The 115,343-nt window shown below is 42.5% G+C and carries 97 protein-coding genes and 1 riboswitch; of the genes, 59 read left to right on the top strand and 38 right to left on the bottom strand.

All coding sequences use genetic code 11. The features are described from left to right. The first annotated feature begins 278 nt into the window (after nt 1–278). The 9 genes from WJR50_RS13930 to WJR50_RS13890 all read left to right on the top strand — a co-directional run bounded on the left by WJR50_RS13930 (nt 279) and on the right by WJR50_RS13890 (nt 9,862). Nucleotides 279–689, top strand: a complete 411-nt coding sequence (locus WJR50_RS13930) for a hypothetical protein (RefSeq protein ID WP_341293903.1) — start codon at nt 279–281, stop codon at nt 687–689. 92 nt (nt 690–781) lie between these two features. Then, on the top strand, nt 782–1,330 hold the full coding sequence (locus WJR50_RS13925; RefSeq protein WP_341293902.1) for an REP-associated tyrosine transposase: 549 nt from the start codon (nt 782–784) through the stop codon (nt 1,328–1,330). Between the two features lie 242 nt (nt 1,331–1,572). Then, nucleotides 1,573–2,640: a ribosome small subunit-dependent GTPase A gene (rsgA, locus tag WJR50_RS13920; RefSeq protein ID WP_341293901.1), complete on the top strand. Its 1,068-nt coding sequence runs from the start codon at nt 1,573–1,575 to the stop codon at nt 2,638–2,640. 608 nt (nt 2,641–3,248) lie between these two features. After that, nucleotides 3,249–3,959, top strand: a complete 711-nt coding sequence (locus tag WJR50_RS13915; protein WP_341293900.1) for a hypothetical protein — start codon at nt 3,249–3,251, stop codon at nt 3,957–3,959. 27 nt (nt 3,960–3,986) lie between these two features. Beyond that, a complete protein-coding gene (locus WJR50_RS13910; RefSeq protein ID WP_341293899.1) occupies nt 3,987–5,444 on the top strand; it encodes a tyrosinase family protein in 1,458 nt (485 codons plus the stop codon). A 23-nt stretch (nt 5,445–5,467) separates the two neighbouring features. Next, complete coding sequence (locus WJR50_RS13905; RefSeq protein WP_341293898.1) at nt 5,468–6,172, top strand: hypothetical protein; 705 nt, start codon at nt 5,468–5,470, stop codon at nt 6,170–6,172. Between the two features lie 44 nt (nt 6,173–6,216). Then, nucleotides 6,217–6,675 (top strand): DUF1569 domain-containing protein, encoded by a 459-nt coding sequence (locus tag WJR50_RS13900; RefSeq protein WP_341293897.1) that lies wholly within the window; start codon nt 6,217–6,219, stop codon nt 6,673–6,675. Nucleotides 6,676–6,822: 147 nt separating this feature from the next. Next, on the top strand, nt 6,823–8,109 hold the full coding sequence (locus WJR50_RS13895; RefSeq protein WP_341293896.1) for a sulfatase family protein: 1,287 nt from the start codon (nt 6,823–6,825) through the stop codon (nt 8,107–8,109). Nucleotides 8,110–8,227: 118 nt separating this feature from the next. Beyond that, nucleotides 8,228–9,862, top strand: a complete 1,635-nt coding sequence (locus tag WJR50_RS13890) for a carboxylesterase/lipase family protein (protein ID WP_341293895.1) — start codon at nt 8,228–8,230, stop codon at nt 9,860–9,862. Between the two features lie 82 nt (nt 9,863–9,944). On the opposite strand, the gene WJR50_RS13885 is transcribed toward WJR50_RS13890, so the two are convergent. Then, nucleotides 9,945–10,658: a sulfotransferase domain-containing protein gene (locus WJR50_RS13885; RefSeq protein ID WP_341293894.1), complete on the bottom strand. Its 714-nt coding sequence runs from the start codon at nt 10,656–10,658 to the stop codon at nt 9,945–9,947. A gap of 319 nt (nt 10,659–10,977) precedes the next feature. Between WJR50_RS13885 and WJR50_RS13880 the strand changes: the two genes are divergently transcribed. From WJR50_RS13880 to WJR50_RS13825, 12 genes are all read left to right on the top strand, one after another. After that, entirely contained in the window at nt 10,978–15,393 is a 4,416-nt protein-coding gene (locus tag WJR50_RS13880) for a hybrid sensor histidine kinase/response regulator transcription factor (RefSeq protein ID WP_341293893.1), read from the top strand. Nucleotides 15,394–15,744: 351 nt separating this feature from the next. Next, the gene (locus WJR50_RS13875) at nt 15,745–18,921 is read left to right on the top strand and encodes a SusC/RagA family TonB-linked outer membrane protein (protein ID WP_341293892.1); all 3,177 of its coding nucleotides are present in this window, start codon (nt 15,745–15,747) and stop codon (nt 18,919–18,921) included. A gap of 6 nt (nt 18,922–18,927) precedes the next feature. After that, the gene (locus WJR50_RS13870) at nt 18,928–20,781 is read left to right on the top strand and encodes a RagB/SusD family nutrient uptake outer membrane protein (protein ID WP_341293891.1); all 1,854 of its coding nucleotides are present in this window, start codon (nt 18,928–18,930) and stop codon (nt 20,779–20,781) included. Nucleotides 20,782–20,793: 12 nt separating this feature from the next. Then, a complete protein-coding gene (locus WJR50_RS13865) occupies nt 20,794–21,471 on the top strand; it encodes a DUF3823 domain-containing protein (protein ID WP_341293890.1) in 678 nt (225 codons plus the stop codon). Nucleotides 21,472–21,798: 327 nt separating this feature from the next. Beyond that, the gene (locus tag WJR50_RS13860) at nt 21,799–23,820 is read left to right on the top strand and encodes an alpha-L-arabinofuranosidase family protein (protein WP_341293889.1); all 2,022 of its coding nucleotides are present in this window, start codon (nt 21,799–21,801) and stop codon (nt 23,818–23,820) included. Further along, nucleotides 23,820–24,881 (top strand): arabinan endo-1,5-alpha-L-arabinosidase, encoded by a 1,062-nt coding sequence (locus WJR50_RS13855; RefSeq protein ID WP_341293888.1) that lies wholly within the window; start codon nt 23,820–23,822, stop codon nt 24,879–24,881. Before WJR50_RS13860 ends, WJR50_RS13855 begins: the two co-directional genes overlap by 1 nt. Before the next feature lie 66 nt (nt 24,882–24,947). After that, a complete protein-coding gene (locus WJR50_RS13850) occupies nt 24,948–25,718 on the top strand; it encodes a hypothetical protein (protein ID WP_341293887.1) in 771 nt (256 codons plus the stop codon). Between the two features lie 46 nt (nt 25,719–25,764). Continuing rightward, nucleotides 25,765–26,901 (top strand): SGNH/GDSL hydrolase family protein, encoded by a 1,137-nt coding sequence (locus WJR50_RS13845; RefSeq protein WP_341293886.1) that lies wholly within the window; start codon nt 25,765–25,767, stop codon nt 26,899–26,901. Nucleotides 26,902–27,034: 133 nt separating this feature from the next. Next, a complete protein-coding gene (locus WJR50_RS13840) occupies nt 27,035–27,268 on the top strand; it encodes a hypothetical protein (RefSeq protein ID WP_341293885.1) in 234 nt (77 codons plus the stop codon). 526 nt (nt 27,269–27,794) lie between these two features. Continuing rightward, nucleotides 27,795–28,559, top strand: a complete 765-nt coding sequence (locus tag WJR50_RS13835; RefSeq protein WP_341293884.1) for a DUF6090 family protein — start codon at nt 27,795–27,797, stop codon at nt 28,557–28,559. Nucleotides 28,560–28,667: 108 nt separating this feature from the next. Continuing rightward, on the top strand, nt 28,668–29,297 hold the full coding sequence (gene tmk / locus WJR50_RS13830) for a dTMP kinase (RefSeq protein WP_341293883.1): 630 nt from the start codon (nt 28,668–28,670) through the stop codon (nt 29,295–29,297). Between the two features lie 136 nt (nt 29,298–29,433). Further along, complete coding sequence (locus WJR50_RS13825) at nt 29,434–31,056, top strand: purple acid phosphatase family protein (protein ID WP_341293882.1); 1,623 nt, start codon at nt 29,434–29,436, stop codon at nt 31,054–31,056. Between the two features lie 212 nt (nt 31,057–31,268). Here WJR50_RS13825 and WJR50_RS13820 read toward each other — a convergent pair whose 3' ends face one another. Further along, entirely contained in the window at nt 31,269–31,427 is a 159-nt protein-coding gene (locus tag WJR50_RS13820) for a hypothetical protein (RefSeq protein ID WP_341293881.1), read from the bottom strand. 498 nt (nt 31,428–31,925) lie between these two features. Between WJR50_RS13820 and map the strand changes: the two genes are divergently transcribed. The 4 genes from map to WJR50_RS13800 are packed head-to-tail and all read left to right on the top strand — an operon-like array spanning nt 31,926 to nt 34,994. Next, on the top strand, nt 31,926–32,687 hold the full coding sequence (gene map / locus WJR50_RS13815; RefSeq protein WP_341293880.1) for a type I methionyl aminopeptidase: 762 nt from the start codon (nt 31,926–31,928) through the stop codon (nt 32,685–32,687). Between the two features lie 60 nt (nt 32,688–32,747). Beyond that, nucleotides 32,748–33,335: a Crp/Fnr family transcriptional regulator gene (locus WJR50_RS13810; protein ID WP_341293879.1), complete on the top strand. Its 588-nt coding sequence runs from the start codon at nt 32,748–32,750 to the stop codon at nt 33,333–33,335. A 53-nt stretch (nt 33,336–33,388) separates the two neighbouring features. Beyond that, nucleotides 33,389–34,129: an SDR family oxidoreductase gene (locus tag WJR50_RS13805; protein WP_341293878.1), complete on the top strand. Its 741-nt coding sequence runs from the start codon at nt 33,389–33,391 to the stop codon at nt 34,127–34,129. A 40-nt stretch (nt 34,130–34,169) separates the two neighbouring features. After that, entirely contained in the window at nt 34,170–34,994 is an 825-nt protein-coding gene (locus tag WJR50_RS13800) for a glycoside hydrolase family 16 protein (protein WP_341293877.1), read from the top strand. Nucleotides 34,995–35,060: 66 nt separating this feature from the next. Here the strand turns inward: WJR50_RS13800 and argJ are convergent, their stop codons facing one another. The 3 genes from argJ to WJR50_RS13785 form a co-directional block, all read right to left on the bottom strand. After that, entirely contained in the window at nt 35,061–36,272 is a 1,212-nt protein-coding gene (gene argJ / locus WJR50_RS13795; protein WP_341293876.1) for a bifunctional ornithine acetyltransferase/N-acetylglutamate synthase, read from the bottom strand. Nucleotides 36,273–36,296: 24 nt separating this feature from the next. Next, nucleotides 36,297–37,331 carry an N-acetyl-gamma-glutamyl-phosphate reductase gene (argC, locus tag WJR50_RS13790; protein ID WP_341293875.1) on the bottom strand — a complete coding sequence of 345 codons (1,035 nt, stop codon included), beginning with the start codon at nt 37,329–37,331 and terminating at the stop codon, nt 36,297–36,299. A gap of 286 nt (nt 37,332–37,617) precedes the next feature. Then, entirely contained in the window at nt 37,618–39,306 is a 1,689-nt protein-coding gene (locus tag WJR50_RS13785; RefSeq protein ID WP_341293874.1) for a glutamine--tRNA ligase/YqeY domain fusion protein, read from the bottom strand. Between the two features lie 230 nt (nt 39,307–39,536). Here WJR50_RS13785 and WJR50_RS13780 point away from each other — a divergent pair, with 230 nt between their 5' ends. The 3 genes from WJR50_RS13780 (at nt 39,537) to WJR50_RS13770 (ending at nt 46,249) form a co-directional block, all read left to right on the top strand. Beyond that, nucleotides 39,537–42,719: a hybrid sensor histidine kinase/response regulator gene (locus WJR50_RS13780; protein ID WP_341293873.1), complete on the top strand. Its 3,183-nt coding sequence runs from the start codon at nt 39,537–39,539 to the stop codon at nt 42,717–42,719. A gap of 106 nt (nt 42,720–42,825) precedes the next feature. After that, nucleotides 42,826–43,482: a response regulator gene (locus WJR50_RS13775; RefSeq protein WP_341293872.1), complete on the top strand. Its 657-nt coding sequence runs from the start codon at nt 42,826–42,828 to the stop codon at nt 43,480–43,482. A gap of 154 nt (nt 43,483–43,636) precedes the next feature. Continuing rightward, nucleotides 43,637–46,249 carry a TonB-dependent receptor gene (locus WJR50_RS13770; RefSeq protein WP_341293871.1) on the top strand — a complete coding sequence of 871 codons (2,613 nt, stop codon included), beginning with the start codon at nt 43,637–43,639 and terminating at the stop codon, nt 46,247–46,249. 26 nt (nt 46,250–46,275) lie between these two features. Here the strand turns inward: WJR50_RS13770 and WJR50_RS13765 are convergent, their stop codons facing one another. The 4 genes from WJR50_RS13765 to WJR50_RS13750 form a co-directional block, all read right to left on the bottom strand. Further along, on the bottom strand, nt 46,276–46,614 hold the full coding sequence (locus tag WJR50_RS13765; protein WP_341293870.1) for a DUF6970 domain-containing protein: 339 nt from the start codon (nt 46,612–46,614) through the stop codon (nt 46,276–46,278). 80 nt (nt 46,615–46,694) lie between these two features. Further along, nucleotides 46,695–47,267 (bottom strand): pentapeptide repeat-containing protein, encoded by a 573-nt coding sequence (locus tag WJR50_RS13760; RefSeq protein WP_341293869.1) that lies wholly within the window; start codon nt 47,265–47,267, stop codon nt 46,695–46,697. A gap of 136 nt (nt 47,268–47,403) precedes the next feature. Continuing rightward, nucleotides 47,404–47,565: a hypothetical protein gene (locus tag WJR50_RS13755; RefSeq protein WP_341293868.1), complete on the bottom strand. Its 162-nt coding sequence runs from the start codon at nt 47,563–47,565 to the stop codon at nt 47,404–47,406. A gap of 158 nt (nt 47,566–47,723) precedes the next feature. Next, nucleotides 47,724–49,052, bottom strand: coding sequence for a hypothetical protein (locus WJR50_RS13750; protein ID WP_341293867.1), 1,329 nt, complete (start codon nt 49,050–49,052; stop codon nt 47,724–47,726). Between the two features lie 611 nt (nt 49,053–49,663). On the opposite strand from WJR50_RS13750, the gene WJR50_RS13745 reads away from it, so the two are divergent. Continuing rightward, nucleotides 49,664–50,305 (top strand): PQLLE family protein, encoded by a 642-nt coding sequence (locus WJR50_RS13745; protein ID WP_341293866.1) that lies wholly within the window; start codon nt 49,664–49,666, stop codon nt 50,303–50,305. 99 nt (nt 50,306–50,404) lie between these two features. On the opposite strand, the gene WJR50_RS13740 is transcribed toward WJR50_RS13745, so the two are convergent. Beyond that, nucleotides 50,405–51,727, bottom strand: coding sequence for an amidohydrolase family protein (locus WJR50_RS13740; protein ID WP_341293865.1), 1,323 nt, complete (start codon nt 51,725–51,727; stop codon nt 50,405–50,407). 28 nt (nt 51,728–51,755) lie between these two features. Further along, nucleotides 51,756–54,779 (bottom strand): amidohydrolase family protein, encoded by a 3,024-nt coding sequence (locus WJR50_RS13735; protein ID WP_341293864.1) that lies wholly within the window; start codon nt 54,777–54,779, stop codon nt 51,756–51,758. Nucleotides 54,780–55,112: 333 nt separating this feature from the next. Between WJR50_RS13735 and WJR50_RS13730 the strand changes: the two genes are divergently transcribed. The 4 genes from WJR50_RS13730 (at nt 55,113) to WJR50_RS13715 (ending at nt 60,717) form a co-directional block, all read left to right on the top strand. After that, the gene (locus WJR50_RS13730) at nt 55,113–55,877 is read left to right on the top strand and encodes an RDD family protein (protein WP_341293863.1); all 765 of its coding nucleotides are present in this window, start codon (nt 55,113–55,115) and stop codon (nt 55,875–55,877) included. Nucleotides 55,878–56,264: 387 nt separating this feature from the next. Continuing rightward, nucleotides 56,265–57,002, top strand: a complete 738-nt coding sequence (locus tag WJR50_RS13725; RefSeq protein ID WP_341293862.1) for a hypothetical protein — start codon at nt 56,265–56,267, stop codon at nt 57,000–57,002. A gap of 68 nt (nt 57,003–57,070) precedes the next feature. Further along, a complete protein-coding gene (locus WJR50_RS13720; protein WP_341293861.1) occupies nt 57,071–57,529 on the top strand; it encodes a DMT family transporter in 459 nt (152 codons plus the stop codon). Nucleotides 57,530–57,705: 176 nt separating this feature from the next. After that, the gene (locus WJR50_RS13715) at nt 57,706–60,717 is read left to right on the top strand and encodes an FAD-binding and (Fe-S)-binding domain-containing protein (protein ID WP_341293860.1); all 3,012 of its coding nucleotides are present in this window, start codon (nt 57,706–57,708) and stop codon (nt 60,715–60,717) included. Nucleotide 60,718: 1 nt separating this feature from the next. Here the strand turns inward: WJR50_RS13715 and WJR50_RS13710 are convergent, their stop codons facing one another. Further along, complete coding sequence (locus WJR50_RS13710) at nt 60,719–61,453, bottom strand: DUF3891 family protein (protein WP_341293859.1); 735 nt, start codon at nt 61,451–61,453, stop codon at nt 60,719–60,721. Nucleotides 61,454–61,663: 210 nt separating this feature from the next. On the opposite strand from WJR50_RS13710, the gene WJR50_RS13705 reads away from it, so the two are divergent. Further along, a complete protein-coding gene (locus WJR50_RS13705) occupies nt 61,664–62,875 on the top strand; it encodes an MFS transporter (protein WP_341293858.1) in 1,212 nt (403 codons plus the stop codon). A gap of 59 nt (nt 62,876–62,934) precedes the next feature. Further along, nucleotides 62,935–63,888, top strand: a complete 954-nt coding sequence (locus tag WJR50_RS13700; RefSeq protein ID WP_341293857.1) for a hypothetical protein — start codon at nt 62,935–62,937, stop codon at nt 63,886–63,888. Here the strand turns inward: WJR50_RS13700 and WJR50_RS13695 are convergent. Continuing rightward, nucleotides 63,885–64,748 carry an AraC family transcriptional regulator gene (locus WJR50_RS13695; RefSeq protein ID WP_341293856.1) on the bottom strand — a complete coding sequence of 288 codons (864 nt, stop codon included), beginning with the start codon at nt 64,746–64,748 and terminating at the stop codon, nt 63,885–63,887. The genes WJR50_RS13700 and WJR50_RS13695 overlap by 4 nt on opposite strands. A gap of 112 nt (nt 64,749–64,860) precedes the next feature. Here WJR50_RS13695 and WJR50_RS13690 point away from each other — a divergent pair, with 112 nt between their 5' ends. The 3 genes from WJR50_RS13690 (at nt 64,861) to WJR50_RS13680 (ending at nt 68,461) form a co-directional block, all read left to right on the top strand. Then, on the top strand, nt 64,861–66,063 hold the full coding sequence (locus WJR50_RS13690) for a Gfo/Idh/MocA family protein (protein WP_341293855.1): 1,203 nt from the start codon (nt 64,861–64,863) through the stop codon (nt 66,061–66,063). A gap of 115 nt (nt 66,064–66,178) precedes the next feature. Next, a complete protein-coding gene (locus tag WJR50_RS13685; protein WP_341293854.1) occupies nt 66,179–67,012 on the top strand; it encodes a phytanoyl-CoA dioxygenase family protein in 834 nt (277 codons plus the stop codon). Between the two features lie 45 nt (nt 67,013–67,057). After that, nucleotides 67,058–68,461, top strand: a complete 1,404-nt coding sequence (locus tag WJR50_RS13680; protein WP_341293853.1) for a Gfo/Idh/MocA family protein — start codon at nt 67,058–67,060, stop codon at nt 68,459–68,461. A 59-nt stretch (nt 68,462–68,520) separates the two neighbouring features. On the opposite strand, the gene WJR50_RS13675 is transcribed toward WJR50_RS13680, so the two are convergent. The 3 genes from WJR50_RS13675 to WJR50_RS13665 all read right to left on the bottom strand — a co-directional run bounded on the left by WJR50_RS13675 (nt 68,521) and on the right by WJR50_RS13665 (nt 70,704). Then, the gene (locus WJR50_RS13675) at nt 68,521–69,351 is read right to left on the bottom strand and encodes an anti-sigma factor (protein WP_341293852.1); all 831 of its coding nucleotides are present in this window, start codon (nt 69,349–69,351) and stop codon (nt 68,521–68,523) included. Beyond that, a complete protein-coding gene (locus tag WJR50_RS13670; protein ID WP_341293851.1) occupies nt 69,348–69,878 on the bottom strand; it encodes an RNA polymerase sigma factor in 531 nt (176 codons plus the stop codon). Before WJR50_RS13670 ends, WJR50_RS13675 begins: the two co-directional genes overlap by 4 nt. Before the next feature lie 253 nt (nt 69,879–70,131). Then, complete coding sequence (locus WJR50_RS13665; RefSeq protein ID WP_341293850.1) at nt 70,132–70,704, bottom strand: DUF192 domain-containing protein; 573 nt, start codon at nt 70,702–70,704, stop codon at nt 70,132–70,134. A 273-nt stretch (nt 70,705–70,977) separates the two neighbouring features. Between WJR50_RS13665 and WJR50_RS13660 the strand changes: the two genes are divergently transcribed. The 4 genes from WJR50_RS13660 (at nt 70,978) to metX (ending at nt 75,687) form a co-directional block, all read left to right on the top strand. Then, on the top strand, nt 70,978–71,691 hold the full coding sequence (locus WJR50_RS13660) for a hypothetical protein (RefSeq protein WP_341293849.1): 714 nt from the start codon (nt 70,978–70,980) through the stop codon (nt 71,689–71,691). A gap of 49 nt (nt 71,692–71,740) precedes the next feature. After that, nucleotides 71,741–72,460 carry an SIMPL domain-containing protein gene (locus WJR50_RS13655; RefSeq protein WP_341293848.1) on the top strand — a complete coding sequence of 240 codons (720 nt, stop codon included), beginning with the start codon at nt 71,741–71,743 and terminating at the stop codon, nt 72,458–72,460. 516 nt (nt 72,461–72,976) lie between these two features. Continuing rightward, nucleotides 72,977–73,085: riboswitch (SAM riboswitch) on the top strand. A 222-nt stretch (nt 73,086–73,307) separates the two neighbouring features. Beyond that, the gene (locus WJR50_RS13650) at nt 73,308–74,630 is read left to right on the top strand and encodes an O-acetylhomoserine aminocarboxypropyltransferase/cysteine synthase family protein (protein WP_341293847.1); all 1,323 of its coding nucleotides are present in this window, start codon (nt 73,308–73,310) and stop codon (nt 74,628–74,630) included. 7 nt (nt 74,631–74,637) lie between these two features. Beyond that, complete coding sequence (gene metX / locus WJR50_RS13645) at nt 74,638–75,687, top strand: homoserine O-acetyltransferase MetX (RefSeq protein WP_341293846.1); 1,050 nt, start codon at nt 74,638–74,640, stop codon at nt 75,685–75,687. Between the two features lie 24 nt (nt 75,688–75,711). On the opposite strand, the gene WJR50_RS13640 is transcribed toward metX, so the two are convergent. Then, nucleotides 75,712–76,443 (bottom strand): LiaF transmembrane domain-containing protein, encoded by a 732-nt coding sequence (locus WJR50_RS13640; protein ID WP_341293845.1) that lies wholly within the window; start codon nt 76,441–76,443, stop codon nt 75,712–75,714. 263 nt (nt 76,444–76,706) lie between these two features. After that, complete coding sequence (locus WJR50_RS13635) at nt 76,707–78,137, bottom strand: serine hydrolase domain-containing protein (RefSeq protein WP_341293844.1); 1,431 nt, start codon at nt 78,135–78,137, stop codon at nt 76,707–76,709. A gap of 257 nt (nt 78,138–78,394) precedes the next feature. Here WJR50_RS13635 and WJR50_RS13630 point away from each other — a divergent pair, with 257 nt between their 5' ends. After that, a complete protein-coding gene (locus tag WJR50_RS13630; protein WP_341293843.1) occupies nt 78,395–79,006 on the top strand; it encodes a hypothetical protein in 612 nt (203 codons plus the stop codon). Between the two features lie 9 nt (nt 79,007–79,015). On the opposite strand, the gene WJR50_RS13625 is transcribed toward WJR50_RS13630, so the two are convergent. Next, a complete protein-coding gene (locus WJR50_RS13625; RefSeq protein ID WP_341293842.1) occupies nt 79,016–80,245 on the bottom strand; it encodes an S-adenosylmethionine:tRNA ribosyltransferase-isomerase in 1,230 nt (409 codons plus the stop codon). A gap of 111 nt (nt 80,246–80,356) precedes the next feature. Between WJR50_RS13625 and WJR50_RS13620 the strand changes: the two genes are divergently transcribed. Further along, nucleotides 80,357–83,482, top strand: a complete 3,126-nt coding sequence (locus WJR50_RS13620) for a glycosyl hydrolase (protein WP_341293841.1) — start codon at nt 80,357–80,359, stop codon at nt 83,480–83,482. 73 nt (nt 83,483–83,555) lie between these two features. Here WJR50_RS13620 and WJR50_RS13615 read toward each other — a convergent pair whose 3' ends face one another. The 4 genes from WJR50_RS13615 to WJR50_RS13600 form a co-directional block, all read right to left on the bottom strand. Further along, nucleotides 83,556–83,744 (bottom strand): hypothetical protein, encoded by a 189-nt coding sequence (locus WJR50_RS13615; protein ID WP_341293840.1) that lies wholly within the window; start codon nt 83,742–83,744, stop codon nt 83,556–83,558. A gap of 192 nt (nt 83,745–83,936) precedes the next feature. After that, on the bottom strand, nt 83,937–85,874 hold the full coding sequence (locus WJR50_RS13610; RefSeq protein WP_341293839.1) for an AAA domain-containing protein: 1,938 nt from the start codon (nt 85,872–85,874) through the stop codon (nt 83,937–83,939). Between the two features lie 71 nt (nt 85,875–85,945). Beyond that, nucleotides 85,946–86,467, bottom strand: a complete 522-nt coding sequence (locus WJR50_RS13605; RefSeq protein WP_341293838.1) for a hypothetical protein — start codon at nt 86,465–86,467, stop codon at nt 85,946–85,948. Nucleotides 86,468–86,496: 29 nt separating this feature from the next. Then, entirely contained in the window at nt 86,497–87,138 is a 642-nt protein-coding gene (locus WJR50_RS13600; protein ID WP_341293837.1) for a PQLLE family protein, read from the bottom strand. Nucleotides 87,139–87,726: 588 nt separating this feature from the next. Here WJR50_RS13600 and WJR50_RS13595 point away from each other — a divergent pair. The 4 genes from WJR50_RS13595 (at nt 87,727) to WJR50_RS13580 (ending at nt 91,003) form a co-directional block, all read left to right on the top strand. Continuing rightward, nucleotides 87,727–88,587, top strand: coding sequence for a methylated-DNA--[protein]-cysteine S-methyltransferase (locus WJR50_RS13595; protein WP_341293836.1), 861 nt, complete (start codon nt 87,727–87,729; stop codon nt 88,585–88,587). Nucleotides 88,588–88,659: 72 nt separating this feature from the next. After that, nucleotides 88,660–88,887, top strand: a complete 228-nt coding sequence (locus tag WJR50_RS13590) for an Ada metal-binding domain-containing protein (protein ID WP_341293835.1) — start codon at nt 88,660–88,662, stop codon at nt 88,885–88,887. Beyond that, nucleotides 88,874–89,479, top strand: a complete 606-nt coding sequence (locus WJR50_RS13585; protein ID WP_341293834.1) for an alpha-ketoglutarate-dependent dioxygenase AlkB family protein — start codon at nt 88,874–88,876, stop codon at nt 89,477–89,479. Before WJR50_RS13590 ends, WJR50_RS13585 begins: the two co-directional genes overlap by 14 nt. Before the next feature lie 138 nt (nt 89,480–89,617). After that, nucleotides 89,618–91,003: a D-arabinono-1,4-lactone oxidase gene (locus WJR50_RS13580; RefSeq protein ID WP_341293833.1), complete on the top strand. Its 1,386-nt coding sequence runs from the start codon at nt 89,618–89,620 to the stop codon at nt 91,001–91,003. Nucleotides 91,004–91,033: 30 nt separating this feature from the next. Here WJR50_RS13580 and WJR50_RS13575 read toward each other — a convergent pair whose 3' ends face one another. Further along, nucleotides 91,034–91,810, bottom strand: coding sequence for a phytanoyl-CoA dioxygenase family protein (locus WJR50_RS13575; protein ID WP_341293832.1), 777 nt, complete (start codon nt 91,808–91,810; stop codon nt 91,034–91,036). A 213-nt stretch (nt 91,811–92,023) separates the two neighbouring features. Here WJR50_RS13575 and WJR50_RS13570 point away from each other — a divergent pair, with 213 nt between their 5' ends. Together WJR50_RS13570 and WJR50_RS13565 are read left to right on the top strand one after the other, a co-directional pair. Then, complete coding sequence (locus tag WJR50_RS13570; RefSeq protein ID WP_341293831.1) at nt 92,024–93,097, top strand: CNNM domain-containing protein; 1,074 nt, start codon at nt 92,024–92,026, stop codon at nt 93,095–93,097. Between the two features lie 89 nt (nt 93,098–93,186). Continuing rightward, entirely contained in the window at nt 93,187–94,569 is a 1,383-nt protein-coding gene (locus WJR50_RS13565) for an amidohydrolase family protein (RefSeq protein WP_341293830.1), read from the top strand. Between the two features lie 13 nt (nt 94,570–94,582). On the opposite strand, the gene WJR50_RS13560 is transcribed toward WJR50_RS13565, so the two are convergent. Beyond that, entirely contained in the window at nt 94,583–95,386 is an 804-nt protein-coding gene (locus tag WJR50_RS13560) for a GIN domain-containing protein (protein ID WP_341293829.1), read from the bottom strand. A gap of 310 nt (nt 95,387–95,696) precedes the next feature. On the opposite strand from WJR50_RS13560, the gene WJR50_RS13555 reads away from it, so the two are divergent. Continuing rightward, on the top strand, nt 95,697–97,298 hold the full coding sequence (locus WJR50_RS13555; RefSeq protein ID WP_341293828.1) for an Ig-like domain-containing protein: 1,602 nt from the start codon (nt 95,697–95,699) through the stop codon (nt 97,296–97,298). Between the two features lie 63 nt (nt 97,299–97,361). On the opposite strand, the gene WJR50_RS13550 is transcribed toward WJR50_RS13555, so the two are convergent. Then, complete coding sequence (locus WJR50_RS13550; RefSeq protein WP_341293827.1) at nt 97,362–99,095, bottom strand: alpha/beta hydrolase; 1,734 nt, start codon at nt 99,093–99,095, stop codon at nt 97,362–97,364. A gap of 144 nt (nt 99,096–99,239) precedes the next feature. Between WJR50_RS13550 and WJR50_RS13545 the strand changes: the two genes are divergently transcribed. Beyond that, on the top strand, nt 99,240–100,205 hold the full coding sequence (locus tag WJR50_RS13545; RefSeq protein WP_341293826.1) for an ion channel: 966 nt from the start codon (nt 99,240–99,242) through the stop codon (nt 100,203–100,205). Nucleotides 100,206–100,226: 21 nt separating this feature from the next. Here the strand turns inward: WJR50_RS13545 and WJR50_RS13540 are convergent, their stop codons facing one another. Continuing rightward, a complete protein-coding gene (locus tag WJR50_RS13540; protein WP_341293825.1) occupies nt 100,227–100,484 on the bottom strand; it encodes a hypothetical protein in 258 nt (85 codons plus the stop codon). 210 nt (nt 100,485–100,694) lie between these two features. On the opposite strand from WJR50_RS13540, the gene WJR50_RS13535 reads away from it, so the two are divergent. Genes WJR50_RS13535 through WJR50_RS13525 form a run of 3 tightly spaced genes read left to right on the top strand, consistent with a single transcriptional unit; the run spans nt 100,695 to nt 102,644 of the window. Then, complete coding sequence (locus tag WJR50_RS13535; protein WP_341293824.1) at nt 100,695–101,075, top strand: helix-hairpin-helix domain-containing protein; 381 nt, start codon at nt 100,695–100,697, stop codon at nt 101,073–101,075. Between the two features lie 42 nt (nt 101,076–101,117). Beyond that, nucleotides 101,118–102,008: an OmpA family protein gene (locus tag WJR50_RS13530; RefSeq protein ID WP_341293823.1), complete on the top strand. Its 891-nt coding sequence runs from the start codon at nt 101,118–101,120 to the stop codon at nt 102,006–102,008. 24 nt (nt 102,009–102,032) lie between these two features. Continuing rightward, nucleotides 102,033–102,644 carry a helix-hairpin-helix domain-containing protein gene (locus WJR50_RS13525; protein WP_341293822.1) on the top strand — a complete coding sequence of 204 codons (612 nt, stop codon included), beginning with the start codon at nt 102,033–102,035 and terminating at the stop codon, nt 102,642–102,644. Between the two features lie 42 nt (nt 102,645–102,686). Here WJR50_RS13525 and WJR50_RS13520 read toward each other — a convergent pair whose 3' ends face one another. Then, nucleotides 102,687–103,145 carry a hypothetical protein gene (locus WJR50_RS13520; RefSeq protein WP_341293821.1) on the bottom strand — a complete coding sequence of 153 codons (459 nt, stop codon included), beginning with the start codon at nt 103,143–103,145 and terminating at the stop codon, nt 102,687–102,689. A gap of 136 nt (nt 103,146–103,281) precedes the next feature. Between WJR50_RS13520 and WJR50_RS13515 the strand changes: the two genes are divergently transcribed. Next, nucleotides 103,282–104,229 (top strand): MBL fold metallo-hydrolase, encoded by a 948-nt coding sequence (locus WJR50_RS13515; protein ID WP_341293820.1) that lies wholly within the window; start codon nt 103,282–103,284, stop codon nt 104,227–104,229. A 112-nt stretch (nt 104,230–104,341) separates the two neighbouring features. On the opposite strand, the gene WJR50_RS13510 is transcribed toward WJR50_RS13515, so the two are convergent. Together WJR50_RS13510 and WJR50_RS13505 are read right to left on the bottom strand one after the other, a co-directional pair. Continuing rightward, nucleotides 104,342–105,145: a phosphatidylinositol-specific phospholipase C/glycerophosphodiester phosphodiesterase family protein gene (locus WJR50_RS13510; RefSeq protein ID WP_341293819.1), complete on the bottom strand. Its 804-nt coding sequence runs from the start codon at nt 105,143–105,145 to the stop codon at nt 104,342–104,344. A 104-nt stretch (nt 105,146–105,249) separates the two neighbouring features. Then, nucleotides 105,250–106,644 carry an alkaline phosphatase PhoX gene (locus WJR50_RS13505; protein ID WP_341293818.1) on the bottom strand — a complete coding sequence of 465 codons (1,395 nt, stop codon included), beginning with the start codon at nt 106,642–106,644 and terminating at the stop codon, nt 105,250–105,252. Nucleotides 106,645–106,837: 193 nt separating this feature from the next. On the opposite strand from WJR50_RS13505, the gene WJR50_RS13500 reads away from it, so the two are divergent. Both WJR50_RS13500 and WJR50_RS13495 read left to right on the top strand, forming a co-directional pair. After that, nucleotides 106,838–107,488, top strand: a complete 651-nt coding sequence (locus tag WJR50_RS13500) for a YdcF family protein (RefSeq protein ID WP_341293817.1) — start codon at nt 106,838–106,840, stop codon at nt 107,486–107,488. 46 nt (nt 107,489–107,534) lie between these two features. Next, nucleotides 107,535–107,882 (top strand): phage holin family protein, encoded by a 348-nt coding sequence (locus WJR50_RS13495; protein WP_341293816.1) that lies wholly within the window; start codon nt 107,535–107,537, stop codon nt 107,880–107,882. Nucleotides 107,883–107,956: 74 nt separating this feature from the next. Here the strand turns inward: WJR50_RS13495 and WJR50_RS13490 are convergent, their stop codons facing one another. From WJR50_RS13490 to WJR50_RS13460, 7 genes are all read right to left on the bottom strand, one after another. Further along, nucleotides 107,957–108,646 (bottom strand): 3-keto-disaccharide hydrolase, encoded by a 690-nt coding sequence (locus WJR50_RS13490; protein WP_341293815.1) that lies wholly within the window; start codon nt 108,644–108,646, stop codon nt 107,957–107,959. Nucleotides 108,647–108,751: 105 nt separating this feature from the next. After that, nucleotides 108,752–109,096, bottom strand: coding sequence for a nuclear transport factor 2 family protein (locus WJR50_RS13485; RefSeq protein ID WP_341293814.1), 345 nt, complete (start codon nt 109,094–109,096; stop codon nt 108,752–108,754). Between the two features lie 49 nt (nt 109,097–109,145). Next, nucleotides 109,146–110,183 carry an SDR family oxidoreductase gene (locus tag WJR50_RS13480; protein WP_341293813.1) on the bottom strand — a complete coding sequence of 346 codons (1,038 nt, stop codon included), beginning with the start codon at nt 110,181–110,183 and terminating at the stop codon, nt 109,146–109,148. Beyond that, complete coding sequence (locus WJR50_RS13475; RefSeq protein ID WP_341293812.1) at nt 110,180–110,881, bottom strand: DUF2306 domain-containing protein; 702 nt, start codon at nt 110,879–110,881, stop codon at nt 110,180–110,182. The genes WJR50_RS13480 and WJR50_RS13475 overlap by 4 nt, the downstream gene beginning before the upstream one ends. Before the next feature lie 218 nt (nt 110,882–111,099). After that, nucleotides 111,100–111,654 (bottom strand): hypothetical protein, encoded by a 555-nt coding sequence (locus WJR50_RS13470; RefSeq protein WP_341293811.1) that lies wholly within the window; start codon nt 111,652–111,654, stop codon nt 111,100–111,102. 494 nt (nt 111,655–112,148) lie between these two features. Continuing rightward, entirely contained in the window at nt 112,149–112,724 is a 576-nt protein-coding gene (locus tag WJR50_RS13465) for a helix-turn-helix domain-containing protein (RefSeq protein WP_341293810.1), read from the bottom strand. A gap of 135 nt (nt 112,725–112,859) precedes the next feature. Further along, a complete protein-coding gene (locus tag WJR50_RS13460; protein ID WP_341293809.1) occupies nt 112,860–113,720 on the bottom strand; it encodes an AraC family transcriptional regulator in 861 nt (286 codons plus the stop codon). 357 nt (nt 113,721–114,077) lie between these two features. On the opposite strand from WJR50_RS13460, the gene WJR50_RS34205 reads away from it, so the two are divergent. Continuing rightward, a complete protein-coding gene (locus WJR50_RS34205; RefSeq protein WP_445223465.1) occupies nt 114,078–114,212 on the top strand; it encodes a cysteine-rich CWC family protein in 135 nt (44 codons plus the stop codon). 107 nt (nt 114,213–114,319) lie between these two features. Here WJR50_RS34205 and WJR50_RS13455 read toward each other — a convergent pair whose 3' ends face one another. Continuing rightward, entirely contained in the window at nt 114,320–114,961 is a 642-nt protein-coding gene (locus WJR50_RS13455) for a LuxR C-terminal-related transcriptional regulator (protein ID WP_341293808.1), read from the bottom strand. Nucleotides 114,962–115,343: the final 382 nt, after the last annotated feature.

Genomic DNA, 115,343 nt, shown 5'->3' with positions numbered 1-115,343 from the left:
TGTATGCTTAGAGAAATCATCATGCCTGATATTCAAGCTAAAAGCTTGTAATATTTTACCCACAAGTTACCGCTCCGCTCAAACTTGCGGGAGGGCAATGAGGAAAGGTATGCATAAAAAATTATTCTTCTCACAAGCTACACTAATGCTAAACTTGATGAATAGAAAGGGTTCCTCTAGAATTTGACTTATGTAAAGGCTTTTAAAAATAGACTATTATACATAATTAAAATAAGTTATTTTTTTATTATATTTGTAAGTAAAAATGAAAAATAATTATGAAACACAATATATTTATATGTATTGTGCTATTAATATTTGCTTGTCAAAGTGATGAGGAGCAATTTCCAGTATCAGTGGTTTTTGGCGAATGGGTTGATGAAAGAGGTTTTTTCTTGACTTTCAACGAGGATTATACTTACTCCAGAATGTTAGGATATACTAAATACGGATTTTATGGATTAGGGGGTAGTTGGAGTTATCATAACAGTAGAGTTGTTTTTATTGATGGTCATGGTTCATCATTAGGTTTAGATAGCCTTCCCGCCTCTTTTTGGATGCCACCCAATGCAGCAAACGTACTTTCAGTAACTCAAGACCAGCTTATGTTAGAATTTCTGTACCAAGCACCCTTTCCAAAGAAGTATCATGGAAAAGACACAACTATCGTTTACAAGCGCAGAGAATAATTTAACCAGATTAAGAGACCAACCTACCGCAAGTTTAGCGTAGCGTAACTTGTGGTTATCATGCCGTAAGTTTAATAACTCACACATCCCCTATGAGCCGCAATTACAAAATCAGAGATCAGACTAAATTACATTTTATCTCTTTTGCCACGGTAAACTGGATAGATGTTTTCATTCGTCCTCAGTATAAGAATATCATCGTAGACAGTCTGAAGTATTGCATCGCACACAAAGGACTGGAAGTATATGCCTGGTGCATCATGAGCAGTCATGTACATCTGATCGTGGGTACCCAACGGCTTACTCTTGAAGATATGATCAGGGATTTAAAAAGACATACCTCCAAAGCTATATTAAAAGCCATAACCGAAAATCCTCAGGAAAGCAGAAAAGACTGGCTGCTATGGATGTTTGAAAGAGCAGGCAAAAGAAATCCAAACAATAAAAAATACCAATTCTGGCAACAATACAATCAGCCTATTGAACTATACAATAACCATATGATGCAACAGAAACTGGACTATCTGCACCACAACCCTGTAGAAGCAGGTATCGTCAGTGAGCCGGAACATTATTTGTATAGCAGTGCGATGGATTATGCTGGTGGTAAGGGCTTTGTGCCTGTACTATTCTTCGCTTAATGATCAAGCTGAAAGCTTGAAGCATTCTACCCACAAGTTACGCTATCGCTAAACTTGCGGGAGAGATGGATTATAAGCATTTGATTTATCAAGTGCTATATTCACAGCTCATCTTCACTAGCACGATGACAAGCCAAAATAACCAGTGGTAAACATGCCCCAAGTTTCTTAACTTGTACCAGGCAAATGAGCTGGATTGGCTAAGGTATTGCGTACAGAAAATAACATGAATTGAGAAAGTCATGGAACTTAAAGCATTAGGCTATAGTGGCCGTATTACAGAAATGATCAGGCCGGAAATGTGGGAAGCTTATACATTGGCCAGAGTAATCATTGAGCATAAGGAACGCTATACTGTACAATCTGTGGAGGGTACTTATACTGCTGAAATTACTGGTAACCTGAGGTTTTCCGCCAACAGCCGTCGTGATTTTCCCGCAGTGGGCGACTGGGTAAAGATAATGCCCATGGATGAAAGCACTGCCATCATCCTGGAAGTATTTCCCCGCACCAGCATATTAGAAAGACAGACGGTCGGAAAGCATGGAGAAGCTCAGCTTATCGCTACCAATATAGATGTAGCCTTTATTGTGCAGTCTGTAGGCCATGATTATAATCTGAAAAGGATAGAACGTTATCTTACCATTTGCCATGCTTCGCATATCACTCCTGTCATCATCCTGAGCAAGATTGATCTGATCTCAGAAGAGGAAGCTATGCAGTTGGAAGAGCAAATAAAAGCCCGGGTAAAAAATATTGAGGTGCTTAGACTTAGCAATGAGACCCACAAAGGTTTTGAGCAACTTCAAAGTCTCATGAAGCCCTACAAAACCTACTGCTTTCTCGGTTCTTCAGGGGTAGGCAAATCGTCTATCGTAAATCTTCTGAGTGGAAAAGAAGTGCTGAAGACCAGTGCTATCAGTAGCAGCACCAGCAAAGGTCGGCATACCACCAGCCATCGTGAACTGATGATACTTCCCAACAAAAGTATAGTGATAGATACACCAGGTATGCGTGAAATAGGAATGACCAATCAGGCGGAAGGGCTGGCCATGACCTATGATGAAATAGAAACATTGGCAAAAGACTGCAAGTTTAATGATTGCACCCATACGCATGAAGTAGGTTGTTCGGTTCTGGAGGCAGTAAAAGCAGGCGAAATCCTTGAGGAAGCCTATGAGAATTACCAAAAGTTAAAGCGGGAGCAAAGTCATTTTTCCAGCACAGTCCGGGAGAAGCGCCAGAAGAGTAAGGAGCAGGGAAAGCTTTACAAAGCTATTCAGGCTGAAAAAAGAAAGCGAAAGTATTAGGTTCAAGGACCAGCCCACCTTTTTCTAATGTGCATCAGGTTCAGTGCTTATTCACGCTATATATAAATGCCAAGAAAGGAGAAGGTAGAAGACAATCATGAGTATATAATCTGCTGCTACGTTTTTTAATAAGGATAAGACAAAAATTTTTTCAGATTACTCATCAAAAAAAAGTGCTAAATGATGAGGGGGGTGAACTTCTCCAGCCTGGCCTGAAAGCATTGGTAAAGAGAAAAATCTTGGTGAAGATTTGTCATTATAATCCCGGCTTTTAGTATTTATCAGAATCAGGAAATATCAGTTTTTTGAGAGGACAAAATTAATGTGATAATGACTCTGAATTTCGTGATATTTTCAAAATAAAAGTAAAACACTTACTCTAAACTTCTCTTAATTAAAGGGGGATAAGCTTACTTAAAAAAAATACAATACATAAATATTATACTTAATTTTTTACATATTCTAGTAATTGAATACTATAAAAATTAATTTATATTTGAATAATCATAAATAATAAAGCTGATGTCCGAGCTAATACATATCTTTTATCGGCAAGTAGTTTCTTGATTTTATGACAATCCTAAACTATAACTTTAAACAACAAAAAGATGAAGATTGCTGTGATTCAAATTTGTAACTTAGTAGTTACTTTTTTGTGTATTTCCAGTGCTTTTGCCCAGTCTCAGTGGGCAGGAGGAACGAGCAGTAGCGATAATATTTATAGAACCGGCAGAGTAGGTATTGGCCTGAGCAATCCTTCAACGCTGTTGCATGTTTCAGAAAGTGGACCTAACACAGTTGTAGCCATATTTAACAAAAGCGGTACTACCATGCAAAACACCAGGATCAGGTTTCAGTCCAACAATATCACCGGGCTGGAGATCGGGCATGAGAGTTCTTTCAGGGATGCTTACCTTAACCATGCTTACAGCTCAGCCAATAGGTTTCACATTAAGCTTAGAGGTAGCACCAAAATGACCATTCTGGAAAATGGTAATGTTGGAATAGGTACTACCAATCCACTGGCCCGGCTTTCGGTAAATGGAGGGATCAGAGCCAATGAAGTGCGGGTGATGACCGATATACAGATAGCTGATTATGTATTTGAAAAAGATTATCCCCTGATGCCTTTGCAAATGGTAGAACAATATGTACAACAGCACAAACACCTGCCGGAGATTCCTTCTGCTGTAGAAATCAAAGAAAATGGTATGGATGTAGCTGAGTTTCAGAATAAGCTCTTGCAGAAAATTGAAGAGTTGACGCTCTATATCATAGCGCAGGAGAAAAGGATTCAGGCGCTGGAAGCTCAGAAATAAGCTCAGGAATATACTATTTTCATTAAAATGAAAAAGGTTTACAAAACCATACTGGCTTTGTGGGTATTATGGATACCTGCAGCTCAGCTAATTTACGGGCAAAGCATACGCAAGAGCGTAACAGAAATGACCGAATCTGAAAAAGAAGCTTTGATAACCGCTTTTTTTCAGCTTAGGCAAGGGCCTGATCTGGTAAGTGATCTGGCTAGTTATCACAACGCCTTTATGTCGGGCATACATCGTAATTTGCCGCAGAATGATATATTTCTGGCCTGGCACAGAAAGCAAATGCATGAAATGGAGCTTGCGATGCAAAGTATCAACAGTAAATTAAGCCTTCCTTACTGGGATGAGACGCAAAGTAGTGGTGTTACTGATCCTATATGGGAAGAAAGTTTTATGGGGCAGTTCAATGCGCAGTGGAACCTTAACCGGGCATTAGGTGCGCAGATCAGATTGCCTAATAGTAATGATGTAAATCAGCTGATGGGGCTTACTAATTTTTACCAGAGTAGCAGTACATTAAGTTCTATGGACTTTTCGCCTCGGCTGGAGACTGCTGTCGTACATACCGGAGCACATCTTTGGGTGGGTGGAGTAATGGTGTCGGGTAGTTCACCCTTTGATCCGGTATTTTATCTGCACCATTGTTTTGTAGACAGGCTGTGGCAGAAGTGGCAGACTACTCACGGTACTTCAGCTTTTACAAGGACGAGCATGCCCCGTTATGATGGTGTGTTTACTTTTGATGGGAAAGTTCAGCCTGCCATTAATCCCAATGATATCGTAGATACCAGAAGCCTGGGAGTCTTCTACGCTGAAAATCATTTGGCGATCTTGGATCAATATCAGGTAAGTAATACCTATAGAGATGTGGAGGTTTTTTATTATCAGTATACCATACAGGCAGAAAACAATTTTGTGGTGCCGGCTGGTAAAGCAGCGCACTTTGAATCAGTAAGTGAGATTGTGCTAAAACCGGGCTTTGAAGCCAAAAGTGGAAGTACTTTTACTGCCAAAATTGATCAGGATAATGATATGAATACCTCAGCACGAACTATCCCGCTGGCACTGAAAAGTAAACCTTTTAACAACATCTATGGTGTTCATGTGATGGAGAATGCTTTTATAGACGTTCATAAACCTCATACTGACCATGACCATGGTCACCATGATAATGGTCACCATAAACATGGTATGCACGATGGTAGTCATCAGCATGAGCAGGGGGGACTGCAAATTTTCCCTAACCCCTCCCATGACAAGTTTACCGTTACATATCATGTGCATGAAGAAGAGGCTCAGGTACGCTTAACCATTTTCAATGGTGCCGGTAAAATTATGTACACCCAGGATGAGGGGCTTAAGAAAATGGGAGACCATCAGTTGATATTAGAAGGAAAAGTCGGTAGCCCGGGAATGTACGTGTGTGTGCTAACCATAGGGCATAGCAGTATAAGCGAAAAACTAATGATCACAGAATAAGTTTTTTCTTTGAACTGGCTTTTATGTTCATGATAAAATTCAAAATAGCTTTTTTCATAGGAATAAGTGTGATCGTGCAGGCCTGCGTACAGGAAGTAGAGACAGGAATTAATCAGCCCTGCCCTACTTCCTGCATTCAGATCCGGGGACAATTTACCACTGAAGATGGAACTGTTGGTATCTCAGGACTACCGGTAAAACTAAGGTGGGGAGTGTATGGAATGTTCAATGGGAAATCAAGAACAATCGCCAGCAGTAGTACGGATGATAATGGTTACTATGATTTTTCTTTTACGCCGCAAGAAGAAGAACTAGAGAAAGGTACTTTTACTGTTAATTTTGATCCTTCTTCTGAATATTATGCTGAGGAAAATTATTTTGAACTGTTTAACCTCAACCAAAAAGATACCACGGTCATCAGAAACTATCACATTCCACTGAAAGCCCGTTTAAAGATTGTAATCACTAATCCTGAGCAATTCACAGCTACGGACTATCTGCATTGTAGTGTGAGCTATCAGTTTGATGCACCAGAGCATAAAGCTTTTAAAGTAAGTGGAGCACTAGATACGAGGTATAACAATCAGAATGAATTCACCTTTGATGCAGCAGGGAATCAATATACTTATGTGGATATCCTGAAAAAGAAAGATGGTCTCCTGGAAAGTATAAAAGACTCTGTCCTTGTTGCACCTGCTCAGGAGTTGGTTTACGAACTACACTTTTAGTCACATAATTTCGTACATTCAGGTGAACTACTCAATATTCTCTTATGGCACTCCCTAATATCTTTGACAAAAACGTTGCTGAAGATGTAATAAGCAGGATTAATAAGCTAAAGCCTGATAATCAGCCACTTTGGGGTAAGATGAATGTGTCGCAGATGCTGGCCCATTGCAATGTTCCCTATGAAATGGTTTATGAAGATAAGCATCCCAAGCCCAATTTTCTGATGAAATTTATCCTGAAAACCTTTGTAAAATCAGGGGTAACCAATGAAAAGCCTTATAAACGAAATGCTCAAACTGCTCCCGCCTTTTTGATCAGGGATGAAAGAGATTTTGAGAGAGAGAAAAATCGTCTGATCAATTACATCCATAAAACTCAGGAATTAGGAGAAGCTCATTTTGACAATAAAACATCCCATTCTTTTGGTAATCTGAATATAAGAGAGTGGAACAATATGTTTTATAAACACCTGGACCATCATCTGACACAGTTTGGAGTCTAAAGAGCGGACTTAAATGAAAGAATAATAAATATGGTGATCAAAAAAGAAAACAACCTAAAAATTACAAACGTCAATCTGCTTTCAACATTGACTAAGAGAGGTAAGTACAAAAATATATGGGTTTTATGTTTAATTATAACAAGTCTTTTGTCCTCTTGCAGTTCAGGTCATGAAAACAGGCGACCCAATGTCATCTTAATCATGGCAGATGATATGGGCTATGAATGTTTGAGTACTTACGGAAGCCTCTCTTACCAGACACCTGTCCTGGATTCACTGGCAGCTCATGGTATTCGCTTTGAGCAGGCAGTATCACAACCGCTTTGTACCCCTTCCCGGGTCAAGATCATGACCGGGCTCTACAATTACCGTAATTATGATTATTTCGGACATCTGCAAAACGAAGCTTACACTTTCGGAAACCTGATGAAAGAAGCAGGCTATGCTACCTGCATCGCCGGAAAATGGCAACTAAATGGGCTGGCTTATAAAGAAGAGCTTACACACTGGAATGATGCCAACCGACCTCATCATTTTGGTTTTGACGAATACAGTCTCTGGCAGTTGACTAAAAGCAGAGGTGAAGGCGAGCGATATGCAAATCCTCTGATAGAGCAAAATGGTCAGGTACTGGAAAATGTAGAGGACAGCTACGGTCCGGATATTTTTGCTGACTTCATTCTGGATTATATAGAGCGAAAAAAGGACTCGTCCTTTTTCATTTATTATCCTATGGTTTTGGTACACGACCCTTTTGTACCTACGCCTGATTCTGAGAAGTGGGAGAATGAAGAGATGCGATACCAGAATGATACTGCGTACTTCAAAGATATGGTGGCCTACACAGATAAAATTGTGGGCAGAATCGTTCATAAACTTCGGGAGTTGGAACTTGATGAAAACACCATTCTCATTTTTACCGGAGACAATGGCACCCACCCTACCATATCTACCAAAACAGAAGAACGCTTAGTAAGAGGAGGTAAAGGTAATACCATTGATGCCGGTACGCATGTGCCCCTGATTGCATACTGGCCGGAAAAGATTCGGGAAGGTTTAGTCTATGAAAATTTGATTGAGTTTAGTGATTTTTTTCCAACATTGGCTGAGCTAGTAGGAAAACAAGTAAAGGCTGATGGAAAAAGTTTTTATCCATTGTTGAGTGGACAGGCACAGCAAGCCAGAGAAAATGCTTTTGTCCATTATGATCCAAGGTGGGGTGAGAATGTTAACCAGCATAGAAACCAGTTTGTAAGAACATTAGACTATAAGCTGTATCAGGACGGTAATTTTTATAATCTTAAGCAGGACATTCTGGAAGAAAATCCGCTGTCCGCAGCCAATCTTTCAGAAGAAGAAAAAAGGATCAAAGCCAGTCTGGAAGATGAATTAAATAAGCATCCTGCATGGAATATAGTGTCGGAAAGAAAATAAATAATTGTCTGCTGAAGTTATCTTTATATAAGATAAAACAGTGATTTATTCAGTGTTTTATAAGCCAGGTCTCAATTTTTAAGTAAATTGGTGGGTCAAGTTTAACAGAAACTTAATTATGAGAATAACAATCTATACCATAGGATTAATTTTTTTGATGAGTATATCTCTTATGGCACAAAGCGATAATAACACCTCCGTACGAACAAAGATAGCACAGGGCGTAATAGAAGGTTTTCATGATAATAATACGGATCTGGATTTATTTTTAGGTATTCCCTTTGCACAACCACCGGTAGGTGAACTGAGATGGAAAGCTCCTCAGCCTGCAGAACCCTGGGAAGGTATCATGGAAACTAAAGAGTTTGGTCCTTCGCCTGTGCAGACCAATGTGTTTGGTGACATGGAGTTTCGTTCTGATACTATAAGTGAAGATTGTCTCTATCTAAACGTATGGACTCCTGCCCTGAACAACTCAGAAAGTCTACCAGTACTGGTTTATTTTTATGGAGGGGGCTTTGTAGCTGGCGACGGTTCCGAGCCTCGTTATGATGGAGCAAGTATGGCACAGAAGGGTATGGTAGCCGTAACGGTGAATTATCGCTTAAATATCTTTGGCTTTTTTGCACATCCTGAATTGAGTGAAGAAGCTCCGTATCATGCTTCCGGTAACTATGGCTTATTAGATCAGCATGCGGCTTTAGAGTGGGTAAAGAATAATATTGCTGCCTTTGGTGGTGATCCTGGTAGAGTGACGATTGCCGGAGAATCAGCAGGTTCTATTTCGGTAAGTGCTCAGATGGCCTCTCCATTGTCCAAAGAGCTAATCGCCGGGGCAATTGGAGAAAGTGGTGCCGCCATTAACCCTACCCTCGCACCCGTTCCCCTGGACGAAGCTGAGAAGATAGGACAAGAGTTTGCTGAAAATGCCGGATATCAATCATTGGAAGAGCTAAGAGCCTTAAGTACTGAGGAAATATTTGGAGCATATAACGAATCCAAGCGCTTTGGTTTCCCCTCGGTTATTGATGGGTATTTTCTTCCTGAATCTTTACCGGAGATTTTCAGGGCAGGAGAACAGGCCCAGGTGCCCTTGCTTGTAGGGTGGAACTCTGCTGAGATTCCGGGCATGGCATTCATGCAAGGGCAGCCTTACACGGAAGAAAACTACATACAAAAAGTAAAAGAAGTATATCCTGAAGATTACGAAAGCGTCCTGGAGTTATATCCCCATAGCTCTCCTGAAGAAATAGAACTTTCAGCCACAGCATTGGCATCCGACAGGTTTATCGCTTACAGTACCTGGAAGTGGTTTGACCTGCACCGAAAAAATGCTGATCAGCCGGTTTACCGGTATCTTTATAGCAAGCTGAGGCCTCCCTTGGTAGATGAAACTTTGGAATCGGGATTGGCTGGCGGTACTGTCAAAAAAGATGAAAATACACCGGCACAACCAAAGCCGGTAGGAGCCCCTCATGCAGCAGAAATTGAATATGCTATGGGTAATCTGCCACTCATTGATGTGTATGCCTGGACGGCAGAAGACTTTAAAGTATCTGAAACTATGCAGAACTACTTTGCTAATTTTGTCCTGACCGGTAATCCCAATGGAAAAGGCTTACCTCAATGGCCGGCGGCGAAAGCGGCAGATGCTACGCCACCCGTTATGGTCATTGATGTAGAGTCTAAAGCAGTAGAAGCAAAGGATGACGATCGTTATCTGTTTTTGGATAAAGCATACAATAACGATTAATCAATCAGAAAATTTTAGCAACCAAAAAACCGACTTAAACTAGATTAAGTCGGTTTTATACTTTTAAGATTTAGCTTTATTGCTAAACCCATTTGATACCGTGATTGCGCAGATAAGTCTGGCAATTCTTTAGAGGTTCGTAATAGTTGTGTTTGGCAATGAATCGCATAAGTTTTCTACGAAAGTTCCGGTGGATTTCTATAATTTTCGGATGACGGGAGTATCTCTTTTTTGAAAGGTTAATTTTTCGTTTCGTTACTGGTAGCCCATAAAACTTTTCTATTTCGTTTATGGTCTTTTGGGGCTCATGTGTTAATTCTTTATATCCTAATAGAAGGGTATGTTCATCTTCATGCTGCGCCCAACCATCATAAAAATTTCTTAATTCGTCTAAGAAACCATTTCTTTCGGCCTTTTCTACCCACTCACCTTCAGTGAAACTGACTTTAAAACCGTTTTTTTCACGATGTATGCCTTTTATTGTACCTCTTCTGTATGATAAGAGAATATCGTAGGGGTTTCTTAGCAAAATTACTTTTTTAACATTTTTCAGTAACGCTACATGTTGCTCAGTAGGCAGTATGTGTTGTTTATAAAGCTTTCTATTATCCATTAAGATGGATAAATCACCTCTACTGAGCTTACAGGCATCATTATGATATCTGCTTAACTGAGGAAACCTTTCATCCGCTTGGTTGTTCTTGAAGTCTAATTGTCTTGAGGGTAGAGCGTGTAATTTACCAAAAGTATCCAGTAAGGAAGTACTTGCGCTTTTTGGGATAGAAATAATCAACATGGTTAAAAAATAGGTATATGCTAGAGTTAACTATTTTCTTAAAAATTTAGATAAGAGTCAATAGTTTTGGTAGTAAGTTAATGGAGAAATTTATCAAAATATTTGAATAAATAAATATTTATTAGGATAATACAATTTTATTTTTTTAGAAAAAGAAGTTTTTGGGGTGATATTAATTATCTGTTTCTGCTTAAAATTTAGGACTTTCATTAGTAATTCAGCCTCATTTGGAGCAGGGGCAGACTGCTAAATCTGTATTAATTATCGTACCTTATGAGTTAATAAACTACATCTTGGGAGTTATTGGTAACAGATCAATATGAAAATCAACCTCTATAGAAGCATAAGTATTTTAATAATTTTAGCGATTTGGGTAATACTTATTTTTCCTCAAAGTCTGTCGGCTCAACACCGTAGCGCCAGATTCCAACATCTTACTATTGAGGATGGACTGGCTCAGAATATGGTAGACTGTATGTTACAGGACAGCCAGGGTTTTCTGTGGTTTGGAACATGGAACGGACTGTGTCGCTATGATGGCTATACTTTTGAAACCTTCAATAGTGAACATTCCCCTTCTTATGGGTTGCTAAATAATTTTATCTATTCTCTTCTTGATGGGCCGAATGGCAATTTGTGGATAGGTACTCAACAAGGTTTGTATGCCTATCTGTATGATCAGGGACAATTTGTTAAGGCTGAAAAAATTTCTGAAGCTGCTTATCCACAGCTAAACACCGCAATTCGTTCTGTGGTATTACACAAAGATTCAGTGTTACTGGTAGCTTCTGACCAAGGCATTTCATATCTAAAGCTCAATAGAAAAAACAGCTTGATCATTTTGGACAAACATTATGCTCTTGGCGTAGGGGAGGATGAGATTAATGGTTCGGTAGTGAATACCATACTAAGTGATAGCAAGAACAATATTTGGGTGGGTACGGATGAAGGAATTACACTTATTGACTCAAATACATCCAAAAAAAAGCATCTGTATCATCAGCCCGATAATCCTAATAGCATATCTTCAAACAATGTGTCATCTATCTATGAAGCTGCTAACGGAGATGTTTGGATAGGTACTGAGTATGGATTAAACCGCTACATGCCTGGCTCCGATACCGTTTATCGTATCTATAGTTTACCTTCGGATTCCTCCAGCCTGGTGCATAATGCTGTTATGGATATCATAGAAGATGGCTCAGGAAAGCTCATCGTAGCTACACTTGGTGGACTTAGCATCAAGCATAAAGGTGAGCATGGGTTTATTAATTACCAGAATGAATACCAGGTGGAGCATAGCCTGAGTAATGATTTTATCAACTGTCTGATGATGGATGATAAGGGAAATATCTGGATTGGCACTGAAAGAGGAGGTATCAACCTATACAATGTAAACCAGAATTCTTTTGAGCATTTTGAGTACAAGGCTGACGACCAGAATACCTTGAGCAATAGTACGGTTAATTCTGTATTTGAAGACTCACTGTATTTATGGATAGGCACTGCTGGTGGCGGGTTGAATCGTTATCATAAACTAACAGGTAAGTTTCACTATTTTCAGCAAAACCCTGAAGAGGAGCAGTCTATTTCCAGTGACTTTGTAACCAGCATTCACCGTGACCTGGAAGGTAGGCTTTGGGTAGGAACATGGGGCGGGGGACTCAATGTGCTGATGAATGAAAATACTGCTAATCCTTATTTTCTTCATTATCATCAGCTACAAAATATAGGCCTGGTAAGTAATTATATTTCTACGATAGCGGAAGATCAGTACGGTGATTTGTGGATAGGTACGCTGAATGGACTGGTGCATTATAATTTGCAGGATAACCGCTTTGACACCAAATTTTCAGATGAAAGCGCTACAAAAATTACCGGAGTAGGCTGCCTGCTATTTGATAAAGACCAAAACTTATGGGCAGGGACTCGTAACGGACTTTATCAAATCCGGTCTGACAAAGCGGGAGAACCTTATTTGGTAAAAAAATACACTCATGATTCCTCTAATCCTCGGACTATTAGCGGCAACTATGTGATTTCTGTGTTGCAGGATGAAGATGAAAATCTCTGGTTCGGTACTTACGGTCAGGGAATCAATAGATTACATGCTGATGGAGATTCCATATGGTTTGAGTCTTTTACTACGAATCATGGTCTGAGCAATAATATTATTTACAGCATACAACAGGATGAGGAAAAAAATCTTTGGTTGGGTACAGACTATGGCTTGACTCGTTTGTATCCGCAGACAGGTAAGGTCAGAAATTTCTACATGGCCGATGGCTTGTTGAATAATCAATACTATTGGTCGGCTTCCTACAAAAACGATGAAGGGAAGCTGTACTTTGGAGGTATGGACGGACTGGATGCCTTTTATCCGGATTGGATCAAGGAAATAGAGCAAACTTCTGAGGTGGTGATCACTGATATCAGGCTGCTCAATGAATCAGTAGTGCCTGGGAAGGTGTACAATGGAGTGGAGGTACTTCAGCAAAGCATTTCCAAAGCCGGAGAAATTAATCTCTCATATAAGGAGAATATACTGGGGATAGAGTTTTCTTCTCTCAATTATCAGGAGCCAGACATGATACGCTACGCTTATATCCTGGAAGGCCTTGAAAAGGATTGGAATTATGTCACCTCCGACCGAAGATATGCCAGCTACACCAATCTTAAACCAGGTGAATACACGTTTAAAATCAAAGCTTCTGGCTCCAATGGTGAGTTTAATGATAAAGCTAAAGCTATCATGATCCATATCGCTCCTCCATTCTGGGAAACACTTTGGTTTAGAATACTGAGCCTGATTTTGTTTGTCGGTTTGATTTTTGGCTACATCCGACTGCGGACCTATACGCTCAAGCGGCAGAAACTGGTCTTGGAAAGACAGGTAAAAGAACGAACCGAAAGAATCAATCAGCAGAAAGAAGCCCTCTCTTTTCAGGCAGTACAACTGCAGCGTAACAACAGCGAACTGGAAGAACAGCAGAAACTTATCAGTGGACAGAATCAAAAACTTGAGCATCAAAACAAAGAGATCCTGAGCCAGAGAGACGAACTGATTCATCTGAATAAAAAACTGAAACTCGTAAGTCAACTGAAACTAAGTTTCTTTACCAACATCTCCCATGAATTCAGAACTCCTCTGACTTTGATCCTTAGTCCCTTGGAAAAGTTGATGCATGAGAAAAGCCTTGGCACTGAAGTACAGCATACCCTGACATTGATCAACCGTAATGCGCAACGCCTGCTCCATTTGGTCAACCAGATTATGGACTTCAGAAAAATTGAAAAAGGTAAACTGGAATTACAGGTCAGGAAGGGAGATATTAGTGAACTCTGTCAGAATGTATTTCACGCTTTTGAACCTCTTTCCGAGCTTAAGAAAATCAAGTTCAATTATCAGGAGGCTGAGCTACCACAGGAAGTTTGGTACGATACACAGAAACTTGAGAATATCCTCTATAATCTGCTTTCCAATGCTTTTAAATATACCCCGCAAAAAGGTAAAGTAAGTTTTGAAGTAAAAGGATTAACCTATAAGGAGTCCAGGCTAAAAGCACATGAAAGCCTGACCCATGACCACAAAACGGTAATCAGTATCAGAATTTCAGATTCAGGCATTGGCATCAGCGAAGAAAATTTACCACTGGTATTCAAACGTTTTTACCGAATTACTTCGGAAGAGGCGTTTAAAATCAGCGGCTCAGGCATAGGTCTGGCCCTCACCGAAGAGCTGATTAAAACACATCACGGAGAAATCTTTGTGGAAAGCAAATTGGGAGAAGGTTCGGTCTTTGAGATACAGTTTCCCTGCTTAAAAGGTGCTTACGAGACAGACGAATTAACGGATAGGAATCAGGAAGGGCTTAATCTGCATCAGCAGGTGGAGATGCTCAAAAATGAGCTTATGGTGAGCAAAGAAGAGGTAGAAATTAATGAAGTTCCTCAAAGCTTTGATAAAGCCAAAGCTACTATTCTAGTTGTGGAGGATAATGTTGATTTGAGGAAATTTATTAGTCTGCGCTTGTGCAAAACCTATAATGTACTGGAAGCCGGTGATGGCGAAGCAGGTATAATGCTAGCCGAAAAATTTAATCCCGAGCTGGTAATTAGCGATGTAATGATGCCCAAAGTAGATGGTTTAAAACTTTGCGCCAGCCTTAAAAATAATCTGAGTACCAGCCATATTCCCCTTATACTGCTCACTGCAAAAAGCACGGTAGAAAACCAGATAGAAGGATTGGAAATAGGTGCTGATGACTACCTTCCCAAGCCCTTTAACTTTGAAATACTAGAGGCCAGAGTACATAATCTTATAGAAAACAGAAATAAACTCAGGCAGTATTTTTTACAGGCGGATGATTTCAGTGTTACTGACGCTACATCCAATAGAAAAGACCAAAAGTTTCTGGAACTTGCTATCCAAACTGTAAAGGCTAATATGGAGAATTCGGGCTTTGGGGTGCAGGAATTAGTAAAAGAAATGGGCATCAGCCGTAGCTTGTTGCATAAAAAACTTAATGCCCTTACCAACCAGTCTGCGACAGAATTTATCAATCATCTCAAAATGAAGATGGCTCAGCAACTGCTCAGGCAAACAGAAATGAATATTTCCGAAGTGGCTTATGCAGTAGGATACAATGACCCCAAATACTTTTCACGTCTTTTTAGTAAACATTTTGGTCAGTCCCCTACAGATTTTTTAAAGAAAGAGATCAGTATTGATTAATAAATTTACACCAAATCAACGCATCCTTTGAGCTTGGTTTAATTTTACCGATAAATCACTGTTGTTTTTATAAAATGTTTTAGGTGTACAAATATATCCACCAATAAAAAACATTAGTCCACCCCTTCCTCCCTCCCTTTTGTCACTTTTAGACATAAGCTAAATATGCTTTAGCCTGATATTTCAACGCAATAAGTATATATGCGCAGTATTTCAACAAACAAGTTCATAATCTTCAAAGCGAGGATTTCCTTAAACAGCAGGTGGACTTATGGATAAACCGCTTTAAAAAGAGCTCACCTGGTGAGCTGCCAACTAGAACTAATACATTTTTTATAAACCTAAAACACTATGAATGATATTTACTTACCCCTCTTAGCCGGGCTGAAGAGGTATAGGCGTACCAGCTACTTGTGCCTCTCTTTCATTTTGTGCTTCATTTTTCAGGCACCTTCTGCCTGGGCACAGTCCAGAACAATTGATGGTCAGGTCACGGATATAGAATCTGAAGAGCCATTGCCAGGTGTCAACGTACTTGTTAAAGGTAGTACTACCGGTACAGTTACTGACATTGATGGAAATTACAGGCTTACTGTTTCTGAGGATGCTGATATACTGGTATTTTCATCAGTAGGTTATGCGCCTGAAGAGGTAGAAATAGGCAGCCAAAGTACGATCAACATCAACCTGGCACCCGATATACAAAACCTGAGCGAAGTAGTGGTGGTTGGATATGGTACGCAAACCAAAGAGACCATCACCGGTGCGATAGGAAGTGTTGACTCTGAAGAGCTTACTAAAATTCCGGCAGTCACCACATCGGGAGCACTCGTGGGTAGAATTCAGGGAATCACTACCCGCCAGGGAGATGCAAGACCTGGTGCTGCTACTTCATTACAGATACGTAATCTCGGTACCCCTTTGTATGTTATAGATGGTATTCCTTCTGATGAAGCACAATTCAATAACCTGGGACCAAATGATATAGAAAGTATTTCCATTCTGAAAGATGGTTCGGCAGCCATTTATGGTTTAAGGGCTGCCAATGGCGTAGTGCTGGTGACTACCAAAAAGGGAAAAGCTGGCCAGGAGGCGCAGATCAATCTGTCAGGTTACTATGGCTTACAGAATTTTACCCGCTATCCCAGACCGGCCAATGCTTACCAGTACCTGAGAGCGAGAGTAGAGTCTGAAGTGAACCTGGGAAGACCTGCTCCGGCAGATATCTCACCCGAAGAGTTGGAAAGATGGCGACTCGGTACTGAGCCTGGTTATCAAAGCTTTGATTATTATGATTTTGTGATTAAGCCTAACGTGCCCCAGTACTACCTGAATGGTAATGCTTCGGGGGGAAGCGAAAATGCCACGTATTTCGTTTCTTTAAGCCACCTCAACCAGGATGCACTGATTGATGATTACAACTTCAACCGTACTAATTTTCAATCCAATATAGAGGTTACACTTACTGACGGACTAAGGATAGGTACACAACTGAGTGGTAGAATTGAAGACCGCCAACAGGTAGGCGTACCGGGACTGGATGATTACTTCAATCCTTTCCTCAGTATTTTCTCCATGTGGCCTACTGAAAGGCCTTACGCCAACGACAATCCCAATTACATCAACACCACCCACAATGTGAATGTGAATCCGGCAACCTATACCGAAGAAATAACCGGATACATAGATGATACCTGGAGAACGGTAAAAGGAAATTTCTACGCTGAATATGATTTTGACTTTGGTCTTTCCCTCAAAGGTACTTATTCCTACTCCTTTGCCAATCTGGATTTTGATGGCTTTGAGTATACTTATGATACCTATACCTATAATGAGGATACTGATACATACGAAATCACCGGAGGTAATCAAAACCCCTGGAGAGAGAGGCGCAGAGAAGATCTGATAGACCGGGTAGGGCAGTTTCAGGCATCATACCAAAAGGCCTTTGGCGACCATAATATCAGTGCTTTATTGGGATTTGAGCGGGTAGACCGTCAGCGACATTATCAGGTAGTGCATACCGTTCCGCCGAATAATTATATCCCCATCATGTCATTTAATGATCAGGACCTGTTGATAGATGAGTTGAGCGAAGAAGCACGCCAGGGATATATTGGTAGGTTTAATTATTCATACAAAGACAAATATCTTCTGGAAGTCTTAGGTAGATACGATGGCTCCTTTCTCTTTCCTGAAGATAGCCGCTACGGATTCTTTCCAGGTGTTTCTGCCGGATGGAGAATATCCGAAGAAGCCTTTATGGACAACGTTAACTTCATAAGCGAACTGAAATTAAGAGCATCGTACAGTTATATTGGAAACGAAAGACTCTATCAGAACAATGCATTTGTCATCGCTCCTTACAGCTATTATGCTGGCTACGATTTTCTTACAGGAGCCGGGGGAAGCGCTGTGCTGAATGGTGGCCTGGTGCCGGGAGTAGACCCCAGAAACCCACCCATTAACAATTTCTCCTGGATTGACAACATTACTACCAATATTGGTATAGATATCGGCTTGTTTGAAGGCAAGTTATTTGGTCAGTTTGATGTGTTTGAAAGAAGAAGAGAAGGATTACCCGCCGGTAGATATGATGTTCGTTTACCCGATGAAGTAGGTTATACTCTTCCTGTTGAAAATCTGGAATCTGATGCCCACCGTGGTATTGAAGGTGCGCTGACCTATACTGGTAGAGTGAATGACCAAATCCAGTTCAAAATCGGAGCCAACGCTACGCTGTCCCGATGGAGATTCCTGGAGCGTTACAAACCTCGCTATGGTAATTCATGGGATGAATACCGCACCGCTGTAGAAGATCGCTGGGCATGGATACAGTGGGGGTATGAAGTAGTAGGGCAGTTCCAGTCACAGGAAGAGATTGACAATTATCCTATCAATAATGATTTACAGGGAAACAGAACTCATCTGCCAGGCGATTTGAAATTTAAAGATGTCAATGGGGACAATATCATCAATAATATGGATGAGAGGCCCATCGGGTATGGATTGGGACGGAATCCGTACCTGAGCTTTGGCATCAATGGTGAAGTGTCCTACAAAGGATTATCTATGTCCTTTACTTTTGCTGGTGCTTCCCTACAGAGCTACAACCGTAACTGGGAGCTACGTTATCCATTCCCTAACAACGGAACTTCACCCGATTATTTGTTTGAAGACAACTGGAGAAGGGTAGACCCTTACAATGCTGATAGTGAGTGGGTTTCTGGAACATATCCTGCTATCAGGAACGACTGGGGGCACCCTAACTACTCTCGTACTTCCACATTCTGGATGGTCAACATACAGTATATCCGTTTGAGAAACCTGGAAATAGGATACAACTTACCCAGCTCACTATTGGATAAGGTTGGAATTAACAGTCTAAGAGTATACGCTAATGGTACCAACCTTTTCTCTATAGACAATACCAAAGACTATGGTTTTGATCCGGAAATTATCCCGGAAAATGCCCTGGTATATCCACAGCAGCGCTTGTTCAACTTTGGTTTCAATTTAACTTTATAACAACCTATGAAGTATATCAAAACATTAATGCTCTCCGCATTAGCGATAGCCATATTTTCCTGTGAATCTGACTGGTTGGAAAGGGAGCCCAACACAGTTCTGGTAGATGACCAGGTGTGGAACGACCCTGATTTGATTCTGGGTACCATATCCAATTTCTATGACCGATTGCCAGCACATTACTCTCTTACCGGTGGCTGGACAGAAATGGCCGCTTATACCGATGCCATGTGGTCGGGCTTTGCGAATAATGAAGGCTTAAATAACATTCCTGCTTATCCTATCTGGCGATGGAATTACTGGGACTACGGACTCATCCGTGACATCAATTTGTCAATAGACAAGATAGAAACAGAGTCTACTGCTTTGAGCGAATCCCAGAAGCAGCAGTTCACAGCGGAGCTAAGATTCATAAGAGCCTATATTTACTTTGAACTGGTGAAGCGTATGGGTGGTGTACCCTTGGTAACTGAGCAGCTTATTTATGACTTTAGCGGTGATCCTTCTTATCTTCAGTTACCGCGCAGCAGGGAAGAAGAAGTATATGACTTTATCGCCTCGGAGGTTGATGCCATAGCTGATCAATTGGGTAATGATGGAAGTGCAACCCGGGCCAACCGATTTACTGCAATGGCGCTTAAAAGCAGAGCGATGCTGTATGCAGCGTCAATTGCGAAGTACAACAACCAGATGCCGGTGCCTATTAATACACCGGGAGGCGAGGTAGGTATCCCGGCTTCCAGAGCCGATGAGTATTATACCGAATCACTGGAAGCTTCACGCATCATCATCAATGAAGGTCCTTATGCTTTGTATCAGAATAATCCCGATCTGGGGGCTAACTTCTATGAAGCGGTTACTTCCAAAACGAACAATACAGAAGTCATCTGGGTACAGGATTTCCTCTTATCAGCTGACAAAAGACATCTGTTTGCTTATGAAAACATTGTCCGCTCTATTCGGGAGGATAACCTGAGTTCATCAGCAATCACACCCTCATTGGGTCTGGTAGAAAGGTTTGAGTACCTGGATGGAAGTTCAGGTGAACTGAGAACCCGTACTGCGGATGACAGCGACTATATCTACTATGATAATCCTGAAGACATATTTGCCAACAAAGATGCCCGCTTGTACGGAACCATAGTCTATCCCGGCGCTACCTTCAAAGGACAGGAAATAGTGATGCAGGCCGGAGTAATGGTCTGGAATGGTCAAAACTACGATATTGTAGAAGATGCTTTGGGTACAACATATGAGGATGGAGGAGTATTAACAGCGCTGGCTGGTCCTCACCGTACCACTACTGAAGTCTCCAATACTGGTTTCTACCTCCGCAAGTACGTGGATGATGCGCCTCAGTCCAGTACCCGGGGTATACAAAGCGATACTTGGTGGGTCCGCTTCCGTTTGGGAGAAATTTACCTCAATGCTACCGAAGCCGCTTACGAATTAGGCCTGACCGACGAAGCTCTGGGCTATGTCAACCGCCTCAGAGAGCGTGCCGGATTTCCGGCCAACAGTTTGGGAGCGGATGACCTGACATTAGAAAAAATACAGAATGAAAGAAGCGTAGAGCTTGCTTTTGAAGACCATAGGGTGTGGGACCTTAAGCGCTGGAGAGAAGCGCATGAAGTATGGAACGGCGCCATAGAAAATCCTGAGGCTAGCGTATATGCCATGTACCCTTATCGTGTAGTGCATCCTGACGATCCCAGCAAGGACGGCAAGTATGTCTATATGAAAATGAGGGCCCCTCGTTTCCTCGCACCCAGATTATTCCAGCTGAGCAATTATTATTCGGAAATACCCATCGGTACATTGAATAATAATCCCGAACTCGTAAGAAACCCATTCCATTAATTGTATTGCGTCATGAAAAGTATTCAACATATATATATTGTTTTTCTTTTAGCAGTAGTCACATTATCAGGCTGCGAACTGGATAACTTTGAGCCGCCATCATCCACCCTCACTGGACAAATCGTCTACAATGATGCTCCTTTAGGCCTAAGAAGTGATGGTGTACAATTAGAGCTTTGGCAGTATGGGTATGACGATTTTGAAAAAATACCCGTATTTGTGGCCCAGGACGGCAGCTTTTCTGCCGAACTTTTTGATGGTGACTACAAACTGGTTCTGCTCAGAGGAAATGGTCCCTGGCTGGAGAGAGAAGACTCCATAGACGTTAATCTCAACGGCAGTGCCGAGATTGATGTGGCGGTTAATCCTTATTACATCATTGGAGATGAGAACATCAGTGGCAGTGGAAATATGGTAAATGCCACATTTTCGGTAGAAGGCGTTAATCCGGTACTGGGCGTGGAGTATGTTTCGCTTTACATAGGAGAGTCCATGATCGTGGATGAAGTACGCAAAGAAGGGGAGATGATCCTGCCCGGTGCAGAAGTTGAAGTGGGTACGCCCCTGAATCTAAGTGCTGAGATACCAGCCAGCATATCCGGCAAAGGCTATGTATTTGCTAGGGTAGGTGTAAAAACCGCCGGGGTAGAAGAAATGCTCTACTCGCAGGTACAAAAAATTGAATTGTAGTGCTAGGTTGTTGATTACGAGATACTTCTGCATGTGAGTAAGCCATAAGCAAACACTTAGCATCTTAGGGGTAAGTATGCGCAACAAAAGAGTAAGCTTATTTGGGAGGAAAGAAGTATCTCGTTTTCCAATGTCTATTCATTTGCTGCTGATAATCAATAAACAACTTCTCATTTGACTTTAGGCTGTTCGTAGCATTTCATTTCATTGAAAGATTGGGTATAATGGTAGAAGGTTGAATTTATCTTCAGAATTGTCTAAGGCTTTGTGAAGGTTGACAGCTCTATTTAACCCTAACGATCAAGCAAATAGCCAATAAATTATCCTATGAAAAACAGTATGAATGGTTTAGTATGGTATGGTCGCTCCGCTTTGTGTTTACTGCTACTGTTGATACATGCTCATCTGTTAGCCCAGTCCTCTTCTGGAAAAGATTCACACCATTATGTGATCAATGTAGCTGATGTAGTGACAGAAATACAGCCCACCATGTACGGTATTTTCTTTGAAGATATCAATTTCGCTGCCGATGGAGGCATCTACGCGGAGATGATCAAAAACCGTTCATTTGAGTTTGATGATCCGCTGATGGGGTGGGAACAGCCTAAGAGCGACCGCTTCTCCATGAATGATCACTCCGGTTTTGCTTCGGCTCTTAAAGGGTCAACCGCCAATCCTAATACAACTTTCCTTCGCGTTACGGTTAAAGCAGATACCGGTTATTTGCTAACCAATACCGGCTTCAGGGGAATGGGCGTAAAAGAAGGAGAAGATTACAACTTTAGCGTGATGGCCCGACAGCAGGAGGGAAACTCCAGAATGCATATTGCCTTAGTGGATTCATTGGGTAATTCTCTTGGAGAAACCACAGTTTCGCCTTCAGGCAATGATTGGAAAACCTACGAGGCTAACTTTACCACTACCGGTACAGAGATGAAAGCGCATCTTGAGATTCAGTTTGAAGGTAAAGGTGAAGTAGATCTTGATATGGTTTCGCTCTTTCCTGCCAACACCTGGAAAGATCGTCCTAAAGGCATGCGGGCCGATCTGGTACAATTGCTGGACGATCTGGACCCCGGCTTTCTGCGCTTTCCCGGAGGCTGTATCGTAGAAGGTCGTACACTTGCCCGCCGCTATCAGTGGAAGAAAACAGTGGGCGATATAGAAGACCGTGAACTGTTGATCAACCGCTGGAATACGGAATTTAGTCACCGCCCCACACCCGATTATTTCCAGAGCTTTGGGCTGGGCTTCTTTGAGTACTTTCAGCTCGCTGAAGATATGGGAGCTGAGCCTCTGCCTATCCTGAGTTGCGGTATCGCCTGCCAGTTCAATACCGGAGAACTGGTGCCTATGCATGAACTGGACCCTTATGTCAATGATGCACTTGACCTGATTGAGTTTGCCAATGGTTCTACTGATTCTCCCTGGGGTAAGGTGCGGGCTGATATGGGACATCCTGAGCCTTTCAACATGAAATACATCGGCATAGGTAATGAGCAGTGGGGACCGGAATACATCAAGCGTTACAAAGTGTTTGAGGAGGCCATCAAATCCCGTTATCCGGAGATGATCATCGTATCGGGCAGCGGTCCCTTTCCTGATGGCGAAATGTTTGAGTATGGTATACAGGAGCTTAAGAAGCTGGATGCTGAGATCATTGACGAACACTACTACCGCAATCTCCAGTGGTTTCTGGATAATGCCGATCGCTACGACAGCTATGACCGCAATGGCCCGAAGATATTTGCTGGAGAATATGCTGCGCAGAGCGTAGCCATTGCCAGCCCAAACAATAAAAACAACTGGGAATGTGCTTTGGCCGAGGCAGCTTTCATGACCGGCCTGGAGCGCAATGCGGAAGTAGTACACCTCACCTCTTATGCACCTCTCTTTGCCCATGCCGATGGCTGGCAGTGGACACCCGACCTCATCTGGTTCAACAATCTGGAAGCTTATGCTACGCCTAATTATTATGTGCAAAAGCTATTCTCCACCAACAGAGGAACGCATCTGCTGAAGCTAAGCGAAGATGAAAAGCCGGTAATCGGGGACAAAGGGCTTTATGCTTCCGCTGTCAAAGATGCGGAGAACGGGCAGCTTATCATAAAAGTGGTCAATACCACTGCTACTAACCAGCAGCTGGACCTGGAAGTAGAGGGAGCATCAGGCATTGATCAGAGCGGAACGATGACAGTGCTGAAAAGTAAGAGGCTGGAAGAGGAGAATTCTTTTGTGTCACCCGAAAATATTAGTCCGGTATACGAGCGCATTGACATTACAGGAGAGCAGTTTACAGTAGAGGTTGCGCCCTATTCTTTGTCGGTAATCAAATTCGGAACAGAGTGATGAAAAAAGCATTAGCATTAGAAACCTCCAGCACTTATTTATCAAATACGCTCTTCATATTAGGAATATGTTGTATTCTAAGCTTCAGCGTTGTTAATAACTGCCTAGCCCAGCAGACAGATATTCGTGTACACGATCCGGTGATGATAAAGGAGGGAGATACTTATTATCTCTTCTGCACGGGAAGGGGTATCTCTGTTTTCTCCTCTACCGATATGCAAAGCTGGAAGGAAGAAGAACGCGTATTTGATGAAGCTCCCGAATGGACGCAGGAAGCGGTTTCCGGCTTCCGTGGACATTTCTGGGCTCCCGACATCAGTTACTACGATGGCAAATATTATCTGTATTACTCAGTCTCAGCCTTTGGGAAGAATACTTCGGCCATTGGCCTGGTCACCAATACCACGCTGGATGCCGATGACCCGGATTACCAATGGGAAGACCAGGGGATGGTCATACAGTCGGTGCCTAACCGGGATATGTGGAATGCGATTGATCCTAATCTTATCACCGATGAAGAAGGTTATCCCTGGCTGTCATTCGGTTCCTTCTGGGGCGGACTCAAACTGGTCAGGCTGATACCCAATAGAGATGCTTTGGCGGAGCCAGAGGAATGGTTCACTATTGCCAGCCGTGAGCGTAGTCCGGGCCTGGCTGATGCGCATCCGGGCGATGCCGCGATTGAAGCGCCTTTTATATTTAAAAAAGATTCAATGTACTACCTCTTCGCCTCCTGGGACTACTGCTGTCGGGGTGAGAATAGTACCTACAAAGTGGTGGTAGGCAGATCGGAGCATGTGACCGGCCCTTATCTGGATAAGGAAGGAAAATCTATGGCAAAAGGAGGAGGCTCATTGGTGATAGAAGGTAATCAGGATTGGGCAGGGGTAGGCCATAACAGCGCCTATACTTTTGAGGACAAAGATTATCTGGTCTTCCATGCCTATGATATCAATGATAATGGTCATGCCAAGCTGAAGATTGCCGAGATCAACTGGGACAGTGAAGGCTGGCCAGTGGTCAACCAGAATATACTGACAAGTGCGCTTCAAAAACCCTAAATTCATTAATAAGACTGTGTTCAGAGGGAAAGAATGCGTAAATTATCATAGCAACCAGCCTAAGCTATGGCACGCATCCATCTGTTTGAATTTGAAGACCTGCCCTGGTTTCCATCTTTTTTGAGAAACTACGGTACCGACTTTTTGCAGTTTCTGGCCAACCAAACGAAAATGTACCAGCCAGCCATTCCTCTGCTGCAAAAAGGATTGCAGAATAGTGGCACTGCTCAAATCATAGACCTTGCTTCGGGAGGTGGAGGAGGGCTACTATGGCTAAACAAAGAACTCTTAAAGTCTACTCCCCAGCTCAAAATCCTGCTCACCGATTACTTTCCCAATACCGATGCTTTTGCCTATACCAAAAAGCAGGCGGAAAATATAGATTACCTTACAGAGCCGGTAGATGCCAGAGATGGGCCCGAGAAGCTTAAAGGCTTGAGAACCCAGTTTTTGTCCCTGCATCATTTCACACCGGAAGATGCCCGTCGCATACTGCAAAATGCGGTAGATGCTCAGCAGCCCATCGCCATATTTGAAGCGCAGGAAAGAAGTTTCAAAAGCTTCCTGGCGATGTTCTTTTCACCCATTACCGTACTACTTACTGCGCCCATGATCCGTCCATTCAGGCTGGGCAGAATACTGTTTACCTACCTCATTCCGATCGTGCCTTTATTCGTATGGTGGGATGGGATGGTCTCCTGCCTGAGAACTTATTCGGTGAAGGAAATTCAGCAACTGGTCAGCACGCTGGATAATAAAGATAGCTTTAACTGGGATATCGGTAAGATGAAGTCCGGTCCGGGCGTTATCCTGTATTTGCTGGGCACAAAGAAATAATCATTACCTTGGAATTTGTTTAATAACAAGCAGCAATTCTACCTCTATGATGATGATTCTTTGGCCGCAGCCTAAACTTTGTCTTTCTTTTCTTTCCCTTTGGCTCATTTCCATGCTCATTACCAATGTTAATATGCTGTATGCGCAGGAGCAGACCGAACAGGACAGCATACAGTACTATGGAAAAGAGCATTTTCTGATTGAAGGGAGCTGTGTAGACGAATCTCTCAAAGCTAATCCCTACTTCCGCTTACCGGATGCTTATCAGGAAAAAGTAAGAGAGCCGGTCTGGAACCTGTCCAAATCCTCCGCTGGATTGACAGTGCGCTTTTTATCCAACTCTTCCAGCATCAGTGCGAGATGGACGGTACTCAATGATGCGGATATGCCCCATATGGCGGAGACCGGGATCAAGGGACTGGATTTGTACTTCAAACATCAGGGGAAATGGCAATACGTCAATACCGCCAAACCCACTGGAAAAGAGAATAATGCACTGCTGGTAGAGCATATGAGCACCGAGAGGCGGGAATACAAATTGTTCCTTCCCCTCTATGACGGCCTGGAAAAGCTGGAGGTTGGCATTGACTCGGCTAGTGTGATACAAAAACCTGAACCTTTAAGGCAAAACCCTATCATTTTCTATGGTACATCTATCACCCAGGGAGGCTGCGCTTCCCGTCCCGGCATGGCGCATACCAGTATCATCTCCCGAAAGCTGGATGTGGAAGTGGTCAATCTTGGCTTTAGCGGGAATGGCAAGATGGAAGCACCCATTGCTGAGCTAATCGCTCAAACTGACGCCCGCTTTTATGTGATTGACTGCCTGCCCAATATGAAGCCGGACGAGGTAAGTGAGCGTACGATTCCTTTGGTGGAGATCATCCGTCAGCAAAAACCCGAAATACCCATCGTGCTGGTAGAAAATCTCATCTACGAAGGGGCTTATCTCAATCAGGAGCTGAACGAATTGCTTATGAAAAAGAACGCAGCCCTTCAGGAAGAATATAAAAAACTACAGGAAAAGGGATTGAAGCATATCTATTATGTGAGCCATGAGGGAGCTTTGGGCGATGATCATGAAGGAACAGTAGATGGGGTGCATTTTACCGACCTGGGTTTTCTTCGCTTTGCCGATCATCTGCTGACCAACTTTGAGGCTTTTGGGCTGCTTGATGAATAGCCTCTGTGCTCTCAGTATCCTGCTTGTTGGTTTAAGTATCAGGATGGAGTGAGAAAAGCTTTATCCTGAACCTTACACGCACTGGCTGTAACAACTTAGGCTTAAGTCGGGCGGAAACTACGTAAATAAGCTTATGTTTTACGTGAATCTCTATGGATTGGTCTGTAAGTCGTACTACTTTTACACTGCTCCACTAGACGCAGCCTTGCCAACTTACGTTTGCTACGTAAATCCACCTGACTTTGCCCAAAAGTCAGCCGGATTTACGTACAATCCACCTGACTTGGACTTAAAGTCCTATGACTTTGGCATCAATCCTAGGAAGAGAAGTGCTTTAGACTCTTATAAATACGTAGAATCGCTTTGACTTGCTCCTGAACTCACAGAGGTAAAGAGCACTTCCTTTTATACCTGATGAGGCGGGTAAGCCCCTTTCTTACCAATCATTAGACATTATTCTGGTTATTGCCAAACTAAAGCTTATTATACTGTGTCATCCCGTAGTCTTGCGAAGGGATCTTAGCCAAACCGTAGTGGACATCATGAAAGTTTTTAATCTGCACAAGTGGTTAAGATTCCCGCGCCACATCGGCTCCATTTCAATGCGGAATGAAAAATATCTTTATACCCTAAGCCTTACAGTCATGCCGTCAGGCATCTTGACCATACTAAAAGTCCAATAAGGTTGAGGGGAAAACGGTCAAGATTCCTTCACTTGGAATGAACTGTTAAAGCGTACCAAATATTCTTCTTGTTACTAAGGGATGGAAGTTTTATCCTAAGGAATACTGCCCCAATAGTCAGCACATTTATTATCTTGTAGGGAAAAATGCATCGGCAGCTACAATTACCATCATGCTAGGATGCTGCCTTGATGATAGCTTCTTAACGCAATGAAATTCTTCCGCAATATTAGAAGACAATTCCTGACAGAGAGCAGGTTTGGCCGATATCTGCTCTATGCCATCGGTGAAATTGTGCTGGTGGTGATCGGTATCCTGATTGCCCTGAGTATCAACAACTGGAATCAAAACCGTATCATTCGGGAAAAAGAGCAGTTTTATCTGAACGCGCTAAAAAGTGAGTTTGAGAGAAATAAGGCCAAGCTGCAAACCCTGATGGAGGTGAATCAGCAGAATTATGAAGGTGCGAAGACTATTGCCGGATTGATCAGTGAAGGTGTGCTTCCCAGCGAGCAGGAATTATCCGAACTGCTCTACCATGCTTTTGCCTCAGAAATTGTTTACAACCCTAACAACTCCTTACTCAACGAAATGATCAGCTCGGGCAGCCTGAAAGATGTGTCCAATGCTGAACTCAGAATTTACCTCACCTCCTGGGAATCGGTGATTGATAACCTGCGTAGGCAGGAAGAAAGCCTCCGTCAGCAGCGGGAAGAGATGATAGACCTGCTCAGAACGGATGCCGGGAGTGTAAGAACCATCTTTGATCTGAGTGGTATATCCACCCAGGAACTGGATATTCCCCAAAGTGAGCAGCACTACAGCAACCTGAACTTGCTAAGCTCCCGCGCCTTTGAGAACAATCTGCTGCTCTATATCTCCAACAGTGTGAGCACTGAATACGTCCACTACCAACCCCTGATGGAGCTGATTGATCATATACTACAACTGATAGAAGGTGAGATTGAAGACTAGTATTCTAATCTGTTTGCAACTGCAAATTTAAATTATCATTCTCTGCCTAATTGATCCATACCTCCTATCTTTGGCGCGGATAGTTTTAGAAGCACAGACCGATAAGCCATGACAAAGAATGTAATGATCGCCCTGGAAGGGATAGACGGAAGTGGAAAAAGTACGCAGATTAAGCTGCTGGCAGAGCAACTGGAGAAGGCAGGGTACAAAGTATATACTACCTTTGAACCTACCGACAGCCCCATCGGTAAGATGATAAGGGACATCTTCAGTCACCGCATGGAAGCCGATCATAAGGTCATCGCCGGACTGTTTGTAGCCGATCGTCTGAACCATCTGCTGAGTAAAACCGAGGGTATCATGAAGAAGCTGGAAGAAGGCTATACCGTGCTGACCGATCGTTATTACCTCTCTTCTTATGCCTATCATTCCGTGCATATGGAGATGGACTGGGTCATACAGGCCAATGCTATGAGTGCGGAGCTATTGCGCCCTGCTCTCAACATCTTTATAGATATCTCCCCGGAGATCAGTATGGAACGCATCAATAAGGGGCGCGACACTACCGAAATGTATGAGACGCTGGACAACCTCAAGCTGGTGAGAGATAAGTATTACGAAGCTTTTGATAAGGTGAAAGATGAGGAGAACATTTTCATCACTGATGGAAACCGTTCACCCGAAGCAGTAGCCGCAGATGTATGGAAAGAAGTAAGCCGAATGCTGTCTGAAAAGTAAGAAGTAACGTATTGTTAACACGCATTACTTCCTCTCTACCAAAATAATCAGGAATTTTGGTCATTCTGCAAAGTATGGGCTAGCCTAAATACTGACTATCCCTATATTTGTTGAGCCTTATTAACCTTAAACACCAATGACCAAAAAGATTCAAGCTTTTATCCTGCTATTGCTAGGGCTGAGCTTTCCTGCGCTCGCTCAGAATAATGCCTCTAGCGAAATCACCATTAAGCCGTATCTTCAGGATGCTACGCCTCATTCCATCAAAGTGATGTGGGAGACCTCTTCGGGAGAAGAAAGTATCGTAGAGTGGGGCACCTCGCCCAAGCTGGGCAAGAAAACGAAAGGAACAGCTTTCCCTATCAACTATACCGACGCCCGCGTGCATGAGGTAGCCCTAACAGAACTGGACCGCCTGACCCTGTATTATTATCGCGTCAGAACCGGCAAAGCAGTTTCAGATATCTATCAGTTCAAAACTCCCCCTTTTGCCCGAGACGAGCAGGCATTCCAGCTGGTCGCTATGAGCGATATGCAGATTGACGACGGCAAGCCGGATAAGTTTGCTGAGATTGTGCAGGATGGCATTCTTACTTACCTGCAAAATGAGTTTGAGGGTGAAGTACCGGAGAACCTCGCCCTGGTGATGATCCCCGGCGACCTGGTATCTGATGGCGGGGTGTATGAGCAATGGAGAGATCATTTCTTCGCGCCTGCGCAGGACTTATTCTCTAAGGTTCCGGTTTATCCGGTTCCCGGAAATCATGAGCGTAACTCCCAGTATTTCTTTAAGTATTTCAGCCTGCCCAGAAACGGCAGTCCCGAATTTGACGAGCACTGGTGGTACAAAGACCACGGCAATGTGCGCATCATTGGCCTGGACTCTAACGAAGGCTATCGCAACCGTACACAACTGGGCTGGCTGGAAAATGTACTAGATCAGACTCGTGACAATGACTCCATTGACTTTGTCTTTGCCCAGTTGCACCATCCTCATAAGTCAGAACTCTGGCTGGATGGGGAAGAGGATTTTACCGGAGAAGTGGTGAAGAAATTGGAGGCTTTCAGCACTGAAACCGGCAAGCCCAGTATACATTTCTTCGGGCATACGCATGGTTATTCCCGTGGGCAGTCCCGGGATCATAAGCATTTGTGGATCAACGTGGCTACTTCGGGTGGCAATATTGACTACTGGGGAGAGTTTGCCCAGCAGAACTATGATGAGTTTACCGTAACCCAGGATGAATACGGCTTTGTGATGGTAGAAGTAGACCCCAATCAGGGCGATCCTAAGTTTACCGTGAAGCGCTTTAGCCAGGGCAATGAAAACCTGGAAAGAGACAATGAGCTGAGAGACAGTGTCACCGTATGGAGATTTGACAAAAAACCAACTGCGCCTCAGGCCATTTCTCCTAAGAATGAAAGTGTTAACGTTTTCAATATCCTGCTCAAGGCCAATGCTTTCAGCAGTGATCTGGCAAGTGCTGAACATGGCGCCAGCCACTGGCAGGTAGCCACTACTGAGGATTTTAAGGAGCCGGTCTTTGACAGTTGGAAGCAGTTTGAAGACTGGTATGCCTATCAGGATTTGCAGAAAGACGATGACCTGACCGATGAAAAGGTAAGAAAGCTCAATGAAGGTACGACTTATTTCTGGCGCGTGAGGTACCGAGATAAAAACCTCAATTGGAGTGAGTGGTCTGCTCCGGCCAGCTTTACTACCGAAGGCCAGGTAACCAATCAGTCGGAAGAGGAGTAAAGTACTCGCTTTGGGCTTTGTTAATGTAAGAGCGGATTTTGAATTGAAGCAAAGCTCCCGGATCTGGTAGCCTGGTAAGTCATACTTTGAGAAAAACAAACCTGCTACCAGATACAGAAAGTAAAAAGGAGAAGACTTTGTATCAGTCCGGTAAAGTAACTTTGACAGTTTTAAAAAGTCAGAGTACAGAATAGCTTGAGTGAGCCTTGATATTAGTCTCCTTCAGCTTCTTCTTTACGATCATCACCATACTTTTTGTGCATAATATAAAGTATATAAGATGTGCCAAAGCTTGTGGTTAGGCCGAACATAATAGATATCCAGAAGCCGACCTCCTTTGGATTGAAAGACCCGTGCGGGGCAAAGGCCATAAACCACAATGTTAGGAATACAACGCTAATTAATGACCTTTTCTTTTGCTTTTTATTGATATACATAATTAAACAGTTCATCTACGACATGAAAGAAGAAGCTCAACAGCAATGCACGCTATAGCTCCACTGAAAAAACAGGCAGCGGCTCCTGGTACAGCCCCACTAACACCATCCGTAACTGTTTCAATAATGGGGAGAAGTGAATGAATCTGCTGTTGCACCAGCGCAATAATAGCAAGTGAAGAATCTTTTGTATTCTAATTAATATAAAATTCTCAACTTTTTTAAATTCAAATATTAAGCCATTATACTCAAATATTGTAAGTGAATTCACTACTCATTTAAACCACTTAAGCCAAAGCAATAAGAATTTGTAAATAAATAATAATCCTGCATTTCAGTTTGTCTGTGATGCTTAGGTGTACCATCATTTTATGCTATCTTTCGTTTCATCATTTACTACTCATTGTTCATTCATCACTATTCATTATTATCATGTCCATTACCTCACAATCAGAACTGCTCGGCATACAGAAAGTAAGCGAAGCCGTAGGCATTACCTTAAAAAAGATGCGTGACTTCGCACAGCCCGGTATGAGCACTGCCGAACTGGATGAGTACGGAGGAAGCCTGTTGAAGGAAATGGGGGCCAGGTCTGCGCCCCGGCTCACCTATGGCTTTCCCGGCTGGACCTGCATCAGTGTCAATGAAGAAGTAGCTCACGGTATCCCAACAGCCAAAAAGGTATTGAAACAAGGTGATCTGGTGAATATAGATGTTTCTGCTGAACTGGATGGTTTCTGGGCAGATAACGGAGGCTCGTTTGTACTGGGTAATGAGGTAAATCAGCATACTAAACTGGTAGAGGCTTCTCAGCGAATACTTTATAAAGCCATTGGCAGGATCAGAAGTGGCGTACGCATCTCAGACATTGGCAGAATGATAGAAAGTGAAGCCAAAAAGTCTGGTTATCGTGTGATCAGGAATCTGGCAGGACATGGGGTAGGCAGAAGCCTGCACGAAGCCCCGTTGGAAATCCTGAACTGCTACGATAAGTATAATCGTGAACGCTTTAAAAAGAACTCGGTGGTTGCCATAGAGACTTTTATTGCTACGCATTCCACGATAGCCCGTGAAGAAAGAGATGGCTGGACACTCAAAGGCAACAGAGGTGGCTATGTTGCTCAGCATGAGCATACGATCGTCGTCACCGATGGTGAAGCGATCATCCTTACAGAGGCCAATGAGATTTGGTAAACTCAGATCTGGCAGATTTCTGAAATCTGCCAGATCTTCTGTTCATCAAAAATTCATGTAATGGAAAACCTAATGATTCAAAGTATACGCTCAGTTGTTGATCTGCCTGAGGAACAGGAACAGAAGCTCCTCAGCATTTGCAAGCCTCAGTCACTCAGCAAAGGTGCCTTTTTTATCCGGGAAGGTCAGGTGCCCCGTAAGTTTGCTTTCATCAATAAAGGGCTCTTTCGTTACTTTTATGTAGATGATAAAGGAAATGAGTTTTCCAAAGGTTTTTTTCCTGAAGGATCGTTTCTGAGTTCTTACAGTGCCATGATACAGGAAACGCCTTCTCATTTCACCATAGAAGCGCTGGAAGATGCAGAAATTCTGGTGATTGACTATGATGCCTGGAATGATTTACGCTCCCAACACCAATGCTGGATTGAATTTCTGCTATTCATGATGGAACAAGCCTTTTTCATCAAGGAAACCCGCGAAAGAGAGTTCTTAATCTATGACGCGGAAAAACGCTATTTACTATTTCTGGAACGCTATCCCGGCCTGGATCAGAGAATCAGGCAACACCTCATCGCTTCCTACCTGGGCATCACTTCAGTTGCCCTCAGCAGAATCCGAAGAAAAATGGGCGTCGTTAACCTAGGTTAATGCAATTCTGTCTTCACTACGCTTCCTTTGAGTATATTCAATTAAAAGTGTAGATGATGAAATTACAAGATAATACAATTCTGATCACCGGTGGCAGTTCCGGTATCGGTTTAGAACTCGCCAAAGTGCTGACAAGCAAAGGTAACCGCGTGCTGATTTGTGGTCGTTCCAAAAGCAAGCTGGAAAAGGCCCTACAGAGCATACCGGAGCTGGAGATTTTCGCTTGTGATCTAGCGCTTCAGTCTGAGCGGAAGGAATTATTTCAGTGGGTAGCGGCAAATCACCCTGATTGCAATATGCTGATCAACAATGCGGCCATTGTTCACCGCACCGACTTTAGGAAAGATGAAGCGATGGTGGAGAAAGCGGAAGCAGAAATTCAGACCAACCTCATGGCACCCATTGCCCTGACCAAGCTTTTTTTACCGCTGCTTGAAAAAAATGCTAATCCGGCCATTATCAACATTACCACCGGTTTGGTGTATGCTCCTAAAGCAGCTTATCCCATTTATAATGCCACCAAAGCGGCACTGCACTCTTTTTCCCAGGTGCTCAGACATCAGTTGCGTGAGAGGCAGGTGAAAATTATAGAGGTGCTGATGATGGTAGTGGATACGCCCTGGCATGAGGGCAATGCACCTGATATGGCCATTAGTCCTCAGCAAGCAGTAGCAGAGATGTTGAGCAAACTGGAAAAAGGACAGCAGGAGATCAAGGTGGCCAAAGTAGGCATGCTCAATCTCCTGTCCAGAATCTCACCCACGCTGGCTTTCAAACTGATCAACAGAACTTAGAAGGATAATAAGTCTGCTGAAAAATGGTATTTTGCAGGCTATGAAGATGATATTACTCACCTTACTGACTGCTTTATGTGTTCTGGGTTTTTCTTCAGGAGACAAAATGGTGCAAGAACCGATGAAAGACCTTGCGCTGGTCTTTGAAGACAATTTTGATAGCCTCAATACGACTTACTGGACAGCAGGTAGCTTGAGGGATAAAGCCAGCGGTGATATCGTGCCGGGTGCCAAAGGCGCACATCTACTGGGAGATCAGTACGATGGTTATATCACTGCCGAAGATGTGTATGTGGAAGATGGAAAACTGGTGTTGAGAAATCAGAAAAGAGACTTTCAGGGCAGCGATCCTGAGGGTGATTTTGACTACACCAGCGGTTGGGTAATGTCTATGCACAAACTGCATATGAACAAAGGTTATGTAGAGGTACGTGCCCAATTTCCTTCCGGAGATAAAGTATGGCCTGCCATCTGGCTGATTTCAGAAAACCTGGTCTGGTGTCCTGAGTGGGATTTGTTTGAATATTTTGGTTACCGCCAAGGTGTAGGTAAAGACATTATGGGTAATCATCTGTGCCACGGTGCTTATCCCGATCAGCAATGGGAGGAGCATTGGATTCGTAGCTTTGACGCCACTTACCAGAATGAAGCATGGCATACCTACGGTTTTGAGTGGACAGCCGATAAAGCTACATGGTACATAGATGAGCAGGAAGTACACACATTGGATGCGGATTCAGTGGCAGCCTGGCCGGATGAAGATATGTACCTGGTACTCAACAATGGCACCCGGACAGAAGCCCCGGACACGAATACAACTTGGCCTAATTATCTCAAGATTGATTACGTGAGGATTTATTTATGAGTGAGATTAAGACATTAAAAAAAGGAGCAAAAAGCTCCCTTCTTAAACATAAATATCAATAAGTCTCTAAGTCGTATATACTGAATTGAAGACTACATAATCGGTGGTGAGGTCGGCACCCCAGCCTTCAGCTTCGGCATCTCCGCTTTTCATATCCAGGTGGATGCGTATATGTGATTCACGAAGAATCTTTTTCATATAGTTGCGGTCAAACTCCAGCGGCTTGCCATCTTCCAGCACTTTAACAAGTGTTTTCTCTTCCCCGATATAGAGGTCCACGTCCTCATAATTAAAAGGTACTCCGGCATTACCCGCTGCACAAATCACCCTTCCCCAGTTGGGATCACGGCCATACATGGCAGCTTTGACCAGCGTTGAGTCTGAAATATTACGTACCAGCTTGCGGGCGGTAAGTTCGTCAGGCGCATTGACAACCTTGTATTCAATAAACTTGGAGGCACCTTCACCGTCGGATACAATCAGCTTGGCCAGGTGCTTCATCATTTCCTCCAACTGATGCAGAAATTCATCATAACCCGGATCATCTTCCGACTGAATCTCCTGATTACCCGCCAATCCGTTAGCCAGTACGCCTACCATATCATTGGTAGAGGTATCACCATCTACGGTAATCATATTGAAAGAGGTATCAACTGCCTGTTTTACCATCTTTCTCAACATCTCAGGAGAAATGGCCACGTCGGTACAGATAAAGGCCAGCATGGTTGCCATATTCGGATGAATCATACCAGAGCCTTTGGCGATACCTGCCATGTTTGCTTGTTTGCCGTCAATCTCAAAATCTACAAAACCTTCTTTAGCAAAGGTATCAGTAGTAAGAATAGCATTGGCAAGGAAAGAACCTGCATTAGATTTGTTACTCAGCTTCTTCACGTTTTCACGTATTCCTTCAACAATCTCTTCTGTGGGAAATGCTTTGCCGATGAGTCCAGTGGACGCAACGAGGACTAATTCTTTGTCTATTCCCAGTTCTTCCGCCATAGTCTCCACCATTGCCTCTGCACCTTGTCGGCCTTGTTCTCCGGTGCATGCATTGGCATTACCTGCATTGATCACTATTGCCTGTGCCTTGCCATTGGCGATATGACGTTTGGAAACTTTGATAGGTTCAGCGACCACTTTGTTTTGAGTAAAAGTAGCGGCCGCACTGGCAGGTACTTCAGAAAAGATAAGAGCGAGGTCCCTCTTCATGGATTTTACGCCGGTGTGGGCTCCCCAACAGCTGAATCCTTTAACATTAGTTATATTTCTAATCATGTAAGCTACGTATTTGGTTCTTATTTATGGGTTGATAGGTACTTGTTGCAGTCCGCTATTTTCAGCGAAACCAAACATCAGGTTCATGTTGTGCACTGCCTGTCCGGATGCGCCTTTTACCAGGTTGTCTATTGCACTTACCGTAATGATTCTTCTGGTACGCTCATCATAAGTGGCAAAGATATCACAAAAATTAGAGCTGCGCACATCTTTCACTGAAGGAGGCTGCTGGCGCAGGCGAATGAATGGTTCATTAGCATAGGCCGCCTCATAAGCTTGCTGTACTCTTTCTTCACTGATCTCACCTTCGGGATGGGTATAGGCAGTAGCAATAATCCCACGGTCAATAGGTAGGAGGTGAGGCGTAAACTGTACGGTAGCCTCTAGCCCGGGCGCGCTGAGCGTTTCCTGAATTTCTACAGTATGCCGGTGCGTTTTGATAGCGTAGGGTTTAAAGTTATCGTGTACATTGGTAAAATGCGTGGCTGACTTAGGCTTCACTCCGGCACCCGTAGTCCCGGATTTAGCATCAATAATGATGGAATCGGGATTGATCAGCTTACTTTTCATCAAAGGGTAAGTGGCCAGTATGGAAGCAGTAGGGTAGCAGCCGGGATTGGCGACCAGTTTGGCATCTCGTATGCGCTCACGATTAATCTCCGGTAGGCCATACACTGCCGTTTCAAATCCCTGAGGGAAGATATGGTCCATGCCATACCACTGTTCATAAACATCAGCATTGCTCAGCCGGAAATCTCCTGAAAGGTCTATGATTCTGAAATCAGCATCAGAATAGTCTTTGACAAAATTCATGGCAGCCCCATGGGGAAGTGCCAGAAATACTACATCCAGCTTATGGTTTTTTACCTCTGCCATAGGCTGTAAAACCTGATCCACCACACCATAAAGTGCGGGGTAAACCTCAGATATTTTTTGCCCGGCCTTACTTTCAGAAGTAAGCAGCTGTATTTCTGCCTGTGGGTGAGCATATAAAATACGGATAAGCTCGGAGCCCGTATATCCGGTAGCTCCTATAATTCCTATCTTAAGTTTATTCATGAGTTTGAAAATTAAATAAAGTAGCGAATGCTATTGTTTGAAAAAAAATCATTTTGCAGCAAGCCAAAAATGAAACTGTTGGGTTGACAGCTATTTTTATTGTCACATCGCTCATATGCACAAACCTTGAGCGATGCCAGACTAAGCAAATACTACAGATAGATCGTAAAATTACTAAATTTTTTTTTAGAAGGCCCATCTACCTGATCAAAGCTGAGTTTGATGCCATTTGCAGCCGAATGTTTTTTAAAAGAAAGGGGAGCTACTGCTCCCCTCAGGTTTGTAATTATTTCTTCTGAATTTTTGCCCAGGTGTCTCGCAAAGTGACGGTCTGGTTAAATATCAGGTGGCCAGCAGTAGAGTCAGGATCAAGGGTATAATAACCCTTACGCATAAACTGGAAAGGCTCCAGGGGCTTGGCTTCTTTCAGACTTGGCTCTACATAGGCCTTTTCAATAATCTGCAAAGAGTCAGGATTTAGAAACTCCTTAAAATCTTTGTCTTTATGACCAGCAGGATCAGGGTCGCTAAACAGCCTGTCATAAATTCTTACCTCTACTGGCATGGCATGCGGTGCAGAAACCCAGTGCATGGTACCTTTTACCTTCTTGCCACTGGTATCTTCACCACTTTTGGTTTCGGGGTCATAAGTACAGTAGATTTCTTCAATCTCTCCGGTCTCGGGGTTTTTCTTAAAGTCCTCACATTGGATAATGTAAGCCCCTTTGAGTCTTACTTCTCTTCCTGGTCCTAAGCGGAAAAACTTTTTGGGAGGATCTTCCATAAAATCGTCCTGCTCAATATACAGTTCCCTTGAAAAAGGAACGATTCTATTTCCACTACCCGGATCTTCAGGATTATTTTCCACCTCAAGGTCTTCGGTTTTACCTTCCGGATAATTGGTAATGATCAGTTTGACCGGATTCAATACACCCATCACCCGTGGAGCCTTTTTATTCAGGTCTTCCCGTATGCAGAATTCCAGTAAGCTCAGGTCAATCACATTATCCCGCTTGGCTACGCCCACACGCTCGGCAAAATTGCGCAGACTTTCCGGGGTATAACCACGACGGCGAATTCCTTTGATCGTAGGCATACGAGGATCATCCCATCCACTGACGTACTTGCCATTGACCAGTTCCAGCAGCTTACGTTTACTCATCACCGTATAGCTGAGGTTAAGGCGGGCAAATTCAATCTGACGAGGGCGAGGCTTAAAATCACCAATCTGATCCAGAAACCATTCATAAAGCGGGCGGTGGATTTCAAATTCCAGTGTACAGATAGAGTGTGTAATGTGTTCTAAAGCATCACTCTGCCCATGTGCCCAGTCGTAGTTAGGATAAATCTTCCAGGTATCTCCGGTACGATGGTGTTCTTTGTTCAGAATGCGGTACATGACAGGGTCACGCAATTGCATATTAGGCGATGACATATCAATTTTGGCACGGAGCACACGAGAACCTTCGGGAAACTCCCCCGCTTTCATGCGGGCAAAGAGATCCAGACTTTCTTCTACCGGGCGTTTGCGGTAAGGACTTTCTTCTCCCGGTTCGGTGGGTGTACCTCGCATCCGGCGTATCTCTTCCACCGTTGAGTCATCCACGTAAGCCTTGCCTTCTTTAATAAGTTGTACAGCCCAATCATAGAGCTGAGGGAAATAGTCGGAAGCGTAAAACTCCCGGTCCTCCCAGTCAAAACCTAGCCAGTGCACATCTTCCTTGATGGAATTGATATACTCAATATCTTCGGCTACAGGATTGGTATCATCAAAACGTAGATTGGTTTTACCACCGTACTGTTCTGCCAGACCAAAGTTAAGACAGATAGACTTGGCATGGCCCAGGTGCAGATAACCATTGGGCTCAGGAGGAAAGCGGGTATGTACTACGCCATCATTCTTTCCATTGGAAATATCTTCTTCAATTATAGCTTCTAAAAAATTCAGTGAAGTGCGCTCTTCTTGCTTATTCATGATGTTATCATTAATGAATTGTCAAAATTGCCCGACAACTCACAGAATGTAAAGAAATTTTAAATTTATTTTGTGTTCAAAAGAACAAATTACAATATATGACCAAATGCAGGAAATGTTTTCTGAATTATTAAAGTCTTTAACTGGCTCAATTAAAAGCTGTGTCTTTAGTAATTGAGAATATTCTACGGGTTTAAATGTTACCTTTATAAGGATCACACGGAGGATTTATGGCTTATACGCGCGCATACCTGGAGCGTTTGGACAAAGAAGCGCTGGTAGACTTATTCGTTAAACAAAATGAAAGTCAGGAGTACAGACCTTTTGATAATAGCGAACTACTCAAGCTCTATGCTGATCAGGTTATCAACCTCTCACCTGATGCTATTTTACTGATTAACCATGAAACACTTTTTTTGGAAGGCTGTAATCAGGCGGCCCTCTCTCTACTGGAGCTTGATACCAAAGAAAATTTAGCTACCTATCTGGATAATCTATTTCAGGATCGCCCCGTTTTTTTTGAGGTGCTGAAAGAACTGGGTTCTGCACTGAAAGATCATCCTGAGGTTTCCATGGAAGTTGAGTTTACCACCTCTAGAAGTAATCAGCGCTGGGGACATATGGTTTGCAAAAAAATCAACCTGCTGGAAAATACACTCATCTTTATCCGCATCATAGATATCACTACGATTAAGCTGGCTCAACAGCAGCTCCTGGAAAGTGAACAAAGGCTGGCAGAAGCTCAGCAGATTGCTCAGCTGGGCAGTTATACCATCAGCGTAGATGGTGAGAAGTTCAAGAGTCATTACTCGCAAACCTTCTGTCAGATAATGGGCATACGGAGTCAGGAAGAAAAAGACTCTTTTGCTACCTCTTATCTCCATTACGTACATCCTGAAGATCGTAAGGCAGTAAAAAATAACCTGAGGGAGATGTTGGAAAAAAAGAAGGGGGGAAGCTTTGAACACCGAGTGATTACCAAAAGAGGAGAAGAAAAACACCTCTTATCAATTGTGCGCCTGGAGTTGGATGATGAGGGCCTTATCCTGAAAATTATCGGAACTATTCAGGATATCAGCCGAAGAAAAGAGTCAGAGGCCCGCCTGAAAGAAAGTGAAGAGCGCTACCGGCTTACCGCAGAAAATACCAACGATGGAATCTGGTACTGGAACAAAGCTAATAATGAAACCTACATTTCTCCCAAATACCGATGGATACTCAACAGGCTACAGGTACGAAAAAGTATTTGGAACGAAGCAAGCTGGAAACAACTAATTCACCCAAACGATATTAAAGAAATTACTAAAATACTGGATGATTGTCTGAAGGGAAATTTACCACGGTTTAGCCGTGAAATTCGCCTTTTATCTGAAAGTGGAGAATATCGCTGGTACGAAGCAAAAGGCACCGTAATCATGAATGGCCAGAAGGAGATTGGTTTCATGGTAGGGGCTATCAGTAGCATTCATAATCGTAAGTTAGTAGAGCAGAAGCTTCTGCAGCAGGACAGGATATTGAATTTTGCTCAGCATATTGCCAAAGTAGGAAGCTGGACCTGGAACATTGCCGAAAAAGTGTTGATATTCTCAGAAGAGCTCTACAACATCTATGAAATAGATAGTAATGTTAAGGGGGCCAAATTGATGGAGATTCTCATTCAATTGGTAGTGAAAGAAGATCGGGAAAATTTGGAAAATTTTATGAACGACATATTAACACTACCTGAAGATAAACCAACTCATAGCATAGAGTTTCGGGTACGACTGGGCTCTGGTGTTGAGAAAGTGCTAAGGAGTACCGGAAAGTTTTATACACGCAGCGAAGAAGGAGAGTCGGATAAACTTATCGGTACCACTCAGGATATTACCGAAGTAAAACAAAGGGAAAAGGAACTGATACTGGCTAAAGAGCAGGCGGAGATTTCAAGGCAGGCAAAAGATCGTTTTCTGCAGATTGTCAGTCATGAAATTCGTAATCCACTCAACGCCATTGTGGGGATCAGTCGTTTACTACAACAAGCTGATCTGAGCAAAAGTCAGGAACAAATCAAAACGCTTAATTTTTCAGCCAGCCACCTGCTTTCCCTGATCAATGATATATTGGATACTGCCAAGCTACAGTACGGAAAAATTAGCCTGGAAGAGATACCATTTAGTATCACGGAGCAGCTCAGACAAACAGAAGATCTTTTTCGCCCCCAACTGGCAGATAAAGAAACTACCCTGGAAGTAAAGGTTGATGACAATATTCCTGAAGAGGTACTCGGAGACCCTACCCGTTTCAACCAGATTATCTTTAACCTGATCAGTAATGCAGTAAAATATACGTACCGGGGATGCGTACGCCTGGAGGTAAAGCAATTGAAGCAGATGGCAGATCACTACCTCCTGCAGTTTGTAGTTTCGGATAGCGGGGTAGGCATTGTTTCAAAAAGTCTGGAAAAAATCTTTGACGCTTTTGAGCAGGATGACCTGCTCATCAACCAGCAAAAAGGGGGGACTGGGTTGGGCTTATACATCGTTAAGGAACTGGTCAATCTTATGTCCGGAAGCATAAAGGTAGAAAGCGAATTTGGCAAAGGCACAAGATTTATCTTTACCTTACCTTTCTCAAAAGTACAAAGTAGCGGACAGAGAGAAAAAAGTAATGAGCTGCAAAAGCATTTCCAACTTACTAATAAGAAAGTGCTGTATGTGGAAGATGCGGTGTACAATCAGTTACTGCTCAAGGGCTACGTAAAGATGTGGAATCTTAACCTTGACCTGGCAGCAAATGTAAATGAGGCAGAGGAAATGGCAGCCCAAAACAAATATGACCTTGTACTTACTGATTTCAGGCTACCTGATGGAAGTGGAGAGGATGTAGTGGCGAACTTAAAAAAAATAAATTCTCATTATCATAACATTCCATATATCGTTATTTCTGCTTACAATTTGGATGATAATGGGCAGCGGTGTTTTGATGATTATATACAGAAGCCCATCAACTTTGATAAGTTTTTTTACGTGTTGCGTAAGTATTTAACCCCCAACGAGCAAGCGCTATCAGATATGGAGATGGGGCAGGATAGGGGTAATGCCTTCAAAAGCCAGGATGCCCTTGATTTTTTGCGTGAGCATCAACCTGCTCACTATCAGAGTATTGTAAATAATATGGAAGGAGAATTATTAACAATCAAAGAACAACTTTCCCAAAGTATTCTTCAGCAGAATTACAGATTGTATTTGCAGATGGTGCATAAGTTGAGCAGCGCGCTTAAAGTTATGCATGAATATTCATTTCTGGACTTTTTGGAAGCCATGTCTGACTTACCTACCCAACTGTCTGCTAAAGAGGAACTTGTCCAAAAACTGGATGATTACTTTAACGAAATAATACAGAGATGGAAATATAAAAACTTACCTCAGAAATGAATAAAGGCACATATTACTTGTATTAAGTGAAAAAAATCCTAAATTTCGTTTTGATACGTAGGTATTAATTTTCTCTAATTACATATTTACCCCTGCCCCAACGATTATGAAAAATGAATGTAAAATACTCATTGTAGATGACCATCAAATGATCAGAGATCTGATCGGATTTATGTTAGATGGACGTGAAGAGTACTCAATCGTAGGTAAAGTTTCTTCTTTGGAAGAAGCTGAACAAGTATTGAGTAAACAGAAAGTTGATGTTTGTATTCTGGACCTCTCTCTTGGAGAAGGAGATGGCCTTGAGCTATTGCGTGCCTCTTACAAAGACCGCCCGGAAATCAAATTTCTTATCCTTTCCATGTATGCCAACCCCTCCAATATTCAGCAGTCAATCAAGCTGGGAGCCAAAGGGTTTTTACCTAAAGATGCTTCCGGTGAAGAATTGATGCGGGGTATTGAAGATGTGTGCAACGGGAAAAAGTACTACAGCCCGAAGATTATTGAAACACTGATCGGTGACTGGACACCTGAGCCCCCTAAAGGAGGACTGATTGACAAAATCAACCAGCTCACTCGCAGAGAGAAAGAAATTCTCAGCGCAGTAGTAGACGGTAAGAGCAACCATGATATTGCCGACCTGTACGGCATCAGTAAAAGGACTGCTGAAAACCACCGCTCTCGTATCCTGAAAAAGACAGGAGCGAGAAGTTTTATGGAACTTGCTCGCGTGGTGATGGAAAACCGCCTGGAGTTAGTTTAAGCACTTACTTCATTTAGGGTGGTGAGCTAATATACTGTAGTCTCATTTAAAATGAACAGCTACTTCCGGTTAAAAGGAGGTAGCTTTTTTTATGTTGCAATCAGGTTTACCAATGTCTATCTTCAGGCATATGAAATGGAATATCTGTATCCTCATGAAGTTAAAAGCACTGCCCTCAGCTTTTCTATTTTGCATTATGCTTTGCCTGATTACAAACTTATTGTATGCACAAGACAATCTGGCAAACATTGAAGGCACTATTGTGCAGGCGAGTGATGGCGCTCCCGTACCTGGTGCAAATATTTCTTTACTCGGTAGTACTCATGGAAGCATCAGTGACCTGGAAGGACGCTTTTTTATTCGCAATATTCCGGAGGGAGTATATGAAATGATGGTAAGCTTTGTAGGATACAAAACCTATAACGAAACTCTAGAGCTGAATGCTGGTGAGAATAGAGTGCTTAACATTCAACTGGAAGAAGATATACTGGCACTGGATGGATTGATCGTAACTGCACAAAAAAGGACTCAACTGGTACAGGAAGTCCCCATCGCGATCACTACCTACGATGGCTCTTTTTTACAGGAAACCAACATATTTGAGTTTGATGCCCTCTCGGATTATGTGCCCGGTTTGCAGGTGCAGATTCAAAGCGTGAATAATCCCGGCTTTGTCGTGCGGGGCATTACCAGTGACAATGGTGACGCACGCATTGAACCCCGGGTATCAGTTTTTCAGGATGGGGTATCCATCAGCAAGTCACGGGGTTCGGTGGTAGAACTGTATGATATGGAAAGGGTAGAGGTATTGAAAGGTCCGCAGGGCACACTCTTCGGACGAGGGGCACAGATCGGAGCTATCCATCTGATTCAGCAAAAAGCACAGAGCCAAACCAGTGCTGAGCTGAAAGCGGGTTTTGGTAACTATGGTCAGTATCTACTGACCGGACATCTTAACCTTCCCATCATAGAAAATAAGCTCTTTGCCAGGGTAGCTGGTATCTTCAACGAAAGAGAAGGTTTTATTGATAATCTTTCCGGGGGCAAACTGAATGGTAAAGACACCAAAGCCTTTCGCACCGCCTGGCGTTACCTGCCCGACAAGCAAACGGTAGTGGATTTTATCTTCAATTATCAACTGGATACTCCGCCCGGAACCTCCTTCAAGAGTGGTACTTATGCCCCCGCTGGTGGGGATACCAGCCCCTTTACATTTGCCGATCTGGAAAGAGGAGAGGAGTTAGGCGTTGACCGTACGGTTTGGGGCGCTACTTTGCTGGTCAACCGCTCGCTGACCAATATGTGGGACCTCACTTCCATCACGGCCTACCGGGCTTTTGATTCTTATGAGGCATTTGATGCCGATGGTACGGTAGCCCCTGCCTTATGGATAGCCGAAGAAGCCATCGGCAAACAATTCAGCCAGGAAGTAAGGTTCAATTACAACAACCTGCAAGGCTTTTCCGGCTTTGGGGGAGTCAACTTTTACTGGGAGGATGGCTCACAGTCTACCCCTGTTGAAACCGATGAGCGCAGCATGTATGCGCTGTTCAACCCTTTTGTGAGAGGAAGTGTCATGAACAACCCTGGTCTGTCTGAAGGGCAAAAGGAGCAGATATTGACGGCAATACCCCCCGAGCCACTCGTAAACCCCGATGGTACGCCTAACCTGATACCCACCTTACCGGATTTACCTCAGTTCCTGGGGCCGCTTTCAGGTTTACCGCTGAAGTCTTTTCACCGGGAAGGGCAGACCAACTACGGAAAGAACTACGCCTTTGAAATTTTTGCCGATGGTACGTATGAGCTTACGGATGAACTGGATGTGACCTTAGGTTTAAGAGGTACTTTTGAAAATATTACCGGTGCCATTGAAAGTCAGGATGCTGACTCTCTGGGTCTGTTAGGCTTTGTGCTGGGGAATTTCCCCAACAACATTTTCCCCCCTACCAACGGACGCGTATCTCATTCCGAATCCTACCTTTCCGCAGTGGGCCGTTTAGCCCTGGATTACAAAGTCTCAGAAGCCTTGAATGTTTTTGCCAGTATCTCCCGGGGAAGGCGGCCCAATGTTATTCAGGTATTGGGAACTGACGTGAGTGTGCTTAATGATGAAATTGTCTGGAGCTATGAAGTCGGGACCAAACTGCTAAGCCGGGACAATCGCCTACAGTGGGACTTCAACACTTATTATTACGACTACAGTGATTTTCAGACGCAGGTAGCCCGCCTTACTGAAGATCAGGGACTTGTATTTGAGACCAGGGATGTGGGCAACGCTACCGCCTTAGGGTTTGAAACCGCTATGCAATACGTGGTATCGCGTCCTCTGCAGGTGTTTGCCAACTATGCTTTCATCCATGCCCGCTTTGATGATACTGATTCCGAGGGTAATGAGCAGTCACTGGCAGGCAATACCTTTCGTTTAACGCCCGAGCATTCCGGTTCTCTGGGGCTCAATTTTGAGATGCCGGTAGCCAGTTGGGGAAGGGTGTTTTTCCGCCCTACTTATAACTACAAATCCAAAGTTTACTTTGAAGAAGAGAACCAGCCCAATATCTCACAGGATGGCTATGGATTGCTTAATGTCAGAACAGGCATGAAGTTGTGGAAAGGTATCTATGAAGTGGCTTTTTATGTCAATAATGCACTGAACGAAGAGTACCTTATAGACGCGGGTAATACTGGGGAAGCCTTCGGCATCCCAACCTTCATCGCCGGACCACCCCGCTTGTTTGGCATACAACTGAGTAGCAGGCTGCTATGATAGCTTTTTTAGGCAGTACTTTAAATTTATTTGTACTCCCTATTATCTTCCCACACCAATGTGTACTCAATAGGCTCGCTAAGATCAGAGCAGTTGCCATCTCCACCACCTGTAAATCCACCATCAGGGGCACAGACTATATCGCAATCGTCATCATACAGATAGTTGAATTGATCGCAACAGCCAGAAGTGATGTAGAAATAGGTGTGTCTATCGGCTTCCCACCTCCAGACTTTTGCGGGTGGGTTTTGTACTTCCTCTCTTTTGATCTTTCTAATCTTTTTTTCAATGCAGGTAGGTACATCAACTTGCAGGTCTGGCTCCTCGCAGGCAGTTATGCCTATGAATATGAAAGCAATACTCATAAGCAAGATGTTGGCTTTGATCATTATTATTCCGTTTGACGTTAAGACAGTATAGGACTTAGAATAGTTGTAAAACCTTCTCACTCAATAATAATCTGGTACTTCTGTAGTAGTCCGGCTAGGCCATCAGTGGAGAACCTTGCTTTTTTGATGCGGTTGTTGTCAGGGTCAATCGTAAAGTTGTAGGCGCTACTCAAGTCTGCCTTCTCCAGGATGGTTTGGTCAAAAACAGCTCCCGCCAGATCGCAGTGGTCAAATACGGATTGGCTAAGATCAGCTTCGGCAAAATCCACTTCTTTGAGGCTACAGTTGATGAAGCCGGTTTTCTTAAGGCTGAGCTGATAAAAGGAAGAGGAGTTGAGCTGACAATCTTCAAAACGAAAAGCAAGCAGAAAGGTGTTGCAGGTATTAAAGTGTAAGCCCAGCAGTTTGCAGGCCTTAAAGGTAACTTCGCGAAAAGCGGTATGGGCAATTCTGGCCAGACTGAAGTCGCAATGTTCAAAGCGGCAATCTACAAAAGCGATATCTGCGATATCGGCCTGGGCAAATTTACAGTTGACAAAGCTACAGTCCTCATATTCCCCTTTGGTCAGGGCGTTTTCTGTAAAGTTCTGGTCCCGGAACTCCTTCTCTGTCACATAATGCGTGCTCATGCTTTTTTGTGGGAAAGATATGGCTTAGCCTGCAACTTTAGAAATGATAACATAAGAGAAAACAGTGCTATCCCCCCTTTCCCCCCTCAGAGTTACTCGCCAGAGAACTCTGAGGAAGCAAAAATGCTCTAAACTGTCATTTCTTAGCCGCAGGCGGAGCCGCCGTGCCCGGAAATCTTAGCCAACTTGAAGTCTGGAGAACTTGCTGCATGGCTAAGCCCTCCAGGCCGGAAATCCTTCGGGATAGCTGAAGGATGAAAGGCAATGTGGAAGGTTTATCCTGAACAACAGTCGTCATTGCGAGCATCGCTACTCAGTGTCATTCCGTTAGGAATCTTCTACCACCCTGCAAAGTCAATGATTTTCATACTGGCTAAGATCCCTCCGGGATGACCCGTTCTGATGAGACACGCTGCTATTGAAGAAGAGAGAGGCTTAAGTAAATACATGAATTTGTTATTTAGAAATAAACTTATATTCTTTAATTCTTTCAATTAATCTTTGATAATTACCTTTAGTGGTCCATTGGAGTTTTTCTAATTCTTCAAGTAAATCTTCCCAATAGGTAATTGTATCTTTTAACAAATCTTTAGTATTATCAAAGATTTCAATCCATATTTCAACTGATCCATGTGCATATTTTATTTGATCATTAGGGTTTTTTAGAAAAGCTTCAATAACTTTTCTTACATGATCTGTTTTAAAATGCTTTGAAATTGGGACGATTTCATAATATCCAATTTGTTCAGCTTCATTGTATGAATTAACCCTAGAATATTTGTATATTTTTTTGTAAAAGATTTCGTCAATCTCTTTTAAAACCTTTTCCTTAATTTCTCCAAAGTCTTCAATTTGTAAATCTTCTAGTAGTGTATACTTTTCTAATGCTTCTGTGTTATCTGATAATTTGCCCATAAGCACGTTTTTTAGACGTATCTTAGAAGGGAGATTTAACCATTCCCAACTTTCTGAATTTACCTTGAGCAAATTTAGAATGGTCAACAACTCTTCATCTTCAAGGCTATCTACAATCTTACCTAAATATTCGCTAATCACGTTTTTATAAATTGCCGGATACATCTTAGAAATTGCAATTAATGAATGTATTATCTTTTCTTCTTTACCAAGATAATTAGCTTCATTTTTATTAATCAATATTTTAGAAAGGGCTTTTATTAAATTAATTACTAAAGCATCTTTTGCTCTCTTAAGGTATTTTTCATGAAGAAAGTCATATACTTTTTCTAACTCAGATGGAAAACTTTCTCTTTTTATATCTAATGCTATCCTATCAATTGCTGACTTTCCTTGTACAGGTTGATGAATTAATAAGAATTTTATAGAATGGACAATGTATGCCCGTACTAATTCAGGGGTAGGTTGATATAGAATTTCGTCATTTGTAAAAGCAGGATGAGCACATAGGTTTCTATCTTCTTTCAACCTACATAAAGATTTATATTCATGCTCATTTAAGAAACTGAAATCACGATGGGCTTTTTCAAGTATACTGTCTTCTATACTTTGTAATTTTGGAATATTATGGTTCTCTACAGAATTTGTTAAATTGGTGATAAACTCAAGCGCGGCTTTATCTCCACTCTCAGATAACTCTTTTATTTTTTCTATTACGTCGTAATTAACTGCTATCCAAGTTGAAATAAGAGCAGCTCGGTTTGCTCCTACTTTATATGAATTTATAGCCTCTAAAATATATATTTTTGAAATTTTACTTCTTACTTTGTTTGTAAGTTCATCAAGATCTGTAAGTGTAGTACTTATCATTGATTTCCTGTTTTTTTCAACTGATATAAATATATTAATTATTCTTACTACTCTTATTATAGAAAATAAGATAATGTCTTAATCATTTTTAAAATAGTAATTTAAACCAGTTCCTCTCTATAGAATACCCAACCCCTCCCCACTATTCCCAAAGACCACATTTTCAGAAGGAAAGGCTCAATAATTTTACAAGGCATTGCGCATGAGGAGGGGAAAGGCTTGCCGCTTTTCCAGAAGACTGAGAGGCGAGGGGAAATGGCTTATCACTTTTGCAAGGCATTGCTCCACGAGGGGAAATGACTTATCAGTTTTGCAAAACGTTTCCCCCCGAGGGGAAATACTCTGTAACTTTTGCAAGAGACTTCCCCCCACTTCTATGTAAGTTATCATTTTTGCAAGACATTTCCCCTCAGGGAGCAGTCTCTTGCAAGTGTCGCAAGGGATTTGTACATATCAGAGCTGTTTTCAAAACCTCTTAAAAATGAAGTATAGGGGCATTTTGAAACGTTTGTGCTTTTCAGGATCAAAAAAGACACGGGTAATATTCTTATTTTATATTGAAATAATCATAATTATTCTTGCGGTATTTTTACTGAAAAAATATTTTGTATATGAAAAAGTCATTGCAGGAAGAATTAGGCGCAGGCCGCGTTACCATCAAAAACGCGATGGAGAACGCTGAGATTATGAAAACACTTGGCAAGCTTAATTATGACGCCAAAGAGATGAACCGGGGATGGGGGCTACTGGAAACAGTCTACACATTACAAACGGAGAAGATCGGCAAGTATGGTAGCCAATTTGGAGCTACGCAATCCTTTTACGAAGAGCTGGAGGAAACTAAAGCCCTATACAAAACACACCGTAAACTGGCTAAAATAGCCTGTGCTGGCGACCGCGAAAAATTTGCCAAACTTCAGTTAGTTAAAAATACCAATGCGGTAGAAAAATGGCTGAATAATGCCTCTATATTTTATCAGGAACTGCTCAGCGATAGTGCCCTGATCGTACAGTTTGGGGTGACGATAGAAGAGTTGCAGCAGATGCAGGCCATGATTCAGGCATTGCTGGATAAGCGTAACCGACAGATCAGCAAAAAGGGTGAAGCCCAGCATGCTACCCAGAAGCGCAATGCCGCGCTGAAAGCTTATCAGGAATGGATGAAAGGCTTTCGTCTGGCTGCCCGCTTTGCCTTCCGCGATGATCCGCAATTGCTGGAAATACTGGGTATCATGGTCCCCACTCCTCGCTAGCTGATGAATAATGACTAATGATGAATGAGGAATGAAGAATGACTTATGGAGGAAAACTTTTTCATTAATCATTCTTCATCAATCATTAGTCATCCATTATCAATCATTACTGAACTTCTCCTTGTACTTCTCATACAGGCGCTGCTGCATGGCATCCATCTGAGGCTTGCGGCCGTTGATGAATACCTGCTCAATGATGTTGCCCCGCATGTCCAGCGCATCCCCATCGGAGATGAATAAGGTGGCGGATTTACCTTCTTCCAGTGAGCCTAATCGGTCGTCCAGCCCAAGGATTTCAGCAGTGGTAAGGGTGATCATTTTCAGGGCTTCTTCTTTATCCACTCCATAAGCGCTGGCAGTACCTGCCATAAACCCGAGGTTACGGGAACGGGAGTGCATGCCGTAGCTGCACCCCAGACTTACCTTTACACCTTCTTCCTGCAGCATGGCAGGCAGCTTATAGGGAAGCAACACATCATTTTCCTCACGGGCAGGCAGGCGATGCACATTGTCTATGATGACCGGCACCTCATGCTCTTTGAGAAGCTCGGCGATCAGAAAGGCTTCGTAGCCCCCAATCACCACCACACGCTCTACGCCATGCTCTTTGGCAAAAAGCACCGCTTCGGCCATTTCCCGGGCTTCATCGGCATGGATATGCAGGGCTTTGCTGCCATCAAATAAGGTCTGCACGGCTGCCAGCTTAAGATTAACTTCCTTGTCGTTGCCCAACTGGCTGTAGGCCACTGCATCGGAGAAGAGGTCTTCCAAAGTCTGTACCTGCTCTTCGTACTTTTCATTAGGCACTCTATTCACGGTATAGGTAGTATAGTCAAACTGCTCGCTATACCTACCTGGCCAGTTCATGTGCATGGCATCGTCGGTTTGGATAGCAGCATCCTCCCAGTTCCAGGCATCCAATTGCACGATAGAGGAAGTGCCGGGTATTCTTCCTCCCTGAGGTACGATCTGGGCGGTAAGTATTCCGTTGAAACGAAAAGTAGGGATCAGTTCAGAGTCTGTGTTGTAAGAGATGATGGAACGTACGTTTGGATTAAGTTCTCCTGCTTCTTCATTGTCTACGGTAGCACGTACCGCACCTATCTCTTTTAATCCCAGGTCAGTATCAGGTAGAATAAAACCGGGGTACACATGCTTGCCTTCGGCACTGATCTGTTCGTAACCGGAGAGGTCCATGCTCTGAGCTTCCGAAGCAGAGCCTACCAGGGTGATCTCACCATTTTCAAAGGCGATGGCCGCGTTTTCTATCACCTCACCATTGCCGATGTGGGCGGTGGCCCCCATGATGATGATGGGCTGCTCCTGGGGTGGTGCCGGAGCGGGTACCTGAGCAAAGGCAGGTGCTATAGCCAGCGTCAGCAGCAAGGCCCAGACGACTAATATATTGATTGAATTATTCATGCTTGATTTCATGTTTTTCATGGAAAAATTAGTGTGCGACATGTCCGAAGTGGATATCATCGCAGTGCCAGAGCTGCTGCATCTCACGGGTAGGGGTGCGGGTAGAAGAACCATTCTTCTTGGCATCCTGCATCTTCTGTACGAGTCTGGCTCTTTCTTGTACAATCATCTCACGCTTCTGCTGATCTTCTTCCATATCATAATAGATACGTCCGTCTACCATCGTCTTCTCGGCTTTGGCATAGATGGAGAGCGGATTATCCGACCAGAGTACCAGGTCAGCATCTTTACCCACTTTGATGCTGCCCATACGGTCGTCCAGGTGCAGCATTTTGGCAGGGTTCAGCGTCACCATCTTCCAGGCATCTTCTTCCGACATACCGCCGTATTTCACTGATTTGGCGGCTTCCTGGTTGAGGCGACGCGCCATCTCCGCATCATCAGAGTTGATAGCCACATTTACTCCCGCCATTTGCATCAGGGTAGCATTGTAAGGAATAGCATAGCGCACTTCAAACTTATAAGCCCACCAGTCGGAGAAGGTAGAACCGGCAGCGCCATGCTCAGCCATCTTGTCCGCCACCTTATAGCCTTCCAGTATGTGGGTAAAGGTATTGACAGTAAAATCAAAACGATCGGCCAGATTCATCAGCATATTGATCTCTGACTGTACATAAGAGTGGCAGGAAATGAAACGTTCGCTGTTGAGAATTTCGGCCATGGTTTCCAGCATCAGGTCACGGCGAGGCTTCACTGCATTGGCTTTATCACGAGAGGAGAGGGCATTATAAGCTTTCCATTCTTCGTCATAAGCCTTGGCACGGGTAAAAGCATCTTCAAACACCTGCTCCACACCCATACGGGTTTGCGGATAACGTATTGAGTTTTCGTTGGAAGAACGCTTTACATTCTCACCCAGCGCAAACTTGATATAGCCATCGGCATCCTCAATCAGCATTTCCTGAGGAGTAACACCCCAGCGCATTTTGATCAGTGCCGACTGACCACCCACCGGGTTAGCGGAACCGTGCAGCAGCTGCGCGGCAGTCACCCCACCGGAGAGCTGGCGGTAGATATTGATATCGTTAGACTCCAACACATCCTGCATGCGTACCATGGCAGAAACCGTAGCCACATCATTGATGCTGCTGGCGGCAATGTGGGTATGTTCGTCTATCACTCCCGAAGTGAGGTGTTTGCCGGTACCATCAATTTCTACCGCGCCATTGGCAGAAAGGTTTTGTCCTACCTCAGCGATTTTACCTTCTCTCACCAGTACATCGGCATTCTCCAGTATTCCTTCTTCCTCATTGGTCCAGACGGTAGCGTTTTTGATGAGGTAAGTTTCCGCTTCAGGTAGTTCCTCATTACCAAATGGCATGAAAGGATAAGTGATGGCAGTAAGCTCATCCAGGTTGATGCTCTCCTCTTCTTCACTACTTTCATCTCCCGACTGATCTTCCAGCTCACTTTGGAAAGTTGCCTGCCAGTCTACCCAGCTACCATCGGCCAGTTCGCCACGGCCCTGTAGGTCTTCGCCATCTATCCAGCCAGAGAGGCGCACTATCTGATCACTTTCAGGTTCGGGAGCGAAATTGAGGGTAATCATATCTCCTTTAAGAGAAGCGTCTATCTTGATAGTATCTCCATTGACCAGTCTGAACTGCTGCTTACCGGGTTGTCCACTCACTTCCATATCATAGCTGTCATTGCCAACGCTAAGGGTATACGCTCCACTCAGGTCGGGAGCGTCTTTATCCGCCTGCTTATACATTCTGCCCTGTATCCAGTTTTCGTAGATGACCGCATCCTCTTCAAAAATATTACCCGAGCTGATAAAGAAGTTCGCCACTGAGCCTTCCTTCAGGCTACCTACCTGATTTTCAGCTTTGATTAATCTGGCGGGTGTATAGGTAAGGGCTTTAAGGGCATCTTCTTCACTTAAGCCATACTGAACCGCTTTGCGCAGGTTTTTTAAGAAGTCTTTCTTTTCTTTAAGTCCATCGGAAGTGATGCTGAATTCAATACCCTGGGCAGCCAGCATACCGAGGTTAGCAGGTGCCAGTTCCCAGTGTTTCATATCCTTAAAGTCTACATAGCGGGCTTCGTAGGGATCATCCACATCGTAGGGATCGGGGAAGTTTACCGGAACGATGAGGGGAGCGTTGGTAGCTTTCAAGGCTTGCAGACGCTGGTATTCGTCACCATTTCCACGAATGATGTATTGCTTGCCGAACTCATCACCCAATTGATCGGCCCTCATGATTTGCAACCAGCCGGGAGCATCAAAGATCTGAGGCAGGTCTTGCAGGTCAATCCAGGCTTCCAGCGTATTATCTGTATAGTCTTTGTTATTGGCAGACTGGTACCATTCGGCATCCAGGTAGGTCTGGCGCAGCAGCGCGATAAAGCCCATTTTGGATACCGGATAATATTGGGAGGAGCTACCCTTGTCAAAAGAATAATGAGCTGCGGCAGGGGTATTGAGCACCGCCTTGTTTTCTTTCTCCATCCCTAGGGATACCAGAGCAGAAGAACCACGGGCCAGGCCATCTCTTTTATTGGTCAGTACCGCACCAAAACCAATGGCGCGATAATCCATGGCTTCTTTATCATCCACAGTAAAATCTTCCACCGCATTAAACTGTGCTTTGAGTGCATCATTCTGGCTAAAGGCTCCTTCTTTCTGCGGTCCCAGCTTTTCGGCACTTCCCCAGCTGAAGGCTGGGCCCTGGGGCACGTCTGATAAACCGTAGTCGCTGTAGAGGTCAATGAAGCCGGGGTAAATGTACTTACCTCTGAGGTCTACTACTCTGGCACCGGCAGGTGCGCTGATATTTGTACCTACCGCTTCTATAACCCCATCTCTGATGAGAAGAGAGGCATTTTCAAGGGTAGACTGGTAATCAGTGATAATGGTAGCATTTTGAAAAAGGTAAATGCCAGGACGGTTATCCCGCACATCATTTACCGGATAAATATCTTCCTGCGCAAAAGTCAACTGCCAGAAGCTCAGACAGATGACCAGAATCCAGATTTTTTTTAACATCATTCAAGAAAGGTTAGATTGTTAATGATTCTGTCATTAAATTCATTAAAGCAGCGCGAAAGTTAAAAAAATAGGTTCATATATTTAAAGAAATGCCGGATTTACCTACTTTATTTGGAGTATCTGTGTATTGCTGTAATAATATATGGAAAGAAGCGGTAAAACCTGTAATAAATATTTAAACTTTGGAGGTAAAAAGAAAGCACAAAGCGAGTGGCCTTGTGCTTAACTAATGCTTATAAGAATATTTACACGTTTTTAAATAAGGCAAATGCTTAGCTTTGCTTGTCACTGAAGGGTAATGAGTTGTAAAAAAATGTCATCGTTTTATTAGGTATGAGTTCTGAGCAGCTACATAAAAAGCAACAATTTGATCTTAGTCATATTGTGGTAGACGGAAAACTACAAGGTAGCAGATTAGCTAGTTTTCCACGTAGAGCGATTGCTTACGGCCTGGACTGGCTGATCATCATATTATGTTCCGAGTATTTTGTACTTCTGTTTCCAGTAGTTTTTGTTCTTCTGTTTCTTAAAAAAAGATTTCGTACCACACTGGTGAAAAATCGCAGGCTACTGAGAAAAAACATAGCCATTGCTGACCAGAAGTTGGAGGAAATAGCCATTGAAGAAAAAGTTAGAGACCAGTTCCGGCGTCATATGACGGTCTATTTATATGTAATTATTTATGCCCCGTTAGTAATTGCTGCTATTATTTTGTTTTCATTTCTGTTAAGTTTCATCTCTGAAGACACCTATCAGGCAGCAAAAGCATCTTTTGTGAACAATCTCTCCTGGATGACTCGTCCGCTTAGTGACATGAATGATGCACTCGGGTTGGTGGTAAGCTTCTTCGGTGCCTTTGTATATTTTACTTTTTTCACCTGGCGATGGCAGGGGCAGACACCAGCCAAACGCTTTCTCCGGATCAGGGTGGTAAAGCTTAATGGCAAAAAGATTTCCTTATGGGGAAGCCTGGAGAGGGTTATGGGTTATACGGCTTCCGGTTCCCTAATCGGTCTGGGTTTCTTTCAGTACTTTTGGGATCGTAACCGCCAGACCACTCACGATAAGATTACTGAGACCATTGTGGTGGAAGCCTGATGGCCGAAGACTATCCACTATAGTTTGGGGCAATTTATTACATCCTTAACATTAATTTAACCTTCCGATTTCTACGAACAACTATGTAGAAATGCTCAATTTTCCTCCTTAACATTCATTTTTCGTCCTTTTTAGCATATAAATCGCTCTTTTCCGAACACATATCTATTACATGTGTTGGTAAATTATTGCCCCAATGTTAATTTAATGTTAACAAATTGTTAAGAAAGTATGTATATTAGTTGACTTAACAATCAGGTGAAATTACAAGAAAGGAGGGGTGCCATTATGGAGATTTTTTTTATTCGTTATTCAAAACTTTTAATCAGTACATGCTTAGTAATTAGTATCAGTATTTTCCAAAGTTTTACTTTGGACGTGAGTGCTATGCCTCAGCCTCTGGAAGATACATTGCAAAAGCAGAAGACATTGATCTCTCAGGAACAGTTTTCCCTTTTTTTTGGCGTTGATCCTCAACTTTCAGAAGAACAACTGAAAAAATATCTGGAAGACATAGAAAAGTTTACCCAAAAGCTAGCCGAGAGAAAAGCCCGTTATCATTCTGAAAAGCAGTTTCTTCATTACGCTTTTTATAGAATTCATAATCGCTATATGAAACGATATAGCGAACACGCAAGCCTCTACGACCTTCTGGACAAAGGCCAATACGATTGTATTACTGGTAGCGCTTTTTATGCACTTATCTTGGATGCGCTTGAAGTTGACTATGTGATCAAAGAATTACCCTACCATGTTTACTTAATGGTACAGCCCAGAGATGAAAGTGGTCCGGTATTGCTGGAAAGCACAGACGCAAGGAGTGGCTATGTAGAAGATCCGAAGCGAGTACAGGAAATGATGAAGATGTATGCTGAGGACATACGTGCTGAAGAGGAAGATCAGTATTCTTACAATTTTGTGATTGATGAAGAAATAGAGTTGAAGCAACTGGCGGCACTCAACTATTATAATGAGGCAGTGGATTACTATAATCAGCAAAACTTAAAACAGGCCACACAATATCTGGATTATGCTACTTTTTTATATCCTGCCAAGCGAATGGAAGCGTTGCGTATGTTGATTAATCAGGTAGCCAACCGCCAACAGCAGCAAGCAGGAAGATAGGTAAGTAAGCACTTTTTAATATCAGCTTGATTGGGCTATATTTGCTCTTTTATCAGCCTGATATTTTTATGCGAAACTTACTTTTAGTGATTCCTCTGCTGGTAGGCATGGGAGTAGTCATTCAGTCCGGTGCCAACACTCAGCTCAGAGCGGTATTGGGAAGTCCTTTTTTAGCTGCCCTGATTTCATTTTCTACCGGAGCACTTTCTTTATTCCTACTCAATCTCATTGTCGGCACAGATCCCTCTTTGCTTAACGCTGAACATATCATGCGTACCCGCTGGTGGATGTGGCTGGGAGGTATATTAGGTGCTTTTTTCATTACCTCAGTTATCTTTATCGCACCGATAATTGGCCCTACCAAACTATTCGGACTTATCATTGCCAGTCAGCTCATTTTCTCAGTCATCGTAGACCATTATGGCTGGATGGGTTTTGACGTACAGCTTATTAATCTGAGAAAAATCATCGGAGTACTACTCTTGATTGCCGGGGCATTTTTGGTACAGTGGGGTAAAGAAGGGTAACGAATTGTAAACTGTAAGTAAACGGCTTAGTAGAAATAAGGGCGAGTAAATCAATAATCAGAAACCATTTCTGGATAAAATGAAGCGGATGTTTATCAACATTACCCAGCCCAAAAACTTAACAGTCATCTATTTTGTATTACATTTACAGCAGCAAGACGACTGAAAAGAAGATTATGGATAATCAGCAGCTCACACAACTAGCAAGCACTCTAGAAGGAAAATTACATTACGATCATATGATGCGTACCCTGTATGCTACGGACGCGTCTGCTTACCAGGAAATGCCTCTAGCAGTAGCCATTCCCGAGACAGAGGAAGACATCATTAAACTGATCAAATTTGCTGATCAAAACGGAGTATCGCTGATCCCCCGGGCTGCCGGAACTTCGCTGGCGGGGCAGGTTGTAGGTAATGGTATCGTAGTAGATATCTCTCAGACATTTACCCATATACTGGAAATAAACGAAGAAGAAAGCTGGGCGAGAGTACAACCAGGTGTCATTCGGGATGATCTTAATTACTATCTTAAAGAACACGGACTTTACTTTGGTCCGGAGACTTCTACCGCCAATCGCGCGATGATAGGAGGGATGGTAGGTAACAATTCTTGCGGACTACATTCTCCGATCTATCAAACCACCCGCGAACATACTCTGGAGGTGAAAGCTATCTTAAGTGATGGTAACAAAACTATCTTCAAAGCACTTACTCCTGAAGAGTTTGAGAAGAAGTGCAGCGGAGAAACGGCTGTCAGTGAATTGGAAGTCAAAATTTACCGAACGATCCGTGATCGCCTGTCTGACAAAGCAGTGCAGGAAGAGATTAGGGCACAGTTTCCCAAGAAGGAAATCAAACGCCGCCGCAATACGGGTTATGCGATTGATGTGCTGATGGACAGTGAGATTTTTACAGAAGGTGGTGAAGCTTTCAATATGTGTAAGCTGATCTGCGGCTCTGAAGGCTCTCTGGCATTCATTACTGAGATTAAATTGAACTGCCTGCCCTTGCCTCCCAAAGAGGTAGGAGTAGCCTGTCCTCATTTTAAAACCATTGAAGACTCATTGCGTGCCAACATCATCGCCATGAAACATGGTGCTGGAGCCTCCGAGTTGATGGATGACCATATCATTGAGCGTACCCGTGCCAACCTTGAGTACCGCAAGTACGCCTCTTTCATTGAAGGTTCTCCCAAAGCGGTGCTCATGATTGAGTTTGCCCGCGAGACAAGAGAAGAAGTAGATGCTGCTATTGAGGCCATGTACAAAGAGATGCAGTCAAATGACCTGGGCTATCATTTTCCAGTACTTTACAATCAGGATAGCCGAGACGCCTGGAACGTGCGAAAAGCGGGTCTTGGTCTCCTGGGTAATGTTCCGGGAGATGCCAAAGCGCAACCAGTGATAGAAGATACTGCGGTTGCAGTGAATGATCTTCCCGAATATATTGCTGAGTTTAATCTCACCCTCAAAAAATACGGTCTATCCTGCGTGCACTACGCGCACGCCGGTGATGGCGAATTGCACCTCAGACCCATCCTTAATCTCAAGACCCAGCCGGGAAATGAGATGTTTCGCACCATAGCGCAGGAAATTGCTCAACTGGTGAAAAAGTACCGTGGCTCACTCAGTGGTGAGCATGGTGACGGAAGGTTGAGAGCAGAGTTTATCCGCTTTATGATCGGTGATAAAAACTATGAGCTGATCAAAGAGGTGAAGCATACCTGGGACCCAAAGAATATTTTTAATCCCGGAAAAATTGTGGATGCACCTCCCATGAATGAGTATTTGCGATACATGCCTGATCATCCAACTCCAGATATTGATACTATTTTTGACTTTAGTCAGAATCTGGGGGTGTTGAGAGCAGCAGAGCAATGTAATGGCTCTGGTGACTGCCGTAAGACGCATATTTCTGGTGGTACTATGTGCCCCAGCTATATGGCTACCCGCAACGAAAAAGATACTACCCGGGCCAGAGCCAATATTCTACGGCATTTTCTGACCAATTCTGATCAGCCCAACCGCTTTGCTCATGAGGAAATCAAAGAAGTGATGGACTTGTGCCTGTCCTGTAAAGGCTGCAAGTCTGAGTGCCCCTCTAATGTGGATGTAGGCAAACTGAAAGCCGAGTTTTTGCAGCATTATTATGATGCCAATGGTGTGGGCTTTCGGAATCGTATCATCAGCAATTTTACCAGGCTCACTTCAATTGCTGCTTTGACCCCCGGCCTTTACAATTGGTCAGTGAAGAACTCGCTTACATCAGGCATAATGAAGAAAGTTACTGGTTTCGCACCGGGACGGTCTATGCCGCACTTGCACAAAACCACTTTGCGCAAATGGTATCAAAAGCATAAGCAGGGTAATAAAGTTGCTTTGAGTGGATTTTCTGCTCCTTCTACTACCCCTGTGGGGGATGAATATTCAGAATTGCCGGTAAAACAGCAAGTTGGTAAAGGCAAAGTGTATTTGTTCTGCGATGAGTTTACCAACTATAATGATACTGAAATCGGAATAAAAGCTATTTTACTTTTAGAGAAACTAGGCTATGAGGTTGAAATCCCTAAGCATGAGGAAAGCGGCAGAACGTATCTTTCCAAAGGAATGCTGCGTAAAGCAAAAGCAATTGCTCAGAAAAATATCAATTATCTGAAGGATATAGTTAGTGAACAGACACCTATTATTGGTATTGAGCCATCTGCTATTTTAACGCTCAGGGATGAATATATTGACCTAACTCGCGGGACAGAACAAGAAGATGCCCAAAACATTGCTGCTCATACTTACCTTTTTGATGAGTTTATAGCTCGTGAGATAGATAAGAGAAACATTACCAAAGAAGCTTTTACCAAGGAGAAAAAGGTCATCAAACTGCATGGGCACTGCCATCAGAAAGCTCTTTCATCTCTTGTACCTACCAAGAAAATGCTAAGTCTTCCGGAAAATTACGAAATGCATATGATCCCTTCCGGATGCTGTGGAATGGCGGGTTCTTTTGGGTATGAGAAAGAACATTTTGATGTTTCAATGCAGATTGGAGAATTGGTACTTTTCCCAACAGTGCGAAAGCAGCCGGAAGAAGTAATCATTGCCGCTCCCGGTACAAGTTGCCGTCACCAGATCAAAGATGGAACGGGGCGTATTGCCAAACATACTGCTGAAATATTGTATGAGGCCTTGGTATAATTTAGGTGTGTTTTACAAAATGCCAGCCGCGTACTTTTGGTGACTGATTTTTGAGGTGCTTTCGTAACGCTTCGTCATGATCAAAGGCAAGTTGTTCCACACAGTAATATTCTACCGAGATTTCAAACTCCTTTTTGCCAAAGGGCCATGGGCTAATGCTTACCTGATCATCCTGTTGATGAATAAATCTTGGAGTGCCGTATGGTAGCATACCCACTTCCAGCTTTTTGCCCTGAGGGGGAATCTGAGATTTACAAAGTATCAGAGAACATTCGTCACACCAGCGCATGATGGTATAGGCGGTTTCACTTTCTTCTACTGAGATCTCAAGTGATTTGCGGAGCTCTTTCTGATAGTTGATTTGCTCTTTTAGAAATTTATCCACTTCCTGAGTATCTCCTGAGAATGGCTGATGCAGGTGATAGGCGTGCAGAGATGCCATCAGTGCAATCCACCGTGATTTATGTGCAGACTCAGAAACGACTCTGTATGCTTGTTCCAGATTGTATTTTTGTTCCGTAATGTCTTTGGGAGCATTGGCTTTGGTCAAGTGATTTTTTCCTTTCCAGCCTGATTGTCCGTCATCGTGCTCGGCTATGCTGGTGAGCATTTCCAGCCAGATAGCTTCTGGTGTGCGCAGCTTTTCATCCATGTAATAAGCAAGCTTGGCAGCCAGTAATGCATGCGCTCGCTGAAAAATTATTTCCCAACCCTGGGACGTAGGATTTACAATCATAAAGTGTGTATTCTCAAACCATGCGATTAACTGTTCGGTTTGAAGGTTTGTTTGCAGAAAAGCCCGGGTTTTTAGGATTTAGAAAATTCAGAAGATGGGTACATACTAATCAAATTTTGATTCGCAGTAAATAATTTTTGCTGATTCTATTTTGAATAAGCAACACTTTCGTAAAAATTGCCGTAAGCAATATTTCTTATCCCAAAAGCTTTGCTCAAAATACTCACTTTATACCGAAATGCTTATGCCGGGCTGTCGGAAGCGGCCTGGATGCTGGCCGTGGTAATGCTCATCAACCGGGCGGGCTCTATGGTTTTACCCTTTCTGAGTATTTATCTCACCAATGCGCTGGGCTTCGGTATAAAAGAAGCAGGAATTATGCTTGCCATGTATGGTCTGGGAGCTATGGCGGGTTCTATACTGGGAGGTTGGTTGTCGGATAAGATCAGCAATTTCTGGGTACAGTTTTTAAGCCTTACCCTGGGAGGGTTATTGTTTCTGCTGCTTCCAAAAATAACCCAATATGAATATTTGCTGCCCGCCCTTTTTTTGACCAGTATGATTGTAGAATGTCTGCGTCCTGCCAATACGGCTTCGGTAGCAGCTTATTCAAAACCTGAAAATGTCACCCGTTCTTTTTCGCTAAACCGTATGGCGATCAATCTGGGCTTTTCTGTCGGTCCCGCGCTAGGTGGTTTACTGGCTTCTCGTTCCTACGAATTATTGTTTTATGCCGATGGTCTTACCTGTATTTCCGCGGGTATTTTCTTCTACCTCTATTTTAGAAAAAGGTCACCCAGGGCTGTCGCACCCGCTCCGGTCAAAACAGTCCTCAAAACCGGCTCCCCTTATCGGGATGGTACCTTTATTTTATTTGTGTTGCTCACTACAGCTTTTGCCGTTGTGTTTTTTCAGTTGTTCAACACTTTGCCGATCTACTATCGGGAGGTGCACCAGTTGTCAGAAGGTACCATAGGGCTGCTGCTGGGGCTTAATGGGCTGGTAGTGTTTCTTTTTGAAATGGTGCTGGTAAATTATCTGGAGCCCAGAGTACGGGTGATGAAAATGATCATTATTGGTACACTGCTTTGCGGTTTGTCTTATGCCCTTTTGAACTTTAGTACCGGACTCTCATTACTAGTAGTTGCAATGTTTTTGCTGAGTTTTGCCGAAATCATGGCCATGCCTTTTATGGTGACCTATGTGATACGCCGGGCAGGTGAAGGCAGAAGAGGAGCATTTATAGGACTGCATTCCCTCTCCTGGGCAAGTGCTTTCATGCTAGCCCCTTATTTGGGGACGCGGGTGATTGATGGCTATGGCTTTGGCATACTTTGGTGGAGCTGTGCCGGACTAAGCCTGCTCGTGGCTCTGCTATACTACTTTAACCTGAAGGAGAAAAGGGTGAAGAAGCTTGCATGATTGAGTATATATTTTCCTTCTCTTATCGCTTAATCTTATAGGTCTTTTTATTTTAGGGGATGGATGAGTTTGTTTGCTATGAAATTGATTTTGGAGTTGGATTACTCTGTAAGGAAGAAGTTTTGGGTGGCAGCTTTGATATTCGGATACATAATATTCTTGCTAAGATTGAGTTTCCTCGCATATACCCTTTGCTTACGCATGAAAATAGTGCTCAAAAGGAATTAATTGCTCCAGCCTCTATTCCTAATGGATATCAAGACCTTTTTAAATGGGGAGTAGTCTTTGGGATCAATTCAAAAAATGAAAAAGCTACTTGTATCAATACAGCTATTTTGATATGCCCAATAAATGAAAATCAAACATATGAGCATTTAAAGAATAAACAAAAAGATATTTCACATGCGGTTGAAGTTTTCCTAGACTATCTTAGAGTTATTTCCAAACAACCATTGGTTCGTCGTATTAATGAAAGTCTTAATATAGTAAGTTTTCAAAATGCTAGGATGAAAGATCAAATTGTAATAATGACCCCCCCCCATATGCTTAGTCAAAATGATCTAGACAATAAAGAAATAGAAACCGAAGTAAGCTACTCAGATATGGAGAGAACAATTACGAATTTCCATAGAAGTAAAGATTGGAAAATACCTCTTGCATATAAATTACTTAATGAAGCAAGAAAACTATTTTATCATCAAAAATATCGCTCTACCGTGTTTGAATGTGCAACTGCATCGGAAGTGCTATCTACTTTTAAACTTGATGATCATATCAAAATATGTAGCAGTAATAGTCTGAAAAAGAAAGTTGAGAATTGTAATGGGTTAATGAGTAAGTATAATTTAGCTTCTACTCTAGGGTTATTTACTAAAAACTATAGTTTAAGTGGGCTGGCAAAATTGAGAAATAAAGCTATTCATGCGGGTAAAACTGTAGAAAGAAAAGAAGCAGCAGAAGCATTAAAAATTACAGATGACTTTATCTATTCTGAGGTCACCCATCTCTCCTAAACATACTCCCGCTTATACTCCGAAGGGGTTTTGTACGTCACCCGCTTGAACTGGCGGTTGAAGTTGGATAGATTGTTGAATCCACTTTTGTAACAGACTTCAGAGATATTGTAACGGTTGTCACTGATCAGACGGCAGGCATAGCCCACTCTCAACTCGTTTAGAAAAGCTAGAAAAGTTTTGCGGGTGCAGTGTTTAAAAAAACGGCAGAAAGACTGGGGAGACATATTTGCCAGGGCTGCAACTTCTTCCAGCGAAATATCTTCTGTAAAGTGCTGCATCATATAGGCGAGCACAGGGTCCAGACGCTCGGCATTAGCATTTCCATAATGCTGAACGAAGCCCGCACTTGCTAGAGGTACAAGTGATTCGTCATGGGATAAGGCCACCAATATGCTCAGCAGTTCGGTCAGACGTAGTGCTGGCGAATAATGAAGCATTTCTCCCATACGTTTTGCTATCTCTTTCTTCAATTTACCTTCTATCTGTAATCCTCTCCGGGAGGCATTTAGCAGCTTTTTTACTTTCGCCATTTCAGGCAAATTGAAAAAGTGTTTACCCAGAAAGTCTTCGGCAAAATGTATTACAATGGCTTCTGCTTTAAGCTGAGAACTTGCTTCATAATAGGCAGGGTCGTTGTCATAAACGTGGGGCAGATTGGGCCCCATCAGTGTTAGGTCACCCTCAGAAAAGTAGGAAATATGGTCTCCAATAATCTTCTTTCCACTGCTCTTTAATACCAGTACCAGCTCATATTCCGGATGATAATGCCAGGGTGTGGGGTAATAGGGAAAAGAGTCCTTTTGTAAGACAAATGAACATTCGGGTTCAGGCGTAAGCTTTTCCAAGATAGGCTTCATAATACTAATTTATCTGCATTTGAGAATAAATTTATGATAAATGTTAAAAACGTATGAGTTTTATGCATAAATATTTTCAAATTTTAAAGGAAGAAAGCCTAAACTAATACTAATGCAACACAATAGTCATCAAATATGTATGCTGGGCACCGGCCTGATTGGCTCCTTCTACGCCATGACACTGTTGGGCCATCGTCGCCGGGACAGTATCGGAGCTGTTTATTCCCGTTCTGAAGAAAGAGGTAAAAAATTCGCTCAGCAATGGAATGTTCCCCGTACCTATACCGACCTGAAGAAGGCGGCACAGGATGATAAGACGGACGTGGTCATTGTGGCCCTGCCCAATCATTTGCACAAAGAAGCCATTATGGCTGCCGTAGAAGCGGGCAAATCCGTGCTCTGTACCAAGCCACTGGCCATGAATGGGCAGGAGGCGTTAGAAATACTGGAAGCGGTAGAAAAAGCAGGCGTCTTTCACGGTTATCTGGAAGATCTGGTGTACACATCCAAAACACTGGATGCCCTGGAGGCAGTAAAAAGGGGGGCATTGGGACAAATCCTCTGGACCCGCTCCCGCGAAGCGCACCCCGGCCCTCATTCCGACTGGTTCTGGGAGAGTGAAAAATCAGGAGGTGGGGCCATCATTGACATGGGTTGCCACTGTATAGAGATAGGAAGAAATTTTGTTGGCAAAGATGTAAAACCCGTTGAAGTAATGTGCTGGGCGGATACACTGGTAAAACCCATACAGGCGGAAGATCATGCAGTAGGACTGGTACGCTATGAAACCGGAGCGGTTACGCAGTTTGAGGTAAGCTGGGCTTTCAGGGGAGGTATGGATTTACGGGATGAAGTGTCGGGTACAGAAGGCACCATTCGGCTGGATCACTTTCTGAACACCGGCTACAATATGTTTACAGCAGTAGGCATGCAGGGCTACGTAGCGGAAAAAGCAGAGCAGGAAACAGGCTGGCTTTCGCCAGTGGGTGATGAAATCCATGCGTTGGGCTACGACAATATGTTTACCGACATGTTGAATGCACTTGATAATCAGCAAAGCCCAATGGAAACTTTTTATGATGCCTACATCGTCAATGCCATTATGGATGCCAGCTATGCTTCTGCCCAATCCAAAAAATGGGAGCCGGTGAACTTACCGCTTTGGAGGGGAAGTGAAAAAACACATAAAGCTTTGGGAGCTAAAGAATATGATGCAGATCATTGGCTGATCAAGGAAGAACATCTGCCTGATGGACGCAAAAAGGCAATTCTGAAAGTAAAAGCCAGTGGAAAAATCATTGAGAGGGAAATGTAAATTGAAAATTAAAGATTATAGATTGATTGTCTGATTTAGGTGATAAAGCTCTAATCCAACAATATTTCTGGAGCGTATTCTATTCAGTTAAACTCTATAAATTGAACATATAACCATGAAAAAATATCCATCATTCACTCCTAAACATCTGGCTGATTTTGAGCGGGATGGCTACGTGATTATTCGTAATTTTTTTCTACCGGATGAAGTTGATCTTATTTATCAAACCTCGGTGCAGGATCAGGTGATCAAAGAAAAATCTTTTGATTTCAATGACAGTAAAGGGCTACGCACCAAGCTGGCGCTTTGGTATACTCCGCAGGATGATGTGTATGGCATCTACAGCCGTTCGGCGCGGATGGTCAATGCTGCTGAAATGATCTTGGGCGGAAAGGTTGGACATTATCATTCCAAACTGATGCAGAAAGAACCTAAGAAGGGTGGGGCCTGGGAATGGCACCAGGATTATGGTTACTGGTACAACAATGGTTTTTTATACCCTGATATGGTCAGTATTATGCTGGCACTGACCAAAGCTAACCGTGAAAACGGCTGTTTACAGGTACTCAAAGGCTCGCATAAAATGGGCAGAGTGGAACACAATATGGCCGGAGAACAGGTAGGTGCCAGGATGGAAAAGGTAGAGGAGGCGATCAAGCAACACGAACTGGTCTATGTGGAACTGGAAGCAGGAGATGCCTTATTTTTCCACTGCAATCTGCTTCACCGGTCTGATAGTAATGATAGTGACAATTCCCGCTGGTCTTTAATTTCGGTGTACAACCTGCTCACCAACAAACCTTACAAAGATGAACCAGCATCCTGCTATACTCCTATCAAAAAGCTAGATGATGATGTGCTGATGGCGTCGGGTAGTAGAGGAATCTCTGAAAGCGCGGATTTCCTTTCCAGCGACAAAGACAAAAAGTTTAAGGAAAAAATTGAATAGTAGTCTCAAATATCATTTTTCAAAAAATCATCAATCATTTAATCCATGAGTAAACACAGCAACAACCGAAGAAGCTTTATCAAAAAGCTGGGCGTATCGGCAGCAAGCTTAGCCAGTGTTCCCGCCCTGGCGGCTCAGCAACCCAGAGAGGCATTCCATATTCTGAAAAAGAAAAATAAAGTAGCTGCCAATGACCGAATCAACATAGCCACCATTGGAGTAGGGGGAATGGGCTTTGGAGATACTCACGCAGCGCTAAACTGTGGAGAAGGCGCCGAATTGATTGCCACCTGCGATTGCTACGATGATCGCCTCATCCATTCCAAAGAAGTATTCGGGCAGGGAGTGAAAACTACCCGTAACTATAAAGAAATTCTGGACAATAAAGATGTAGATGCAGTGATCATTGCCACTCCTGATCATTGGCATAAAACGATCGCTATAGAGGCAATGCAAAAAGGAAAAGCTGTTTATTGCGAAAAACCGATGGTGCAGCATATTCCCGAGGGCCACGAACTGATTAAGGTGTATAATGAAAGCAAAGTGCCTTTTCAGGTAGGTAGTCAGTTTGTAAGCTCATTGACTTATGAAAAGGCGAAAGAGCTTTATCAGGCTGGTGAAATTGGAAAGTTTAATTTTGCTGAAGCCTATTTTGATCGTCATAGCGCAATCGGTGCCTGGCAGTATTCCATACCACCCAATCTAGAAAGAGAGGCCATTGCCTGGGAACAGTTTCTGGGCGATGCACCAGATCGTCCTTTTGATGCTAAGCGTTTTTTCCGCTGGAGAAATTATCAGGACTATGGCACCGGTATTCCAGGTGACTTATTCGTCCACCTTTTTTCTATGCTGCATTTCATCACCGGCTCGCACGGACCAGAAAGGGTGATGGCGACAGGAGGCCTACGCTATTGGGATGATGAACGTGATGTAGCTGACATGATGCTGGGTGTGTTTGATTATGCTGAAACGCAACACCATCCGGCCTTTAATTTTTCCCTGCGCGTAAATTTTGCTGATGGCTCAGGAGGAAGAAGCGGAATCCGAATGGTAGGCTCAGAAGGGGAGATGGAACTGGACTGGGATGCCGTTACCGTGAGGCGTAGAAAGTTGCCCAAAGCTCCCGGTATGAGCATTGGTTCATTCTCTGAGGAGACACAGAGAGAATTTAAAGAATGGTACGAAAAAGAGTATGATAATATCCGTCCCGAAATGCAGGAGCCTAAAGAAATGACCTATACAGTACCAGAATCCTATGGCTATGAGGGCATGAGGCAGGATCATTTTGCAAACCTGTTTCAGACCATGCGCAAAGGGGAGAAAGCTACGGTAGAAGATCCGGTCTTCGGACTTAGAGCTGCTGGTCCGGCCCTGGCAGCCAATATCAGCCATTATGAAAAGAAGATGATTCATTGGGACCCTGAAAACATGGATATCAAAGCTACTTAAGAAAAAAGCCAGGAGAATACTTCCTGGCTTTTGTATTTATTTTACTTGAATATCAAATTCTATACTTCACCCAGCACATACATGGCTTCCAGGGTAGGGTTTTCACTACCGCCTTCCGGTTCTAAGGTGATGGCAAAAGCAGAGGCATTTCCGATCTGTTGCATATCAACTAATTGGTTTTGCAAATCAAAGATACCTGCACTCTGAGGTTGACCATCTACGATTGCCCAGAGCTGGTACTGCTTGCCGCTTTCAGGGGCAGGTAAACCCGCCGGATTCAGATAAACATTTTCTGATTCAGAATTCCAGTATACCACTGCATAGGCTGATGGAAAACTTTCTGTCCCATTCAGTCTGACTTGCGTAAAACTAGGGTTAGTCATTATTCCCTGCTGCTCCTGAAGCTGTTCAAAATCACTACGCAAAGCCTGATATTCCTGGGTAAGGTTTTGGTTTTCAGTAAGGTAGTTTTCTAATTCTGACTCAGTAACCTGCCACTGCTGATGGTAGTAAATAGCCAGTACAGTAGCCAATACCAATAAGATTGAGGCAGCCGCTGACCAGTATTGCCATAGCTTAATCCCCCGTGAAGGTTCGGATTGTAGCGTATGTGTCTTTTCCTGAACAGGGTAATCTTTTTCTATACCTGATTTTTGATCAGTTACCTTACTCTCAACCTTTTGCAGTATTTGTGATTTAATCTCAATACGAGGCTTCAGACCAGCCTTCATGGCAAGACCTTCCAGGGTCTCCTCAGTTTGTTCCAGCTCTTTTTGTACATCGGGATAACGTTGCGCCATATCTTCCACTTCGCGCATCTCCTGCTCACTCAGGTCGCCCAGTACATAGGACTCAATAATCCCCGAATTTATCCATTCATTAATATTCATGGCACAATTAATTTTCTAAGCCTGACCATAGCCGCCCTCAAGCGGGTTTTCACCGTTCCCAGAGGAATGTTATACTCTTTTGCCAGTTCTGATTGGGTATAACCACGAAAATACAGCTTCTCCACTACAAAGCGTTGATCTTCATTCAGGTCTTTAAGGGCATTTTCAAGGCCTATTGGATCGGTAACGGTTTCCGTATGTAGTTTGCTGTCAAGGATACTTACGTTATCGGAGATGCTATCGGATTTACTGTGTTGCTTCATTCCTTTGGAGCGCAGCTTATCCAGTGCGAGATTACGGGCAATGCGCAACATCCAGGTAAATAATCTTCCTTTGCTGGAATCAAATTGATCAATTTTTTCCCAGTAGCGCATAAAAGCATCTTGCAGTACTTCTTCCGCTACATCGGTTTGTACGACAATCCGCTGAATTACCCCATAGATAGCATCAGCATAATGATCGTACAGATAAGACAAAGCTGCTTTGTCTTTTTTCCGAAGTTGTTCTACAAGTTCTTCCTGCTTCACTAGTACTGATTAAATAATGTCTTGGTTATTTATTCAACCATCAGATTGATGCTAAGTTAGCAGAAATCGTGAAAAAAACTTTTATTACCTAAAAACTTACAATAATCTCACGTAGGTTGGAGTATGAATAACTGATGCTATCTTCAAAATACATGCACTAATGTAGTGCACTCATCCAACCTTAATTATGGATTGATATAAAATTAAGCTGAGGAAGTTTGACTATATTTTCTGCTTAACATATCTGCGAAGCCTAATCCAATTCAAAAGCAATTTTGTCTCCTTCTTGGATATTGTTGCGATTGCTGAAGCCTCCTTTTACTTCCACCACATACAAAGCTTCCTCATCAGAGGGAATGGATTTTTCGGAATAGGGCATTACTGACTTATAAATCATAAAAATGGTAGAATCTTCCGATACATACATGATATCCAGCGGAATTTTGACATTCTTCATCCAGAAGGATTGAGGGCGAGCCTGCTCAAAAATAAAGAGCATACCGGTGGATTCGTCCATGCTGCTGCGGTACATCATTCCCTGAGCTCTCTGGGCATCGTCATCCGCTACCTCTATGGCGATGTGTGCCAACGTATCTGCGCTATTCTGCTCCAGAAAAGCGAGCTCACCTTCCTTGACAAAAGCGGGTTCTTCAGTACTATCAGTGTCAGGTACGTACGTATATTCGCCGGCTTCATCATTAATCCAGTAGGCGACCCCGATGACAACCGCCACCACTATGACAACCAACAACATTTTGCGGGCAGAGGATATTTTCGTTACTTTCTCTTCGTTGGGTGGATTAGGACCTTGATGTGGCTTGCTCATGGTTGGTTGTTCGCGCAATTTTGTTCAGTAATATAATGACTGCAATCTTAAAAAATTTCAATCTTTATTGAAAGAAGAAATGTGTTCCTGTAGTTCAAAAACAGTCAGTAGAATTTTGAATAATCTTTCTAATTACCTTTTGATAAAAAATTAAACCTTCTGGGGCAGTGCTAAATATACTGTAAGCAGAGTATTTATTTTATACAGATTTTTCTTTTCTTATTCCAACCTTGTCGTAAAGCCGTGTGTCATGGGAGTAAACAATATTAACCCATGATTAGATATTTCAACCTACTGATGCTGCTGAGCATAGCAGTACTTTTTGCCTGTGATGAGGAGCCTATTCTTGAAGAAAATGAACTGGTATACAGTTTTGATTTTAAAGAAAGCGTGCAGCAATGGTCAGCAGGCTTTGCTGATTATCCAGTGGGCGAAGAAGATTTTTATGAGCTTGATACAAGCTGGACTACTTTACCTTTTCCCTTAAACCAAACCAAAGAGTCATTCATGATAGAGGGAAACAACCACAGCGATGATCTTTTTATGTTTATCAAGCGTAAAATCACGGGGCTGGACACGCTAACACGTTATAAAGTAAACTTCTATGTTGAGTTTGCTTCCAACTATCCGGAATCTTTTGCAGGTATAGGAGGGAGCCCCGGAAGTTCTGTCTACCTTAAAGCAGGAGTTACTTTAGAAGAACCGCTGACCTCTCAGGAAGAAGGTATGTGGCAAATGAATATTGACAAAGGCAATCAGGCAGAAGGGGGAGCAGATGTGCTGGTACTGGGCCACATTGGAACGTCTAGGGAAGACGAGCAGTATGATTTGGTCAGAAGAAGTAATGCTGAAGACCAGCGTTTTGAGTTCACCACTAATCAGAAGGGGGAGGCCTGGCTTATCATAGGCACGGATTCGGGCTTTGAAGGTAAAACGCGTTTGTATTATAATAGAATTAAAGTAAGCTTTTCAGAGGTTGAAGCATAAATTTTGTTAGTAAATAGTTAGTTAGATTGAATAATTAAAAGCGAATAAGATGATACAATTGAAATATATCAATACCCTGATCTTGAGTCTTCTGATTTCTGGAGTAAGTTTTGCCCAGGATAGGCAGGAGACGGTGAAGAAGATAGAAGTACACGGTAGCGCAAAAAAGGAGATTATTCCTGATGAAATCTATTTTTCTATCACCATGAAAGAATACATTGGTGAGGATAAAACCAAAGTTTCCATTGATAAACTTGAGCGAGAGCTTTACAATGCCGTTCGTAAAATTGGAGTGGCCGAAGAAGATTTTCAGATAGAAAACGTATATGGCTACAATCGTGATTGGTACCCCTGGAATAAGAAGAAAGACAAGGAAGATTTTCTGGCACAGAAGCAGTACCGCGTCAAATTCTCTGAACTGGACAAGATCAACCGCTTGTTTGCCTACCTGGACCCCAAAGGAATACAGAGTGCTAATATCTCCGAATATTCTCACTCCCAGATTGAGCAGTATCGCCGTGAGCTAAAAGTAGAAGCACTACGCAATGCCAAAGAAAAAGCGGATTATCTGCTGGAAGGCATAGATGAAAGAAGGGGAGAGGTGCTGGAAGTCCAGGAAATTAATAATGGTTATCAACCTCCTGTGATGTACAAAGCACGAAATATGGCTATGATGGAGTCTGCTGATGCAGGTGCACAAGCTCCTAATATTGATTTCCAGACCATTGAGATAGAGGCAGAAGTAAGGGCAGTGTTTAGGATTGAGTAAGCAAATTACAAGCTAAAAAAAAACTGGCCTTAAGCCGGTTTTTTTATTTGATGCAGTGTACTTCCTGCTTGAGCAGTCAACAATCAGTATAAGGTGTGAAAAACGATAAATGTTAATATTATAATAAGTAGCAAAGGAATGGCAAAAAAATGGTAATTCCAGCCCAGCTTTTGACGATACTTATTGCCTGCTCCTAAAAGGTTGACCCATAATAATTCTTCAATGCCTACTTCTATAATAGCCAAAAATAGTTTTCCTATCAGCGTAATTTACTTAGAAATACATTGGCTGATGTGAAGAAATGCACTGTCTTATATCACGTTGACAGTAGCTAAAGGGTTAGTTTTTAGAAACGAATACGCAAAGTTTTCTCCTGCCTATGTTTTATGCCAGTTTATGCTTAAGTTATTCTCTGTCAACCTGATATGAAGTATCTAAAACTACGCTTGGAACTTTTGAAAATGATTCCTAATATTGTAGCCTGCAAGTCAATGAATACCTTTCTTTAAGGTAGTTGATTTATACAGAAGCGTGGAGAGACAGGCTCACCGAAGCGCTAGCAACCTCCCTCCGACAGGAAAGGTGCTAAATCCTGATCTCGGCAAGTGTCGGGAGAATATAAATTAATGAGTCAAATGAATACAAAAATCTTTTTTTCAAGAAGGCCCAATCCCATATCTCGTGCATATTTTACTATGCCTATGTATAGGGGTATGTATTGTTGCTGTTGCAACTGATATTGTCAGGACGAACTATGCCTTTTCGCATTACGTACTCATGTTAAGTCATTGTAGTACCTCATGAACTTATTTTTAACCTATTACTTACAAAAAACAACCAACAAAAAATGGCAGACACACACAAATTTGAAACCCTACAGCTTCATGCTGGGCAGCAGCCTGATCCTACTACCGGTTCCCGAGCTGTACCGGTATATCAGACTACCTCTTACAATTTTAAAGATGCCGACCACGGCGCTAATCTTTTTGCGCTTAAAGAGTTTGGCAATATTTATACCCGTATCATGAACCCTACCACCGATGTGTTTGAGCAGCGCATGGCCGCACTGGAAGGTGGGGTAGCAGCATTGGCAGTAGCTTCGGGACAGGCTGCACAGTTTATCGCCCTGAATAATATCTGCGATGTGGGAGACAATATCGTCTCAACCAATTATCTGTATGGAGGTACCTATAATCAGTTCAAAATAGCTTTCAAAAGAGTAGGTATCAATGTACGCTTTGTGCAGGGCGAAGATGTTGCCAATTATGAAAAGCAGATAGATGAAAAAACCAAAGCCATTTATCTGGAAACCATTGGCAATCCTGAGTTTAACATTCCTGACTTTGATGCCTTCGCAGCTCTGGCCCAAAAGTATGATATTCCTTTGGTAGTGGATAATACTTTTGGTACCGGAGGTTATCTTTTCCGTCCTATAGAGCATGGAGCCTCCATTGTCACTTCTTCTGCAACTAAGTGGATCGGCGGACACGGTACCAGTATTGGTGGCATCATTGTAGACTCTGGTAATTATGATTGGGGTAATGGAAAATTCCCTCAGTTTTCTGAACCATCCGAAGGTTACCACGGTATCGTATTCTCCGAAGTATTTGGAAAGAATAATCCTCTTGGTTTACCCAATATTGCTTTTGCAATTCGTGCCAGGGTAGAAGGACTACGGGACTTTGGTCCCGCTTTAAGTCCGTTCAACTCTTTCTTATTGCTGCAGGGTCTTGAAACACTTTCGCTAAGAGTTGATAGAACAGTAAGTAATGCCCTGGAATTGGCTAAATGGTTAGAGCAGCATCCTGAAGTAGAAAGTGTGAACTATCCCGGTCTGGAATCCAGTAGATATCATGCGCTGGCTAAAAAATACCTGAAGCGTGGTTTTGGAGGTGTACTTACTTTCAAACTGAAAGGTGATCTGGAAAAAGCCAAGAAATTTGTAAACAGTATGAAACTGGTCAGCCATCTGGCTAACGTTGGGGACGCTAAAACCCTGATCATTCACCCTGCTTCTACAACTCATTCACAACTTTCTGAGGAAGAACAGGCGCATTCGGGTGTCCATCCTACTCAGCTGCGGGTATCAGTAGGTATTGAGCACATTGATGATATTAAAGACGATTTCAAGCAAGCATTTAAACAAGTATCAGATACTGTACTGGTATAAAAAGCCAATGCAAAGAGAAGATAATTTTTATTTTAATGAACTCTTTAAGCTGGAGTCGGGAGCATTGCTTCCCGGCTTTCAGCTTCATTATACTACTTTCGGTCAGCTTAATGATGCTAAGGACAATGTGATTTGGGTTTGTCATGCCCTGACAGCAAATTCTAATTTCCTGGATTGGTGGGAAGGGCTGTTCGGCAAAGGCCGGCTTTATGATCCTGAAAAATACTTTATCATCTGTGCCAATATGCTGGGGTCATGTTACGGTTCTACCGGACCACTATCAGTCAATCCTGAAACCAAGAAACCCTTTTACCATGACTTTCCTCTGCTTACCAACCGGGATATGGTTCGTGCTTTTGATTTGCTCAGGCAGTCATTAGGCATAGAAAAAATCCACACGGTTATCGGGGGTTCTCTTGGTGGCCAACATGCATTGGAGTGGGCGATCATGGAGCCAGAGCGTATAGAACATTTGGTACAGTTGTGTTCTAATGCCCGTCATTCCCCCTGGGGAATTGCCTTCAACGAATCTCAAAGGATGGCAATTGAACAAGATCCTACTTGGCCTAATCATGAAGCAGGCGCGGGGATGAAAGGAATGGCTACTGCCCGTTCTATTGCTTTACTTTCTTATCGCCATTACAATACTTACCATAAAACCCAAGGTGAGTCAACTAACGATAAAGTTGATCATTACAAAGCATCTTCTTACCAGAGGTATCAGGGAGATAAGCTTGTCAGACGGTTTAATGCTTTTTCTTACTGGTTATTGTCAAAAGCTATGGATTCGCATAATGTTGCACGAGAGCGGGGAAGTATGGAAGAAGCGCTGGCAAAAGTAAAAGCTCAATCGCTATTTCTAGGAGTATCTACCGATATATTGTTTCCAGTAAGCGAGCAGGAGTTGCTTACGGAGCGAGTGGCCAATGCACAAATAGCAGTCATTGATTCGGATTATGGCCACGATGGCTTCCTCATTGAAGTCTCCAGCCTTACCAGAGAAATAAGACGCTTTTATGAAAAAGCCAAGCCAAAGCCTGCTTTTACAGATTATTAGCAGGCAGGCTTTGGCTTTATTTCTTTATGAACTTTTTAGTTCAATCCCTCCAAAGAGCACTACTCCTTTAACGATGACTTCCGTATCAGCATTAGGAATATAAGTTTGTGGGAAAGTACGTTTATCATCAACCCCTCCAGCAATGGGGGTGACATCCAGCTTAACATTCCAGTCATTGGGAAGAATAATGGTAGCCCCACCCATGAATATGAAAGCATCAATTTCATTACGACCGGGGGCAAGTTTTGCATTTAGCAGATTAAGGTCTGTCCCTCCCAATACTGAAGTGACTTTCGCTCCTCTAAAGTTGTTGGAGTATGCTATTTTTTTGTTGCCTCCCAATACCGCTGATACTTCAAAATAATCTTCATCAGATTCATAGCTTCTGAATCCATCGGCGTTTTCAGTTTTTTTTTCACGCGAACGTCTCAGTAGTAAAGACAAACCAATAATGATGAAGATTGCCGGCCAGAATAGCCATACTTCAGAGATAAGCTGACCAATGGTAAGGTCCAGAATATCAGCAACTAAAAAAACTCCTCCCACTACAATCAGGGTAATGCCTCCTCCTTTATTATCTCTTGTTCCAACAAGCAGCAAGCCAATGGCGATCAAGAGAGTCTTCCAAGAGAGAACATAGCTGGGTAAGAAAAAGGGAAGCAGGTTGAGGTTATAAAGTAATAAGTAAGCGCCTATGAGGACAAAGATAAAGCCTACTATGATCCTGCTATCGGGTTTTCCGGATCGTTCTGCCATGGGTTATGCTTTTGTTAATGTTGATATTGAAACAACAATTTACAAAATGATGTGAAATTTAGAATAGAAGAAGGGAGATATAAAAAAAAGGGCACGTAAAGTGCCCATCCCGAAAAATCAGCTTAGTGCTGTCTCTGCTCTTCGTCAATCTTCAGTTGAAAAATAAAGAACAATACTTAAAAAGTTACTTAGGTATTTACTTGAATAAGGAAATGAATCATTTCATTAATTAACTAATGAAATCACATTAAGCTATTCTTAATTTATTCATTTGCAGTTGTATTAGCAAGTTTATTAAAAATAATTCCTTGGATACCGGCATAATTCATATTAAAAGTTTGAAAGTTCTTATCAAAAGTAATTTCATAAGTGCTATTACTCAATTCATTTCTGTTCGTAATACGTATAATGGTAGAATTTCCTTTAGGATCCGTTAAGGAAATTTTTTCTTCTTCCGGCTCATATTTTAGTTGATAATAGGCATTTAGTTCAGGGCTGTAAAATTTTCCGGTAAATTGATGCATGCTCACTTCATAGTTTTCTTGCTTTGTAGAAGCGCTGGCATTTGCCTTTTCTTCTGGTTTAGGAGGCTCTGGTCCTAACTTATCCCTGAGGTAAACCGAAGCTACTTCGTATGCTCGTACCAGGGGATTCAAATTGTCAACATTACCCAATATAATAATGGAAAACTCCTCATCCGGAAATCTTAGATATACCGCTCTGTAGCCGCCCATAGACCCGGTATGATGAATCGTTCTTAAACCACGATACTCACCGTTGATCATAGCGTAGGCATAGTCAACTTCTTCTCCATTATTATACCTGCCATTGGTTTGTAACTGATCAATAAGAGCCTGACCCCGCTTGCCTAGCTGATTATGATAAAAGTTCTGATCCCACAAATACAGATCTTCTACACTGCTGTAAAGTCCCCCGGAGCCAACCAGATCAAAACGCATGATAAGATTACCAATACTGTCTTCCGCTAGCTGAGTATACCCAAATGCCCGCTGAGGAATGATGCGCTGATTATCATCATTAAACTGAGAGTGCTTCATGCCTAATGGAGTAAAGATATTTTCTTGTGCAAAATCTCTCAGCGAATGGCCACTTACCCTTTCAATTACAATTGACATTAGATAATAGCATGTATTGCTGTACGCATAATCTTCTCCGGGAATAAAATTGAGTCCCTGCTGACGACAGATCAACTCAAAAATTTCTTCCTCGGGGATATCATCTATCATGCTCCTGCCACTCATTTCCCAGAGCGTAAGGTTATCCCGCAGTCCACTGGTATGATGAATGAGATGGTGTAATCTGATCGTGTGGCCATAATCCGGAAGCTCAGGAATATATTTCCTTATATCATCTTCTAAAGACAGTTTGCCTTCCTCTTCCAGCAATAGTAAAGCAGTTGCTACAAACTGTTTGGATACTGAACCTATGTAAAAAATAGATTGGGGTGTAATGGGGACATTATGCTCTATGTCAGCCATTCCATAGCCTTTACTGTAAATGATTTCTCCCTGATGAATTACTGCCAGCGCACATCCTGGAGTATTAGCGTCAGCAGTATGCCAGCGAGAAAAAATAGCATCTACTTCCTGGTGGGAAGAGGCGTTAGGTTGGTGCTCACATGCAAAAAGTATGGCTACAAAGCAGCATTGGATGATCAAAATAAGTCTGTTCATGAGAAAATGAATAGGCGAAATGAATGAACGGAATGGGTTAAAATACATTAAGTGCAAAATTAATACATGTACGCTTTAAGTGCTAAATACTACAGGTAATGATAAAAAAATGAAACTATCAATTCTTTGAAAAGCTAAATAAGCTTTGAAATAGACAAAAACAGTAAAAAAATATATAAATAGTTTATTTTTTTTAAAGAAAAGTCATATAATTGTAATAGAATACAGATGTAAGATTTACCTTAATTTACCATATTATGAGAAATGTGTTGCTCTTTGCCTTGTCAATATTACTACACAACGGATTATTTGCCCAGGCTCCACATGAGGGAGTGGTAAAGCTAAATAGCCAGGATGTAGTCAGTGGTATAGTGGATATCAACTCTTTTATCAATTCAGCAGTAGTAACCATGGAGGACGGTAGACAGCTTACTTACCATGCTTCTATGATAGCATCAATTGAGACAGTTGATGAATGTGATTTTAGCAGAGAATATCGTTGCTACGATTATCGTTCCAATAGCTTCTTTGATCGTATGGAGAAAAAGCTCTTTCAGGTGATTGCTGATGGAGAAATAGTCTTATTAAGACGTGTCTTTGAGTATGATGTTTTTGATGCCAGTGACGAATACACTATTGAAGAATTCTATTTTTTAGACAAAGACAATAAAGTAAAGCGGTTGAGAAATTTTAAGCGGCAAATTCTTCCGATTATGGAAGACTATGAGTCAGAAGTAGAAATTTTCCGTCAGCGGAATGGCCTGAATAATCTACATAAAGAAATAAATATGTACCTGATAATTAGCTATTACAATCGCCTCAAAAGCAATAATGCTGATGCCTGGACGATGAATGACTTGCCAAATTAGCTTACCAGATTATGGAAGTAAAAGAGAAGAATCTCCAAAACTGAGGAAACGGTAGTTATTTTCTAAAGCATGATGATATATTCGCTTCCAGTCGTTTCCCACGAAGGCTGCAATCAAAAGGATGAGTGTAGATTTGGGTAAATGAAAATTGGTGATGAGTCCCTGAACTACTCTGAACTGATAGCCGGGATAAATAAAGATTTCCGTTTCACCCATCAATTGTTCCAGTTGATTTTGTTCCAAGTAGCTGAGTACATTTTCCATAGATTCATGTAGAGAAAGCTTGTTTGGCAGATCTTCCTGGTAAGCTACCAACTTGGGGATTTTAAATACAGCTTTTGGGTCTTTGCTGAGCAATACACCGTACCAGTAAAGACTTTCCAACGTGCGCAGAGAAGTAGTGCCAACGGCGATAATTTTTCCTTTAGAATGTTTTCGGAGTTGTTCAACATGCTTTTTGGTGATCACCATCTGCTCGGAATGCATAGGATGCTGGGTGACATCCTGAGCCTTGATAGGCTGAAAAGTACCTGCACTTACATGCAGCGTTAGATAGTCTTGTTGAATACCTTTTGTTTCAAGTGCCTTAAGTATTTCAGGCGTAAAATGAAGGCCAGCGGTAGGAGCGGCTACCGCACCTTCATTTGCTGAGTAAACCGTTTGGTAGCGGGGTTTGTCCTCATCAGTAGCTTCTCGTTTAAGGTAAGGAGGGAGAGGAGTGCGGCCAGCCGCTTCAACGATATCTACAAAAGCGACATCAGGATGGTCCCAACTGAAGCTGACAATCTGTTGTTCTGTATTTTCCAGCGAAGCGGAAAGGGTAATTTCCTGATTGTTTATGAATAAAGATTTTTGCAGCACAAGCGCTGATTTCCACTTCTTTTTATTGCCGATCATACAGTGCCAGCTACAACTTTGTTTAGCCAGCATCGCTTCACCAATCACATGACTTGGAGCAATCGGATTGAGCAGAAAAACTTCAATATGAGCGCCCTCTCCCTGAGAAGTAGTGGGTTTCTGAAAAAATAAGCGCGCAGGGATGACTTTGGTAGCATTAAAAAAAAGATGGCTTTGTTCGGGGAGCAATTCAGGTAGTTCATAAAAAGTACGATCCTGAATCCTGCCATTTTGATAGAGTAACAATTTAGCCTGATCACGCTTCTCCAGAGGGTAACGTGCTATGCGTTCATCTGGCAATTCATAGTTGTAAGATTCTAGCTGAATGACTTCTCTCTTCATCTGCTTAATTTTCAAATCGCGAAATTACTAAAATTGCATAGATTAAACAGTCTGTCCAACGCTTTTAGCGCAAGAGTTGTAAATTGCGGGCACACTTTAATCCTTATCTATATGAAGCAAAACTACCACTTAACCTTAATCAGCCTTTGTCTAATTCTTCTTCATACACCTACCTGGGCACAGAATAGTAGAAAAACAAATGTAAGTGCGGAGATTCCTTCTGCCTTATTTGAATCTTTACAGTATCGTATGATAGGGCCTTTCAGGGGTGGGCGTTGTACAGCAGTTACTGGTATTCCCGACCAGCCCATGACTTTTTTGATGGGAACCACCGGTGGAGGAGTCTGGAAAACTGAGGATGGAGGAATGCACTGGACTAATATTTCTGATGGATTTATTCCTGTGGGTTCTATAGGATCTGTGGAAGTGGCTCCTACAGATGATAATATTATTTATGTAGGTACTGGCTCTGCTTCTCCACGAGGAAATGTCTCTGCCGGAAAAGGAGTGTACAAAACAGTGGATGGTGGAAGTACCTGGCAGGCTGCTGGTCTGGAAGAAGCAGGGCAGATAGGTGAAATCCAGATACATCCTAAAGACCCTGACATGATATATGCTGCGGCTTTGGGAAATATCTTTGGGCCCAACTCAGAAAGAGGGGTGTTTCGCTCCAGAAATGGTGGTGAAAGTTGGGAAAAGGTCTTGTTCATTAATGATAGTACAGGAATCATTGATTTAGTGATGGATCCTAATAACCCCAGAGTTCTCTACGCAGGTGCATGGCAGGTAGAACGTAAGCCCTGGACCATCATTGACGGAGGAAAGGGTGGTGGCGTGTACAAATCTACCGATGGTGGTGATAGCTGGGAGCGCTTGGAGGGAGGACTTCCTACTGGGGTAGTTGGCCGGGTAGGGATAGCTGTTTCTCCACTCAACTCCAAAAGAGTATGGGTAATCCAGGAGGCATTGGATGAGACCAAAGGAGGTTTATACATGTCGGAAGATGGAGGCAAAAGCTGGGAGCGCATCAACCGTAAGCATGAATATCGTCAGCGGGCCTGGTACTATTCTCGTATTTTTGCTGACCCGCAGCAGGAGCATACCCTTTATCTGCTCAACACCGGTTTTTATAAATCATTGAATGATGGGAAAAACTTTGAGCGCATCCCAGTTCCCCATGGGGATAATCACGGATTGTGGCTGAATCCCAATAATCCCGAGATTATGATTCAGAGCAATGACGGAGGTTCCAACATCAGTTTTAACGGAGGTAAAAGCTGGTCAACCCAATACAACCAGCCTACTGCAGAAATTTACAGAATTGCCGTGGATAATCAGTTTCCCTACCGAGTATACGGCGCACAACAGGATAATACTACCATTTCAGTGCCTAGTCAGGGGCAGGGTGATCTTGATCCCTTGCAGGATTGGCTGAGTGTAGGTGGAGGAGAAAGCGGGCACATTGCCGTGCATCCTGATGATCACAACATCATTTACGCGGGGAATTATATCGGCATCATGACTCGCCTGGACCGTAGCAAGGGGCATATCAGAAGTGTGGAAGTTTATCCTGATCTGAATGATGGTATTCTTCCTAAAGACTTAAAATATCGCTTTCAGTGGAATGCGCCCATCTTTATTTCCAGGCATAATCCTGATGTGATCTACTACGCCTCCAATTACGTCCACAAATCTACCGATGAAGGGCAAAGCTGGGAGGTAATCAGCCCTGACCTGACCACCAGCAATCAGGAGTTCCTGGCTGAAATTCCCGGCGGACCCATACAAAATGATAATACCGGAGTAGAACTGTACTGTACCATTTTCGCACTGGAGGAGTCATCACTGCAGCAAGGAGTATTGTGGGCAGGTAGTGATGATGGATTAATTCACCTGTCTAAAGATGGGGGAGATAGCTGGACTAATATTACGCCTCCCGGCATGCCGGAGCATGGAACAGTCAACAGCATAGATTTATCACAGCATCAGGAAGGCAAAGCAACAGTAGCCGTGTATAAGTACCGGGACAACGACTTTCGTCCTTACATTTTTCAGACAAAAGATTACGGGCAAAGCTGGCAGCAGTTAACCAAGGGAATTCCTGAAGATCATTTTGTGCGGGTGGTAAGAGAAGATCCTGATAAAGAAGGTTTATTGTATGCAGGGACTGAGTTTGGTATGTACATCTCTTTCAATGATGGAGAGCAGTGGCAACCCTTTCAACTTAACCTACCCAAAACGCCGATCACTGACCTCAAACTGCATCATCAGGACTTAGTTGTAGCCACACAGGGCCGCTCATTCTGGATTATGGATGATGTAACCCCTCTCCATCAGATGAACCCTGAAATTGCACAGGCAGAGATACATCTTTACCAGCCAGCCAATGCTTATCGTACGCAGCTGGGAGGTTATAGGGGCGATAATGCGCCTCAGAATAAACCAGATGGTGCAGTGATTCATTATCATCTGAAAAACGAGGTAGACAGCCTGAGCCTGGAAATATTAAATAGCGAAGGAGAAATCATTCGTTCCTACAATAGCAAAGGTGATCCGGATGCACTAGCTGCTGAGGCAGGAGCTCATCGTTTTGTATGGGACCTGACCTATCCTAAGCCTGATCTCATAGACGAAGCAGTGATGTCACTGAGTTATACCGATGGACCTAATGCCGCTCCCGGAACGTACATTGTTCGCTTAAGTGATGGGCGGCAGAATATAGAAAAGCCACTTACGATCAGTAAAGACCCCCGCTGGACATTCTCCGACGCTGACCTACAGGCTCAGCTAGACCTGGCCATTGCCGTTCGTGATACCTTAAGCTCAGTGCATGACCTTATCCGTAGCATCAGGGGATTGAAAGAACAGGCCAGGTTTATCACCGAACGCAGTCAGAAAACTGATTATGGTACAAAACTGCTTAAACCTTGTGATCAGCTGATACAAAGGCTGAATGCTCTGGAAGAAGAACTGATTCAAACCCGCAGCGAAAGCTCACAGGACCCTATCAACTATCCAGTGAAACTGGATAATCAGTTTGCCTATCTGTATTCGGTCATCCACTCACAGGATGCCAGGCCCACGGTCGGATGTTACGAACGTTTTGAAGACCTTCAGAAAGAACTTGCTGTACATCGTGACACATATCAGCAAATACTGAATGCTGAACTGGAACAGTTTGAGCGGGTTTTAGAGACAGAAGGAGTACCCAGAATGATCATTTCCTCCCTGCGTTAAAAATAAACAGGCAATTTTCCAGAATACTCGGAAAATTGCCTGAAATTCACTAGCTTTTGACAATAAAGGTGAATTAACGCCTGAAAGCAGTGCTGTGACGGTTGAACAAGCGACGAAACTTACCGTCTTTGAGTTGGGAAAAAGGGGTTACATCTCGTTTCATGCTTACCTCTGCTACCGGACTGGTAGATTTAGAAGTAGTGATGAAAGCACCTTCAATATCTATGAATAAATTTGGGTTAATGTTGATAACAGTTGTCATGGCTATTCAAATTTTGGGTTAATATTGTTTTAAAAGGTTAATGTTGTTTCACAGTATTAAAGCCAACTGCCGTGCCAACTATCAAAATCCCCCTAAATCGCATTTTTAGGGGGATTTTTGTTTGAAGTGGTGTTCATAAGCGTACACTTGCTGTGCAGAGATGAACAGCTTCATAAGAATTGGATTGCTATCTTAATAAATTAACTCAAAGGCGCTCTGGTAGGCCTCTATGGATTGTATGTAATCCAGAATTTCGCTGTAGAATGAATTGCTGCCCAGCGTAGCACTGTCGCCGATCATCACCAGCCGCATCTTGGCCCTGGTCATGGCTACGTTCATCCGCCTTTCATCCGCTAAGAAGCCAATCTCTCCTTTGGTATTGGAGCGAACCAGACTGATGTAAATGATATCTCTTTCTCTACCCTGAAAAGCGTCTACCGTATCAATGGTGATGTGCTCTCTGATGTCTTTCAGGGGTTCAAAAGATTCAAACTGCTCGTTAAGGGTTTTGGTCTGGGCACGGTAAGGAGCGATAACCCCAATCATCAGCTCATCTTCCTTAATACGTTCTATTCCTAGCTGCTCCACCAGATCAGTCAGGTGCTTGAGCAGCAGGTGGGCCTCTTCTTCATTGTAGGTGCTGAGTGTTTCAGGATCTACCTTTTCGGTATAGCCACAACCTGCCGTATCTATAAAAGTGATAGGAGGAATATCCGGGCTAAGCAATCTTTCTTTGACACTGGCATCCGCTTTCAGCTCGCCTTTGTAAAAATACTGCCCCGAAAAGTCCATGATCTGCTGATGCATGCGGTATTGCGTTTGCAGCATGCTATCTACCGGCTTACCCATCGCCTGTTGCCGCTTGATGCACTTCTCCATCAGTGTCTCTCCCAGTCCCTGCTTGGCAGCTTCATAAGATTTGACGGTAGGAGGGAGTTGAAAGTGATCACCGGCAAATATTACACGTTCCGCTTTCAGGATAGGAATCCAGCTGGCTGCCTCCAGTGCCTGGGCGGCTTCATCAATGAAAACAGTGCGAAAGCGCATGCCTTTGACCAACTGACCTGAAGCTCCCACCAGCGTAGAGGTGATCACATCGGCTTTGGTAAAGATATCTGCCACAATATAGTGTTCCAGTTGGTCGGCTTCTTCTTTGGCACGGGAAGCTTCTCTGAGCAGGTGTTGCCGTTGCTCACGCTCCGCTCTGCCGTATTTTCGTTTATACTTAAAGCCTAAGGAACGGTACTCTTCTGCTTTGCGCCGCAGGTTTTTGAGTTCTTTGTAGTAATCATGATTGGCAATCTGCGCATCCAGGGTTTTGCTGAGGTTAACATCTGTTACCCTGGCGGGGTGACCAATCCGTACTACCCTCATTCCTTCCTCGCTCAGCTTTTCGGTGAGCAGATCTACTGCGGCATTACTGGGCGCACAGACCAGCACTCTTTCTTCCTGCTTCACGGTCTGCACGATAGCTTGCACCATGGTAGTCGTCTTCCCCGTTCCTGGAGGGCCATGAATGATGGCTACGTCCCGGGCCCGCATTACCCTGCGCAGGGCTTCATTCTGGCTGTCATTTAAGCGGGGAACCTTCTCAGCCTCCTTTTCATCAAATTCGGCGGTCTGTTTTCCCAGCAGTATTTCTCTAAGCTCTGCCAGACGACCACCATCATTTTTGGCATCCATTACCTTCTTGAGTGCTTTGTTCATCTCCCGGTAAGCCATTTCGTCAAACAGAAGATCAATACCGAGATTTGCATAGTCTACCCAATCTGGTAGTTCGTCCACATTGAGGGTAATGGTCATTTGGTTGCTGCGGACGTCGTTCACAACTCCGGAAACGCTGGGCGGCTGCTTTTTATCATTAGTATTGGCAAAGAGGCTGACAATCTTACCCGACTGAAATACATGGGGGCGGTTGATCTCAGTAGTGCGGTTGAGTTTGATGATGAGTTTTTCACCCATGCTATAGCGCTGGCTCGTGAGCGTAACCGGATACCAGCACAGCCCTTCTTTCTTACGCTGTTCCAGCGAGGCGTTCAGTACTTTTTGACGGTAATATTCCAGGTCTGCTTCTTTCTCCAGTTTGAGCAGCTCATATACTTTTCTCAGTTCTTCGCTTGATTGTGCCATAGCTGCAAAGATAAGAGAAAAGCCTACCAGATGTAGGGTGTAGGATAGCTAATTTAGTAGACAATTTACCGTTAGTATTTGCGCAAGAACGTTAGTTTTGTATCAATCTCCTTATTACCGTGTAAATCCTTATTGACAATAACTTCTATTGTATATTTAGTATTGTATAAGGCTAATACCTTGTCTAACTCCTCTTTTTTCTTCTTGGCAACCGCGATACTTTGCCGGTATTTATTTAAAGGACCTGAAGCAAGGGGAAGAACCAGAATACCTGCACCTATGATTATTAGAGGAACTGTTGAGATTACACCTTTTTCTAGGCCATATTTTCCAAAAAAATAGCCTGCTGAAATAAGAAGAACACTTACTAAAAGGAAAAACACAAAATTTGCATATGATATAAGTTTAGTCCTTCGCACTAACTCATATTCTATATTTACCTCCTTTATAATATTTTCATACTTCTTTTCCAATCTGATTTCAGAGCACTTTTCTCTAAAGGAAGGTCTATCATTAGTTAAGCTACATCTTGTGCCAACTTCTATATCATATAACTGGTTTTCACAAATCCTACAATGGCTGGCTAAATTCATGAATTAAAAGATCATAAAGTTATGGGGTATTAAGCCTTCACCAGTATACCTACTATTTCCAGTAATTGAGGGTCATCTTCCAGGGCTGCCTGCAGGATCGCTTTATAGCCCTTAATCCAGCGTTGTAAGTCTTTGAGGGCCTGATTGCGCTGCTGAGTAGCCGACTGAGCTTCGCCCGTTTTTTGTGATTGCTGCTGCTGAGATTGAATCAAGGCATTGACCATTGCCTGAGCCTGCTCCAATTCCGCTTTGGAGACACCGTAACGCTTGAGGCCGGCCTGATGCTGAATAATTTTGTTGTAAAAGTTAGCCACCTGGTCCACAAAAGCAGCCCGTTCCTTAGGCGTGCGTGTGTTCAGTTTTAGCGAATTTTGCAGTCCACGATCTTCGTTGAATGCCAGCCGGGCAAGGGTGCGATGCTCCTGATACGTAGTTTTGAGCAGTTGTAAATCCGAAAGCACAGTGTCAGTAGCATTCAGCTTGGCTCCGTACTGGTCAGACTGGAGGCCATGTAGCAGCATAAATTTCTCAAACAGGGCTTTACCCTTGTCAATATTCTGGAGAGGATAGCCAAAATCCGTTAATGCAGTGCGGATACCATTATGATTCAGAGAGTTGTCAATCAGGGTGCGGTAGGCTCTGATCTGAACGGCAAGCGTTTTACTTTTCATGGACACTGAGTTTAATCTGTCAGAGATAATTAAGTTGCATCGGAGACAGTCCGGCAGCTTACAAAAATAGGAGAGTGGTCTACAGTAAAAAAGTCAGTAATTCTCACATTTGTACCCATGTAATGAATCGTATTCCTATGAAGATTGGGCTTTTGGTTTGGTAAGTATACAGGAATGGTGAAGGTAGCAGGATTGTAAATGCTTTAGATTAAAATAAGTGCTCATACAGCAGGAATGGAGGATGCTAACCGCAAAAAAATGGCAAGTCATGCTTTCCCTGTCGTTTTTTTTGCGAAAAAATTGACCGTGCTACCTTTCCCGATCATTTTTCTGTGCTACTCACCAATAATTCCAGGGTGACTTGTCATTTTTTCCAGGTAAAAATGACCGGGCAAGGTGGAATCATCATTTTTTTGCATCACTTAGTGGCAAGTCAAGGCTGCCTTGACTTTTAGATTACTTCAGATGCTTTCAAGGCATATAAATCATGCTGTTTTATTAAATTTCACTTCCTCATCTCAGCAAATTTCGGGTGGTGAACTGCTGTAATGTGTATTACTTTTGTTTTATTACTAACCCATGCACAAGATGAACACACAGGCAGCAACGGACTTTGAGCGTATCGCCGAGGCCTTAGCGTATATTCAACAAAACTTCAAAAATCAGCCATCGCTGGAAGAGGTAGCTGAACAGGTACATTTAAGTCCTTTCCACTTCCAGCGGATGTTTAGCGATTGGGCGGGGGTGAGCCCCAAGAAGTTTTTGCAATACATCACCCTGGAGTACGCTAAAAAGCTACTGAAAGAGCAGCAGTCCTCTCTTTTGGATACTTCCTATGAAAGCGGACTTTCCAGCCCAGGTAGATTGCATGATCTTTTTGTCAGCATAGAAGGGATGACCCCCGGAGAGTATAAAAACGGAGGAGAGAACCTATCCATCAGTTACAACTATGCCGACAGTCCTTTTGGCAAAATTTTGATTGCTTCTACCCCCAAAGGAATATGCCATATGGCTTTTGCCGATGATGAAGCATTCGCTTTACAAGAGCTGAAGAGCAAGTTCCCTGCGGCAAACTATCAGCAACAATCAGATGAGGCACTGGAAAATGTGCGCCTCATCTTCACCTCTGACTGGAATAAAATCCATGAAATCAAACTGCATCTGAAGGGCACTGCTTTTCAACTCAAGGTGTGGGAGACGCTGCTCAGGATTCCCTGCGGTCAGTTGGCTACCTACGGAACTATTGCCCATCAGATTGACAGGCCCAAAGCATCGCGGGCGGTAGGTACAGCCATTGGTGATAACCCAGTAGCTTACCTGATCCCCTGCCACAGGGTGATACAATCCAGCGGATTGTTTGGTCAGTACCATTGGGGCAGTCTGCGGAAAACTGCGATGATCGGCTGGGAAGTAGCAAAGGCTGAGCAGATGCTTATGAATGAAGGATGATTAATGAGGGATGAAGAATGAGGGATGTAGAATGAATATTATGGATGAATAATGATGTGGGGGCATAGTGAAATGAGTGACAGGGAAGTGAGAAAAATGATCAGAGCAGGAATGATTCAATGGAGTGGTAATCGTAAACTGAGAATCTTCGGCGGTTTGCACTGCAAAAGTGGTAAACGCCTGCGGAAAGAGAATCGTGTATTTTTTAGCAGTAGAGAAGAAGCGGAGCAGGAGGACTACCGGCCCTGTGCGCATTGTATGAAATCAGCTTATCAAGAGTGGAAAAATGGATTTATTTAGTCAGGAAGAAATGATAAACCATCTGCCCTATGATGGTGAAGTATATTATTATGGGCATGTGCTAGACCCGGAGGAAGCGGATAGTTATTACGAAAAACTGTTGCAGCACATTGCCTGGAAGCATGATGAGGCAGTGATGTTTGGCAAGCATATTATCACCAAACGAAAGGTAGCCTGGTACGCCGACGGGGATTATTCCTACACCTATTCCAACGCCACCAAGCAGGCATTGGCCTGGACAGAAGAATTATTGCAACTCAAACAACTGGTAGAGAAGCAGTGTGGAGTAAGCTATAATTCCTGCTTGTTGAATCTGTACCATGATGGAGAAGAAGGTATGGCCTGGCATAGCGATGATGAGAAGGCACTTGCAAAAGATAGTAGCATTGCCTCCCTCAGCCTGGGTGCGGAAAGAAAATTTGCCTTCAAACACAAAGACAGTAAGCAAACAGTATTCCTCATACTGGCACATGGGAGTCTGCTGGAGATGAAAGGCACTACCCAAACCTACTGGTGGCACAGACTACCCAAAACCAAAAAGGTAAAGCGGCCCAGGATCAATCTTACCTTTCGGAGAATGGATGTTGAATAAAGTGTATGTTGTGCATTGGTGGAGACACCAAGGAAGGTACAAAATGCTTTTCCAATATTCTTACTCCTTGATTTTCCATTCAAATAGCTATATTGGGAGTAAAGACAACACTACTTCGCCATACAACCGCCTAGCATCATGGAAAAAAGAAAGTTTCTTAAAACCACCTCCGCTACTGTTATTGGCGGTTTACTTACGCCTATGATTTCTTGTAATTCAACCACAGAACAGCAAAAGCAAACAGCATTGAGCCAGGAAGCACGAAAAAACTGGGCCGGTAACCTGACCTACAGCACCGATAAACTCTATGAAGCTCAAAATGTAGAAGCACTACAGCAAACCATCCGAGACCTGGACAAAGTAAAAGTTCTGGGCACACGGCACTGTTTCAACGACATCGCTGATAGTACGGCTAATCAGGTGTCATTGCAGCAGCTTAAGCAGATCACCATTGACGAAGATGCCAATACAGTCTATGTTGAAGCAGGAGTAAACTACGGTGAACTATCACCCTATCTTGATGAAAGAGGCTATGCGTTGCACAATCTGGCCTCCTTACCGCATATCTCAGTAGCCGGAGCCAGTGCTACCGCTACCCACGGTTCAGGCGTAAACAATGGTAATCTGCCTACGGCAGTAAATACTATAGAGATGATCAAAGCCGATGGAGAACTGATCAAACTATCACGTGCAGCGGACGGCGATAAATTCAACGGAGCGGTAGTCAACCTGGGTGCATTAGGTGCAGTCACCAGATTGGGACTGGATATTCAACCCACCTTTGAGATGCGGCAGGATATTTACCTCTCTCTGCCGGTAGCACAATTGCATGAAAACTTTGATGAGATCATGGCTTCCGGTTACAGTGTGAGTCTGTTTACCGACTGGCAGAGTAATACGGTCAATCAGGTATGGATCAAACGCAAAGTAGAAGATGTGCCTTCGGGAACGGCTGAGCCAGTGTTTTATGACGCCAGGCTGGCCGACAGAGATGTACATCCTATCATAGAGATCTCGGCTGAAAACTGCACCAAGCAGATGGGCGTAGCCGGTCCCTGGTATGAGCGCATGCCGCACTTCCGAATGAACTTTACACCCAGCAGTGGTAAAGAGCTGCAAACAGAATTCTTCGTACCCAAACAGCATGCGGTAGAGGCTTTTCGCAGCATACAGGCACTGAAAGATCAGGTAGGTCCTATACTGATGATTTCCGAAATACGCAGCATTGCCGCAGATAACTATTGGATGAGTCCCTGCTACCAGCAAGATTGTATAGCATTTCATTTTACCTGGGAACAGGAAACAGAAAAGCTACATCAACTGTTGCCTACATTGGAGGAAGCTTTGCAGCCTTATGATGCCCGTCCGCACTGGGGCAAGGTTTTTCGGATGTCTGCCGATCGTTTGGCATCCTTATATGAAAGGATGCCTGACTTCATCAATCTGGCAAATGAATATGATCCGGAAGGCAAATTCAGGAATGCCTATCTGGAGCAAAATATCTTTGGGGGTGCAAAAGCTTAAGAATATGCTTATCAAAACACAATGATTTGCTTACACCGCCAGTACTTCTATAGCCGCTTTACTAAGTCTGGCTCGGGTTTCAGGTAGGATGTAGCGGCTCTGGTCAATTTGCTGGGGCTGGTCACGGCGACAGTAATAACTGTGTACTGCCCGTCTTACTTTATCAGTGCGATTGGTGGTGCCCCCATGCCAGGTATGAGAATTGAAGATCACCACCGTTCCGGCAGGAGCTTCAATGACAATTTCCTCAGGATGTGTCGCCATCTGATCTTCCAGTTCATCTTGAGGGAGCTTACCATTCTTGTGGGTTCCGGCTACTAAGCGGGTAGCACCATTAGCGGCAGAAAAATCATCAAGCAGCCAGATGGAATTACAGACTTTAAAATCGCCGGGAGCAACGGTTTCGTGCCAGTCTACGTGCAACTTCTGCTGACCATAACCCGGCAGGGCACCGCGATAGTTTAATGAGGAAAGTTTAAGTTCCTTGCCTACTACCTGTGCTACAGCTGCCAACACCCTGGGGTGAGTATAGAAAATATCAAACAGAGGGTCTTTGTTGACCAGGTCAGCAAGTCGCTCGGCACCTTCTTCTTTAGGGTGACGTATGTATTTAGACTCAGCCAGTTCAAATCCCGCCTGTTCACCTTCTGCTTCCATCAATCGTTGAATAACATTGCGGATGTCATCCAGTTGCTGATCAGACAGAAGTTTTCCCAAGGAGAGATAACCGTTGTCATCCAGAAATGCTTTTTCTTCAGCAGTGAGGGTATCAGGCTGCACGCCAAGTTCTTGCAGGTAGTGACTCATAGTGATAGGTTATTGTTATGTACTAGTATATTGCTTTTGGGCAAATTTTACAAGTACCGGGTTTTCTTCTGCTTTGTTTAATCATTCCGAAGCAGGAAGGGAGGCTAATCGGTGTCAAACTCAGGGCAAGTCTCTTACTATGTTTTGTAATGTTGATTTGCAAAACATTCCTCAGCAAAGCTACATTTATATAAAAAAATATTACCTTTTGGCATGACCATACTTATTGGATTTTTTCTGCTGTCAATCTTCTTTTCATTTTTATGCTCCGTTTGGGAAGCAGTCTTACTCAGTGTGACCCCATCTTACATCAAAAGAAAAGAGCAGGAGGCACCCGCTACCGGAAAATTACTGGCTTCTCTCAAAGAAGATATTGATAAGCCCTTATCTGCAATTCTTACCCTCAACACCTTCGCCCATACAGTCGGGGCCATTGGGGTAGGAGCACAGGCTGGCAAACTATACGGTTCCAGCTATTTTAATGTGTTAGGTTTTGAGATGACTTATGAATCGCTGATTGCGACCCTCATGACCCTGGCAATCTTATTCCTTTCGGAAATCATTCCTAAGACCATTGGGGCCAACAACTGGAAAAGTCTTGCCCCATTAACTGCACGTGCACTGAGAGTGCTCATGTGGGTTCTTACCCCTTTTGTATGGTTGAGTAATCAACTCACCAAAATTCTGAAAAAGGACAAAGACAAGAGTGTATTCAGCCGGCAGGATTTTGCTGCCATGACTGAGGTAGCCAATGATAGCGGTGCTTTTGACGAAGGTGACTATAAACTGATCAAAAATATCCTGCAATTTGACGAATTGACCGCTGAAGATGTGATGACACCCCGAACAGTGATGGTGATGGCGGAAGAGAACCAGACGCTGATGCATTATTATCAAAACAATCAGCCTATGAATTTTTCGCGTATTCCTTTGTTTGATGAGGGTAAAGATACGGTGACAGGAATCTTGCTGAAGGATGATCTCTTATCCAACCTGGTGGATGGCAAATCGGATGAGTTGTTGAAGAATATCAGCAGAGAGGTGAGCATGATCTGGAATCATACACCGCTGCGCAAAGTATTTGAAACACTGAATGAAAAGCGAGAGCACCTTGCAGTAGTGGTTGATGAATACGGAGGGCTGATGGGGCTTGTCACGCTGGAAGATGTCATTGAAACGCTCTTCGGATTGGAGATTATGGATGAAACAGATTCCATATCCGATCTGCAAAGCTATGCCCGCCAAAAGTGGGAGCAGCGAGCCAAAAAGCTGGGCCTGATAGAATAGTAATGTTCATGTAGTAGGTCGTATTCAGCTTTTTATCTGCTAAAATTATTAAATTCATCTATCAGTCTCCAGTCAAAAACCAACCACCTATGAAATATCTATTTTTGCTTTTCTTACCCATCATTGCCTGTACTGCCCAGGAAGCTGCCCAAGAAAGTACCAATATCAGCAACACTTCCACAGTCATTAGTAATGTAAATGTAGTGGATGTTCGCGAAGGCAGCATTGATGAAGGGCAATTTGTAGTAATTGACTCGGGGAGGATCAGTCAGATACTTGCGCAGGAAGCAGAGTGGCCGGAAGGTGTAGAGATAATTGACGGCAGTGGAAAATATCTGATGCCTGGCCTGGCTGAGATGCATGCCCATATCCCTTCACCACCTCAAAGCAGGGAGCTGATTGACCAGACTCTTTTTTTATACCTCTCCAATGGGGTAACGACCATCCGGGGAATGTTGGGGCACCCTATCCATCTGGAACTCAGGGAGCAGGCAAAGAATAATGCAATTCTAAGTCCGCGGATATTTACTTCCAGTCCTTCTTTCAATGGCAACACAGTGCAGACTGTAGAGCAGGCCAGGGAAAAAGTACAAAGCGCTAAAGAAGCAGGTTATGATTTCCTGAAGCTTCATCCCGGCATCAAATTAGAGGTATTTAATGAAATTGTGAATACTGCCAATGAGGTAGGAATTCCATTTGCCGGTCATGTGTCGGTGGATGTGGGAATCCGCAGGGCACTGGAAAGCGGCTATGCCTCAGTAGATCATGTGGATGGTTTTCTGGAAGGCTTAGTTCCCGAAAGTGCTAATGTACAGCCTGATGAAAATGGTTTTTTTGGCTACAATTTCACCAGCCTGGCAGACACTTCCATGATAGACGATCTGGTACAGATGAGTAATGAAAATGAAGTATGGGTGGTACCTACCCAGGCGTTGTTTGACCGCTGGTTTTCCCCCGAATCTGCCGAAATGCTGGCAGAAGCGCCCGAGATGCAATATATGCCCAAGTCAACGCTGGACAACTGGGTAGAAAGTAAAACGCAATTAGTAGGAGGAGCTGACTACAGTGCCGAACAGTGGGAGGAGTTCAATGCCATACGCCATGAGATGATTCATCAGCTGCATGAAAATGGCCAGGGATTATTACTGGGCTCTGATGCGCCCCAGGTATTTAATGTTCCTGGTTTTTCCATTCACCACGAACTTAATGGAATGCTTCAGTCCGGACTCACACCTCTGGAAGCCATACAGATAGGTACCATCAATCCGGCAGTATTTTTCGGTATGGAAGGTCAGTTTGGTGAAGTTACAGAAGGAGCCAGCGCAGACCTGATCTTAATCAACGCAAATCCGCTGGAAAGTCTGGAGGCTATCAAAAATCCTGAAGGAGTCATGGTGCGTGGACGCTGGCTAAATCGTGAGGAAATAGAGAGCCGACTGGCAGAAATCGCCCAAAAGAACCAGAGTCTGTGAACAGAATAGTTGTTTATTGGTCTTTTTCTATCAACTGCCCATCACCACTTAAGCTCTGATTGATGATGGACGGTTCGCCTTTGTAATAGACGATACTTCCATCGCTTACAGTAACATCCAGTGTACTGGTAGGGAAAACCCAGGCATATGCACCATTTCGGGCAGTAACCATGACCTGTTGGGCCTCAAGAGGTTCAATAAACTCAATAGTGGGATCAGGAAAGTCAAGATTAAATTGCGCGCCATCGTTCATCACTAAGCTAAAGCGCTCAGTAAATCCCTGAATATTGCCGCGGGTATTGTTACGTAAATCAGCAGATGTTTCTCTGCTTTGAAGATCAGCAATTTCAAGGGTCGCGGCATCGCGCAAGCCAAAATAAACTGAATCGTAAGTAAAGCTTTGTTCCGCCTTTATGATAGCAGAATTTCTGCTCAATATGGTAAGCTCGTCACTATTACTACTAAAATTTTCAGGAAAATAAGTGATGCTGTTTTCTCGGCAAATGAGCTGTACAAGTTCTGGCACCCAAATGTCAGCTACCACATCATTCACGATAGCCTCATCAGGATTATAAATATTCAGCTCTTCATCTACCACTGTTACTTCAACGCCTTCAAGAGGTCCCAGGCCGCTAAGTTCCACTCTTTGCTCGCCTGAACGAATATTGACAATAATATTCTGGGCAACATTAATTCTATCAAAAGCTGGGAGTTCCAACTGTAGCACCGGGTTTTCCTCATCTTCGGTACAGGAAGTTAAAGTCAATAATAGTAAAAATACAATTACACAACTCAGTTTAAAAAATTGAAATTTCATTAGAACGGCTTTTATGTATATCCAGAAAGGGCATTACTTTGTTTCTATAGCGGCACTGAAAACCTCGTATGAAGTAGAATTTTTTTAGCTCCAGTAAAAACTTCTGCAAAAGCTACTCAATGGATATTTGCTGTTATCATGCTAAAAGAGGTTAGAAAACCTTTATGTTGAGCTTATCTTGATTATCCGATTTGCGCATGAGCTTCTCATATATTACACAGGTAGCATACACTTAATAAGAGACAAATTACTCTTTCTCATAGTGTTAATTTTAGCCGCTTATATTTTATACCTCCATAAACGATTAAAGATGATTAAAAGGAACTGGATGGGCTATTATGCATTAGCGCTTTCATGCTTTGTGGCCTCTTGTGAAGAAGAAATACAGGATACCGTGGCACCTGATATTAGCATTACTTCACCTATGCTAGATACTAAGCTTTGGCTGGGTGTGTCAGTAAAGGCAGATGTAACCGATGATCACCTTGTTTCAAAAGTAGAGTTTTACTTAGATGATGAATTATTAGGAGAAGATACCGAAGCTCCATATGAGCTTGATTTTAATAGCAAACAGTATGAAGATGGGATGTATGAGCTTAAAGTTCTTGCCTATGATGGAGGAGGAAATCAAACGGAAGCCAGCCAGGATATTGAGATTTTTAATTCATTGCTTAAAGTGAGTGTAGGAGATAATTATTTGGAGAGCAATGAAGAAGAATGGATAGTAGTTGGGACTCATGAAGGTGAAGTGCTAGAAACCATTATGATTGAAAATAGTGAGGAATATGTTTTTGCTAGACCTGATGATTATTTAGAAGATAAAATCAATGTAATGGTCATCAGTAGAAATATGTATGATACTGAGAATGAAGCAATTGACATTTTGCAAATGCAAAACCTATATCCTGAAAGCTGGACACTTAAAGGAAACCAAAATAGTAAAGATAGTATTGGTACAGCGACTATAAATTTTTCCAATAGTCAAGAAGAAAGGGTTGGTACAGCTACACATAATATATCACATATTACATTTAATAGAATTTACAATGATAGTGATAGTATTATCAGAAATAACATTTATAAGATTGCCAAAGAGCCTGCTAGGGTGTTGACGTATATTCATAATTATACTGACAATACTGTTCCCAGATATCATTGGATTCCAGAAATTGAATCAGAAAAAGAATATAATTTGATTAATGAAGATTTTATTCCTATGAATTTATGGCAAAATATTACTCTTCCTCCTAACAGCTCAGTTTTTTATAACATAAGAGGCCGTTACAAAAATTCAGAAGTATATGAAGTGATGCGGAACTCTTTTTCTGGAAATCTATCTTCTCTTTCAATGTATGTACCAGGGGAAACATTTGAAGGCTATAGATATGGAATCTCCATAAGAAATGATAACTACTTTTATTACAAAACTGAACTGGCAAAGCCAGATGAAATACTTACTATTCCAGAAGTAAGTTATGAAATAACCGATAACAGTATGGAATCTTTTTCATCGCAAGTGAACTTTGAAGGAGATTTTTGTAGTAATCTTTGGAGGTATAGATATAGAACAGATACTGAATTAAAAAATGTTTATTGGTATATTGATTCAGATATTAGTGAAGGAAAGGTTGAAGCAAAAAAAATGTCTATACCTGAAGCAATTATCAATAGGTACTCTTTATTAAGCGAGAGTAAAGATAACTTTGTACACGAAGAGATCATGTTTTATGATTATAAAGGTATTTCTTCTTTAAATGAATTTGTGAAAGAGACTTACCATTACGATAATGATATTATTGACTATGAGTTCTTAATTTTTGAGTTTGACAATCCAAATGCAAAAATTTCTCAAGATAAAGAGCATGAGGTTTTTAATAAAAAGAGAATGGAAAAGCATTCAAAAATAAGGTAGTTGTTAAGTTTTTCTAAATTAAGTAGCCGACTAATCGTTTAGTCGGCTATTTTATGAGTTTTGTTAGTATCTCCAGCTGCTTAGGTCAGCGCCTTCAGGAGCAGACTCCTCTATACGTTCAAGAATTTTTGGAACATACATGGTATTATACCGGAGCCGTGATATAGCATTGGGTAATTCCGGGTCACCATTCCAGCAGTGTTCGGCACCATCACCGTAAGCTACCTCACCATCATAGTATGGGTTTTCAGTATTTTCCAGAAAATCTTCCATCAGCATCACTGCATTGTTCAGGTAGTAATTGTCCATATCACCACAGTAGATATGAATTTTTCCTTCAAGCTCAGGTCCAAGCTGATCCCAGTCACGTTCCAGGATGTGCCGCAGATCATAATTCTCTTTCCAGTACTCGGCTACGCTATGATCAATTTTTCCGCTGCGCTTATCCCAGATTGGTTTAGGGTATCCATCCGGACCAGTAGGGGAATAAACCGCCTGCCAGATATCCCACTGCTGCCCTGAGCGACTATTGGTGCCAAGTGCAAGTTCTTTATAATTCATATCCTGCAAAGTTGAACTCACATGCCCCAGATAGTCGCGATGACCGGGGCGTAGTGTTTTTTTGTATTTGCTGGGTAGGTAATAGGCATTAGAATCCTGGTAGATATCCACTACCGTATATGCTCTGAAGTCAATAGGATCGGGGCAGGCAGCAAAACAACCGTTATATTCTTCTGGGTACATCACCTGCGCGGCCAGGGCTTCCCAGCCTCCGGTGGAGCCGCCATAGAGAAAGCGTGCCCAACCTTCTCCGATACCTCGGAACTGCCGCTCAATGTAGGGTATAAGTTCGTAAGTAATGGCATCCCCATAAGGACCAAGGTTAGCAGAGTTTACAGCATAGCTGTCATCATAATAAGGATTCTGATGTTGTATCTCAATGATGATCATGCGGGGAAAATCCGGTCCGGTCCAAGTTTTATAGAAGTCATAGGCCTCCTGCTGCTGAATTTTATTATAGCCCTCCAGGTCAAAACGTTCGCTATAATCCGGTTCCAGGTTTGGGTCAGGAGGCTCGGTACGAAAGCCCTCAAACGTATAGGGAAAGTGGCCATGAAATATGGCTAATGGATAATGGGCGTTGGGGTGCTCTTCAAAACCTTCAGGGAGCAGCACATGCGCACCCAGATACATAGGACGTCCCCAAAACTCACTGAGCAACTCACTCTCTATCTTGATGTGCTTGATGTATTCAGTGTCTTCAGGTTCCTCAATAGGAGGAATTTCATTGTCAAGGCTGATATGTATGGTTTCTTTTTCTGCTGGATCAATGTATACTTTTTGGGGGGTGCTGTAGTAGTTACTGGGAGATCGGTTCCACTGCTGACCCTCGCCCTGGTCCATGGGCAACTTAACGGTATGGCCATTGGAAAGGTTGAAAGTCTCGTATTTGTGCAGCAAAGCCTGAACATAATACTCTCCGGCAGGAATTTCATTGAGCGATTCCAGCGGATAACCAAAAACTGTATCAGAAATGATTGCTTCATCCCCGGCTTTCAACTCATTCACATCTATTCCAAAAACTAGCTTTGTATCTGGTCCATCACTAATCTGAAAGCGAGGTTCGGCCTCATTGTTATCGGAGATCAGTAGCAATATTCTGCCATCCAGGGCTTCTTCACTCAATGAGTCAGGAAAGGAAATGGCAAATTGTAAACTATCTTCACCGCAGGCTGTAAGTAAATAAAGGGGGATAACAGTCCACAGAAAAGCGCACAGGGATTTAATTTTGATCATGAAACTAAGGATTTCTTGATGGTTTGATGAAATCTGATGATAATGTGTATACTTATCTTATCCAATGAAAATTTTGAACGTTCTAATATAAGATGAAATTACTTCTGCCCAACTTTCAAATAGTCTAAAAAAAATATTAATACTGTGGCCCTCAGAGAGTACCTCAACCAATTAAGTCATAATCTGAACATTAATGAGCCTTTTAAAGACCTGGGCTTCGGAAACAAAAGTTTTGAGTTTGACCAGCGTCTGATCAATAAAAACGGCAGTTTTAATGTAAAGAAGAAAGGCAGACCACTACTCAGACCCTACGATGCTTATCATTCGCTTATTACCATGTCGTGGGTTAATTTTTTGTGCCTGGTATGTGCTGCTTACTTTACAGCCAATCTTTTCTTTGCCCTGATCTATGTGATGATTGGTATGGATGAGTTGTCGGTCAGTGAAGGAGCCTTTATGGGTAATTTATACGAAGCTTTTTTCTTCAGCTCCCAAACCATCACTACCGTAGGTTACGGAAGGGTTAATCCGGTAGGTTTCTGGGCAGGCGTTGTTTCTTCCATAGAGTCCTTGTTGGGACTTATGGGCTTTGCGCTCATCACCGGCTTGATCTACGGACGATTTTCCCGCCCTCATGCGCGTATCCTTTACAGCAAAAATGCAATCATTGCTCCCTACCAGGATATCAATGCGTTCATGTTTCGTATTGCTAACAAAAGAAGTAGTGAATTGATAGAAGTTCAGGTGAAACTGGTGTATACCTATTTTGATCACGAACAGAAAAAAAGGGTGTACGAAAATCTGAAGCTGGAGCGTAGCAAAGTAGATTTCCTGGCGATGAGCTGGACTATAGTGCATCCTCTGGATGAAGACAGTCCTTTATTCAGAATAACCAAAGAGAAGTTTAAACAGCAAAATGGAGAGTTTCTGGTATTAATCAAGGGGTTTGACGACTCCTTTAGTCAGGAGGTATATGCCAGGAACTCATATAAAAACGATGAGATAGTGTGGGGCCGTAAGTTTAAAATGGCTTACGGAAGTCATAAAAAGGGAATGGTAGCCCTGTGGATGAATTTGATAGATGATTCTGAAGAAGTGCCTTTAAATTAGTTATTGGTAAGCAGATAGTTTTCAGGCACTCTTCTTCATAAAAGTGATCGGTACAAAATCATCGGTTGGCATTCCAATGTAATAGAGTTGCCAGTTCTTGTCGTACTTTGAAAGTATCTCACGGATACATTCCGCACGATTTTGTTGAGCCTTACAGTCTTTCCAGAAAAAAACTTCTACCCGGAAATTCTGTTTCTTCAACTCCCCATTTACACGGATGTCAACCTCAATATCTTGGTTGCCGGATAAGGGAGGAATAGGTATAGCAATTGATCCCATATGATTGTTATTTGGTGAAAATATTAGCTTATAAACTAAAAATACAATTTTCAGTTTTAACTTTTAACACATAAGATAGGGTTTTTTCAAAGAAAATGTCGTTTTAAGCAAAATTGTACACTTCCGTACGCTGTACACTTCAAACTTGAGCATCTACTTATGCAAAAAGGTATGTTTTTCTTATATTGATCACTGCTAAACCATGAAGATATGTCACGACTAGTCTTAAAAATACTTGCTTCACTTGCAAGCTTGGGTATACTCATTTACTTAATGAGTCGGAATATTAAGGTCTGGGAATTAGAAGTAGTAGATGCCCAGAGCACTGCTCCCGCTCAGCAAAAGCCAAAAGCCGTAAGGAAGAAGACTCCTGCAAAAGCAAGCAGAGATGATCTTAAGAAGATTAAAGGAATAGGACCGGCGATTGAGCAAAAACTGAATGCTATTGGACTAAAAACCTATCAGCAAATTGCCGACTTAACCACCAAGGATATTGAAGAAATAGAAGAAAAGTTAAATGGCTTTGCTGGAAGAATTGAAAGAGATCATTGGATAGAGCAGGCCAGAGCTCTTCAAAAGAAACCGGCATGATCTCAGTGAAACAAGTAATACCATAGATTTTTATTTCAATTCATGAGAATCATATTAATGCTCATTCTGGCAGCCTGGATCAGTCTATGGACCTATTATTACGTTTGCTGGCATCAGGGTCATTGCGGAGGTAATGGGACCGGCACTGATCCCTCTTTGCGTGCCGAAACTGTCTCTCAGCTGATCATTGTGGGCGAAGATCTACAGGCTGAAGCAGGAGAGAATATCAAGTTTGTCCGTTCGCAGGCTATGCCTATTATTCCCGAATCTGCTGATGATGCACTTCTTACCGTAAAAAACTATCTGAATGCTCATGAAGATGAGGGCTTGATCATCACCGGATTTTATGACGATACCGAGACTAACAATTCTCTGCTTCCTAACTTAGGAATGGCCAGAGCAGAAGCTTTCAAAACCTGGCTCAATGATTTTGGTATAAGTCGTGAGCAACTTTTTGTCAACGCACAGGAAAACATAAACTTAAGCTTTGCAAGGGATACGCTAATTGATGGTCTTGCTTTTGAAGTGATAGATGATTTCCCTGATGAAAATAGGCTGGATGAAGAAGAAATAGCCCAACTGGAAGAACTGCTTAAGTCATCTTCTCAGAACCTGTATTTTGCAACTGGAGAAACATCAATTCAGGTAAATGATAGTTTGCGGCAGTATTTGCGTCAGCTTAAGCAATACCTGAATCACCATGATGGAGCTACAATAGCCTTGATAGGACATACTGACAATGTAGGGGATGCCCAGCGAAATCTGGATTATGGTCAGGAAAGGGCTGAGTTTACCAAAGATATTTTAACGAGAGCGGGTATTTCCAGAACACAAATTATTACTGACTCTAAGGGAGAGTCTGAGCCAATTGCCAGCAATGATACTGAAGAAGGCAGAAGTCAAAACCGACGTGTAGAAATCAAGCTTAACTGATGCCGAAACCTAATTCTTAATACTATGATTTTAGATTTGTTTCTTGCAATGGTAGCCCTGGGAGGTTGCGCCTTTATGGGATACCTGATCGGGAAAAAAACAGCAACAAATACTTATGAAACGGTGCTTTACGAAAAGCAGCAGGCTCTGGAAACCGCCCAGCAGGAACAAACTGGAGTTAATGCCCAACTCAGTCGCTGTACCCGAAGGAGAGCTGATGCGGAAAGAAAGTTAGCCGATCTTAAAGCAAAAGTTGAAAGCCTGGAAGTAAAAGCTAAAACAGCAGTGGCACCTGAACCTCAAACTACAGTGGTTTCAGAAAATAATGCTCAGAAAACTAAGCAGGAAGAAGTGCTTGATCGTATCAAAGCCAAGGCTGCGAATATTGATTTTGACCGGATTGGTCGCTCAGCTAAGCATGAAAAAGATGATCTTAAGCTTATTAAAGGGGTAGGCCCTTTTATTGAGCAGAAGCTAAACGCCCTGGGAGTTTATACTTTTGAACAGGTATCCAACTTTAATCAGGATGATGAGACCAAGGTGAATGAGGCTATTGAATTTTTTCCCGGTCGTATCCGCAGAGATGCCTGGGTAAAGCAGGCGAAAGCATTAAAAGACGGTAAAGAGAAGGTATGAAATGATCTAAGCTTTTTCTCACTGCTCCTGAAAGTACAAGGCTTATTGCTGGATTTTCAGCAGTGTAATATCATCAGTTATAGCGTTTGGTTTGCCTCTCAGAATTAACCGAAGTCCCTCACTGCGAAGGTTTAGCGTATCCCGGAAGTATTTACCTTCTCTCTCTACAAAGTAAATTTTAACTCTCTGATTATCCACAAGTTCCCAGCTTCCTTTCTGTATTATGTCATGATTGCTGTTCATAAAGTCAACCTTCAGCTCTGCCCGTTGATCTTCGTACAAGGACAGATATAAACTGATACCCTGATCACTCACGGCAGAGGAGTCAGTAGAAAGTTGAGTAGCTAAAAATTTTTGAGTAATAAGATCAGAAGGAGTAGTAACTGTGGTTTCATAGGTGCCGCTGATTTCTTCGGAAGGATTACCACACGCCATCAGCATGGGTATTAATGAGGCGTAGAGTAAACGTTTAGTAGTAAAAACAGTTAATAGATGCAGCAAATGAAATGAAATCAGATTTGTGAAAGAATTTGATTGTAAGCGAATAAATGTCACTATTTTTCTAACTATGTATTTACTGAACCCAGACTTAAAAACCATAAAAAAGGACTTTAAGGGAAACCTATACCAAAATAAAATGTTTGAAAGCGCTGACTATGCATCAGATGTAGTTCCTTTCAAAAATATTTTAAAGTGGCAACTTAGCCGTAACCCTCAAAAAACCGAAAAAAAAGAAGATGATTTTCGGCTTAAAGTACATCGTAACACTTCTTTTATCACCAGCGATGAGGATTTAATTGTCTGGCTGGGACATGCCTCTTTTTTTATTCGTATCAATGGCATAAGTTTTTTTACCGATCCCTGCCTTAAAGATCTTCCGATCGTCAAGCGGCAGATTGGATTACCCTGTTCAATTTACGATCTGATTGGTATCAATTATCTCCTGATTTCTCACGGACACCGAGACCATTTTGATGAAGCCTCGGTCAATCAGTTGCTTGATCAGAACCCCAAAATGGAACTTCTATTACCACTAAAGATCAGAGAACTCTTGGGGAAAAAGAAGAAGAAGGTCAGCATTCAGGAAGCTGGATGGTGGCAGCAGTATAAGCTAAAGGAAGATGTGGAAGTATATTTTTTACCTGCCAAACACTGGAACCGTCGTTATCTAAACGATCTCAATCGTCAGCTCTGGGGTAGTTTTTTTATCAAAGCCAAAGGCAAAAGTATTTATTTTGGAGCTGACTCAGCTTATGCGGATCATTTCAAGGAAATTAAGCAAGTAATGGGAAGTCCGGATATTTGCATTTTGCCCGTAGGGGCTTACAAACCTTCCTATGTGATGAAATCAGCCCACATGAATCCTGGAGAAGCTGTTCATGCCTTTCATGACCTGGGCGGTAAAGTGATGATACCTATGCACTATGGTACTTATGATTTGTCGGATGAACCTATGGGGGAGCCGGTGAGTATTTTAAAAGATCTTGAAAAGAGAGGAAGTATAAAGGGTGAGCTTAAGCTTCTGGATGTAGGAGAAAAATTTATGCTGAGTCAGGAAGAGGTTCTGCCAAATACAAAAAGCTGAGAGAAGCTCTCAGCTCTTTGTGACCGTCCATTATGAAAATCAAATCTACGTTGGTAAATGTACGATAGTAGTGTGTTCTTAATATTAACGCAATGTTAAGTTATCATAAAGCCTAGTGGCTGCTGGTATATCCTCTGATCAGAAAATCCTGTAACTCGCTCAGTTTGTCAGTATTGATCAGGTCTGTCTCAGCCTGCATGAGCACCTTCCAGGTGTTTACATTTTCTGGGGACGCCCATAGCCTTACTTTTTTGTCTTCGGCATGTGCTTTAGCAGTAAGCTCTGTAAGTTTCTGCATTTCCTGATTGGGTATGGCTCCTTCTCCATTCCAGTCTACCACTCCCCTGAAATGCTGACTGATAAAGGGCATCAGGGCGCTTGAATAATCTTTGCCAAGGTCTTCGGGTCTTCCATCAATGCCTACCAGGCTTTTTTCTTCATTTTGTACAGTTGCTATAGGACGGTTTCCTGAAAGGAAAATAGTGACAGCTCCTTTTTGAACTTCATCATTTTCAAAGTGAGAGAGAATAGAAGTGTATTCAGCCAATTGATCGCGAAGCACTTCGTAAGTGGCTTCCGCCTCTGTTTTAATGTCAATCATCAGATAAAAATCTCCTTCATAATCGGGATATATTTTGCCTCTATGGTTATGGACAATGCGTTGCAGCGGGTCCAGATACAATTCCTTAAGGGTAGGCAGCGCATGATCACCCTGAGGCATATCATGTCCCACATACAGTTCTCCGTCTATGAGCAAAACATCAGCCTCAACGCTGGTAAAGCCATGAGCGAGAGCATCTAAAAGCGGGCGCTCGTGATTGTAGTCGTTATGCGCATGCGCATGTGGCAAAGGAATAACCTGTGCCTGTATGCTCAAAGTGAAGAAAAATGAAAAGAATAAGAGCAAATTTTTCATAGACGTAAAGCTTGATTAAGAAAGAGTAGCAAACAACTACAAATTAAAAAGGAATCTTATCAATATCAGACAAGATTCCTTCATATGAATTTAAGCAATTAGGGTCAGGCTTGTTTTTTCCAGGGTCCACTGATAGCCAGCGTAAGGCCTGCACCCTGTATATTGACAAAGTAGGTATTACCAGAAGGAGAGAATACGCCTCCGGCAAATTCACTTCTGTACCCTACGTTTTCGGCCAGTTTATAGAATTCTCCCTGCTGTGTTACGCCCACTACAAAGGGTTCAGGGTGATCTTCGCAAAGGATAAGATCTCCCCAGGGAGCCACAGTTAGGTTATCGCAGTTTTTCAGAATATCCTGGTCATTTGGTTCCAGGAAGAGCTCTAACGTGCCGGGAGCTTCCTTTTCACGATCAGTTCCCTCATAAATGCTGGGCACATAACGGAACACTTGACCGCTGCCAATCTCGCCTCCGTTGGTACAGGCAAAGTACAGCTCATCATCACCAAACCAAGTACCTTCTCCCCGGGCAAAGCGTGCAGCTCCGCTTTCAAAACCTCTTAGTCGCAAATCATCTTCGGGTGATTCTACATTGTCAATGTCCAGCCACTCGACTTCCATCTTCTGGTTTTGAGGCATCTTTGGTGTTTTCAGATCTTTCCAGTTACGGGTATCAAAACTTTTCTGTTCTTTGATAGCGAGTACCTGTAACTTTCCTCCTTTGTGTAGTTTCTTCTCCTTATTGGGAAGGAAGCGATAGATCAGGCCATCACCCCGGTCTTCGGTTTGGTACACGATGCTGGTCCGCGGATCAACACATACCGCTTCATGATTGAAACGGCCCATCTCTTTCAAAGGAACAGGGTCGGCGAGTTTTATTTTTTCAGAGGCAGGCACCTCAAAATTATAACCATGATCTTTTTCCAGTCCTTCTCCAGCACGGCTGGTATTTTCTTCACAGCTGATCCAGCTTCTCCAGGGAGTCATACCCCCGGCACAGTTACGTACAGTACCAGCCAGACTAAGGTAAGAAGTTTCTACTTCACCTGTTTTTTCGTTGAAAATAATGGTGGAAGTACCACCCGTTCCTGGCATATTTCCTTCTCCATAATCATAGATTTGTTTAGGCTTCAGTTGGCTGAGCAATTCCAAATTTTTACCATAAGGCCCCTTCTCGTCTCCGGGATTAGTTTCGTGGTTACGGATCAGGATCATTTTGCCATTGCTGCCGGGGAAAGTAGCCATTCCATCCGGATTTCCACCACTAAAGAAGCCGTCGCTCATCTTATCTCCCTGCCGGGAAATTATTTTGTATGAAAAACCTTTGGGCAGGTTTAGAATTCCCTCAGGGTCAGGTACTAAGGAGCCATACCCGGCATTATTGGCCGCAGGGGTTAAAAACGACTTGCTATTCACATATTGGGTGAGTCCCAGAAATCCAAGGCTTACCAGTCCGGCAGACTTGATGAATGTACGTCTATTTTGTGTATTGTATTGCATTTTTCAGATTAGGTTGATTAAAGATCAAAATTACATCAAATAAGTAGGTAGCCCAGCCAGTTGGGTTTATGAAATTGTTAACATAGTATTAAGATTATTTTGCATTAGCAGTTGAGTAAAGTATAGAGTAATTATTATAATGTTCAGTGTGGGTTTCAGTACCATTAAAGCTAAAAATACTAAATTGTGCACTATGGACAAAAACGATTGTATACAAACTATTTGGAACTATCATCTGATGCATCATCCCCTACAGAAGGCAGAGTGTATCCTCACATTAGGAAGCCATGATTTGCGGGTAGCTGCCCATGCCGCTGACCTTTACCTAGAGGGCTGGGCCGATTATCTTATTTTTTCGGGAGGTCTGGGCCGGCTTACCGAGGGGATGTGGGAACGCCCTGAAGCTGATGTATTTGCGGAAGTAGCGATAGAAAAAGGTGTACCTGAAAAAAAAATTTTTCTGGAAAACAAATCTACAAATACCGGGGAAAATCTCCGATTTACCAAGCAGGTGATGAAAAGAGAAGGTCTTAATTTTCAGAAGTTTATCGTAGTGCAGAAGCCTTATATGGAAAGACGAGCTTTTGCTACTTTCAAAAATCATTTTCCTGATAAAGATTGCCTGATTTCTTCTCCCCCCCTGGACTATACATCCTACTGTATTGCCAATGATCCTGAAATCAACCATGAAAGAGTGATCCATCTGATAGTCGGTGATCTGCAACGTATTAAAGTATATGAGGAAAAAGGTTTTCAAATACCGCAGGAGGTGCCCGATGAAGTTTGGAAAGCTTATGAGATATTGGTTGACCAAGGATATACTGATCATCTTATTGCCGAATAAGGATTTTTTAGCCATCTTCATGGAATTATCAACCGAACCAACAATTATGCTATCATTTATTATCAAATGGGTGCTTTCGGCAGTTGCAGTATTGATCGCTGCTTATATATTGCCTGGCGTGGCAGTTGAAAGCTTCTGGGCAGCACTCCTCGTCGCTGTTATTCTATCACTCTTTAATGCTGTTTTGCGTCCTATCTTAGTCATTCTGACTATTCCGGTAACTGTTCTTACTTTAGGGCTATTTCTCTTAGTCATTAATGCAGTAATCGTACTCCTTGTGGATGCGATGGTAGGCGACTTCTATGTCTCTGGCTTTTGGTGGGCTCTGATTTTCAGCCTGGTGATCTCTATTCTGGGCGCTATTTTTGACAATATCGCGGAGAGTATAGGCTAAATTTAAACACGCGTCTGTTAAATTGTAATAACCTCTTATTCAGTACTATAAGAGGTTATTAAACTTAATGAAAACTAAGGTAATACTTTGATCATCACATTCCGAAACCAGATCGGTGCTCCGGCATGCTTGCCCTGTAGTCCGATTTTGCCATAAGTAGGCAGTTCGGCAAATGGCGTGCTGAGCCATGAAGGAATTTCAGAACCATCAGGATTGGTTTTAGCGGATGTCCACTTACTCATGTCCATTTCGCTCACCATTACCCCATTAAGCATCACCCAGATCATCTTGTCCTTACAGGTAATGGTATATTTGTTCCATTTTCCCGGCTTCTTTACCTCACTGCTTTTAGGTGCCAGATGTCCAAAGATAGCACCTGCCTGCCAGGTAGGGTCAGCTTTGGCCCATTGCTCGGCATAGTCGTCGGCAATCTGTATTTCTACTGAGTTAGGAATCCAGTTCTCAGTATTGCTGGCATAGACAATCACACCACTGTTGGTACCCTCAGCGGTTTTAAATTCTAGATCAATAATAAAATTGTCGTAATCTTCCTCAGTCCAGATGGCCTGATCTTCAGTTGCGGTTAGCACTCCATCTTCGTAAGACCATACTCCTTCAGGGTAAACAGCATCGGAGAGGTTGGGCTGAAAAAGCATCTTCCAATCTTCTCCTTTGGTATTGGGGTGCTTTTTGGGGGGTACCTGGGCAAAAGATTGGGAAGTGATGGTAAAAATTGTAGTTAGTGTGAATAGTAATCTTAGCATAGTATGTAAAAAGTAAGGAATTATAATTAACTTTTAAACATACTGATGAAGAGTAAAAAAGCAAAATGAATTAGCCAGGAAGCTCCTGAGGGGTTGAAAAATTAGTTATTTTACAATCATCTGTCCGGCAAATGACTGAAAGATGATTTTACCATTTTTAATCACGAAAGTATCAGAAGCAAAGGGTATACTAAGACTGTTGGATTCTCCAGACCACATTAGCAGAATATAATCTTCCTTTATAAGCTGTTTAAGTATATTTAAAGTAGAGCCGGGAGGAAAAGCTACAAGAAGATTTCTGAACTCGCCTTTGATCGCATCAATACCCTTAAATGCACCATTTGATGTAATAAAAACTGATTCTTCTGAATAGTCTTGAATGAGTGCTTCCAAGTTACCGCTCCCAAGTGCTTGCAGGTGATTTGTTAATATTTCTTCTTTTTTTTTCATTTTTAATATTGTCTTTTGATCCGAAATATCTCTTGGTTAAAAAGCTGCATTATTTTATAGCTATGCTTTCCTGTTTTTTTGTAGATATACCGTTGACATTTGATCTTTTATACGCCAGTTTCTGCTTCATAAATTCTTCAGCAGTAGTAAGATGAATGCCTAATTGCTTTGCAAGTTCAGATGAGTCAATGATGCTTTCTTCAGTAGCCTGCATGTAATTAAGTTTCATAATGTTGGCAGCATTAGGGAAAAAAGGATCCATAATATTTCCTAATAATTTCATAACCCATGCGGGGGTATGCTTTATTTTTAATTTCTTGTCCAATACTTTTTCAAAAATAGATTTGACATCCAGCGCACTTAGAGCATCCGGCCCACCGAGTGGAATGATCTTGTTCATGAGCGCTGGCTCATCTACTGCTTTAGCAATAAATGCTGCAACATTTTCTGCACTAATGTAGGTGTGCTGTACATTCCCTTTACCAATGATACCGATCTTACCCTGGTCCACATCATCTTTGATTGAATTGTAAAATATTTTCACAAACTTAAAATCACGTTTCACTAGTGGAGCCTCATCATCCAATGTCGGCAGGCTGGTACCCATAAAAGTAAAATACACATCCATAAAAGCATCTGGCTGGAAGATAGTATAATTCAATCTGCTGTTGATGAGGTGCTCTTCTACCACTCTTTTTGCCTTGGCAAGAGGCAACCACTGCTCCATAGCAGTTGATGTAGGCTTCACAGAAGTAAAGATGAAATGCGCAATGCCTAACCTTTTAGCCTCGTTAATCAGCTCAGTATAGCCTCTAGTATCTATTTTTTTTATCGTATCCGTCTTCTTGCGAGGTACAGCGGAAGAGGTAGTTGTAATGATAGTTTGGACACCTGTCAAAGCAGGTATAATGCCGTTTACATCACACAAGTCGCCTACAAATACTTCCGGTTGGTGGGGTAGTAAATGTTGAAAGCGTGAATCCTCCCTAACCAGTATGCGGATGTTTTGGTAACCAGCATCAGTCAGTTTGCAGAAAATGCGCGTACCGAGTTGCCCGCTGGCTCCGATGAGTAGTATCTTTTTCATGAGCTTATTTCTTGCTTTGTATAAATAAAAGCCTCCTTTGTAAGATTAAGCTTTGGACGTAAGTCAGATTTTCCTTTGTTATTAAATAGTTGAGAGTGACTTAATTGAATCAATAATTCTGTAATCAATAATTGAGGAACCCAACAAAGCCAAGCCATGATTACCGTATCTTCAAAATCCATTGTGTCCATGATTTGACGACCGATTCGGTAAGAGACAAATCCAAAAGTGACAACGTAATTTCTTATCATCCATTCCTTATGCTCTTGGACAAGCTTTTTCCTGATGGTTATAAAAGCCATAGTTACAGTAATTAGCCAGGCAATTGCTAAACCGGTAGTTCCGGTACTAAATACAAGGTTGTGATGCGTGATTCCCATATAAAGGCCAATACTGGCACTTATAGCGACTGAGCTGATATAAATACGACCTAACCATCGGTGAAAGTGAAGATACTTTGTGCGTAGTTGTTTCCAGAATTGTAATGGGCCTAATAGTATTGCAATAAAGCCGAGGCCAATATGAGGAAGTAAGAGTAAAGCTGTTAACTTCTTCTCTTCAGGATACTCTGCAAAATATCGCAAGCCATGTATTCCTTCTTTTAATCCAAAAAAAACAACTATTGAAAAAGCTATAAAAGATAGAACCTTGAAGAAAGAATAATTTTTGGATGGAATATAAAGACCCTGCTGTTTCATTTGTTTAAGCTTTATAAGAGTAAATAAATATACAGTCGGAGTAGTGTCTTCAATTTAGGGACATATTCACCAAAATATTTGTGCAGTGGTATCAAATATTTGTTCACTGGTTACATAAGGCTTGATTTCTATAAGTTGAACATACATTTAAACCTAAGCCAAAGGTTAGTATTGATCATTAAACTATATGATGCAAACAATCATAATCATCCTTTCCTTCAAGGTAATTTTTTACTCATATAAGTGAGTAGGCTATCTGCCTGGACTTTAAAATTTGCCAGGGTAATCTCAGGTTTTTGTTGAAATTGAACTGCCAGAACTTTGTCTCCTCGGTATGCTTCTTTTTCCCAGGGGCCGCTATGGTACATATTACTAAGTTGTCGCTTTTTGCCTAGCCAGACTACTGTATTGGGTTCCAAAAGTTTTAATTCACCTTTTGCATATTGTTTAACATGTATCATTTCATGGGCAAGCACAGTCTGCTTCTGCCTTTCGTTTAAGTCCTGATTAATTCGCACCATGATGATATGATACCCATCTTTTTCCAGTACATTTCTACAAACTGTTAACCCATCAAATCCCTCTGGAATAATAGTAGTGTAGATGACTGTGAGGTGAATATTTTCTTTGATATTCAACTGATCAAGATACCAGCGTACCTGCCTCTCACTAGGCATGGGGTTTTCAGTTCCACCAATTTTTACAATAGGCTGGGCAAACACACACTGGCAATGGCCTAGCAGGTATAGGGTCAATATGCAGAACAGTCTCATTAGTTTGGGGGTAATGATGAAAAATTCAACTGCCTTTATGAAAGTATTTTATTTGATGTTACTTCATTGATAAAGTTCAGGCCAGTTGGTAAAACCTAAGGTAGAGATTAAGAAAAAAAGGGGCTATTACTTATGTGTCAAATAATGGTAAAAAGGTAACCTGAAGTCACTTATACAGGCTTGATATGCTTAATAGGTAGCTATAAATAGCAAATAGCCGCGAGGCATAACCCCGGGCTATTTACTAAAACGCAAATGATCAGGCTACTGGAGCCTGCGATAAATCTTAAAAATGCTTTACAATGGGTTTTTAAGTGTATCTGAAGACGTTCAATGTGTTATTTCTCTATTCAATTCAGCCTCAAATGAGAACTTTTTACTAAATGATATCAGTATAAAATCAAGAAGTTCTGATAAGGGTAAGTTATGGTATTCACCAATAGGATAAGTAGGACTTACGTTTCATATGCTGGTAATTTTGTTTCACGCAGGGATTAAACTGGTAGATAGCTCATGATTTCAACTTTTTTGTATTCGGAAGGGCAAACTCCAAAAACTTTTTTAAAGCACTTACTAAAATGTGACAGGTCATTAAAGCCAGTTCGGTAAGCAACCTCAGAGACGGTTTCATTTCCCAGTAGAAGTAAATAGGTAGCCTTATGGAGTCTGTAGTTTCGGATAAATTCAGAGGGGGACTGGTCAGTATAATATTTCATCAAACGGTAAAGGTGTACTCTACTCATACCCATCTCATGACTGAAAGAGGATACATCAAAGTCAACATCGGTAATATGCGCTTCCATAATGCGTTCAGATTTACAAACAAACGGCTCCCTCCCTGAAACAGCATCTCTTTTTTTGACTGACGGAAAAGCTGCATTGGTATAAAGCTCGTTGAGCTTATTCCTCTGTTGAAATAAAACATCCTCCCAAATAGATAATTCATCAAACTTAGACTTTAATATCCTTGGGTCCTCATTGCGATCAAATAGCAACGCTTGTTTTGTATTTACAGGTTTAGCGATTTTTTTGATGCAATCATGCCACCAGGATTTTTTTGCTTTTAACATAACTAGTAAAGGTTAAAGAGTATACAAGTGGGGCAGGGGACCCTTCATTTTGCAGGGAGGTACATATGCTCTTATACGGGTATTTAGTCTCTAAGATATACTAGTCGCTGTTAATTTCATTGTAAAAAACGGACATTATTCAAGTGACTGAGGAAAATTAAGATAATCTTGTATCAGAGGATTTATACTCTTTTTAAACTCATAAGGTGTTTGTAATGTCTTCTCTTTAAAATCGTGGACCAGATGTGCGCTATCATAATAGCCGGTTTTAAATGCCAGGTCCTCTATTTTGATCTCCGGACATTTTTGAAGCAGTTCTGTAACATGCTGCCACTGCCACATTTTAGCATAAACTTTTGGTGAAATTCCCACCTTCATGATAAACTGCCGATTGAGGGTGCGTTCACTCATGCAATACTGATCGGCCAATTCTTTTATCCTGATCATTCCTTTTCTGTTGATAATTGTATTAACAGCATGGTAAATAGGGTCATTCATTATCAGTATTCTGTCAGGAAGAGATTTGAGAAGTAAGTGCTCCAAATAATTGTTCCCGAGAATATTGATCTGACGATCTTCTTCCAGGGTACTTAAGCACTTTCCTGCTTTACCTAACAACTGACTAATAGGATGCTGGTGATTTGTGAGCTGATCCATAGGCGCTTTAAATAAATGGTAACCAATCACCGGATGTATTTTCATTGCATGTCCTCTCCCTTGACCTCTGGCCTCAAAAATGGGAGTAGTTTGAGAGAACAGCCCCCCTATGTACAGATGATAGGCCTGACTTTTAGGAAAATCATAATTTTTAAAATTATACCAAAAGTTCTCACCAGTGTAAAAGTTAAGAATGAGAAAACCATATGTAGGAAATACAAGCTGAAGTGGCTCATCCACATCAAACTCAGATATAGAATACAAAAAAGAGTAACCGCTTATTACTTTGGCACATGAACTGAATTTCAACTGCGAAACTGGGGCGGGTTGTAGTTCCATAAGCTATTTACTTAACATACAAAAACTCCTGATTAAGCTTCATGCTCATGAAAGAAAGATAATCAATATTCAGATTTATTTGAAGTATCTCAATGTTAGATCATTCCCAGGTTGAAAGTGAAAAAATGTCTTTTTCATGAAGTGTAATTCTTATGTTAGATAAGTGATTTTCCCTATTATTACCTATGTTCTTTTTATAAAACTATTGTTAGTAATTTTACTGTGGGCTGGGAAGAAATTAGAGATGCAATACAGAGAATGGTAGCTGCTGCATCAGGCATGTGTGAACTTGTGAGTAATCCGGCAGTATAATATATTGGGTGAGTGTGAAAAACATACTCACCTCTAATTTTAAAGATGTCTTTACACAAAATTACATATTGTCCTCGCTGCATGAGTGCTTTTGAATGCAAACCGGGTAATATCGGTCAGTGTCAATGCTACGAACTGATACTTAGCGTCAAAGCCAAAGAATATATTCGTGAGCAGTAAGATTGCTGTTTATGTAGAAACTGTCTGGAAGAAGTGGAGCAAATCATCAAATCTGAAAGCTAAAGAATATCTGTCTGCGCGATAGAGTTTGATGATAGGATAAAAACCTAATCTATAGTAATGATTTTCATGCTCATGGCTTTTACGATCATCTCTACCGGAGAAGTAGCGTCCAGCTTCTTAAGAATATTTTTGCGATGAGCATTAATGGTATGTGGACTTAAGTTTAGTTTAGAAGCAATCTCCTGCGTTCCCATACCTTTGGCAATGTAACGGATAATTTCTGCTTCTCTTTCACTGAGCTCACCCGAAGCGGTATCGGCATTGGATTTATAAACCTTATGATTCATTAGTACATCCAATACTCTGTTGCAGAAAAATTTTTGCCCTTTGGCAATGGCATGAAATGCATTCAGGATTTCCTGTTCGCTACAGTCTTTGGTAAGAAAAGCCAATACTCCAGCTTCCAGTACCTGCATAATGTGTTCCTGGTCAGCGGTAATGATGAAGATTTTGAGCGAAGGGTGTGCATTGGATATTGCCAGGCAGTCATCTGCCGAAAAGCCTTTCAGATTGGTATAATCAAGTACCAGTACATCAGGTGTGTGCTGAATTAACTGCTTTTCCAGCGCTTTTTTACTATTTACCTGGCCAATAATTTTGAACTGCTTCTCTCCCGAAAGAAGATGTTTTATTCCAGCAACGGCTAGTTCCTGATTATCGGCTAAAAGTAATTGAGTCAATTCCATTTTTGAAAAACAAAGCAGTCACAAAAAAATGAAAAGTATAGTTGAACCCGTTCAACCACTTCATTTTGCTTAATTATACTTCCTTAAATTTATTTAAACTAATTTTAAATTAGGTCAAAGCTAATTTTTAGATAAGAAGAATGCAATGCATAGAGACAATTTTTAGAAAAAAAATGTGTAGCAACTCCTTAATGAAAGCTCTTTTCAGATTTTCATGCATTTACACAACTATTGTATATACAATATACGTATATACTTATGTTTGGGCATAAATAATATTTTAGAGTTTAATCAATAAAAATATAGGTGGTGTTACACAAAGTATGAAAGATCAAACGTAACCAAAGTTGATGTAAAAGAAAGCGATTTCAAAAGCAATGAT

This window comes from Catalinimonas locisalis, assembly GCF_038039535.1.
Classification (GTDB): domain Bacteria; phylum Bacteroidota; class Bacteroidia; order Cytophagales; family Cyclobacteriaceae; genus Catalinimonas.
The sequence above is the reverse complement of the archived record's forward strand: the minus strand, read 5'-3'. Positions and strand labels throughout refer to the sequence as shown.

Bases quoted from the DNA above. Each gene is read 5' to 3' on its own strand.
- WJR50_RS13930 (WP_341293903.1), top strand. From the start codon at position 279: ATGAAACACAATATATTTATATGTATTGTGCTATTAATATTTGCTTGT.
- WJR50_RS13925 (WP_341293902.1), top strand. From the start codon at position 782: ATGAGCCGCAATTACAAAATCAGAGATCAGACTAAATTACATTTTATC.
- rsgA (WP_341293901.1), top strand. From the start codon at position 1,573: ATGGAACTTAAAGCATTAGGCTATAGTGGCCGTATTACAGAAATGATC.
- WJR50_RS13915 (WP_341293900.1), top strand. From the start codon at position 3,249: ATGAAGATTGCTGTGATTCAAATTTGTAACTTAGTAGTTACTTTTTTG.
- WJR50_RS13910 (WP_341293899.1), top strand. From the start codon at position 3,987: ATGAAAAAGGTTTACAAAACCATACTGGCTTTGTGGGTATTATGGATA.
- WJR50_RS13905 (WP_341293898.1), top strand. From the start codon at position 5,468: ATGTTCATGATAAAATTCAAAATAGCTTTTTTCATAGGAATAAGTGTG.
- WJR50_RS13900 (WP_341293897.1), top strand. From the start codon at position 6,217: ATGGCACTCCCTAATATCTTTGACAAAAACGTTGCTGAAGATGTAATA.
- WJR50_RS13890 (WP_341293895.1), top strand. From the start codon at position 8,228: ATGAGAATAACAATCTATACCATAGGATTAATTTTTTTGATGAGTATA.
- WJR50_RS13885 (WP_341293894.1), bottom strand. From the start codon at position 10,658: ATGTTGATTATTTCTATCCCAAAAAGCGCAAGTACTTCCTTACTGGAT.
- WJR50_RS13880 (WP_341293893.1), top strand. From the start codon at position 10,978: ATGAAAATCAACCTCTATAGAAGCATAAGTATTTTAATAATTTTAGCG.
- WJR50_RS13875 (WP_341293892.1), top strand. From the start codon at position 15,745: ATGAATGATATTTACTTACCCCTCTTAGCCGGGCTGAAGAGGTATAGG.
- WJR50_RS13870 (WP_341293891.1), top strand. From the start codon at position 18,928: ATGAAGTATATCAAAACATTAATGCTCTCCGCATTAGCGATAGCCATA.
- WJR50_RS13865 (WP_341293890.1), top strand. From the start codon at position 20,794: ATGAAAAGTATTCAACATATATATATTGTTTTTCTTTTAGCAGTAGTC.
- WJR50_RS13860 (WP_341293889.1), top strand. From the start codon at position 21,799: ATGAAAAACAGTATGAATGGTTTAGTATGGTATGGTCGCTCCGCTTTG.
- WJR50_RS13855 (WP_341293888.1), top strand. From the start codon at position 23,820: ATGAAAAAAGCATTAGCATTAGAAACCTCCAGCACTTATTTATCAAAT.
- WJR50_RS13850 (WP_341293887.1), top strand. From the start codon at position 24,948: ATGGCACGCATCCATCTGTTTGAATTTGAAGACCTGCCCTGGTTTCCA.
- WJR50_RS13845 (WP_341293886.1), top strand. From the start codon at position 25,765: ATGATGATGATTCTTTGGCCGCAGCCTAAACTTTGTCTTTCTTTTCTT.
- WJR50_RS13840 (WP_341293885.1), top strand. From the start codon at position 27,035: ATGTTTTACGTGAATCTCTATGGATTGGTCTGTAAGTCGTACTACTTT.
- WJR50_RS13835 (WP_341293884.1), top strand. From the start codon at position 27,795: ATGAAATTCTTCCGCAATATTAGAAGACAATTCCTGACAGAGAGCAGG.
- tmk (WP_341293883.1), top strand. From the start codon at position 28,668: ATGACAAAGAATGTAATGATCGCCCTGGAAGGGATAGACGGAAGTGGA.
- WJR50_RS13825 (WP_341293882.1), top strand. From the start codon at position 29,434: ATGACCAAAAAGATTCAAGCTTTTATCCTGCTATTGCTAGGGCTGAGC.
- WJR50_RS13820 (WP_341293881.1), bottom strand. From the start codon at position 31,427: ATGGCCTTTGCCCCGCACGGGTCTTTCAATCCAAAGGAGGTCGGCTTC.
- map (WP_341293880.1), top strand. From the start codon at position 31,926: ATGTCCATTACCTCACAATCAGAACTGCTCGGCATACAGAAAGTAAGC.
- WJR50_RS13810 (WP_341293879.1), top strand. From the start codon at position 32,748: ATGGAAAACCTAATGATTCAAAGTATACGCTCAGTTGTTGATCTGCCT.
- WJR50_RS13805 (WP_341293878.1), top strand. From the start codon at position 33,389: ATGATGAAATTACAAGATAATACAATTCTGATCACCGGTGGCAGTTCC.
- WJR50_RS13800 (WP_341293877.1), top strand. From the start codon at position 34,170: ATGAAGATGATATTACTCACCTTACTGACTGCTTTATGTGTTCTGGGT.
- argJ (WP_341293876.1), bottom strand. From the start codon at position 36,272: ATGATTAGAAATATAACTAATGTTAAAGGATTCAGCTGTTGGGGAGCC.
- argC (WP_341293875.1), bottom strand. From the start codon at position 37,331: ATGAATAAACTTAAGATAGGAATTATAGGAGCTACCGGATATACGGGC.
- WJR50_RS13785 (WP_341293874.1), bottom strand. From the start codon at position 39,306: ATGAATAAGCAAGAAGAGCGCACTTCACTGAATTTTTTAGAAGCTATA.
- WJR50_RS13780 (WP_341293873.1), top strand. From the start codon at position 39,537: ATGGCTTATACGCGCGCATACCTGGAGCGTTTGGACAAAGAAGCGCTG.
- WJR50_RS13775 (WP_341293872.1), top strand. From the start codon at position 42,826: ATGAAAAATGAATGTAAAATACTCATTGTAGATGACCATCAAATGATC.
- WJR50_RS13770 (WP_341293871.1), top strand. From the start codon at position 43,637: ATGAAGTTAAAAGCACTGCCCTCAGCTTTTCTATTTTGCATTATGCTT.
- WJR50_RS13765 (WP_341293870.1), bottom strand. From the start codon at position 46,614: ATGAGTATTGCTTTCATATTCATAGGCATAACTGCCTGCGAGGAGCCA.
- WJR50_RS13760 (WP_341293869.1), bottom strand. From the start codon at position 47,267: ATGAGCACGCATTATGTGACAGAGAAGGAGTTCCGGGACCAGAACTTT.
- WJR50_RS13755 (WP_341293868.1), bottom strand. From the start codon at position 47,565: ATGACGACTGTTGTTCAGGATAAACCTTCCACATTGCCTTTCATCCTT.
- WJR50_RS13750 (WP_341293867.1), bottom strand. From the start codon at position 49,052: ATGATAAGTACTACACTTACAGATCTTGATGAACTTACAAACAAAGTA.
- WJR50_RS13745 (WP_341293866.1), top strand. From the start codon at position 49,664: ATGAAAAAGTCATTGCAGGAAGAATTAGGCGCAGGCCGCGTTACCATC.
- WJR50_RS13740 (WP_341293865.1), bottom strand. From the start codon at position 51,727: ATGAATAATTCAATCAATATATTAGTCGTCTGGGCCTTGCTGCTGACG.
- WJR50_RS13735 (WP_341293864.1), bottom strand. From the start codon at position 54,779: ATGATGTTAAAAAAAATCTGGATTCTGGTCATCTGTCTGAGCTTCTGG.
- WJR50_RS13730 (WP_341293863.1), top strand. From the start codon at position 55,113: ATGAGTTCTGAGCAGCTACATAAAAAGCAACAATTTGATCTTAGTCAT.
- WJR50_RS13725 (WP_341293862.1), top strand. From the start codon at position 56,265: ATGCCTCAGCCTCTGGAAGATACATTGCAAAAGCAGAAGACATTGATC.
- WJR50_RS13720 (WP_341293861.1), top strand. From the start codon at position 57,071: ATGCGAAACTTACTTTTAGTGATTCCTCTGCTGGTAGGCATGGGAGTA.
- WJR50_RS13715 (WP_341293860.1), top strand. From the start codon at position 57,706: ATGGATAATCAGCAGCTCACACAACTAGCAAGCACTCTAGAAGGAAAA.
- WJR50_RS13710 (WP_341293859.1), bottom strand. From the start codon at position 61,453: ATGATTGTAAATCCTACGTCCCAGGGTTGGGAAATAATTTTTCAGCGA.
- WJR50_RS13700 (WP_341293857.1), top strand. From the start codon at position 62,935: ATGGATGAGTTTGTTTGCTATGAAATTGATTTTGGAGTTGGATTACTC.
- WJR50_RS13695 (WP_341293856.1), bottom strand. From the start codon at position 64,748: ATGAAGCCTATCTTGGAAAAGCTTACGCCTGAACCCGAATGTTCATTT.
- WJR50_RS13690 (WP_341293855.1), top strand. From the start codon at position 64,861: ATGCAACACAATAGTCATCAAATATGTATGCTGGGCACCGGCCTGATT.
- WJR50_RS13685 (WP_341293854.1), top strand. From the start codon at position 66,179: ATGAAAAAATATCCATCATTCACTCCTAAACATCTGGCTGATTTTGAG.
- WJR50_RS13680 (WP_341293853.1), top strand. From the start codon at position 67,058: ATGAGTAAACACAGCAACAACCGAAGAAGCTTTATCAAAAAGCTGGGC.
- WJR50_RS13675 (WP_341293852.1), bottom strand. From the start codon at position 69,351: ATGAATATTAATGAATGGATAAATTCGGGGATTATTGAGTCCTATGTA.
- WJR50_RS13665 (WP_341293850.1), bottom strand. From the start codon at position 70,704: ATGAGCAAGCCACATCAAGGTCCTAATCCACCCAACGAAGAGAAAGTA.
- WJR50_RS13660 (WP_341293849.1), top strand. From the start codon at position 70,978: ATGATTAGATATTTCAACCTACTGATGCTGCTGAGCATAGCAGTACTT.
- WJR50_RS13655 (WP_341293848.1), top strand. From the start codon at position 71,741: ATGATACAATTGAAATATATCAATACCCTGATCTTGAGTCTTCTGATT.
- WJR50_RS13650 (WP_341293847.1), top strand. From the start codon at position 73,308: ATGGCAGACACACACAAATTTGAAACCCTACAGCTTCATGCTGGGCAG.
- metX (WP_341293846.1), top strand. From the start codon at position 74,638: ATGCAAAGAGAAGATAATTTTTATTTTAATGAACTCTTTAAGCTGGAG.
- WJR50_RS13640 (WP_341293845.1), bottom strand. From the start codon at position 76,443: ATGGCAGAACGATCCGGAAAACCCGATAGCAGGATCATAGTAGGCTTT.
- WJR50_RS13635 (WP_341293844.1), bottom strand. From the start codon at position 78,137: ATGAACAGACTTATTTTGATCATCCAATGCTGCTTTGTAGCCATACTT.
- WJR50_RS13630 (WP_341293843.1), top strand. From the start codon at position 78,395: ATGAGAAATGTGTTGCTCTTTGCCTTGTCAATATTACTACACAACGGA.
- WJR50_RS13625 (WP_341293842.1), bottom strand. From the start codon at position 80,245: ATGAAGAGAGAAGTCATTCAGCTAGAATCTTACAACTATGAATTGCCA.
- WJR50_RS13620 (WP_341293841.1), top strand. From the start codon at position 80,357: ATGAAGCAAAACTACCACTTAACCTTAATCAGCCTTTGTCTAATTCTT.
- WJR50_RS13615 (WP_341293840.1), bottom strand. From the start codon at position 83,744: ATGACAACTGTTATCAACATTAACCCAAATTTATTCATAGATATTGAA.
- WJR50_RS13610 (WP_341293839.1), bottom strand. From the start codon at position 85,874: ATGGCACAATCAAGCGAAGAACTGAGAAAAGTATATGAGCTGCTCAAA.
- WJR50_RS13605 (WP_341293838.1), bottom strand. From the start codon at position 86,467: ATGAATTTAGCCAGCCATTGTAGGATTTGTGAAAACCAGTTATATGAT.
- WJR50_RS13600 (WP_341293837.1), bottom strand. From the start codon at position 87,138: ATGAAAAGTAAAACGCTTGCCGTTCAGATCAGAGCCTACCGCACCCTG.
- WJR50_RS13595 (WP_341293836.1), top strand. From the start codon at position 87,727: ATGAACACACAGGCAGCAACGGACTTTGAGCGTATCGCCGAGGCCTTA.
- WJR50_RS13590 (WP_341293835.1), top strand. From the start codon at position 88,660: ATGAGTGACAGGGAAGTGAGAAAAATGATCAGAGCAGGAATGATTCAA.
- WJR50_RS13585 (WP_341293834.1), top strand. From the start codon at position 88,874: ATGGATTTATTTAGTCAGGAAGAAATGATAAACCATCTGCCCTATGAT.
- WJR50_RS13580 (WP_341293833.1), top strand. From the start codon at position 89,618: ATGGAAAAAAGAAAGTTTCTTAAAACCACCTCCGCTACTGTTATTGGC.
- WJR50_RS13575 (WP_341293832.1), bottom strand. From the start codon at position 91,810: ATGAGTCACTACCTGCAAGAACTTGGCGTGCAGCCTGATACCCTCACT.
- WJR50_RS13570 (WP_341293831.1), top strand. From the start codon at position 92,024: ATGACCATACTTATTGGATTTTTTCTGCTGTCAATCTTCTTTTCATTT.
- WJR50_RS13565 (WP_341293830.1), top strand. From the start codon at position 93,187: ATGAAATATCTATTTTTGCTTTTCTTACCCATCATTGCCTGTACTGCC.
- WJR50_RS13560 (WP_341293829.1), bottom strand. From the start codon at position 95,386: ATGAAATTTCAATTTTTTAAACTGAGTTGTGTAATTGTATTTTTACTA.
- WJR50_RS13555 (WP_341293828.1), top strand. From the start codon at position 95,697: ATGATTAAAAGGAACTGGATGGGCTATTATGCATTAGCGCTTTCATGC.
- WJR50_RS13550 (WP_341293827.1), bottom strand. From the start codon at position 99,095: ATGATCAAAATTAAATCCCTGTGCGCTTTTCTGTGGACTGTTATCCCC.
- WJR50_RS13540 (WP_341293825.1), bottom strand. From the start codon at position 100,484: ATGGGATCAATTGCTATACCTATTCCTCCCTTATCCGGCAACCAAGAT.
- WJR50_RS13535 (WP_341293824.1), top strand. From the start codon at position 100,695: ATGTCACGACTAGTCTTAAAAATACTTGCTTCACTTGCAAGCTTGGGT.
- WJR50_RS13530 (WP_341293823.1), top strand. From the start codon at position 101,118: ATGAGAATCATATTAATGCTCATTCTGGCAGCCTGGATCAGTCTATGG.
- WJR50_RS13525 (WP_341293822.1), top strand. From the start codon at position 102,033: ATGATTTTAGATTTGTTTCTTGCAATGGTAGCCCTGGGAGGTTGCGCC.
- WJR50_RS13515 (WP_341293820.1), top strand. From the start codon at position 103,282: ATGTTTGAAAGCGCTGACTATGCATCAGATGTAGTTCCTTTCAAAAAT.
- WJR50_RS13510 (WP_341293819.1), bottom strand. From the start codon at position 105,145: ATGAAAAATTTGCTCTTATTCTTTTCATTTTTCTTCACTTTGAGCATA.
- WJR50_RS13505 (WP_341293818.1), bottom strand. From the start codon at position 106,644: ATGCAATACAATACACAAAATAGACGTACATTCATCAAGTCTGCCGGA.
- WJR50_RS13500 (WP_341293817.1), top strand. From the start codon at position 106,838: ATGGACAAAAACGATTGTATACAAACTATTTGGAACTATCATCTGATG.
- WJR50_RS13495 (WP_341293816.1), top strand. From the start codon at position 107,535: ATGCTATCATTTATTATCAAATGGGTGCTTTCGGCAGTTGCAGTATTG.
- WJR50_RS13490 (WP_341293815.1), bottom strand. From the start codon at position 108,646: ATGCTAAGATTACTATTCACACTAACTACAATTTTTACCATCACTTCC.
- WJR50_RS13485 (WP_341293814.1), bottom strand. From the start codon at position 109,096: ATGAAAAAAAAAGAAGAAATATTAACAAATCACCTGCAAGCACTTGGG.
- WJR50_RS13480 (WP_341293813.1), bottom strand. From the start codon at position 110,183: ATGAAAAAGATACTACTCATCGGAGCCAGCGGGCAACTCGGTACGCGC.
- WJR50_RS13475 (WP_341293812.1), bottom strand. From the start codon at position 110,881: ATGAAACAGCAGGGTCTTTATATTCCATCCAAAAATTATTCTTTCTTC.
- WJR50_RS13470 (WP_341293811.1), bottom strand. From the start codon at position 111,654: ATGAGACTGTTCTGCATATTGACCCTATACCTGCTAGGCCATTGCCAG.
- WJR50_RS13465 (WP_341293810.1), bottom strand. From the start codon at position 112,724: ATGTTAAAAGCAAAAAAATCCTGGTGGCATGATTGCATCAAAAAAATC.
- WJR50_RS13460 (WP_341293809.1), bottom strand. From the start codon at position 113,720: ATGGAACTACAACCCGCCCCAGTTTCGCAGTTGAAATTCAGTTCATGT.
- WJR50_RS34205 (WP_445223465.1), top strand. From the start codon at position 114,078: ATGTCTTTACACAAAATTACATATTGTCCTCGCTGCATGAGTGCTTTT.
- WJR50_RS13455 (WP_341293808.1), bottom strand. From the start codon at position 114,961: ATGGAATTGACTCAATTACTTTTAGCCGATAATCAGGAACTAGCCGTT.